General features: G+C 39.9%; 122 protein-coding genes (2 of these 122 running past the window's edge). 45 read left to right on the forward strand and 77 right to left on the reverse strand.

The genetic code is table 11. The features are described 5' to 3' along the window. The 5 genes from GJS41_RS06675 to def all read right to left on the reverse strand — a co-directional run. A protein-coding gene (locus GJS41_RS06675; RefSeq protein WP_154246509.1) for a TrkH family potassium uptake protein crosses the window boundary here: on the reverse strand, positions 1-875 show its 5' portion. Its footprint begins 574 nt before the window's first position; 875 of the gene's 1449 nt are visible here — the first part of the coding sequence; it begins with the start codon at positions 873-875; its stop codon lies beyond the left edge, outside the window. A gap of 12 nt (positions 876-887) precedes the next feature. After that, on the reverse strand, positions 888-2261 hold the full coding sequence (gene trkA / locus GJS41_RS06680; protein ID WP_154246510.1) for a Trk system potassium transporter TrkA: 1374 nt from the start codon (positions 2259-2261) through the stop codon (positions 888-890). 113 nt (positions 2262-2374) lie between these two features. Further along, a complete protein-coding gene (gene rsmB / locus GJS41_RS06685; RefSeq protein WP_154246511.1) occupies positions 2375-3727 on the reverse strand; it encodes a 16S rRNA (cytosine(967)-C(5))-methyltransferase RsmB in 1353 nt (450 codons plus the stop codon). Beyond that, positions 3727-4692 (reverse strand): methionyl-tRNA formyltransferase, encoded by a 966-nt coding sequence (fmt, locus tag GJS41_RS06690; protein WP_154246512.1) that lies wholly within the window; start codon positions 4690-4692, stop codon positions 3727-3729. The genes rsmB and fmt overlap by 1 nt, the downstream gene beginning before the upstream one ends. Before the next feature lie 61 nt (positions 4693-4753). Further along, the gene (def, locus tag GJS41_RS06695) at positions 4754-5269 is read right to left on the reverse strand and encodes a peptide deformylase (RefSeq protein WP_154246513.1); all 516 of its coding nucleotides are present in this window, start codon (positions 5267-5269) and stop codon (positions 4754-4756) included. Between the two features lie 106 nt (positions 5270-5375). Here def and GJS41_RS06700 point away from each other — a divergent pair, with 106 nt between their 5' ends. The 12 genes from GJS41_RS06700 (at position 5376) to GJS41_RS06755 (ending at position 17278) form a co-directional block, all read left to right on the forward strand. After that, a complete protein-coding gene (locus GJS41_RS06700; protein ID WP_154246514.1) occupies positions 5376-7307 on the forward strand; it encodes a hypothetical protein in 1932 nt (643 codons plus the stop codon). Between the two features lie 202 nt (positions 7308-7509). Then, positions 7510-8559: a LysM peptidoglycan-binding domain-containing protein gene (locus GJS41_RS06705; protein ID WP_154246515.1), complete on the forward strand. Its 1050-nt coding sequence runs from the start codon at positions 7510-7512 to the stop codon at positions 8557-8559. Between the two features lie 132 nt (positions 8560-8691). Next, positions 8692-9846: a DNA-processing protein DprA gene (dprA, locus tag GJS41_RS06710; protein ID WP_370515646.1), complete on the forward strand. Its 1155-nt coding sequence runs from the start codon at positions 8692-8694 to the stop codon at positions 9844-9846. A 115-nt stretch (positions 9847-9961) separates the two neighbouring features. Then, complete coding sequence (locus GJS41_RS06715; protein ID WP_154246516.1) at positions 9962-10441, forward strand: DUF494 family protein; 480 nt, start codon at positions 9962-9964, stop codon at positions 10439-10441. Between the two features lie 189 nt (positions 10442-10630). Further along, positions 10631-11974, forward strand: a complete 1344-nt coding sequence (locus tag GJS41_RS06720) for a DUF6265 family protein (protein ID WP_154246517.1) — start codon at positions 10631-10633, stop codon at positions 11972-11974. 75 nt (positions 11975-12049) lie between these two features. Next, positions 12050-12616 (forward strand): Sua5/YciO/YrdC/YwlC family protein, encoded by a 567-nt coding sequence (locus GJS41_RS06725; RefSeq protein WP_154246518.1) that lies wholly within the window; start codon positions 12050-12052, stop codon positions 12614-12616. 1 nt (position 12617) lies between these two features. Beyond that, entirely contained in the window at positions 12618-13568 is a 951-nt protein-coding gene (hemF, locus tag GJS41_RS06730; RefSeq protein ID WP_154246519.1) for an oxygen-dependent coproporphyrinogen oxidase, read from the forward strand. Between the two features lie 8 nt (positions 13569-13576). Beyond that, positions 13577-14578, forward strand: coding sequence for a porphobilinogen synthase (gene hemB, locus GJS41_RS06735; RefSeq protein ID WP_154246520.1), 1002 nt, complete (start codon positions 13577-13579; stop codon positions 14576-14578). A gap of 76 nt (positions 14579-14654) precedes the next feature. Then, positions 14655-14987, forward strand: a complete 333-nt coding sequence (locus GJS41_RS06740; RefSeq protein WP_154246521.1) for a hypothetical protein — start codon at positions 14655-14657, stop codon at positions 14985-14987. 72 nt (positions 14988-15059) lie between these two features. Then, entirely contained in the window at positions 15060-15773 is a 714-nt protein-coding gene (locus GJS41_RS06745) for a DUF4197 domain-containing protein (protein WP_154246522.1), read from the forward strand. Between the two features lie 112 nt (positions 15774-15885). Then, on the forward strand, positions 15886-16767 hold the full coding sequence (locus GJS41_RS06750; RefSeq protein ID WP_154246523.1) for an alpha/beta fold hydrolase: 882 nt from the start codon (positions 15886-15888) through the stop codon (positions 16765-16767). Then, positions 16757-17278 (forward strand): acyl-CoA thioesterase, encoded by a 522-nt coding sequence (locus GJS41_RS06755; RefSeq protein ID WP_154246524.1) that lies wholly within the window; start codon positions 16757-16759, stop codon positions 17276-17278. The genes GJS41_RS06750 and GJS41_RS06755 overlap by 11 nt, the downstream gene beginning before the upstream one ends. A gap of 13 nt (positions 17279-17291) precedes the next feature. Here the strand turns inward: GJS41_RS06755 and rhlB are convergent, their stop codons facing one another. Continuing rightward, a complete protein-coding gene (gene rhlB / locus GJS41_RS06760) occupies positions 17292-18542 on the reverse strand; it encodes an ATP-dependent RNA helicase RhlB (protein ID WP_154247014.1) in 1251 nt (416 codons plus the stop codon). 110 nt (positions 18543-18652) lie between these two features. Here rhlB and trxA point away from each other — a divergent pair, with 110 nt between their 5' ends. The 4 genes from trxA (at position 18653) to GJS41_RS06780 (ending at position 23146) form a co-directional block, all read left to right on the forward strand. Then, positions 18653-18979: a thioredoxin TrxA gene (gene trxA, locus GJS41_RS06765; RefSeq protein ID WP_154246525.1), complete on the forward strand. Its 327-nt coding sequence runs from the start codon at positions 18653-18655 to the stop codon at positions 18977-18979. A 480-nt stretch (positions 18980-19459) separates the two neighbouring features. After that, on the forward strand, positions 19460-20716 hold the full coding sequence (gene rho, locus GJS41_RS06770; RefSeq protein WP_154246526.1) for a transcription termination factor Rho: 1257 nt from the start codon (positions 19460-19462) through the stop codon (positions 20714-20716). A 199-nt stretch (positions 20717-20915) separates the two neighbouring features. Continuing rightward, complete coding sequence (gene ubiD / locus GJS41_RS06775; RefSeq protein ID WP_154246527.1) at positions 20916-22418, forward strand: 4-hydroxy-3-polyprenylbenzoate decarboxylase; 1503 nt, start codon at positions 20916-20918, stop codon at positions 22416-22418. Next, positions 22418-23146, forward strand: coding sequence for an NAD(P)H-flavin reductase (locus GJS41_RS06780; protein ID WP_154246528.1), 729 nt, complete (start codon positions 22418-22420; stop codon positions 23144-23146). The genes ubiD and GJS41_RS06780 overlap by 1 nt, the downstream gene beginning before the upstream one ends. Before the next feature lie 47 nt (positions 23147-23193). Here GJS41_RS06780 and GJS41_RS06785 read toward each other — a convergent pair whose 3' ends face one another. Further along, positions 23194-23988 carry an ABC transporter substrate-binding protein gene (locus GJS41_RS06785; protein WP_154246529.1) on the reverse strand — a complete coding sequence of 265 codons (795 nt, stop codon included), beginning with the start codon at positions 23986-23988 and terminating at the stop codon, positions 23194-23196. Between the two features lie 354 nt (positions 23989-24342). Then, on the reverse strand, positions 24343-25191 hold the full coding sequence (rpoH, locus tag GJS41_RS06790) for an RNA polymerase sigma factor RpoH (RefSeq protein WP_154246530.1): 849 nt from the start codon (positions 25189-25191) through the stop codon (positions 24343-24345). 195 nt (positions 25192-25386) lie between these two features. Here rpoH and GJS41_RS06795 point away from each other — a divergent pair, with 195 nt between their 5' ends. The 4 genes from GJS41_RS06795 (at position 25387) to GJS41_RS06810 (ending at position 27820) form a co-directional block, all read left to right on the forward strand. Continuing rightward, positions 25387-25761: a VOC family protein gene (locus tag GJS41_RS06795; RefSeq protein ID WP_154246531.1), complete on the forward strand. Its 375-nt coding sequence runs from the start codon at positions 25387-25389 to the stop codon at positions 25759-25761. 4 nt (positions 25762-25765) lie between these two features. Then, a complete protein-coding gene (locus GJS41_RS06800; protein ID WP_154246532.1) occupies positions 25766-26131 on the forward strand; it encodes a DUF1304 domain-containing protein in 366 nt (121 codons plus the stop codon). A gap of 74 nt (positions 26132-26205) precedes the next feature. Then, positions 26206-26559, forward strand: coding sequence for a YciI family protein (locus GJS41_RS06805; RefSeq protein WP_154246533.1), 354 nt, complete (start codon positions 26206-26208; stop codon positions 26557-26559). Positions 26560-26569: 10 nt separating this feature from the next. After that, the gene (locus GJS41_RS06810) at positions 26570-27820 is read left to right on the forward strand and encodes an RNA polymerase sigma factor (protein ID WP_154246534.1); all 1251 of its coding nucleotides are present in this window, start codon (positions 26570-26572) and stop codon (positions 27818-27820) included. Here GJS41_RS06810 and ftsX read toward each other — a convergent pair. Genes ftsX through ftsY form a run of 3 tightly spaced genes read right to left on the reverse strand, consistent with a single transcriptional unit; the run spans position 27817 to position 30755 of the window. Continuing rightward, on the reverse strand, positions 27817-28773 hold the full coding sequence (gene ftsX / locus GJS41_RS06815) for a permease-like cell division protein FtsX (protein WP_154246535.1): 957 nt from the start codon (positions 28771-28773) through the stop codon (positions 27817-27819). The genes GJS41_RS06810 and ftsX overlap by 4 nt on opposite strands. Then, entirely contained in the window at positions 28773-29453 is a 681-nt protein-coding gene (ftsE, locus tag GJS41_RS06820; RefSeq protein ID WP_154246536.1) for a cell division ATP-binding protein FtsE, read from the reverse strand. Before ftsE ends, ftsX begins: the two co-directional genes overlap by 1 nt. Before the next feature lie 36 nt (positions 29454-29489). After that, entirely contained in the window at positions 29490-30755 is a 1266-nt protein-coding gene (ftsY, locus tag GJS41_RS06825; protein ID WP_154246537.1) for a signal recognition particle-docking protein FtsY, read from the reverse strand. 157 nt (positions 30756-30912) lie between these two features. Between ftsY and rsmD the strand changes: the two genes are divergently transcribed. Both rsmD and GJS41_RS06835 read left to right on the forward strand, forming a co-directional pair. Beyond that, complete coding sequence (gene rsmD / locus GJS41_RS06830) at positions 30913-31551, forward strand: 16S rRNA (guanine(966)-N(2))-methyltransferase RsmD (RefSeq protein ID WP_154246538.1); 639 nt, start codon at positions 30913-30915, stop codon at positions 31549-31551. Beyond that, positions 31541-31888, forward strand: a complete 348-nt coding sequence (locus tag GJS41_RS06835) for a gamma-glutamylcyclotransferase family protein (RefSeq protein ID WP_154246539.1) — start codon at positions 31541-31543, stop codon at positions 31886-31888. Before rsmD ends, GJS41_RS06835 begins: the two co-directional genes overlap by 11 nt. Here GJS41_RS06835 and GJS41_RS06840 read toward each other — a convergent pair. From GJS41_RS06840 to GJS41_RS06850, 3 genes are all read right to left on the reverse strand, one after another. Next, positions 31885-32169 carry a peptidylprolyl isomerase gene (locus GJS41_RS06840; RefSeq protein ID WP_154246540.1) on the reverse strand — a complete coding sequence of 95 codons (285 nt, stop codon included), beginning with the start codon at positions 32167-32169 and terminating at the stop codon, positions 31885-31887. The genes GJS41_RS06835 and GJS41_RS06840 overlap by 4 nt on opposite strands. Further along, complete coding sequence (locus tag GJS41_RS06845; RefSeq protein ID WP_154246541.1) at positions 32166-32633, reverse strand: GNAT family N-acetyltransferase; 468 nt, start codon at positions 32631-32633, stop codon at positions 32166-32168. The genes GJS41_RS06840 and GJS41_RS06845 overlap by 4 nt, the downstream gene beginning before the upstream one ends. Positions 32634-32723: 90 nt before the next feature. Further along, a complete protein-coding gene (locus GJS41_RS06850; RefSeq protein WP_370515647.1) occupies positions 32724-33503 on the reverse strand; it encodes a class I SAM-dependent methyltransferase in 780 nt (259 codons plus the stop codon). Positions 33504-33516: 13 nt separating this feature from the next. Between GJS41_RS06850 and GJS41_RS06855 the strand changes: the two genes are divergently transcribed. Then, positions 33517-34401: an RluA family pseudouridine synthase gene (locus GJS41_RS06855; protein ID WP_154246543.1), complete on the forward strand. Its 885-nt coding sequence runs from the start codon at positions 33517-33519 to the stop codon at positions 34399-34401. An 18-nt stretch (positions 34402-34419) separates the two neighbouring features. Here the strand turns inward: GJS41_RS06855 and GJS41_RS06860 are convergent, their stop codons facing one another. After that, positions 34420-35022, reverse strand: a complete 603-nt coding sequence (locus tag GJS41_RS06860; RefSeq protein WP_154246544.1) for a hypothetical protein — start codon at positions 35020-35022, stop codon at positions 34420-34422. After that, complete coding sequence (locus tag GJS41_RS06865) at positions 35012-35251, reverse strand: helix-turn-helix transcriptional regulator (protein WP_154246545.1); 240 nt, start codon at positions 35249-35251, stop codon at positions 35012-35014. The genes GJS41_RS06860 and GJS41_RS06865 overlap by 11 nt, the downstream gene beginning before the upstream one ends. Positions 35252-35446: 195 nt before the next feature. Between GJS41_RS06865 and GJS41_RS06870 the strand changes: the two genes are divergently transcribed. Both GJS41_RS06870 and GJS41_RS06875 read left to right on the forward strand, forming a co-directional pair. Next, positions 35447-36139 (forward strand): type 1 glutamine amidotransferase domain-containing protein, encoded by a 693-nt coding sequence (locus GJS41_RS06870; protein ID WP_154246546.1) that lies wholly within the window; start codon positions 35447-35449, stop codon positions 36137-36139. Further along, positions 36136-36705 carry a uracil-DNA glycosylase family protein gene (locus tag GJS41_RS06875; protein ID WP_154246547.1) on the forward strand — a complete coding sequence of 190 codons (570 nt, stop codon included), beginning with the start codon at positions 36136-36138 and terminating at the stop codon, positions 36703-36705. The genes GJS41_RS06870 and GJS41_RS06875 overlap by 4 nt, the downstream gene beginning before the upstream one ends. Here GJS41_RS06875 and GJS41_RS06880 read toward each other — a convergent pair. Continuing rightward, entirely contained in the window at positions 36687-37238 is a 552-nt protein-coding gene (locus GJS41_RS06880; protein WP_154246548.1) for a DUF1415 domain-containing protein, read from the reverse strand. The two genes, GJS41_RS06875 and GJS41_RS06880, sit on opposite strands and share 19 nt — an antisense overlap. A 239-nt stretch (positions 37239-37477) precedes the next feature. Between GJS41_RS06880 and GJS41_RS06885 the strand changes: the two genes are divergently transcribed. From GJS41_RS06885 to GJS41_RS06895, 3 genes are read left to right on the forward strand one after another with little or no spacing between them, the layout of a single operon-like run. After that, the gene (locus GJS41_RS06885; RefSeq protein WP_154246549.1) at positions 37478-39997 is read left to right on the forward strand and encodes an RND family transporter; all 2520 of its coding nucleotides are present in this window, start codon (positions 37478-37480) and stop codon (positions 39995-39997) included. A gap of 12 nt (positions 39998-40009) precedes the next feature. Continuing rightward, positions 40010-40807 (forward strand): outer membrane lipoprotein-sorting protein, encoded by a 798-nt coding sequence (locus GJS41_RS06890; RefSeq protein ID WP_154246550.1) that lies wholly within the window; start codon positions 40010-40012, stop codon positions 40805-40807. After that, the gene (locus GJS41_RS06895; RefSeq protein WP_154246551.1) at positions 40807-41415 is read left to right on the forward strand and encodes a TetR/AcrR family transcriptional regulator; all 609 of its coding nucleotides are present in this window, start codon (positions 40807-40809) and stop codon (positions 41413-41415) included. Before GJS41_RS06890 ends, GJS41_RS06895 begins: the two co-directional genes overlap by 1 nt. 120 nt (positions 41416-41535) lie before the next feature. On the opposite strand, the gene GJS41_RS06900 is transcribed toward GJS41_RS06895, so the two are convergent. Together GJS41_RS06900 and GJS41_RS06905 are read right to left on the reverse strand one after the other, a co-directional pair. Further along, entirely contained in the window at positions 41536-43089 is a 1554-nt protein-coding gene (locus tag GJS41_RS06900; protein WP_154246552.1) for an FGGY-family carbohydrate kinase, read from the reverse strand. Continuing rightward, positions 43086-43928, reverse strand: coding sequence for an AraC family transcriptional regulator (locus GJS41_RS06905; protein ID WP_154246553.1), 843 nt, complete (start codon positions 43926-43928; stop codon positions 43086-43088). The genes GJS41_RS06900 and GJS41_RS06905 overlap by 4 nt, the downstream gene beginning before the upstream one ends. A gap of 108 nt (positions 43929-44036) precedes the next feature. Between GJS41_RS06905 and GJS41_RS06910 the strand changes: the two genes are divergently transcribed. Next, the gene (locus GJS41_RS06910) at positions 44037-44426 is read left to right on the forward strand and encodes a hypothetical protein (RefSeq protein WP_227551264.1); all 390 of its coding nucleotides are present in this window, start codon (positions 44037-44039) and stop codon (positions 44424-44426) included. 41 nt (positions 44427-44467) lie between these two features. Here the strand turns inward: GJS41_RS06910 and prlC are convergent, their stop codons facing one another. The 4 genes from prlC to hldE are packed head-to-tail and all read right to left on the reverse strand — an operon-like array spanning position 44468 to position 49399. Further along, on the reverse strand, positions 44468-46507 hold the full coding sequence (prlC, locus tag GJS41_RS06915) for an oligopeptidase A (RefSeq protein WP_154246554.1): 2040 nt from the start codon (positions 46505-46507) through the stop codon (positions 44468-44470). A gap of 2 nt (positions 46508-46509) precedes the next feature. After that, the gene (locus GJS41_RS06920; RefSeq protein WP_154246555.1) at positions 46510-46914 is read right to left on the reverse strand and encodes an adenylyltransferase/cytidyltransferase family protein; all 405 of its coding nucleotides are present in this window, start codon (positions 46912-46914) and stop codon (positions 46510-46512) included. After that, positions 46905-47978 carry a CDP-glycerol glycerophosphotransferase family protein gene (locus tag GJS41_RS06925; protein ID WP_154246556.1) on the reverse strand — a complete coding sequence of 358 codons (1074 nt, stop codon included), beginning with the start codon at positions 47976-47978 and terminating at the stop codon, positions 46905-46907. The genes GJS41_RS06920 and GJS41_RS06925 overlap by 10 nt, the downstream gene beginning before the upstream one ends. A 2-nt stretch (positions 47979-47980) precedes the next feature. Beyond that, entirely contained in the window at positions 47981-49399 is a 1419-nt protein-coding gene (gene hldE / locus GJS41_RS06930) for a bifunctional D-glycero-beta-D-manno-heptose-7-phosphate kinase/D-glycero-beta-D-manno-heptose 1-phosphate adenylyltransferase HldE (protein WP_154246557.1), read from the reverse strand. 122 nt (positions 49400-49521) lie between these two features. On the opposite strand from hldE, the gene gorA reads away from it, so the two are divergent. After that, positions 49522-50874, forward strand: coding sequence for a glutathione-disulfide reductase (gene gorA, locus GJS41_RS06935; protein ID WP_154246558.1), 1353 nt, complete (start codon positions 49522-49524; stop codon positions 50872-50874). Positions 50875-50934: 60 nt separating this feature from the next. Here gorA and GJS41_RS06940 read toward each other — a convergent pair whose 3' ends face one another. Genes GJS41_RS06940 through GJS41_RS06950 form a run of 3 tightly spaced genes read right to left on the reverse strand, consistent with a single transcriptional unit; the run spans position 50935 to position 55290 of the window. Further along, positions 50935-51930, reverse strand: coding sequence for a TraB/GumN family protein (locus GJS41_RS06940; protein WP_154246559.1), 996 nt, complete (start codon positions 51928-51930; stop codon positions 50935-50937). Between the two features lie 8 nt (positions 51931-51938). After that, positions 51939-52820 carry a RimK family alpha-L-glutamate ligase gene (locus GJS41_RS06945; RefSeq protein ID WP_154246560.1) on the reverse strand — a complete coding sequence of 294 codons (882 nt, stop codon included), beginning with the start codon at positions 52818-52820 and terminating at the stop codon, positions 51939-51941. A gap of 37 nt (positions 52821-52857) precedes the next feature. Then, entirely contained in the window at positions 52858-55290 is a 2433-nt protein-coding gene (locus tag GJS41_RS06950) for a bifunctional diguanylate cyclase/phosphodiesterase (protein ID WP_154246561.1), read from the reverse strand. Between the two features lie 163 nt (positions 55291-55453). On the opposite strand from GJS41_RS06950, the gene GJS41_RS06955 reads away from it, so the two are divergent. Continuing rightward, positions 55454-55993, forward strand: a complete 540-nt coding sequence (locus tag GJS41_RS06955) for a gamma carbonic anhydrase family protein (protein WP_154246562.1) — start codon at positions 55454-55456, stop codon at positions 55991-55993. A 67-nt stretch (positions 55994-56060) separates the two neighbouring features. On the opposite strand, the gene GJS41_RS06960 is transcribed toward GJS41_RS06955, so the two are convergent. The 6 genes from GJS41_RS06960 to glyQ form a co-directional block, all read right to left on the reverse strand. Continuing rightward, entirely contained in the window at positions 56061-56804 is a 744-nt protein-coding gene (locus GJS41_RS06960) for a YdiY family protein (RefSeq protein ID WP_227551265.1), read from the reverse strand. 82 nt (positions 56805-56886) lie between these two features. After that, on the reverse strand, positions 56887-57645 hold the full coding sequence (locus tag GJS41_RS06965) for a sugar nucleotide-binding protein (RefSeq protein ID WP_195758353.1): 759 nt from the start codon (positions 57643-57645) through the stop codon (positions 56887-56889). After that, the gene (locus GJS41_RS06970) at positions 57638-58048 is read right to left on the reverse strand and encodes a hypothetical protein (protein ID WP_154246564.1); all 411 of its coding nucleotides are present in this window, start codon (positions 58046-58048) and stop codon (positions 57638-57640) included. Before GJS41_RS06970 ends, GJS41_RS06965 begins: the two co-directional genes overlap by 8 nt. Beyond that, positions 58023-58571 (reverse strand): D-glycero-beta-D-manno-heptose 1,7-bisphosphate 7-phosphatase, encoded by a 549-nt coding sequence (gmhB, locus tag GJS41_RS06975; RefSeq protein WP_370515677.1) that lies wholly within the window; start codon positions 58569-58571, stop codon positions 58023-58025. The genes GJS41_RS06970 and gmhB overlap by 26 nt, the downstream gene beginning before the upstream one ends. A gap of 24 nt (positions 58572-58595) precedes the next feature. Then, a complete protein-coding gene (glyS, locus tag GJS41_RS06980; protein ID WP_154246566.1) occupies positions 58596-60656 on the reverse strand; it encodes a glycine--tRNA ligase subunit beta in 2061 nt (686 codons plus the stop codon). Next, a complete protein-coding gene (gene glyQ / locus GJS41_RS06985; protein ID WP_370515678.1) occupies positions 60656-61585 on the reverse strand; it encodes a glycine--tRNA ligase subunit alpha in 930 nt (309 codons plus the stop codon). The genes glyS and glyQ overlap by 1 nt, the downstream gene beginning before the upstream one ends. A gap of 148 nt (positions 61586-61733) precedes the next feature. On the opposite strand from glyQ, the gene GJS41_RS06990 reads away from it, so the two are divergent. Further along, positions 61734-62294, forward strand: coding sequence for a DNA-3-methyladenine glycosylase I (locus tag GJS41_RS06990; RefSeq protein ID WP_154246567.1), 561 nt, complete (start codon positions 61734-61736; stop codon positions 62292-62294). Here the strand turns inward: GJS41_RS06990 and GJS41_RS06995 are convergent. The 3 genes from GJS41_RS06995 to tusA are packed head-to-tail and all read right to left on the reverse strand — an operon-like array spanning position 62284 to position 63336. Continuing rightward, positions 62284-62499, reverse strand: a complete 216-nt coding sequence (locus tag GJS41_RS06995; RefSeq protein WP_154246568.1) for a hypothetical protein — start codon at positions 62497-62499, stop codon at positions 62284-62286. The genes GJS41_RS06990 and GJS41_RS06995 overlap by 11 nt on opposite strands. Before the next feature lie 4 nt (positions 62500-62503). Continuing rightward, positions 62504-63076, reverse strand: coding sequence for a DUF1285 domain-containing protein (locus GJS41_RS07000; protein ID WP_154246569.1), 573 nt, complete (start codon positions 63074-63076; stop codon positions 62504-62506). Positions 63077-63081: 5 nt separating this feature from the next. Further along, entirely contained in the window at positions 63082-63336 is a 255-nt protein-coding gene (tusA, locus tag GJS41_RS07005; protein ID WP_154246570.1) for a sulfurtransferase TusA, read from the reverse strand. A gap of 177 nt (positions 63337-63513) precedes the next feature. Between tusA and GJS41_RS07010 the strand changes: the two genes are divergently transcribed. After that, a complete protein-coding gene (locus tag GJS41_RS07010; protein ID WP_154246571.1) occupies positions 63514-63987 on the forward strand; it encodes a Dps family protein in 474 nt (157 codons plus the stop codon). 72 nt (positions 63988-64059) lie between these two features. Here GJS41_RS07010 and GJS41_RS07015 read toward each other — a convergent pair whose 3' ends face one another. The 6 genes from GJS41_RS07015 to GJS41_RS07040 form a co-directional block, all read right to left on the reverse strand. Further along, a complete protein-coding gene (locus GJS41_RS07015; RefSeq protein ID WP_154246572.1) occupies positions 64060-66345 on the reverse strand; it encodes a M14 family zinc carboxypeptidase in 2286 nt (761 codons plus the stop codon). Positions 66346-66520: 175 nt separating this feature from the next. Further along, positions 66521-68386 carry a GGDEF domain-containing protein gene (locus tag GJS41_RS07020; protein WP_154246573.1) on the reverse strand — a complete coding sequence of 622 codons (1866 nt, stop codon included), beginning with the start codon at positions 68384-68386 and terminating at the stop codon, positions 66521-66523. Between the two features lie 123 nt (positions 68387-68509). Beyond that, positions 68510-71734: an amidohydrolase family protein gene (locus GJS41_RS07025; protein ID WP_154246574.1), complete on the reverse strand. Its 3225-nt coding sequence runs from the start codon at positions 71732-71734 to the stop codon at positions 68510-68512. Positions 71735-71917: 183 nt separating this feature from the next. After that, positions 71918-72112 carry a hypothetical protein gene (locus GJS41_RS07030; RefSeq protein ID WP_154246575.1) on the reverse strand — a complete coding sequence of 65 codons (195 nt, stop codon included), beginning with the start codon at positions 72110-72112 and terminating at the stop codon, positions 71918-71920. 131 nt (positions 72113-72243) lie between these two features. Then, the gene (locus GJS41_RS07035) at positions 72244-72558 is read right to left on the reverse strand and encodes a cytochrome c5 family protein (RefSeq protein ID WP_154246576.1); all 315 of its coding nucleotides are present in this window, start codon (positions 72556-72558) and stop codon (positions 72244-72246) included. 81 nt (positions 72559-72639) lie between these two features. Continuing rightward, positions 72640-73077, reverse strand: coding sequence for a cytochrome c5 family protein (locus GJS41_RS07040; RefSeq protein WP_154246577.1), 438 nt, complete (start codon positions 73075-73077; stop codon positions 72640-72642). A 188-nt stretch (positions 73078-73265) separates the two neighbouring features. Between GJS41_RS07040 and GJS41_RS07045 the strand changes: the two genes are divergently transcribed. Together GJS41_RS07045 and rarD are read left to right on the forward strand one after the other, a co-directional pair. Beyond that, positions 73266-73727, forward strand: coding sequence for a thioesterase family protein (locus GJS41_RS07045; protein ID WP_154246578.1), 462 nt, complete (start codon positions 73266-73268; stop codon positions 73725-73727). A 36-nt stretch (positions 73728-73763) separates the two neighbouring features. Continuing rightward, positions 73764-74657, forward strand: coding sequence for an EamA family transporter RarD (gene rarD, locus GJS41_RS07050; RefSeq protein ID WP_370515648.1), 894 nt, complete (start codon positions 73764-73766; stop codon positions 74655-74657). Positions 74658-74663: 6 nt separating this feature from the next. Here the strand turns inward: rarD and GJS41_RS07055 are convergent, their stop codons facing one another. From GJS41_RS07055 to GJS41_RS07065, 3 genes are all read right to left on the reverse strand, one after another. Continuing rightward, complete coding sequence (locus tag GJS41_RS07055) at positions 74664-75920, reverse strand: pepsin-like aspartic protease (protein ID WP_154246579.1); 1257 nt, start codon at positions 75918-75920, stop codon at positions 74664-74666. 78 nt (positions 75921-75998) lie between these two features. Continuing rightward, complete coding sequence (locus GJS41_RS07060) at positions 75999-78359, reverse strand: TonB-dependent receptor domain-containing protein (protein WP_154246580.1); 2361 nt, start codon at positions 78357-78359, stop codon at positions 75999-76001. 82 nt (positions 78360-78441) lie between these two features. After that, positions 78442-78714 (reverse strand): hypothetical protein, encoded by a 273-nt coding sequence (locus tag GJS41_RS07065; RefSeq protein WP_154246581.1) that lies wholly within the window; start codon positions 78712-78714, stop codon positions 78442-78444. 159 nt (positions 78715-78873) lie between these two features. Here GJS41_RS07065 and GJS41_RS07070 point away from each other — a divergent pair, with 159 nt between their 5' ends. Beyond that, complete coding sequence (locus GJS41_RS07070) at positions 78874-80157, forward strand: threonine/serine exporter ThrE family protein (RefSeq protein WP_154246582.1); 1284 nt, start codon at positions 78874-78876, stop codon at positions 80155-80157. A 22-nt stretch (positions 80158-80179) separates the two neighbouring features. Continuing rightward, entirely contained in the window at positions 80180-80659 is a 480-nt protein-coding gene (locus GJS41_RS07075) for a thermonuclease family protein (protein ID WP_154246583.1), read from the forward strand. An 8-nt stretch (positions 80660-80667) separates the two neighbouring features. On the opposite strand, the gene GJS41_RS07080 is transcribed toward GJS41_RS07075, so the two are convergent. From GJS41_RS07080 to GJS41_RS07160, 17 genes are all read right to left on the reverse strand, one after another. After that, the gene (locus tag GJS41_RS07080) at positions 80668-81297 is read right to left on the reverse strand and encodes a hypothetical protein (protein ID WP_154246584.1); all 630 of its coding nucleotides are present in this window, start codon (positions 81295-81297) and stop codon (positions 80668-80670) included. Position 81298: 1 nt separating this feature from the next. Next, positions 81299-82036 carry an isoprenylcysteine carboxylmethyltransferase family protein gene (locus tag GJS41_RS07085; protein WP_227551266.1) on the reverse strand — a complete coding sequence of 246 codons (738 nt, stop codon included), beginning with the start codon at positions 82034-82036 and terminating at the stop codon, positions 81299-81301. A 64-nt stretch (positions 82037-82100) separates the two neighbouring features. After that, positions 82101-82475, reverse strand: a complete 375-nt coding sequence (locus GJS41_RS07090; RefSeq protein ID WP_154246585.1) for a DUF6768 family protein — start codon at positions 82473-82475, stop codon at positions 82101-82103. 17 nt (positions 82476-82492) lie between these two features. After that, the gene (locus GJS41_RS07095; protein WP_154246586.1) at positions 82493-83005 is read right to left on the reverse strand and encodes an RNA polymerase sigma factor; all 513 of its coding nucleotides are present in this window, start codon (positions 83003-83005) and stop codon (positions 82493-82495) included. Between the two features lie 148 nt (positions 83006-83153). Continuing rightward, positions 83154-83591 (reverse strand): hypothetical protein, encoded by a 438-nt coding sequence (locus tag GJS41_RS07100; RefSeq protein WP_154246587.1) that lies wholly within the window; start codon positions 83589-83591, stop codon positions 83154-83156. A 30-nt stretch (positions 83592-83621) separates the two neighbouring features. Continuing rightward, positions 83622-84113: a hypothetical protein gene (locus GJS41_RS07105; RefSeq protein WP_154246588.1), complete on the reverse strand. Its 492-nt coding sequence runs from the start codon at positions 84111-84113 to the stop codon at positions 83622-83624. A gap of 194 nt (positions 84114-84307) precedes the next feature. After that, a complete protein-coding gene (locus GJS41_RS07110) occupies positions 84308-85285 on the reverse strand; it encodes a malate dehydrogenase (RefSeq protein WP_154246589.1) in 978 nt (325 codons plus the stop codon). A 113-nt stretch (positions 85286-85398) separates the two neighbouring features. Continuing rightward, complete coding sequence (gene recG, locus GJS41_RS07115; RefSeq protein WP_154246590.1) at positions 85399-87483, reverse strand: ATP-dependent DNA helicase RecG; 2085 nt, start codon at positions 87481-87483, stop codon at positions 85399-85401. Beyond that, complete coding sequence (locus GJS41_RS07120) at positions 87483-88397, reverse strand: hydrogen peroxide-inducible genes activator (RefSeq protein WP_154246591.1); 915 nt, start codon at positions 88395-88397, stop codon at positions 87483-87485. Before GJS41_RS07120 ends, recG begins: the two co-directional genes overlap by 1 nt. A gap of 96 nt (positions 88398-88493) precedes the next feature. Continuing rightward, the gene (locus tag GJS41_RS07125) at positions 88494-89351 is read right to left on the reverse strand and encodes a rhodanese-like domain-containing protein (RefSeq protein WP_154246592.1); all 858 of its coding nucleotides are present in this window, start codon (positions 89349-89351) and stop codon (positions 88494-88496) included. Next, positions 89314-90540 (reverse strand): DUF418 domain-containing protein, encoded by a 1227-nt coding sequence (locus GJS41_RS07130; RefSeq protein WP_154246593.1) that lies wholly within the window; start codon positions 90538-90540, stop codon positions 89314-89316. Before GJS41_RS07130 ends, GJS41_RS07125 begins: the two co-directional genes overlap by 38 nt. Positions 90541-90635: 95 nt before the next feature. Beyond that, complete coding sequence (gene trmH, locus GJS41_RS07135) at positions 90636-91325, reverse strand: tRNA (guanosine(18)-2'-O)-methyltransferase TrmH (protein ID WP_370515649.1); 690 nt, start codon at positions 91323-91325, stop codon at positions 90636-90638. Between the two features lie 2 nt (positions 91326-91327). Further along, a complete protein-coding gene (locus GJS41_RS07140) occupies positions 91328-91711 on the reverse strand; it encodes a RidA family protein (RefSeq protein ID WP_154246594.1) in 384 nt (127 codons plus the stop codon). Positions 91712-91757: 46 nt separating this feature from the next. Next, positions 91758-93863, reverse strand: a complete 2106-nt coding sequence (gene spoT, locus GJS41_RS07145; protein ID WP_154246595.1) for a bifunctional GTP diphosphokinase/guanosine-3',5'-bis pyrophosphate 3'-pyrophosphohydrolase — start codon at positions 93861-93863, stop codon at positions 91758-91760. A gap of 38 nt (positions 93864-93901) precedes the next feature. Beyond that, a complete protein-coding gene (gene rpoZ, locus GJS41_RS07150; protein ID WP_154246596.1) occupies positions 93902-94150 on the reverse strand; it encodes a DNA-directed RNA polymerase subunit omega in 249 nt (82 codons plus the stop codon). A gap of 64 nt (positions 94151-94214) precedes the next feature. Then, positions 94215-94841: a guanylate kinase gene (gene gmk, locus GJS41_RS07155; protein WP_154246597.1), complete on the reverse strand. Its 627-nt coding sequence runs from the start codon at positions 94839-94841 to the stop codon at positions 94215-94217. A gap of 6 nt (positions 94842-94847) precedes the next feature. After that, positions 94848-95714 (reverse strand): YicC/YloC family endoribonuclease, encoded by an 867-nt coding sequence (locus tag GJS41_RS07160; RefSeq protein WP_154246598.1) that lies wholly within the window; start codon positions 95712-95714, stop codon positions 94848-94850. Between the two features lie 409 nt (positions 95715-96123). On the opposite strand from GJS41_RS07160, the gene GJS41_RS07165 reads away from it, so the two are divergent. From GJS41_RS07165 to GJS41_RS07175, 3 genes are all read left to right on the forward strand, one after another. Beyond that, positions 96124-96342, forward strand: coding sequence for a hypothetical protein (locus tag GJS41_RS07165; RefSeq protein WP_154246599.1), 219 nt, complete (start codon positions 96124-96126; stop codon positions 96340-96342). A gap of 79 nt (positions 96343-96421) precedes the next feature. Continuing rightward, complete coding sequence (locus tag GJS41_RS07170) at positions 96422-96949, forward strand: hypothetical protein (RefSeq protein ID WP_154246600.1); 528 nt, start codon at positions 96422-96424, stop codon at positions 96947-96949. 510 nt (positions 96950-97459) lie between these two features. After that, complete coding sequence (locus tag GJS41_RS07175; protein WP_154246601.1) at positions 97460-97819, forward strand: hypothetical protein; 360 nt, start codon at positions 97460-97462, stop codon at positions 97817-97819. 45 nt (positions 97820-97864) lie between these two features. Here GJS41_RS07175 and GJS41_RS07180 read toward each other — a convergent pair whose 3' ends face one another. Both GJS41_RS07180 and apaG read right to left on the reverse strand, forming a co-directional pair. Then, positions 97865-98698 (reverse strand): symmetrical bis(5'-nucleosyl)-tetraphosphatase, encoded by an 834-nt coding sequence (locus GJS41_RS07180; protein WP_154246602.1) that lies wholly within the window; start codon positions 98696-98698, stop codon positions 97865-97867. Positions 98699-98714: 16 nt separating this feature from the next. Beyond that, positions 98715-99089 (reverse strand): Co2+/Mg2+ efflux protein ApaG, encoded by a 375-nt coding sequence (gene apaG / locus GJS41_RS07185; protein ID WP_154246603.1) that lies wholly within the window; start codon positions 99087-99089, stop codon positions 98715-98717. 137 nt (positions 99090-99226) lie between these two features. On the opposite strand from apaG, the gene GJS41_RS07190 reads away from it, so the two are divergent. Genes GJS41_RS07190 through GJS41_RS07210 form a run of 5 tightly spaced genes read left to right on the forward strand, consistent with a single transcriptional unit; the run spans position 99227 to position 101767 of the window. Further along, positions 99227-99997: an SDR family oxidoreductase gene (locus GJS41_RS07190; RefSeq protein ID WP_154246604.1), complete on the forward strand. Its 771-nt coding sequence runs from the start codon at positions 99227-99229 to the stop codon at positions 99995-99997. 30 nt (positions 99998-100027) lie between these two features. Then, on the forward strand, positions 100028-100459 hold the full coding sequence (locus GJS41_RS07195) for an MAPEG family protein (RefSeq protein ID WP_154246605.1): 432 nt from the start codon (positions 100028-100030) through the stop codon (positions 100457-100459). After that, positions 100459-100947: a peptidylprolyl isomerase gene (locus GJS41_RS07200; RefSeq protein WP_154246606.1), complete on the forward strand. Its 489-nt coding sequence runs from the start codon at positions 100459-100461 to the stop codon at positions 100945-100947. The genes GJS41_RS07195 and GJS41_RS07200 overlap by 1 nt, the downstream gene beginning before the upstream one ends. Positions 100948-100949: 2 nt before the next feature. Continuing rightward, the gene (locus GJS41_RS07205) at positions 100950-101336 is read left to right on the forward strand and encodes a hypothetical protein (RefSeq protein WP_154246607.1); all 387 of its coding nucleotides are present in this window, start codon (positions 100950-100952) and stop codon (positions 101334-101336) included. Positions 101337-101344: 8 nt separating this feature from the next. After that, positions 101345-101767: an arsenate reductase ArsC gene (locus GJS41_RS07210; RefSeq protein WP_154246608.1), complete on the forward strand. Its 423-nt coding sequence runs from the start codon at positions 101345-101347 to the stop codon at positions 101765-101767. Positions 101768-101786: 19 nt separating this feature from the next. Here the strand turns inward: GJS41_RS07210 and GJS41_RS07215 are convergent, their stop codons facing one another. The 14 genes from GJS41_RS07215 to GJS41_RS07280 all read right to left on the reverse strand — a co-directional run. Beyond that, a complete protein-coding gene (locus GJS41_RS07215; RefSeq protein WP_154246609.1) occupies positions 101787-102689 on the reverse strand; it encodes a lysophospholipid acyltransferase family protein in 903 nt (300 codons plus the stop codon). A gap of 60 nt (positions 102690-102749) precedes the next feature. Then, positions 102750-103370 carry a thiol:disulfide interchange protein DsbA/DsbL gene (locus GJS41_RS07220; RefSeq protein WP_154246610.1) on the reverse strand — a complete coding sequence of 207 codons (621 nt, stop codon included), beginning with the start codon at positions 103368-103370 and terminating at the stop codon, positions 102750-102752. 35 nt (positions 103371-103405) lie between these two features. After that, positions 103406-105241: a glutamine--fructose-6-phosphate transaminase (isomerizing) gene (gene glmS, locus GJS41_RS07225; RefSeq protein WP_154246611.1), complete on the reverse strand. Its 1836-nt coding sequence runs from the start codon at positions 105239-105241 to the stop codon at positions 103406-103408. Continuing rightward, the gene (glmU, locus tag GJS41_RS07230) at positions 105241-106620 is read right to left on the reverse strand and encodes a bifunctional UDP-N-acetylglucosamine diphosphorylase/glucosamine-1-phosphate N-acetyltransferase GlmU (RefSeq protein WP_154246612.1); all 1380 of its coding nucleotides are present in this window, start codon (positions 106618-106620) and stop codon (positions 105241-105243) included. The genes glmS and glmU overlap by 1 nt, the downstream gene beginning before the upstream one ends. A 100-nt stretch (positions 106621-106720) precedes the next feature. Continuing rightward, entirely contained in the window at positions 106721-107146 is a 426-nt protein-coding gene (locus GJS41_RS07235; RefSeq protein ID WP_154246613.1) for a F0F1 ATP synthase subunit epsilon, read from the reverse strand. 52 nt (positions 107147-107198) lie between these two features. Continuing rightward, positions 107199-108575 (reverse strand): F0F1 ATP synthase subunit beta, encoded by a 1377-nt coding sequence (gene atpD / locus GJS41_RS07240; RefSeq protein WP_154246614.1) that lies wholly within the window; start codon positions 108573-108575, stop codon positions 107199-107201. 74 nt (positions 108576-108649) lie between these two features. After that, positions 108650-109510: a F0F1 ATP synthase subunit gamma gene (gene atpG, locus GJS41_RS07245; RefSeq protein WP_154246615.1), complete on the reverse strand. Its 861-nt coding sequence runs from the start codon at positions 109508-109510 to the stop codon at positions 108650-108652. A 96-nt stretch (positions 109511-109606) separates the two neighbouring features. Next, the gene (atpA, locus tag GJS41_RS07250) at positions 109607-111154 is read right to left on the reverse strand and encodes a F0F1 ATP synthase subunit alpha (protein ID WP_154246616.1); all 1548 of its coding nucleotides are present in this window, start codon (positions 111152-111154) and stop codon (positions 109607-109609) included. Between the two features lie 14 nt (positions 111155-111168). Next, positions 111169-111705 (reverse strand): F0F1 ATP synthase subunit delta, encoded by a 537-nt coding sequence (locus GJS41_RS07255; protein WP_154246617.1) that lies wholly within the window; start codon positions 111703-111705, stop codon positions 111169-111171. 9 nt (positions 111706-111714) lie between these two features. After that, on the reverse strand, positions 111715-112185 hold the full coding sequence (locus GJS41_RS07260) for a F0F1 ATP synthase subunit B (protein ID WP_370515650.1): 471 nt from the start codon (positions 112183-112185) through the stop codon (positions 111715-111717). Between the two features lie 40 nt (positions 112186-112225). Continuing rightward, complete coding sequence (atpE, locus tag GJS41_RS07265) at positions 112226-112495, reverse strand: F0F1 ATP synthase subunit C (protein ID WP_154246618.1); 270 nt, start codon at positions 112493-112495, stop codon at positions 112226-112228. A 90-nt stretch (positions 112496-112585) separates the two neighbouring features. Beyond that, a complete protein-coding gene (atpB, locus tag GJS41_RS07270) occupies positions 112586-113458 on the reverse strand; it encodes a F0F1 ATP synthase subunit A (RefSeq protein WP_154246619.1) in 873 nt (290 codons plus the stop codon). Positions 113459-113495: 37 nt separating this feature from the next. Further along, positions 113496-113879, reverse strand: a complete 384-nt coding sequence (locus tag GJS41_RS07275) for an ATP synthase subunit I (RefSeq protein WP_154246620.1) — start codon at positions 113877-113879, stop codon at positions 113496-113498. Positions 113880-114089: 210 nt separating this feature from the next. Continuing rightward, positions 114090-114404, reverse strand: partial view of a ParB/RepB/Spo0J family partition protein gene (locus tag GJS41_RS07280; protein WP_154246621.1) — the 3' end only. The gene runs 576 nt beyond the window's last position; only the last 315 of its 891 coding nucleotides appear in the window; its start codon lies off the right edge, out of view; the stop codon is at positions 114090-114092.

Raw genomic sequence — 114404 nt, forward strand, 5'->3', positions numbered from 1 at the left:
AAAACAAAAATACAACACAATGAAATTAAACTTAGGAATAAAAGATAACCTTTAAACTCGGGATCTTTTAAATAAGGTTTGATACTCAATCGCTTAAAGGCAACAAAGTGCAACGCAAAGTTCACACCTGCTACTAACATAAAAAAGCTACAAATTAATTCAATCGCATTGGAGTCGAAATAACCAATGCTCGCATCGTGAGTAGAAAAGCCACCGATGGCGATAGTAGAAAAGCTGTGTGCAATGGCATCAAATGGCTCCATGCCTGCTAACCAATAAGCCAGCGCACAAGCAATGGTTAAGCCTAAATAGATATACCACAGGGCTTTTGCGGTTCCAGCAATTCTTGGAGTTAATTTATTGTCCTTCATTGGACCGGGAGTTTCCGCCCGATAAAGCTGCATACCACCGATTCCAAGCATCGGTAAAATGGCAACCGCTAAAACGATAATTCCCATACCGCCGAGCCATTGCAATTGTTGTCGATAAAACAAGATGGCATGCGGCAAATCATCGAGTCCACTGATGACCGTCGCTCCGGTCGTTGTCAGCCCGGAAAAAGATTCAAATACCGCATTAGCCAAAGACAGATTTAACCCATCAGTCAATAATAGAGGTACCGAACCAAACAGACTTAAGACAGTCCAGAATAAAACTACAATTAAAAAACCATCGCGGATTTTTAATTCGGCTCGACCTTTACGGTTGGCGAAGTAAAGTGAAAAGCCTGTAATCAGTGAGATAAAGAAAGTGGTGAAAAATGCTGTGCCACCGCCATCTTTATAAATATAAGAAACCACAATGGGCGGCATCATGGTCAAACTGAATATCATCAGTAATAAACCAAGAAAGCGGAAAATGGTGGTGAACTGCATCGAGTTTATACTCTAAAAATAAGTAACATTGACTTGGAACAGGCGTTCAACGTCATGGATATAGGCTTTATCCACCATGAATAAAATCACATGATCATATTCGCGAATAATGACATTATCATGGGCGATCAACACTTTGCCGTCTCGTACCAAAGCGCCGATAGTGGTTCCAGGTGGCAGTGGTACCTCGCTAATGGCTCTGCCGATCACCAGTGAGCTTTGTTCATTGCCACGAGCCACAGCCTCAATCGCTTCTGCAGCCCCGCGTCTTAACGAATAAACATTCGAGACTAATCCACGGCGAATATGCTTTAACAAACTACCAATAGTTACTTGCTGTGGTGAAATTGCAATATCAATTTCATGCCCTTGGATTAAATCCACGTAAGCAGGACGATTAATCAACACCATGGTTTTCTTAACGCCCATACGTTTAGCTAACATGGCAGACATAATATTGGCTTCATCATCGTTGGTTACTGCGACAAACAAATCAAAATCTTTGATGTTCTCATCATCCAACAAATCTTGATCTGAAATATCGCCATGCAACACTAAACTGTCTTGCAAAGTATCCGCTAAGTGCTGAACTCTCTGCGCATCGCGCTCAATAATTTTAACCTGCATATCTTTTTCAAGATTTAGTGCCAAGCCCTTACCAATGTTACCACCGCCAGCAATCATCACCCGCTCATAATCTTTTTCTAAACGCTGCAACTCACTCATCACAGCTCGAATATGTTTTTTATCTGCGAGGAAAAATACCTCGTCATCTGCTTCGATAATAGTGTGCCCTGTCGGCACAATTGGTTGACCGCGTCTAAATATTGCCGCAACTCGAGTATCCACATTAGGCAAGTGCTCGCGTAATTCAGATAAAGCATTGCCCACTAAAGGACCGCCATAATAAGCGCGAACTGCCACTAATCGAAGCGCTCCTTCTGCGAAATCTAAAACCTGAAAAGCACCTGGATTTTCAATTAAGCGTGTGACGTAATTGGTGACCAATTGTTCAGGACTAATAACCACATCTACTGGAATATGGTTGTCTTCAAATAAATTCGGGAACGAGTGATAATTTTGAGAACGGATACGAGCGATTTTTTTAGGTGTTTGAAACAGGGTATGAGCAATCTGACAAGCCATCATATTGACTTCATCACTGTTTGTCACAGCCACCAACATATCCGCATCATCAATACCTGCTTTATAGAGCACATTAGGATGAGCGCCGTGACCGACAATGGTTCTTAAGTCGAGATGATCTTGAATATCACGCAACCGCTTAGCATCGGTATCAATCAGCGTAATATCATTGTCTTCGCCTTCTAAATTCAGTGCCAGGCTCATTCCAACTTGCCCTGCACCTAAGATAATAATTTTCATATATTTATTTTTGGCTCGCTTTAGATAGTGCTTTCTTGCACGCCCCTATTTGGCCTATCCCTATATGCTAACCCTATAAGCCACTTATCTAAAGGATTTTTTCGTAAAATCGTCTATTTATCAAGCGCTTGTTTACTCAACAAACAATAGTAAAAACCATCCATTTGGTTCTGATTAGGTAGAATTTGCAGTCCTATTGGAGCGTTTGAAAGGCCATTTAAATCAACATCGGTAAAATCTGTACTCAAAAACTCAAGCTTTGCATCTTGGTGTTTTTGCATAAAAATTTCGATTTGCTGACTATTTTCTTGTTGCAAAATAGAGCAGGTAGCATAAAGCAGTTTGCCACTCGGTTTTAATGCGCCCCAAGCTGCTTCTAACATAGTCTGCTGAATAGTAACTAATTCATCAATATCCGATTCTCGGCGCAATAACTTTATATCTGGATGCCGACGGATCACTCCAGTAGCGCTGCATGGAACATCTAATAAAATTTGATCAAATTCTTCTTCCGTTTCATTTAGATACTCAATCACATCATAACAAATTACCTGCGCATCTAACTCTAGGCGCTCAAGATTTTCTTCAATCCGCTCACAACGACTATCGTCAATATCTATCGCCGTTAGTTCAAGAGCATTATTAGCAAACTCTAAAAGATGAGCCGTTTTTCCGCCGGGTGCTGAGCAAGCATCTAAAATCCCCATGCCCTTTTGCGGCTGCAAAATCCAAGCGGATAATTGTGCCGCCGCATCCTGCACCGAAATCCAGCCTTGTTCAAAATTGGGCAAGGTTGTCACATTGGTCGCTTGTTCCAATACTATCGCGCTTGGCACTAATTGATGCGCTTTAGCATTAAGCTCTTGTTCGGCTAATAATGCTAAATAATCATCGCGACTGGTTTTGCTTAAATTCACTCGCAAGGTTAATGGCGCTTGCTGATTTGTTGCTTGTAAAATTTGTGCGACCTTGCCCTTATGCTCTTTTCCGCGATAACTGAGTTTAATGGTATTAATTAACCAGTCTGGAATACTGTATTGAGTATCCCAATTTTTATCTAAGTTTTGATTAATGCTGTCTTGCTCTCTTAAAAAATTACGCAACACCGCATTAATTAATTTTTTTGCCCAAGGTTTTTTTAACTGCTCAGCAGCTGCGACAGTTTCCGCGATGGCAGCGTGGTCTGGAATTCGCGTGTATTGCAATTGATATAAACCAATCACCAATAGACATAAAATATCCGCGTCTTTATTACGCAAAGGTTTTTGCATCAACAAATTAGCTGCAGCACTTAAGCGAATAAAATAACGACAAGCATTTAAAACTAGCGACTTACACAAAGATAAGTCGTTAGGATTTTCAAACTCGATTTGCATTAGCAAATCATTTGCAGAGCGCCCATCAACAACAATTTGCGCCAACATCTTGGCGGCATGGGAACGAATTTGGCTATTATTCAGCGGCATTAAGCAATCAAACCAAATTGCTTACCAACGGCCAATAGTTCTTGTCGTGCTGGAGCATTAAGTAAATCTTTAACTGCCATCATTTTAGAACCAGCCATTTGCATGTGAGTTAGACGAAGTAACTTTTCTGAAGTGGCCACTAAAACTCCATCTTTATCCGAACGAATAATAGTGCCAGCGTTTTCATCGGTTATCATGTCCACTACTTCCGCTTTCCACACCCGGATCGTTTGTCCCTCGAGTTCGGTAGTACACACTGGCCAAGCATTAAAGGCTCGAATTTTTCGTTCAATATTCATTGCACTATCTTGCCAATTAATTTGCGCTTCTTGTTTATTCAACTTATGAGCATAGGTCGCTAGTGAGTCGTCTTGAATTTCTGGATGAATGTTTTCAGCAGCGATTTGCTCAATCGCTTTTGTTAGCAAACTAGCTCCTTGCTCAGCCAGTTTGTCATGTAAGCTTAAACCGGTTTCTTGTTCCGTTATCGGCGTCACCGCTTTTAATAACATAGGGCCTGTATCCAAACCCGCTTCCATTTGCATAATGGTAACCCCTGATTCAGCGTCGCCCGCTTCGATTGCTCGTTGGATCGGCGCTGCACCTCGCCAACGGGGTAATAAAGAACCATGCACATTAATGCAGCCCAGCTTGGGAATATCTAATACCGCTTGTGGCAACAATAAGCCATAGGCAACGACCACCATCAGATCTGCATCATAACTAGCAAGAATGTCTTTAGTTTCTTGTGCTTTAAAATTGACCGGCTGTTCAACTGGAATTGTGCTTTCAAGTGCCAAAGTTTTAACGGGGCTCATACTCATTTTTTTGCCCCGCCCTGATTGACGATCTGGCTGAGTATAAACCGCGACGACTTTATGTTCCGTAGATGTTGCGCAGTACTCTATTAGTGCTTGCAAACTGCTTGCAGCAAAATCAGGAGTGCCTGCAAAAATTATATTCAACGATAATTTCCTTGTTTAGGGGTTGAGCTTAGATTCTGAGTATGAACCTTCAGCAGATGTATTAAGCTCTTAGCTTTTTCTTTTGTTGTTTTTCTAGCATTGAGCGAATACGGCGCTGCTTTAGTGGCGACAAATAATCCACAAACACAATACCTTCGATGTGATCATGTTCATGCTGAATCGCAATCGCTAAAAATTCATCCGTATCAATCTCGAAAGGTTTGCCATGACGATCTAATGCCTGGATTTTAATACCCTTGGCACGTTCCACTTTAGTATAGATACCCGGAAAAGATAGACAGCCTTCTTCATTGGTCACCAAATCGCGTTTCTCAACAATTTTAGGATTAATAAAGACAAGTGGCTCAGACTTATCTTCGGACAAATCAATAATGAAAAGCCGTTTATGATAATCAACTTGGGTCGCAGCAAGGCCAATACCCGGCGCTGCATACATAGTCTCAAACATATCGTCAATTTGCTTTTGCAAGGCATCGCTGAACTCTTCAGGCAAAATTTCTTTTGCCTTAGTTTTCAGTCTTGGATCGGGATATTCTAAAATTTCTAAAATTGCCATTGAATTGGGTATAATAAAGCCAAATATTAATATCACTATGATAATAAAATGTGGGTCTAAAGACCATTGATTTCAATGGTTTCCCTTAATAATAGGTTTGTATCCTTTGAAAAAAGCACTCTTAGCGCTCAGTTTAATTTTAATCTTTGGCTTGATGTTCTATCTCACTAAGCCCAATAACAAAGATTTTATAGTTAGCAGCTATAATCATTCCGATACCACTGCAAGTGCTTCAATCACTAGCCCACCAGTAAATAGCATTAAACCCGTGACTATCGATACAGCCAGTTGCGATACTGATGAGCTATTTGCTGCTTTAGATCAACTCAAACAACAACGTAATGATTCTATAAAGGCTTTAATTTCCGCCGATTTAGAAGCAAAGCAGCTCAGTGATATGGTCAAAACACACCTACGCGACCATCAATTATCGCAAGAGATTTATACTCAAGAATTGCCCGTTATAGCTAATACAACTCCTGACCAAGAAAGTTTGAATCTATTTCGAAATCAAAGAGAGAAAATTGAAGATTTAATGATGTCTGCCTGGGCTGGTCAATCCGACGAATCGATTGATCAGTTTTTAAAAGGCGAATTAGCTCCATTGAATCCTGATTCTAAATTGCATAAACATTTTCTTATTAACTTGATTGCGATGAGTGGTGAAAAGCAAACCCTTGATGCTATTAATAAACTATTTACCGAAGATGGGCCTTTAGACCCAGAAGTTGCTCCCGCCATTATTACCGCAGTCGATGACCCTAAGTCCTTAAAGCAGTTTCTTGGAAGAGTAACTGACATTAATAAGCCCGTTAGTAATAATGGTTTTTTTATGAACTCCAATCGCACCAAACCATTATTGCAGACGGCTATGAATAATAAAAAGGTAGCAGCCGCTGAGATACTACTGGAATTAGGTGTTAAGCCCAGCACCGACAACAATCGTATTTCATTCAACTATTTTTTTCGCAACAACCCGGATGGCATTGGCTTGCTCAATAAGCTTTTAGATCGTGGCTACCAACCTATGAATGCTTCTTCTGCGGAAAACTTTGCTCATCAGCTGCAAGAACAACATCCAGATTTAGCAGCGAGAGTGACGGCAATTGGCGCTCAAATGAAACAGCAACAAGCCAATAATTTTGCTAATTTGCCGCAAGATTTCAAAGAAATTATCGATGAGTTTAAGGCGCAACATGTTCCTTTGAATAAGCAATATTTAGAGTGCATAGCTAATAACAGTAGTCGAAAGCCCGCAATCCCGCCTTATCAACCTATCGACACGGCCAAAATTGAAGCTGATATCGATCAAATGGTGATGCAGAAAATCCAATATGAGCAAATCATTGCTTCTCTGGCAGCCATTAACAAAGAAACCGTTGAACATGGTTATCGTTACTTAAGACGATTGCGCAACACTCAAAATGTCAGTCGTTCTGATATGCAGTCGATGACCCAAGAAGTTAGAACTTTAATTGGAATGATGCGTAAAGAGCAATGGACTGAAATGGTAGAGTTTCTGCAAAAAAGTCCTATTGACGCCAACTGGGAGATCACTCCAGCAACCATGGTTGGCGCCATGATTGATAAAAATGCTCCAGAATCCGCCATTATTCAAATGGTCCGAATTAGCGATAAAAGTGACGTTAAATTACTAAATCAATCCCTGCAAAAACCAGAGTTGCTAAAAAGGCTGGCTGGCTATGGTTTCAATTTGAATGCCACCGGCGTTTCTAATAAAAACCTTTTTTATCAAGTGGTTAGGAGAAACATGGAGAGCCATATTGATTTTTTAGTAGCACAAGGTGTCGCGCTAACTTCTGATCCCTATGGCTATGATGCACTGGATATGCTTTTAAGGAAGTCATACGTTTCTGAAAACCTCTATAAAAAGCTAAATGCCATTGGTTTTCCTTTAACCGAGCATCATTTGGACTATACGCTTTACTTAAAAACTTATTATCCGCAGCGCTATGAAAAAATAATCGCCGCATGGCCTGATCTAGAAGTTGAAGGCGAATGGAAGCCAAAAAGCTAATAGAGTGTGATTAAGTTGTAGTAATTTCGCAAGAAATGTTGATAAGATGATGATCCTAAAAGATTTTAATGGTAACTTTACTGTTAGTAAAATGCCCTAAATGGGATCTTGTGGCATTTCCTCTTGGCTTTTAATTGAGGTATAGTAAGGCGCAAGGGGAATATTAAATTCTAATAGACAGGAACCGAATAAAAGGAAAGTCATGAATAAATTACTAGTGTCTGTTGTTGCATCAGCAACATTATTAATGGGGGCCATGGTCAATTCAGCACAAGCCGCTGAGTTAAAGGCAGATCATCCGGATACCTACGTGGTCAAGAAAGGCGATACTTTATGGGATATTTCTGGTCGTTTCTTACAAAAGCCATGGCATTGGCCTGAAATCTGGCACGTTAATCCAGAAATTGGCAACCCGCATCTAATCTTCCCCGGGGACATTCTAAAATTAGTATATATCGATGGTAAGCCTTATTTGGTCAAAGCCTCAAACGGTACTATCAAATTACGCCCGCAAGCACGCATATTATCTGAGGGTGATGCCATTAACACGATTCCGCTGGATATGATTCGTCCTTACTTGATCGACGAAGTGGTGGTTGATGAAAGCACTTTTGATACGGCGCCATATGTAGTTGCACATGACGATGAAAGAGTCATTGCTGGCGGATTCGATGATCGTTTATATCTTCGTAACCTCAATACTGAAGCCGGTGCTTCTTATGGCGTTTACCGAAAAGGCAAAGTTTACCGAAGCCCTGGTTCTGAAGAAATTTTGGGAGTAGAAGCACGTTACCTTGCCAATGGCCATATTATGCGCACTGGCGATCCAGCCACCATGGACATAAAAAAATCACGTCTTGAAATTCTAGAAGGTGATGTAGCGCTTCCTAGAAATGAAGATCCATTACCACCTGTGTTCGCTCCGCGCGCTCCTAGTTTTGACGTCAAGGCCAACATCATTTCAGTTTATGGTGGCGTTAGCCAAATAGGACAATACAATATTGTAGTGCTGGATAAAGGTGCTCGCGAAGGTATTGAAACTGGTCATGTATTATCTATCTATCAAAAAGGTCGTGTAGTAGAGGACAAAATTGCTGCAAAACGCGGCGCTGAAGTCACTAGTATAACCTTGCCTGAAGAACGAGCTGGCGAATTAATGGTATTTAGAACTTTCGACAAAGTCAGTTTGGCATTAGTCATGAGCGCAACACGCCCTGTTCACTTAAACGATGTTGCAAAAAACCCTTACTAGTCGTTAGTTGTGATTAGAAAGTAATTTCTGACAAGCAATACAGAGATTACTCACAACAGAAACATCAACAAAGCGGAGCCAAATGGCTCCGTTTTTGTATAATAGCCAAATACTTATTCACCCTAACTCTTGGTGGCTGATACTATCGAATCAAATAAACTGACCAGCAAACTCACGGATAAGCCCAACCCAGAAGCTGAATTTAAATACTGGTTAGCAATATCTCAGTTAAATATTAGTGGGAACAAATTACTCGAGTTTTTTGCCCATCATGACACTATTGAACGTCTATTTGGGTTGAGTGAAACTCAACTACAAACCTATGGATTCCGACAAGGTTTGGCGCACAAGCTTGAAAAAACCAATTGGGACAAGGTTGAGCAAGACAGCGCTTGGTTTGATCAAGAAAATAAACATCTGATCCCAATAACTTCTTCAGATTATCCAAACCTACTTAAAGAAGCAGCAGGTGCGCCTTCCCTGCTGTTTTGTTATGGCAACAAAGGCATTCTGCAGCAACACCAAATCGCTATTGTCGGTAGTCGCAACCCCTCGCCACAGGGTAAAACCAATGCGCAGCAGTTTGCCCAGACTCTAGCTCAAGCCGGAGCAGTCATTACCAGTGGGCTAGCTCTTGGTATCGATGGCTTTGCTCATCAAGCTACCGTTGATCTTGGCTTAGCAACAATAGCAGTGACTGGCACAGGACTTGATAGGGTTTATCCCGCTAGAAATAAAGCCTTAGCCGAGGCCATTATAGAAAAAGGCGCTTTAATCAGCGACTTTGCACTAGGCACCGGTGTTCGCGCAGGCAACTTCCCCTCTAGAAACCGTATCATTACCGGCATGAGTCTTGGCACCTTGGTGATTGAAGCGGCCATTAAAAGCGGCTCCTTAATTAGTGCACGCCTCGCCTCGGAACAAGGAAGAGAGGTTTTTGCAATTCCGGGCTCCATCCATAACCCTTTGGCTAAAGGCTGTCATAAACTGATAAAAGAAGGCGCCAAGCTGGTCGAAACCGCCGATGAGATTATTGATGAATTGCAAGCCCTTGCCCTTTGGCAGCTGGAATCACAAAATGTAAGCAGCAAAGTTGACGCTAATACTGAGTTTGAACTGGATAGCGACTATCAATCCTTGTTAGAGCAAATTGACTATAGCACCACCAGCATCGAACAAATTATTCAGCGCTCAGGACTTGAAATAGAAGTAGTCAGCCACATGTTATTGCTGTTAGAATTAAATAATCATATCGCTAGCGTAGCTGGCGGCTATTTACGTAAATAACTACTTATACAAACAATAGCCATTAGCCGCTTAAGCCAGTTGAATTAAGCTTAGAGTCAGCCTGCATATGATAAATCTAGCTTATTGTTATTCATTAACAACCAAAGAGAGCTGAATGAAAGAAGACGTACTTGACGTACTACTTTATATCTTTGAAAACTTTCAAGACGAAGAAAGCAACCACATATTCGCTAACGATAACCTTGTTGAAGCCTTAGAAGACGTTGGATTTTCTGATGGTGAGATTAAAGGTGCAATCGATTGGCTGGATGGTTTAGTGGAAGCCACTTCGGACAAATTTAAACCACATTCTGCAACACTTGGTGCTCTTAGAGTATTTTCGCCAAAAGAACAATTGCAGCTTTCTACGCGCACTCAAGGCGCCATTATGTTCTTTGAACAGATTGGAGTTTTGGATATACATGCACGTGAAATGGTAATAGACCGAATGTTAGCTTTAGGCCCGCAAGACGATGAAGAAGTCGAATTGGATCGTTTGCGCTGGGTGGTCATGATGGTGTTGTTTAATATGCCCGATCGCGATGCTGAATTTGCTTGGGTTGAACACTTAGATATGGGGCTAGCTGCTCACTAGCTACCCTCTTTTACATTGGCGATTAGCCATTGCTATTTTTTCTCGTAATTAGTTGCGAACATAATGCTTTGACCTCTAAGATAAGTACAAGATTTATAACCACCAATATCAGCCGTGCCCGATCTGAATTTTTTTATTTTAATAGTCGTTATAATACTCAAGTATGCGCCACTGAATTTATGAAAACCCATGATTAAACACTTAATATTTGCCTGCTGTGGCTTGCTGATAGCTATGACAGCATTTAGTAGCTCTGCTGAAACTAAAAAACAAATAGCCATCACTTTCGATGATGCGCCACGCGCCTCCACTTTTCAAAAAGCTAATGAACGCACCAAGTTACTTATAAAAAACCTTAAAAAGGTTAATGCTCCAGCTGCTATGTTTTTTGCCACCGGCAAACATTTAACTGCTGACAACGCAAAGAATTTAGAACTTTATGCAAAAGCTGGCCACTTTATTGCAAATCACAGTAATAAGCATCTGTGGTACCGCAATACTAACACTGAAGATTATCAGCGAGATTTCTTAAATGCGCATGATAAGCTAAAAAACTTTCCTAACTTTAAACCTTTCTTTCGATATCCCTATTTAGATGAAGGCAGAACCGAAGCGAAAGTCAATGCAATGAGCCGCTTCTTAGCCGATCATAATTACACCAATGGTTACGTCACTATCGATAACTACGATTGGTATTTGGATAGTCTATTTCAAAAAGCCAAGCTAGCAGACAAAACCATTGATGAAGATGCTTTAAAAAAGTTTTATGTAAGTACTTTAGTAGATGCTTCTGAGTTTTTTAATGACATTGCTCTTGAGTATTTAGGCTATTCCCCTAAACATGTTTTACTACTGCATGATAATGACTTAGCCGCTTATTATATAGACGATTTAATACTAGCTTTACGTGAAAAAGGCTGGGATATTATTTCTCCTATTGATGCTTACTCAGATCCTATTGCCCGTAAGATTCCTAGCACTCTTTTTACTGGCCAAGGTCGAGTTGCGGCTCTTGCTCGTGATAACGGGGCACAGCCTAATCTGTTGGTTCATTATGCTGAAGATGAAGCATATCTTTTACAACAATTTGAAACTCTAGTCGCTGCCAATAAGCAGTGTCAAATTGAACAACTGGGTTTCCTGAAAGGTCAATGGGAATACCGCTCTAACAAAAATATCTTTTCTGAACATTGGACTATCAGCAAAGATGGTTTGCAGGCTCTAGGAAAAGTTATCAACCTGCAAACCGGCAAAACCTTAAGTAAAGAAACCATCAAATTAACCCGCCGAAACAATCAAGTAATTTATTCAGCGCTACCGCAACAGAACCCAAAAGTAACTCATTTTTCCTTGGCATCCTGTCATAACAATCGCTATGCCTTTATTAATAAGGAACATGATTTTCCACAATTAATTGTTTATCAGTATCAAGCTCCTGAAAGCGGGAAAAGGGAACGCTTAAAGGTTGATGTGCATAATTTAAATGGCAAAGGCTTCACTTTAAATTATCGACGTTTGAATGATCGTCGCTAGGATTAGTGAGTAGGTTATATCCTACGATAAAAAAAATGACTATACTTACGCTATACTTTTTCTTATGTAGTATTTATGGCTCACTCTGATTTAAAATTTCGCAAAGCTGCAGAATGGATCAATATTTATGACGGTGTTATCAGCTACCCAACTGAAGCGGTTTACGGCTTTGGATGCCACCCAGAATCTGAAGCTGCCTTAGCCCATATTTTAGAAATCAAACAGCGTCCCTGGCAAAAGGGAATGCTATTGGTTGCATCAACTACTGAGCAAATCATTCCTTATATTGCTACTTCCGGACTCGGTCAACTCCAGCGTTTACTTGAGCCTAGAGATTATCCAGTTACCTGGTTGTTCCCCGTTGATTCGTACGTCAGCCCTCTATTGAGGGGTGCTCATAAAAAAGTTGCAGTTAGATTATCCACCCACCCAACCGTTCAAGCACTTTGCGAGCATGCCAATTCAGCTATTGTTTCCACGAGTGCCAATCGAGCAGGTCAACTGCCTCTAACTCAAGCTCATCAAGTCAGAGCTCAGTTTAGGCTTGATTTGGATCAAGTGATCTCTGGAAATGTTGGCGGTTTTGCTAAGCCATCAGCTATAATCGACGCAGAAACCAATCAGATCATAAGAGCTTATTAAGATGCAGCCCACCGATGCTTCTTTATCTATTGAAAAAGTGCAGCAGTATTTACTGTCTTTGCAAGACAATATCTGTGTACAACTTGCTGCAGAAGATGGCTCTAAAGATTTCATCGTCGATCAGTGGAATCGCGAAAAAATTGTTGGCGGCGGTATAACTCGTGTCATGGAAAATGGCGACGTTATCGAAAAAGGCGGTGTCAATTACTCTTATGTAGAAGGTACAAATCTACCCGCTTCTGCCACAGCCCACAGGCCTGAGTTAGCTGGCCGTGGCTTTAAGGCTATGGGCGTATCTTTGGTCATACACCCTAAAAATCCGATGGCGCCTACATCACATATGAATGTTCGTTTTTTTATAGCTGAAAAAGAAGGCGAAGAGCCTATTTGGTGGTTCGGCGGCGGCTTTGACCTCACACCCTATTACGGTAATAACGAGGATTGCGTTCATTGGCACAAGACAGCCAAAGCTGCTTGTGATCCTTTTGCTGAGGATATATATCCAAAATATAAAAAGTGGTGTGACGAATACTTCTATTTAAAGCATCGTGATGAACATCGCGGTATAGGCGGTTTATTTTTTGATGATCTTAACAACGAATCTAACGGCTGGGATTTTGAACAGTGCTTTCAATTCATGCAATCCGTTGGCGACCATTATATAAAAGCCTACCGTCCGATTCTGGCTCAGCGCAAGCTTGAAGCTTTTACTCAGCAACAAAGAGACTTCCAACTTTACCGTCGCGGACGTTACGTCGAGTTTAACCTCGTTTGGGATCGAGGCACTTTATTCGGATTACAAACCGGTGGGCGCACAGAATCAATTTTAATGTCATTGCCAAATGTAGTGAATTGGCGCTACGATTATCAACCAGAAGCTGATAGCCCTGAAGCTCAGTTGACAGATTATTACCTAAAGCCCAAAGATTGGCTTAATCAAAACACACCTTAGGTTGTTATATGAATAGCGGATTTTATCCTAACAGACGTTTACGCCGTACTCGGTCACAAGCCTTTTCTCGCGAGCTTGTTCGTGAAAATACTTTATCTTCTAAAGATTTGATCTATCCGGTTTTTGTTTTAGAAGGTGAGAATCGCCGTGAGTCCGTTGATTCTATGCCGGGCGTTGAGCGACAGTCTTTAGATCTATTTTTAGAAGAATGTCAGGAAGTAATTGAGCTGGGTATTCCTGCGATTGCTCTATTTCCTGTTATCTCAGAGGATAAAAAATCTTTAGATGCGGTTGAAGCATATAATCCCGATGGTCTAGTCCCGACCGCTGTCAAAGCCATCAAAAGTGCTTTTCCTCAACTAGGAATTATCACCGATGTCGCACTTGACCCTTACACTTCTCATGGTCAAGACGGCATCATTGACGATAAAGGCTATATTCTCAATGAGATAACCAAAGAAACTTTGGTCAAGCAAGCACTAACTCATTCTAAAGCTGGAGTAGATATTGTGGCCCCTTCCGACATGATGGATGGACGGATCGGCGCTATTCGTGAAGCTTTGGAAGCAGCTGAACATCTTAATACCATGATTTTATCTTATGCCGCCAAATACGCCTCTGCATTTTATGGCCCTTTTCGAGATGCCGTAGGCTCTGCTGGAGCATTAGGCAGCGCAGATAAAAAAACCTATCAAATGGACCCGGCCAACAGTGATGAAGCATTGCACGAAGTAGCGCTTGATATTGGAGAAGGTGCTGACATGGTCATGGTTAAGCCTGGAATGCCTTATCTAGATATAATTCGCAAAGTTAAAGATCATTTCAAAGTTCCAACTTTCGCTTATCAAGTCAGTGGCGAGTATTCGATGATAAAAGCAGCAGCTCAAAACGGCTGGCTAGCGCATGACGAGGTAATGCTTGAATCCTTAATGGCCTTTAAACGAGCAGGCAGCGACGCAATTTTGACATACTTTGCTAAAGATGCAGCTAAGCTATTGAATAATAAATAAATAATTCTGCTTGTGGATTGTATGCAACTGTAAAATCTGCATACCATTTGTGACGAAAGTCTCGAAGCTTGATACAATGTATCAAATTGTATCATTCATTTACACCTTTATGCGCCCTATTTTATTGATTATTTTACTAACAATGGCTTTTGCTAGCGCAGCCATTGCTAAAGAAAAGTCTTCATCTAATCAATATCCATTAATCTTAAGCGTTGATGATAGCGGCACTGTGATAGACGTAACCATGAAACCATCGACTCCTCGCACTATCTTACAAAAGGCAGAGGAAGCTTTTATTGGCAAAAAATTAGCCGTAAAACGCCAAGCGGGAAAAGCAATACGTTATCAACAGAAAATTGTGATTAGCACCAAACACTTGATTGCACGACAGCAATTAGCACAGAAATAATCAAATCGTTAAGACTAGTTCTTAGTTTCCAATCGGGTTAAGCTTAAGAAAATCATTATCACTGAGTTTCTTATGTCTAACGCTTTGAAAATTTTTATCCTTGCCAGCTCTTTTTTATTCACCAGCTGTAAAACTACCGACGTAGTCAGAGTACTGGATACCTTAAACCAATCTCAAGGGCTCTCTCAACAAACTGTTGCTGCAGGTTTAAAACAAGCACTGCAAGTTGGTACCGAAAAAACGGTGTTCAATACCAATCGTAATGGCGGTTTCAGTAGCAATCCTCTTATCAAAATCTTGGTACCTGAAAAGCTAGAAAATGTTGCTTCGACTGTACGCAAAGTGGGATTGGGCTCATATGTAGACAAGTTCGAATTACAAATGAATCGTGCCGCAGAAAGTGCTGCTGGAGAGGCCAAAACCGTTTTTTTCAACGCTATCAGTGGAATGAGTTTACAGGACGCCTGGGGGATTTTAAGAGGCGGAGATAATGCTGCTACCAATTATTTTAAAGCCAACACCACCGAGGCTTTAACCCGTCGATTTAAACCAATCATAACTAGCAACATGCAAAAAGTAGGCTTTTATCAAGACTATAATAAGCTAATAAATACCTATAATGCGATCCCTTTTACCAAGAAGCAGGATTTAAGTATTGAAACCTATGTGACCGATAAAGCTCTTGCGGGTTTATTTTCGATGGTAGCTAAGGAAGAAGCCAAGATACGTCAAGACCCTCTAGCAAGAACTACAGAATTACTGCAAAAAGTCTTTGCTGATCAATAGGTTATATGCGCTATTTCCCTTGTTGATATTAACCACCGTCTGGACAGACCACTGGCATTCTACAGCCAATTAAGGTACAAATACTTGACTAGTTAAACTTGGAGCTCGTATTTTGCCACCTTATCCACATCAAAAAATTAGTTTCAATGCAAGCGATGGTTATCAACTTCAAGGGGCTCTCTATACAGCTGCTGACTCTAAACGGTTCATCATCGTTGGTTCAGCTTTTGGTGTACCCTACCAATACTATAAACATATAGCGGATTTCTTCCGTGATAATGGCATTAATGTTTTGCTATTTGATTATCGCGGCATTAGCCACTCCAAAAAAGGCAGCATGCCCACTTTGGAGATTTTAATGCAACATTGGGGACAGCTGGATGTGGAGGCCGCAATTGTTTGGGTTAGCAACCAGTTTGCTCCTGAAAAACTCTATTATCTTGGCCATAGTGCGGGAGGCCAAATCCTTGGACTAGCACCTTCTAGCCCGAGGGTGAACAAAGTAATTATCGCCGCTAGCGGTATTGCTTCTTGGCGTGAATGGCCTGGAATGCAAAAGCTATTACTGGCAGCTGTTTGGTACCTCATCTTTCCGGTCGCTAAACTTTTCCAAAGCGGCGATTATTTTCATTCTAAATTTTTAGGGCCAATACCAGTACCAAAAAATGCGGTGAATCAGTGGCTCAGTTGGGCTCGTTCTGAGGAATATCTTTTCACTGCAAAACACCAATTAGATCTCAGTGCTTATCCGAAAATTCAAGCAGAAATATTAGGGCTTTCAATCTCAGATGATTGGTACGCACCTTATCAAGCTCGAGATGGCTTGCTAAAACAATATGTTGCTTGTGATAAGCAAACTAGGGTGATCAAACCAAAAGACTTGGGTTTAAAAGCCATTGGTCACTTCGGACTTTTTAAGAAAAAACAAGAAATCCAAGATGGAATATGGCAACCTATGCTTAACTTTTTAAATGGAACCAATGATGAGCGATAAAGCCAATATAAAAATCTCAAAAAAAGCAGAAGCGATTGAAACTTGGAACTTTGTATTCCCTAATCAAAGCAATCCATATGGCAATATGTTTGGCGGCGAATTGCTAGCCATTATGGATACTACTGCAGCGCTCGCAGCTATTCGATTTTCAGGTAAAACTGTCTCTACGGCCTCTTCCGAACGGGTTATTTTTAAGCGCCCAATATTTGTCGGTGACCGCATCAAGACCGTCGCAAAAGTAGTACTAGTGGGGCGCACTTCAATGATGGTGAGAACAGACGTATTCGTGGATAAAGGCGAGTCCGGCGATGATGGCTCGAAAGATATTTTAAGCACTACCGCGCATTTTACTTTAGTGGCATTTGACGAAAATCGAGTACCTACTGAAGTGCCCGATTTAATTCTAGAAACTGAGACTGAGAAAAAACACAGCGAACTAGCTCAGCAAATAAAAGACCACGTGAAAAGACGCGAAGAGCGAATTAAACACGTGGTCGAGAAATGGAGTTAGCTGCGGCTAAAAGTTACTTACTCGGTCTAGGTTTACCACCACGCCTTTGGCTCGGATGGCGGCGCTTTTGCTGCAGCGGCACTGAGGGCTTTAAGTCCGCCATATACTCTGCTTTAATATCCAGCTTTGGTAATTCATGACCAATGTACTTTTCGATCGCCGTTAAATTCATGGCAAAATCTTCACCGGCAAAGCTTACCGCATCCCCTTCAGCTCCAGCACGTGCAGTTCGACCAATTCGATGAACATAATCTTCTGGATCGTCTGGTAAGTGGAAATTAAATACATGGGATACGCCGTCAATATGCAGACCTCTTGCCGCGACATCGGTACAAACCAAAACATTAACTTTGTTACTTTCTAATTCGCCCAATAAACGTAAACGTTTTTTCTGATGTACATCACCGGTTAACATTTCTGCTGCTATGTCGTTGCCTTTTAGACAGGCCCAAACATGCTCGGCTGCCCGCTTGGTATTAGTGAAAACAATTGACCGTTCTGGCTGCAATCGCTTCATCAAACCCACTAGCAAAGGCATCGCTTCTTCACGGCCAGGATAAAACAAGGCTTCGCGAATTTTCTTAGCAGTAACTTGAGTTGCTTGGACCTGAACGTGCTGTGGATTATGCATATGCTCATAAGCTAACTCTTGCACTCGATGGGAAAGCGTTGCCGAAAATAATAAGTTCAAGCGATCATTAGCTGGTGGCATACGACGGAATAAATAACGAATATCTTTTATAAAACCTAAGTCAAACATCCGATCCGCTTCATCTAATACCACTGAATCTATGGCTTCTAAGCCAAATGCATGTTGTTTATAATAATCGATCATTCGTCCTGTGGTTCCAATCAAGATGTCCACGTTTTCTAATGAACGGCGTTGTTTTTCATAATCCTCGCCCCCATATACCACTCGAATCTTGAGATCAGTGAATTTACCTAGCTCTTTTGCATCTTTGGCAATCTGCACTGCTAGCTCACGAGTTGGCGCCATAATCAGCGAGCGAGGTTCATTTGGACGACGGCCTTCGATTTCTGGCAAAGTGAGCATATCGTTCATAATGCCTAGTAAGAAAGCGATGGTTTTACCAGTACCGGTTTGCCCTTGGCCTGCTACATTTTGGCCTTTTAATAAAAGTGGCAAAGTTTTCGCCTGAATCGGCGTACAGCGTTCAAAGCCTAGCTCTTGAACCGCTTTTAGCAGTTTCGGATGCAATCCTAACTCTGCGAATGTAACATTTGATAGGTGGGAAGTGTCCATATAGTAAATTTTTACCATGAGCGCTTGCAAATTAGCGCTTGTTTGTTTCAAATAGTGCCATTGTGAGCATCTAATGGCTTGAGCGCAAGCGATAGCAGGAGAATATTTTAATGAGTGACAAGATTGTATATTTGAGTGACGCGACTTTCGACGCAGAAGTATTAAACGCTGAAGGTCCTGTACTAGTCGATTATTGGGCAGAATGGTGTGGCCCTTGTAAAATGATCGCGCCTATTTTGGACGAAATCGCTACTGAATACGAAGGCAAAGTTAAAGTTGCTAAACTTAATATCGATGAAAACAACGAAACACCACCTAAGTTTGGTATTCGCGGTATCCCAACGCTAATGTTATTCAAAGGCGGCCAAGTTGAAGCGACTAAAGTTGGCGCTTTATCTAAATCTCAATTAATGGCGTTTATTGATTCAAATCTTTAATCGTACATAAATTATTAAAAAAGGGGCTTTTGGCCTCTTTTTTTATTTTGAGATACATTAAGCAATTACCTGCATGGTAGAACTTTTAAGCGCCCTATTTTCACTAATAGTAGAAGCAATACTCTCTTCTTTTAAGTATATCGGTAACTTTACGATCCGCTTCTTACTACCCAAAAGGCAAAGGCACAAGTGGGAACATGATAGCGAAGGTGCTTTTATTTTAGGCGCCATCATATTCCTAGTAGCTGTGATCGTCAGTTGGTGGTTTCTGATAGGGTTAAAACACTAGACAAACTCTAACCTCAATGCTAAATTGGCACTGCTGAAACAAGCAACACCTAAGCCGTTAGTTAACAATCGAGTAAGAAGTTAATAATAACTGGAACGGCAATTCCAAATTTCAAATTTAAATTAACATTTAAACAAACAGGACTGATCTTTCGATCGCAATCATTTCTCAACTTTTCTAAGTACATCTCTATGAATCTATCTGAATTAAAGAAAAAAAATGCCCAAGAACTCGCCGAATTAACTAAAGCTGCCGGTCTTGAGCATATGGCGCGAATGCGCAAGCAAGACATTATCTTTGGCTTACTAAAAAACCACGCTAAATCCGGTGAAGACATTTTTGGCGGCGGCGTTTTAGAAATCTTACCCGACGGTTTTGGTTTCTTACGCTCAGCCGAAGGCTCTTACTTAGCTGGCCCTGATGATATCTACGTTTCGCCAAGCCAAATCCGTCGCTTTAATTTGCGTACTGGTGATACTATTTCTGGCAAAATTCGCCCACCAAAAGATGGCGAGCGTTACTTTGCCTTATTGAAAGTTGCAGAAATCAACTACGACAGTCCTGAAAATTCGCGTCGCAAAATCTTATTTGAAAACCTGACTCCGTTGCATCCCGACGAGCGCATGCGTATGGAGCGTGGTAATGGCTCCACTGAAGATATTACTGCCCGCGTTATCGACTTGGCCTCACCAATTGGTAAAGGTCAACGCGCCTTAATCGTATCGCCGCCAAAAGCCGGTAAAACGATGATGCTACAGAATATTGCCCAATCGATCACTACTCAACATCCCGACTGCATGGTTATCGTACTGTTAATCGATGAGCGTCCTGAGGAAGTGACGGAAATGCAACGCATGGTCCAAGGCGAAGTAGTGGCTTCGACCTTTGATGAGCCAGCAGCGCGTCACGTACAAGTTGCAGAAATGGTTATCGAAAAAGCCAAACGCTTAGTTGAGCATAAAAAAGACGTTGTGATCTTATTAGATTCGATTACTCGTTTAGCCCGTGCCTATAACACTGTCGTTCCTTCATCCGGAAAAGTGTTAACTGGTGGTGTAGATGCTAATGCATTACAACGCCCTAAGCGTTTCTTCGGTGCGGCCCGTAATATCGAAGAAGGTGGCAGCTTAACGATTATCGCTACTGCATTAGTTGATACTGGTTCGAAAATGGACGAGGTTATTTACGAAGAGTTTAAAGGTACAGGTAATATGGAATTACATCTTTCTCGTAAAATCGCTGAGAAACGCGTCTTCCCTGCTATCGACTTTAACCGTTCCGGTTCTCGTAAAGAAGATTTACTTACTACGCCAGACGAACTGCAAAAAATGTGGATACTGCGCAAGATTCTTCACCCAATGGATGAGCTGGATGCGATTGAATTCTTAATTGATAAAATGGCTTTGACCAAGTCGAACAATGAGTTCTTCGATGCGATGAAGAGGTAGGTTTCATGGGCGCTTTTAGCGCCCTTTTTAGTAGTAACGTTTTAATCCCTACTATGCAAAGCCGAAACATACAATTTAGAAAAACTGTTTTCTTCATCTCAAAAAGTTAGCCATGTTTGATGAGTTGAAAAATTCAAAAACCTAAAATCGCACATCACTATCTGCTAGAATAACCCCAACATAAAAAATCAAAACCCCTATGCAATACAAAGACCTGCGCGACTTTATAAAAAAACTCGAGTCTATCGGTGAGTTACAACGTGTTTCAGCAGAAGTTGATCCTAACTTAGAGATGACCGAGATCTGCGATCGGACTTTACGCGCTGGCGGTCCGGCAATTTTATTTGAGAATGTAAAAGGTCATTCGATGCCCGTATTAGGTAATTTGTTTGGCACTACTCGTCGTGTTGCATTGGCAATGGGTAAGGAAGATTTAACCGGCTTACGCGAGCTTGGTGAGTTATTGGCTTTTTTAAAAGAGCCTAAACCGCCTGAAGGTTTTAAAGATGCTTGCCAGCAATTACCCGTGTTTAAGCAAGTCTTAAATATGGCGCCGAAAGTAGTAAAAAAAGCACCCTGCCAAGAGGTCATTATTGAAGGCGAGAATGTCGACTTAAATTCTATTCCGGTGCAAACTTGTTGGCCAGGTGATGCCGCGCCCTTAATGACTTGGGGACTGACCATTACTCGAGGCCCCAATAAAAAACGTCAAAATTTAGGCATTTATCGACAGCAGGTGTTAGCAAAAAACAAATTAATTATGCGCTGGTTGGCGCATCGCGGTGGTGCTTTGGACTTTAGGGAATGGTGCCAACAAAATCCTGGCGAAAAGTACCCTGTATCTGTAGCTTTTGGTGCAGACCCTGCTACCACCCTAGGCGCAGTCACCCCGGTTCCTGATAGCTTAAGCGAATATGCTTTCGCTGGCTTATTACGCGGTGAAAAAACTCAAGTAGTTAAATCCATTGGTAATGATCTGCAAGTACCTGCTACCGCTGAAATGGTGCTAGAAGGTTACATTGCCCCCGATGAAATGGCTGATGAAGGCCCATACGGTGATCATACCGGTTACTATAATGAAGTAGATAGCTTCCCCGTGTTCACAGTCGAGCGCATTACAATGCGTAAAGATCCTATTTATCATTCGACTTATACTGGGCGTCCTCCTGATGAGCCAGCTATCTTAGGTGAAGCCTTGAACGAGGTTTTTGTACCTATCTTACAAAAACAGTTCCCCGAAATTAGCGACTTTTATTTGCCTCCTGAAGGATGTTCGTATCGTTTAGCTGTCGTTTCTATGAAAAAACAATATCCAGGTCATGCTAAACGCATCATGCTTGGCGTTTGGTCTTTCTTGCGTCAGTTTATGTATACCAAGTTTGTTATAGTGGTCGATGATGACGTTAATACTCGCGACTGGAAAGACGTCATATGGGCATTGACCACTCGAGTTGATCCTACTCGAGATACCACCTTAATCGACAATACGCCGATAGATTATTTAGATTTCGCTTCGCCTGTTTCTGGCTTGGGCTCAAAAATGGGCATAGATGCCACCAACAAGTGGCCTGGCGAAACTGATCGAGAATGGGGCGAGCCAATAGTGATGGATCAAGCCGTTAAAGATAAAGTGGATTCAATCTGGGATTCGCTTGGAATAACGCTAAACTCTAATGACTCTAACATCAAGGAGTCAAACTAATGTCTGAAGTTGCGACTGACTTTTATGAATTTGAAGTTCGCTTAGTACGCCGGCTTGGAAATGACGTCTATTGGGTGCAACTAGATCCAGTCAATGAGCTTCCTGCCTACTCTGCTGGCCAATATTTAATGTTAGAGTTAGAAGATGGTTCACTTTGTCCTTTTTCTATTGCCAGTTCTCCGCTGCAAGATGTGTTGGAGCTACATATTAGACGCTTACCAGGTCATAATGAGGCCGACAAAATCATTAGTCATTTAAAGCATCGAAGCATTGTTCGCCTGCAAATGCCATTCGGTCGTTGCTTGTTAACCAAATCTCTTCGCCCTGCTGCATTTATTGCTGGCGGCACTGGGTTTGCACCTTTCCATTCTATTATTAAAACGGCTTTGATGGATGGTGATAAGCGCCCTCTTCTACTCTATTGGGGAGCGCAAACCTCTCAAGATTTATATTTACTAGAAGAGCCAAATGAATGGGCTGAAGCCGCTGACAATTTAACTTATGTTCCTGTGCTCTCAGGAATTGATCCCGACTGGCAAGGTCGCAAAGGTTTTGTTCATCATGCTTTTATGCTTGACCATGATGATATAAGCGAAATGGATATTTATGTGGCTGGTTCTGAACCGATGGTCATGTCGGTCTATCAAGATCTACTGGATCGCGGTGTCAATAAAGACAACATTCACTCTGATATTATTCATATCAAACAACAATTTGGTCAGCTTTAATAAAAAAAGGAGCTGAAAGCTCCTTTTTAATCTATTTTTATACTAATTTATTGGTAACTAGCGATAAATTTTTCCACCTGATTATTCGCTACCATGCTCTCTAAAGTATTCATGATAATCTCAATTTTATCGGCTTTAGCGCTTTTTTTGCTGAACATATAAGCCACACTATCTGCTGGAACAGTAACGTCTGATTCTTTCATTTTTGATGTCATTCCTTTACGTTTCATAATATAGCGTCCTTCAACTGGATCCACTAACACACCTCCAGCTCGACCATATTCTACATTGTAAAAACTTGCTTCATTGGTCGCGCTACCGACAAATAAACGGCTATATTGAACATGATTCATTAGCTGATCAACAGCATCACCGTAGTAATAACCAGACGAAATGCCAATTTTATTGCCAAAGCTCAAAAACTGATCGAGACTATCCCCGCTAAAACGGCTGTTAGTTGGAATAAATAATACAAAAGACTCTTCTCGATACGGTTTTGAAAAGTTTGCGTAAACTTTCCTCTCTTGTGTCGGTGTAGCCCCAGCTAAAACATCAACCTTACCAGCTTCAACATCTTCCAATAACTCACTCCATGATTTTTCAACAAAATCCAATTGGCAGTTAGCGCTATTAGCAGCTTTAGCCAAAATTTCCACATCGATGCCTTGCATCTTTTTATTTTCATAAAATTGATACGGTTTACGAGACTCCCAACCATAAGTGATAGTGCAATCAAAGACTTTCTTTTCTGCTTTTGCTGCTTGTGAAGAGCTTCCTTTTTCATCACTGCAAGCAACAAGCAGTAATGATGCTGATAACATCAGATACTTTAATAGTCGCATGTGTTCTCCCCTAAACAATAGTAATGCAAATATGCTTTAAGTATTGATTAAGTTGTGAACTAGATCAACTATATTTGTATAAATTTCCGACAGCTTGTAAAAATACTATTTTAAAATCAATGCTTTAGAGTATTTTTATCTTGTATTGGCGCAAAGATTAAGTAAAAAATCCAGGCAAACCAAGAAATGAACCAAATCGCTAATACCCACCCTAACTTTTCGCTAGCAATGGTCTTTTTTGACATTAAAATCAATATGATAGGAAGGATATACAGTAAACCAACAGTGGCCAAAAATAGCAATATGCTCGTAATAGTTAATGCCATTTTTTGTCACTCGGCATAAAAAACGCCATTAAGAAATGGCGTTTTTGATTTTGTTCATGGCATTTTTTTCCAGCTGACGAATTCGCTCTGCAGAAACACCATATTTATCGGCCAGCTCATGCAGAGTTGACTTCTGATCGGTCAACCAACGTTGCTGCAAAATATCTTGGCTGCGATCATCAAGTGTTTTCATCGCAGACATCAAGCGTGCTTCACGCTGATCCTGCCAATCATTTTGCTCGATTTCTACCGCAGGATCTAAGCTTTTTGACTCCAAATAATGTACCGGAGCATAAGCTTGAGCATCATCATCGATGGCAGGCGCATCAAAAGCGGCATCATGCGCATTCAAACGCCCTTCCATTCGCATCACTTCTTCTGGTGATACATTTAGATCTTCGGCAATTGCCTTTACTTCCGCTTGATTTAACCAATTTAGCTTCTTTTTCTTAGAGCGCAGGTTAAAAAACAATTTACGCTGCGCCTTAGTAGTGGCAACCTTAACAATACGCCAATTCTTTAGTACATACTCATGAATTTCCGCTTTGATCCAATGTACTGCAAATGATACTAAACGCACGCCCATAGTCGGATCAAAACGCTTAACCGCCTTCATTAGACCAATGTTTCCTTCTTGGATAAGGTCTGCTTGTGGCAAGCCATATCCATTGTAACCTCTTGCTATATGAGCCACAAATCGTAAGTGAGCCATTACTAACTCACGTGCAGCATCTAAATTTTCTTCATCTCTGAAGCTATGAGCTAATGCCTGTTCTTCTTCTACAGATAGGACAGGAATTGCATTGACAGACGAGACATAACCCTCGATGCTGCCTGTTGGTACGGCTAATGCCATAGACAATGAAGTGTTGCTCATGCTTTCCTCCTATTAATACTTACAATATATATTAGCACTCTTTTATCTAGAGTGCTAATTTTTTAGCACTCGCGCACTTAGAGTGCCAAAACTATTAAATAAGAGACAAATATAAGCAATAAGTTTCATTTTCATGTTAATTATTTATATAGTGTTTCTCTCAATCTAAGATAAAGCATTGATTTTGGAGGTTTTATGATTGGTTATGTCACTATCGGTACCAACGATTTGAAGCGGTCGTCAGCTTTCTGGGAGACTTTAATTACTGAAATTGGTGGTAATCGGATGATGGAAACTGATTCTTTTATTGCTTGGATTGGCCCCAATGGCAGTACAGGCATGGGTTTAAACAAGCCATTCGATGGTAAACCCGCTACTGTTGGCAATGGTGTTATGGTCGCCTTCGAACTTGAATCCCCGGATCATGTAGACAAGATGTACACCAGAGCGATTGAGCTTGGTGCCAGTTGCGAAGGTCCATCTGGTCCACGTAGTGATGGTTTTTATGCAGGTTATTTTAGAGATTTAGACGGCAACAAATGCAACTTCTATTACATGAATATGGGTTAACAGCATGTTAAAAAAAATTGCCAACTTTATAACCGCTTTAGTCGCAATCGAGCATATCGGGATTTTAGTTTTAGAAATGTTCTACTGGGATCACCCTATTGGCCGTAAAGTATTTAATATGACTCCTGAAGTATCAAATTTGTCAGCGACTTTGGCTGCTAACCAAGGCTTGTATAATGGGTTTCTGGCTGCTGGATTAATCTGGGGCCTCATCACTGGTCGCAAAGATATTAAAATCTTCTTTTTAAGTTGTGTGGTTATTGCGGGGATATTTGGCGCCATAACGGCCAAGCCAAGCATTCTATTTACTCAAGCATTACCTGCTTTTACAGCTTTAGTGTTATGGCTAATACAAAAAAATAAGTCGTAACTGTCGATTAATAAAAGACTAATTCGTCATTATTTATGGATAACGTCAATTTTATTAATTAAGAGGAATTTACTATGCAATACTTACTAATGATTTATGCTGCCGAATCAGCTGAACCAACTCCAGGAAGTGACGAGTTTATGCAGCTCATACAAGAGTACGATGTCTTTACTGAAGAAGTTAAAGCCGCAGGTGCTTTTCTAGCCGGTGAGCCTCTAGAGCCTGTCTCCACTGCTACTACTGTACAAGTACGCAATGGCGAAAGGTTTGTAATAGATGGTCCTTTTGCTGAAACGAAAGAAGTTTTAGGGGGCTATTACTTATTAGACTGTGAAAACCTAGATCAAGCACTGGAATACGCTGCAAAAATACCATCTGCAAAATACGGGAGTGTAGAAGTACGTCCAATCATGCAATTACCAGGCTAAAATAATTAGTATGCAAAACAACAAGGGCACTGACTCCGTAGATATTCAAGTTGAAAGAGCAGTGCGGTCTTGCTACGGAAAACTTCTATCCCAGTTAACGTACCATTTTAGAAGTCTTGATCTAGCTGAAGAAGCCATTCAAGAAGCTACTATAAGCGCCTTTGTAAAATGGAAAAAGTTGGGGATTCCTAATAATCCAGAGTCTTGGTTATTTATAGCTTCTAAACGCAAAGCTATTGATATAATTAGAAAAAATAAGTCACATGCACAAAAAAAACAAAACCTGATCATATACAATAAAACAATAGAGCCAGAGGTTATAGAGTTATCAGACCAGGACCGACGTTTGGAATTAATTTTTACTTGCTGTCACCCTGCATTAGATACCGCATCTCAAGTAGCACTGACGCTAAATACGGTTTGTGGCTTTAGCGTCGATGAAATCGCCAAGGCTTTCTTATTAAAAAAAACAACCATGGCTCAACGCTTGGTTCGTACTAAACAAAAAATCAGTAAAACCAACATACCTTATCAAATACCCGAGCCTCATCAGCTTGAACAACGTTTATCAGGTGTTCTTGGAGTAATTTATTTGATTTTTAATGAAGCCTACTATTCAAAAGGCAGCAAGTACCTCAGCTCAAAACCACTAGCAGAAGAGGCTATTCGCTTAGCAAAATTAGTGAATAAACAGCTTCCTCATCGTTCAGAGCTATTAGGCTTGTTAGCTCTTATGGCATTCAACTTTGTTCGTTTCAACGCAAAAATTGATAAGTTCGGCCGAAGCATTAATTTAAAAATGCAAAATCGACAATTGTGGCAACACGAGTGGGTTGAACGAGGAAATCACTATTTAGAATCTGCGTTAACCTTAAAAAAACTAGGACCCTATCAAATCCAAGCAGCCATCAGTGCAGTCCATTCAACCTCAAAGAGTTTTGCCGAGACAGACTGGCAGCAAATACATGCCTTATATCAAAAACTACTTCAATATCAGACTTCTCCAATTATTGAGCTAAATGCAGCTATCGCCTTAGCTTATAGCAACAAAATAGAGCATTCTTTAAAGCTCATTCAAAAACTAGAACAAGAAGGACAACTTAGCCAATATCATTTACTTTACATGGCTAAAGCTTATTGCTTAAAAGAACTAAGTAGAAATGAACAAAGTAAAGAGGCTATCAATCGCGCCATTGAGTTGAGTGATAATCAATTCCAAAAGGACTATTTTCAAAAAGAATTAGAAAGCTGGTTTGATTAAGTTGGCTGGATTTCCTTTAAATGTTTCCTAACAGAAATCCAGGAGCCGAATAAGCCGAGCAGGGCGCCGATACCAACCAAGGTAAAAGTCTGAGATAGACTCAGTCCAAGTAATTGATACTGGCTTTGATATAGCTCAGCCAATCGACCAGTGGAAGAGGCAACTAAGTTACTTAAAATACTAATCATCAAAGCTGCGATAACACCAGCCATTAATCCGTACCATAATCCGGTATACAGGAAAGGGCGACGAATGAAAGCGTCTGTCGCGCCTACTAGTTTAATCACTTGAATTTCTTCGCGGCGATTTAAAATCGCTAACCGAATAGTATTACCAACAATCAATAAAACACCTATTGCCAGTAACAAGCTAATAAATGATCCTATTTTTTCAGATATTTTAAGGATTTCTTGGTAGCGATTGATCCATTCGGCATCTAAACTTGATGAATCTACGATAGGATTTTTTTCTAAAGACTCTACCAACGGCTGTAATTCAGAAAGAGCAACTTTGGCTTCATCAGGAACCACATTAATAACCATAGGTAATGGGTTTTCTGTCAGCATCTCTAACGAATCGCCAATACCAGAATATTTTTTAAACTCTTCTAACGCTTGTTCTTTACTGGTTAATGAAACCGATTGAAATTTATCTTGAGCTAATAATTGGCCGACTAACTCTTGTGCTTGCTGTTGACCGGCAGATTCCTCTAAATACAACGAAATCGCCATGGTGGACTCCCAATTACTAGAAAGGGCTTTGGCATTATTGGTCATAATATAAAAAATACCAGGCAAAGCGAGAGCAATGGCTAACACCATAATGGTCAGCAAACTATTGGTAGGCTGCTTAAGAATCGACAACAAACTATCGGTCGAGTTTTTCTTATGCAGAAACAAGGCCATTTTGAAGCGATCTAAGAAACTGACTTTATGAGCGGTTGCACCTGCCATTATGAGTGAACCTCTTCTATCAGATCATTTCTAATGGTTTGGCCATCTTTTAAAGTAATCACTGGGTGCTTCAAACGAGCTATTAAGCCTAAATCGTGGGATGCGATCAAAACGCTTACCCCGACTTGATTAAATTGCTCGAACAAACTCATGATTTCCGCAGATAGCTCAGGATCTAAATTACCAGTCGGCTCATCGGCCAAAAGAAGAGGGGGCTTATTCACCACAGCGCGCGCGATACCCACTCTTTGTTGTTCACCGCCGGATAATTGAATAGGTAGTTGCTTTTCTTTGGTTAACAAACCGACTTTGTCTAATGCCGCTCGAACCCGCTTTGGGATGTCTCTATCGGCGACACCTGCAATGACTAAAGGTAGCGCCACATTATCGTAGACACTGCGATCATAAAGCAGTCTATGATCTTGAAAGATCATGCCGATTTTGCGGCGATGAAAGGGGATTTGTCGGTCTTTGGCTTGTGAGATATTTTGACCATCAAGAATAACTTGGCCACGAGTAGGGCGCTCCATAAGAGCAATCAGCTTTAGTAGAGTACTTTTGCCTGCACCAGAATGCCCTGTTAAAAACGCCATTTCACCGTTTTTTAAAGCAAAGCTGACGCCTTTAAGAGCTTCATGGCCACCTTCGTAACGCTTAAAAACCTGATGAAATTCAATCATTTATATAATTTTACTCTAGTTATTATTGTATAATGGCTATTCTTTGGAAAATAGCGCCTCAATAAAGTCTTGGCTGTCGAAAGGACGCAAATCATCAATCCCTTCACCAACACCGATAAAACGGATGGGGATCGATAATTTGTCGGCTAAAGCAAAAACTACTCCACCCTTTGCAGTCCCGTCAAGCTTAGTAATCGAAATTCCCGATAAACCGACAGCTTTGTGGAAATGTTCCGCCTGATTCAGTGCATTTTGTCCAGTTCCAGCGTCCACCACCAGCATAGTTTCATGCGGCGCTTCAGGATCCAATTTTTGCATCACTCGAACCACTTTTTCTAGCTCATCCATCAAATTTGATTTAGTGTGTAAGCGACCAGCGGTATCAGCAATTAACACATCGATATTGCGCGCTTGTGCCGCCTGCAAAGCATCAAACACCACCGATGCTGAGTCAGCGCCGGTATGTTGGGCCGTTACATGGACATTATTACGTTCGCCCCACACTTGTAACTGTTCAACCGCTGCCGCACGAAAAGTATCGCCAGCTGCTAACATTACCGATTTGCCTTCATTCTGGAATTTTTTAGCTAACTTACCAATGGTGGTTGTCTTACCAACACCATTAACACCCACCATCAAAATCACAAATGGCTTTTTGTTAATCTGCAAAGCGTTAGAGCAGGGCGTTACGATCTCAGACAATAACTCGCGAAGACGTTCCATTAAAGCAGCAGAGTCCTTTAATTCTTTACGCCCTGCTTTATCCGTTAAATCATCAATAATCTTACGAGTAGCAGCAACACCTACATCCGCCATTAATAATTGAGTTTCAATTTCTTCAAATAAATCATCATCGATTTGTTTTGAGCCTAAAACTAGATCTGCGAGACCGCTGGTAAGCTGGCTACGAGTTTTACTAAGGCCTGACTTTAATCGTGAGAAAAAACTCTCTTTTTTCGGCTTTTCTTGGGTTGATTCCTGTTGTTGCTCTTGAGGCTGCTCAGATAGTTGCTCTAATTCCTGAGTCGCCTCTTTTACTTCAACAACCTCAGGTTCAATGTCATCTGATTCTATAGTATTTGGTTCAGCAAAATCAGAAATGTCTTGAACAACTTCCGTCGTCTCTTCAATCACTAGCTCAGCGATTTTCTGTTCAGATTCAATAGGCGTTAACTCAGATTCTGTTGTTACTTCATCTGGGCTTTGTTCTTCAACAGTTTCTACCGCTGGAATTTCTTCTTTTTTAGGTGATTCTTTTTTTTTGAAAAGCCCAAATAGGCCGCCTTTTTTTTTCTCGCTCATGAATTCTCTTTTACGCTTAACGCCTAATTAGCAGCAATTGGCCACTTGTTAAAATCAATAAAGGCGCTATCCTATCATTTTCCATCAATTTTCGTCAGCTTTATAAGCCGTTAGTGATACAAAAGTAGCGCCACGAATAGGGTGATCATTAGTTAATATGGGCAATCGACAAAAACTCAACAAAACCTTGAACACTAGTTCGAATAGAAGTTCAAACAAAAATACTGATCGCTTCAAAAAAGGGGGATTTAGAATCATTGGCGGTCAATGGAAAGGACGCAAACTTAACTTTATCGAAGTCGATGGGCTTAGACCTAGTCTCGATAGAGTGCGAGAAACCTTATTTAACTGGCTGCAGGCCGATATTCACCACGCCAAAGTCTTAGATCTATTCGCAGGTTCAGGTGCACTTGGCATAGAAGCCTTATCTCGTGGCGCCGATTGGGTGCAATTCGTAGAACTCAACAATAAAGCAGCAAGGCAGCTAGCCAATAATCTCGATTTACTAACTCCCCATGATTCGAGTTTGATCACTGGCAATGCTCTAAAGTTTATCGAAACCAATCAAAATCAATTTGATCTAATATTCTTAGATCCACCATTTCGGAAAGGTATTGCACAAGAGGTGATAAATCTTTTATCCTCTGTATATTGGATAAGGCCAGACACCTTAATTTATTTAGAAACGGAGCAAGGCTTAGAGCTTACCATACCGGATCATTGGTATCTTTTAAAAGATAAGAAAGCCGGTCAATTACTTTATAAACTTTATCGGGTAGACAAGATTGAACAATAAAAGGGAATTTTTATTTAGCTACGGAACTTTGCAACACAAACAAGTCCAGCAAGAAACATTTGGTCGAGAAATCTCAGGCAAATCCGATATTCTATTGGGTTATCGATTAGAGCACGTTGAAATAACGGATCCTAAGGTGCTCAGTGTCAGCAAGCAGCAGTTTCATCCTATTATCGTAGCCACTGATAATCATCATGACCAAGTCAAAGGCATTATTCTGGAATTAACTGCTCAAGAATTGGCGCAAGCAGACTCTTATGAAGTCGATGATTACCAACGAATTCTTGGCGAATTTAAATCCGGCAGACAGGCCTGGATTTACGCTGCTAAAAACTAACTTTTATAAAGTACTTTTATTAAATGATAGCCAAAACGTGTTTTAACTGGGCCAATGTATTTTTGATCCTCTGAACCTTTTTTAAACACCGCATTATCGAACGACTTAACCATAGCCCCACGTTTAAATTCTCCTAAATCACCACCATTTTTTTTAGAAGGACAGGTAGAATTTTTCTTAGCCAACTGAGAAAAGTCTGCCCCAGCATCTAGCTTCTTTTTTAAAGCTAAAGCTTCTGACTCAGTTTTCACTAAAATATGTAATGCTGATGCTTTATTCATTCGTATTTATCCAATTTTTTATTCATAAAAACACTATGCGGATCTAATTTATAATTTGCAAAAGGTTGGCAATTAGCAAAACCGAACTTTCTATATAATAACCTTGCGGGTTTAAAATAATCCATCGCCCCTGTTTCTAGACTCAATAAAGAATACCGCCTTGCTTTTGCTTCTTCAATCAAAAAGGTTAATAGCTCTGTGGCTACCCCTTTCTTTCTGAAGCACCTAGCTGTACGCATTGATTTAATTTCTCCATGCTTAGAATCCAGCTCTTTTAACGCTATGCATCCTGCTAATTGATTTTCAAACCATAGGCTCCAAAATGACATGTCATCTTTAAGTAATTCAGTAATATCAAGTGCATGGATACTTTCTGGAGGCGATACCCTCTTCATGTCATCCATATGTGCAGATAGAAATTGCTGAATTTCTTTACTTTGCAAATCATCTTCTATAATTTTCATCTTTTGTACATTTGATATTTTTTACAAATTGTACAACCAAAAACCCTTTTTACTAGTTGCTTGCATTACTTTGGTGCATCTAATTTAGTGTCAGTTATTCACATAAACATCAAACCTATTGCCTTTACTTTCTATACTCATGCTGGGTTTTTGTTCATTTAAATAAGGTGCGTAACTGGGTCTTTTTACGACCACCCTTTTTTGGGCATGAGCTAATGCAACTGGCAATAAATTATCTGCATCGGGATCTTCGCCAACTAACAGCTTCACTAAGCGCATTTCTTTTTTGACTGCCGCGCTTTTTTGTTTTGGCGGGAACATGGGATCTAAATAAATAATATCTGCTTTTTCTGACTGTGATAGTTTTTTTATCAGCTCAACTGATTGGCCATGATGCAAGTCAAAGCCTTGGCTGAAGAGTTTGTTATCTGTACTTAGCGATGCTCGTGTTATTCCATCTTGCAGCAAGCTCGCAATAAAAGGCGACCGCTCGATGATTCTCAAATCGCAACCTAGGCTCCTCAATTCAGCAGCATCACGCCCCAAACCGCCAGTTGCGTCCAATACTTTTGGATTCCAGTTAGCCTTCAGTCCACACGCTTTAGCGATATGTTGTTTACGGCCACCACCATGCTGTCTTCGATAACCAACTTGGCCTGTCATTAAATCCACAAACATAAACACCCTTTTTCCATCTAATTCAGCGCTAAATGATAAAGCCAACTGCTCATTCACTTGCTGATATGAAAAATAACCTTGATAATCAGTCAATTGATTTTGATGCTTCACCACAGGTAAGCCTACTAACCAGTCTGGAGACTGCTTCTTAGGGAATTCAGCTGATTGGAAAAATGCGAATTGATTTGCCACGACAATTATAATTATGGTTTCTGATACTAAGAATAACATTATTGAGCTGCATATTGATATTCTCGAAGACTATATCGAGAATAATTTATCGGTATTAGATTTACTCACTAATCGCTGCACCTTATCTAAACAAAAACTTAAAGATGCCATGGCTAAAGGTGCGGTTTGGCTTACCGCCACTAAAGACTCTGCCAAGGCTAAGCCAGTACGTCGAAAGAATGCCAAGCTCAAAGCAGGCAATCAGCTGTATCTTTATTACAATCCGCAAGTTCTGCAGCAGATAAGCAGTCTACCCATATTGATCGCAGATGAAGTCGATTATTCTATTTGGAATAAACCTTATGGCGTCTGGTCGCAAGGTTCAAAGTGGGGCGATCATTGCTCAATGGGCCGCTTGGTGGAACAATATTTTGAGTTCAATCGCCAAGCATTTGTGGTACATCGATTAGATAGAGCTGCAAACGGTTTAATGCTTATTGCTCATAATAAAAAAACCGCCCACAAATTTGCCAAGTTGTTTGCTGAGCGGCGTGTCGAAAAATCTTATCAAGCATTAGTGAATGGTCATTTCGAGAAAAATCAAATAATCACGATACCCATTGATGATAAACCCGCGATCAGCCATGTTTCATTAATGACCTACAACAAAGAGAAACAGGTATCTTTACTGGAAGTCGCCATCGAAACAGGACGAAAGCATCAAATCCGCAAGCACTTAGCCTCCATTGGCATGCCTATTATTGGCGATAGGTTATATGGCAAGGCGAAAGAGGAGGATATTGATTTGCAACTTACTTCTTATAAGCTTTGTTTTGAATGCCCTATTACTGGTATTAGAAAGGAATATAGGCGTAAAGATCTAAAAAGCGTTTCCCGCTTTCGCGGGAATGGCCATTAGTCACTTTATCTTCTAATGCTACACAACTTCTATCGTTTCAGGCTTTCTTAAAAAAAAGACAGCCAATATCAGCATATAGATGGGGAAGCTAATTATGACTAAGAAAAAGAGAATAATACTCACTTCAAATACACCTTGAATAATGGAGATAACTCCTAGGGCTTTTAAGATAGTTGGTAACTTTTCATGGTTAGTTAAAATAATGATACCGATAATAATATCGACAACTCCAAAGGCAACCAAAGTTGATAAGGTAACTCCTCCAAACGCAATACCTAATCCATCACTATTTTTGAAATCCGTTACTGAGATTATTGCTTCAAGTCCTAAAAACACAATATGGAATAAAACACTTAGGCCAATTAATACCCACAACAACACGTCTAGACTTTTAAAATTCAGTTGTTCATTAAGAATCTTTTTAAAGTTATAAAATACAAAGACTACCAATAATCCCATAACCAAGAAGATAGCATCTTCAAAACCCCAATCGCCCCCTCCAACTAATAAGCTCTTCCAGTTGTCATCACCAAAATCCAAGATTTCATAAATCATTAATGCCGGAAAAATCACCGCAAGTAAAATCGTTGCAATCCCTGGTAATAAGTAATCATTCTTCATCAGTTACTCCATTTGTATCTTTATCATCGGTCACATATTCAAGAATGTCGCCAGGTTGGCATTTCAATTCTTTACATATTGCTTCCAAGGTTGAAAATCGAATCGCTTTGACTTTACCGTTTTTCAATAAAGACAAATTGGTCATTGATATGCCAATATTTTGCGATAACTCTTTGAGTGACATTTTGTTTTTTGCCATCTCAATATCTAAGTGAATTAGTATCTTCATGTTTTTAAGAATACTTGATGTCTTTATGAAAAGCAATGTTTATTTTATGATTATCATAAAACAAATTATCTTTATCATTGCTTTCTACTTTTATTCTTTCTATGTTCAATCCTGTATTTTGATCATTTTCATTTTTATTTGATTCATCTTTTGTTAGTTTTAATGGCTATAAAAACTATTCTAGGAATGCCATCAATGAAGGTCTTAATGGTACTAACTTCTCATGATAAACTGGGCAATACCGGCAATAAAACCGGATTTTGGCTGGAAGAATTCGCTACTCCATACTATGTTTTCAAAGATGCAGGCGCAGCTTTAATTCTTGCCTCTCCTCAAGGGGGGCATCCGCCACTTGATCCAAAAAGTAATGATGCCGACTCTCAAACTGATGCCACGATTCGATTTGGTTCAGATGATAATGCTCAACATCAGCTGGCAACTACACATAAGCTTTCCGAAATAGATATTAATGATTTCGATGGGATCTTCTATCCTGGCGGTCATGGACCACTTTGGGATTTAGCTGAAGATAAAAATTCTATTGCTCTTATAGAGGCGGCTTATGAGGCTGAAAAAGTCATTTCTGCGGTATGTCATGCTCCTGCAGTATTTAAGAACACCAAGAGCGCATCGGGCGAACCATTAATAAAAGGAAAAACCGTGACTGGATTTTCCAACACTGAAGAAGAGGCTGTACAACTGACTAATATCGTTCCTTTTTTAGTTGAAGATATGATCACAGAAAATGGAGCCCACTACTCTAAAGACGAAGATTGGCATCCACACTGTGTAGTTGACGGTTTATTGATCACCGGTCAAAATCCAGCATCTTCCGAAGCTGTTGCGCAAGCCGTCTTAAAAAAATTAAGTTCAATTAATATTCAATGACTAACCTTATTGAAAAAGTAAGGAGTTGCACGCTTTGCCAAGACTTACCGCTTGGACCTAGACCCATTTTGCAATATAGCGCTGATGCTAAAATCTTGATTGCAGGTCAGGCTCCTGGCCGTATTACGCACCATAAAGGTATTCCATTCGACGATCCTAGCGGTGAACGTCTTAGAGATTGGATGGGCATTGATCGAGCCGTTTTTTATGATGCAAAAAAAATAGCCATAATTCCTATGGGCTTTTGTTTTCCGGGCACTGGCAAGAATGGCGACTTGCCTCCAAGAACCATCTGCGCTGAAACTTGGCATCAACAACTGCTAACTTCTCTGCCGAAACTTGAGCTCACTTTAATTATTGGTCGTTATGCCTTGGACTGGCATTTAAAACCCAGTAAACAGCAGACCTTAACTAATATAGTGAATGACTGGCCTAGCTATTTACCGTCGCACATTCCTTTACCGCATCCAAGCCCGCGAAACAATCGATGGCTGAAAAACAATCCTTGGTTTGAAGAAACGCTATTGCCTATTCTCAAACAAAGAGTTCAGTCGTTACTGGATTGATAAAAACTATTTTCTAAAGTTTTTTCAAAAACATCACGGCCTAACTCCTGTGCCAATTTAATATTTCGATCAGGAATTGCTTCAGGATCGTCAATGTTCGCTAGTGCTCGCTCTAAACTATCCTCTCGCAATATATGTAAAATTGGAAACGGCGAACGATTGGTATAGTTACTAGGATCATCCTCATCTACCCCATCAAATATGTAGTTTGGGTGAAAGCTGGCGATTTGATAGATCCCTTCATAATCCTCTTTTTCTAATAGATCATTAGCTAATACAAGCAAATCCAAGTAATCATCGAAGTCTCTAAACCCATGTTCGAAAATTAGTAAGCTGGTTTCTGCTTCTGAGTTTTCGTCCATAAAGGTAAAAACATCCAATAATTCATAAAGGGCATCTTCTTGTGAACTAGTTTGGGTCACTCGATAATCTATGGTCCTTTTCACCAGCTCTTTTTTTGCAAAAGGGCAAAAATTAAAGCCAATCACCGTTTCTTGTAACCAATATTGAGTTGCATTAATCGCCTGAGACATACGAAATCTCGAAGTTCTGAATTTTTTGTGTGGCGATTAGGATAAACCAATTTTTGTAGAAACCAAGCAATATCAGTATTCCCAAGCGCTTTTCACAAAAGGTTAGCGACGAATGTTGGTATTACTCCTCATTTACAGACCAACTGGTTTGACAGACCAACTAGTTTGTTATTTAATACCGCCCTCAGAAAAATTTTTTGTTTCAACACAGACTGACTAGTCTGTAAGAAGGATTTTCAATGAACAGTGTTCAGCAAAATAATGATACTAAAACCGTAAAATTCGGCCAATTTGTCGTTAATAACAAATGGCTGGTGCTATTTCTTTCCATTGCCATAAGCTTTTTAGCGGCTTTTGGTGCTTCATTCTTAGAAATAAAAACCGACTATCGTGTTTTCTTTTCTAAAGATAACCCACAGATGTTGGCATTTGAAGATATCCAAGATACCTATGACAAAGCCGATAATGTGATGTTTGTATTAACGCCAAAAGATGGAAAAGTTTTTACTAAACAAACACTTAAAACCATTCACTGGATCACTGAAGAGGGCTGGAAAGCGCCTTACGCTACCCGCGTTGATTCAGTAACCAACTATCAGCACACCTGGGTAAGCCCAGATGATGAAGATTATATGTTGGTCGGCGCGCTCTTGTGTATTCCGGACAAATCTGCGGATATGGACAGTGAGTGTGAGCATGATGCCGTCACCGAATCGATGATTGACGGCCTAACCGAGCAGCAAATCTCGCAGCTTTCTGAGATTATCCTTAATGAGCCGCAACTTAAGCGCCGTTTAATTAATCCCGAGAAAACTGTTACTGCGGTCAATATTACCGTTCAACCGCCATCGGATCCCGACGTAGAAGGGCTAGAAGGTCAGGCTAAACTGGACAAACAAGCCGAAGTTATGGCTGCAGTGCCAAAAATCACTCAGTACGTTCGTGATTTAAAACAACAAATCGAAGCACGCGATCCCAATATCGAAGTTCGTATGACCGGCGTTATTATGATGAATAACGCTTTCGCGGAAACCGGCTTAAATGACATGATGACGCTAACGCCATTAATGTTATTGCTGGTGATTCCGTTAGCGCTGTTTTTTATGCTCAGAAGCGTCGGCGGTACCATTGCCAGTGTATTCGTAATTATTTTATCCATTGTTGCATCCATGGGCGGAGCTGGCTGGTTAGGTATATACATGACCGGCCCAGTGTTCTCAGTGCCAACGATTGTCGCCACTATGGCGGTTGCCGATTCGGTTCACCTGTTGGTGACTTTTTTGCAAAACATGCGTCGCGGCATGAGTAAAAACGATGCGATGGTAGAATCTATTCGCATCAACATGATGCCGATATTCTTAACCAGTATCACCACTATCATTGGCTTCTTAACCATGAACTTTAGTGAAGTTCCGCCATTAAGAGACTTAGGCAACGTGGTATCGATTGGTGTTGCTTGGGCATTTTTCTTATCGGTAACTTTCTTGCCTGCATTAATGTTAATACTGCCTGTGAAAGCAAAAGTCAGTAGCGCTACCGAACCTAAAATGATGGATACGCTTGCAGACTTTGTTATCACTAAACGCAAGTTTTTATTACCTGCAATGGCGGTATTAAGTATCGTTATCATCGCCTTCTTACCAAAAAATGATCTGAATGATGAATTTGTAAAATACTTTGATGAGACCATTGATTTCAGAGCCGATTCGGATTACACCGCAGAGAACTTAACTGGTTTGTATGTCATGTTTTATAGCGTCAAATCTGGTCAGCAAGATGGTATTCATGAGTCGACGTTCTTAGATACGATCGAAGACTTTGCTAATTTTGCCAAAGAACAGGATGCGGTATTGCACGTTCAATCCTATGGCGATGTTATGAAGCGTTTGAATAAGAGTATGAATGGTGACAAGCAAGATTGCTATCAACTGCCAAAGCAATCGCTTAAAGCTGAATGTAATGCTGTATTACTTGAGCCGGATGAAGAAGGTATTGAACTGGATACGCGTTTACGTGAATTAACCGCTCAGTACACCTTAATGTATGAAACTTCTTTGCCTCGCGGTATGGATTTAAATAATCAATTGAACGGTGAAAAATCTTCTACCCGAATTCAATTGGCTTTAAAAAATATTTCCAGTAAAGAAGTGATTGCTTTAGAGGAAAAATTTGCCAATTGGTTTGTGACCAATGCACCAAGCTACTCTATCTCAGCTTCAAGTCCTGCGATTATGTTCTCGCACGTAGGGCAAAGAAATATTTACTCAATGATCAAAGGTACTGCGATAGCCTTGATACTCATCTCCATCATCTTGGGTATTGCCTTGAAGTCCGTCAGACTTGGTTTTTTAAGTCTGATCCCCAATATTATACCTATGGCAGTTGCCTTTGGTATCTGGGGCATCTTTAAAGGTCAAGTTGGCATGGGGCTTTCCGTGGTCATGGGTATGACGCTTGGTATTGTCGTGGATGATACGGTGCACTTTTTAAGTAAGTATCTTCGCGCTTATCGTGAAAAAGGTATGCAACCCCCTGAAGCGGTACGCTATGCCTTCCAAACAGTCGGTATGGCATTAACCGTTACTACCATTGTTTTGGTTTTAGGATTCTTGGTTCTAGGCATGTCGCATTATGTGATGAATGCTGAAATGGGAATCATGACTGCAATTACCTTAGCCGCGGCTTTGATAATTGATTTCTTATTACTACCACCTTTATTGATGCTTTCGAAAAAACGTAAGCAGACTAACGAAGTCTAATCGGAGAATCTAATGATTAAACCTTCAACATTACTATTAACAGCTTCTTTTACCTTAGCACTATTTTTTTCAACTACAATTTCTGCTGAAACTCCAGAAGAAAAAGGTTTAGCTATCGCTAAAGAAACCAAAGCACGCAATGCCGGCTGGGGCGACAGTGAAGCCAGCATGACAATGACATTACGCAATAAGGCTGGTCGCGAAACTATCCGCAAAGTTCGCTCTAAAAGTTTAGAGGTTCTAGATGATGGTGATAAGGGTCTAAGTATTTTTGATGAGCCGCGTGATGTGAAAGGCACTGCCTTTTTATCACATACCCATATACAAGGTAACGATGACCAATGGTTATTTTTGCCGGCGCTTAAACGTGTTAAACGTATTTCTTCGTCGAACAAATCAGGACCTTGGATGGGTAGTGAGTTTGCTAACGAAGATTTAACTTCATTTGAAGTCGAGAAGTTTAACTATAAATTCCTTCGTGAAGATGAAGTTGATGGTGATAAAGTTTTCGTGATTGAACTTTATCCACAATACAAAAATTCTGGCTACAGTAAATCGATCTCACATATCGATCAAGAACACTACAGAGTGCGTAAAATTGAGTATTTCGATAAGCAAGAAGAACTGTTGAAAGTCATGACTTTTTCAGATTACAAACAATACTTGGATAAATTCTGGCGCGCCCATAGCCAAGTAATGAACAATGTTCAAACCGGTAAGAGCACCATCATCGAGTGGGACGAGTACAAGTTCAACGTTGGCTTAAGCGATAAAGACTTCAATAAAAGTAGTCTAAAAAGAGCTCGCTAATGTCTGCCACTGCATTACGTAATCCAGATTTAACTCGCCAACGCATTCTTGATGTGGCCTTTGAAGAAATACTTCTAAAAGGCTACCAAGGGCTCCGTGTTGATCAGGTTTTAAAAATTACTGCCTTAACTAAAGGGGCTTTTTATCATCACTTTAGTAGTAAACAAGCGTTAGGGCACGCTGTTATTGACGAGGTTTTAAAACCTTGGATTGTTGATAAGTGGGTCAAACCCTTAAAGCAGTTTAATGACCCTGTTAAAGACTTGATCGAAATGCTAACCGTTGCCCGTCAAGAGATCAACATGACAGAGTTACATACAGGTTGCCCCCTTAATAACCTGACTCAAGAAATGTCGCCTTTGGACGAATCATTTAGGGTTAGAATTACTGCTATTTGGCAGCTATGGCATGACGCTTTAAGTGCCGCATTTGAACGTGGTCAAGCCAGCGGTTTAATTCGACAAGATGTTATCCCTAATAACGTTGCTCGGTTTTTAATTGCAGCAATGGAAGGCATTATTGGTCAATGTAAATGCTATATGAATGATACTGCTTTTGATGAGGCTGGTGCCTGCTTAAAAGATTATATTGAAAGTTTAAGCGCCTGATTACTCCCTGTCGTGTTCGTTAGGTAATTTAATTACCATGCTTGTCACCCCCATACAAGTTATAGAACACCTTGGCGCTGAAGCCGCACATTTGTGCGGCTTTTTTTATTCTTTATTAACTCAATTGAACAGCTCGTAAAATTTCTGATAAATCGGTTTTAACTGCTGATACAGCTTTTTGTAACCTGATTGATAGAGTTGCTCGTAAATTTTCACATTCTCGGTAATCGGGGTAAATTCCTCTCCCTGTCGACACATAGCAGAAACCGCTTCTTGATAGTCATCATAAGCTCCAATCCCTACGGCAGCATTAATTGCAGCTCCCAACGCAGACGTTTCATAGGTATGAGGGCGAATGGCTGGCATATTGAAAATATCCGCCGTTATTTGCATAGCAACATCGCTTTGCGAACCACCACCTGAAACTACTAATTTCTTCATTGGCCTTTTTGTTTTTCTCTCTATCGCTTCTTTACCTTCTCTTAACCCGTAAGCAATGCCTTCTAAAATCGCTCTATAGACATGCGCCCTGGTGTGAATATCACTAAAACCTATAATTGCCCCTCGAGCTTCAGGCCCTGGAATTTTTACTCCTGGCGACCAGTAGGGTTGCAGCATAAGGCCATTCGAACCCGGCGCAATATTAGTGATGGATTTATCTAAAAGTTGCTCCGCTGTGATACCCATTTCTAATGATAAATCTCTTTCTATTTTCCCGAATTGTTCAGTAAACCAAGAGACCATCCAATAACCTCGATAAATTTGATATTCGATAGTAAATGCGTCAGCTACATTAGAGGGATATGGAGGCACAAAAGCTATCGGCTCCAAGTATTTTTCGCTGGTAACATTGATCGTTGCGGTAGTACCATAACTTACACAAGCTTGATTGTTTTCAATACAACCTGAGCCTAAAACTTCAGAAGATTTATCTGCCCCCGCCGCAATCACTGAAACTCCTTCAGGGATTCCAGTAAGCAATGATGCCTCTTGGCTTACCGTTCCAATTTTATCACCCGGTTTTACCAGCTCTGTTAACATCGAATTCTTTAGTGGGGCGACTTGCCATTTCCAATCATTACCTTTTGCCCATTGATGCTTTTTGTAATCAAAAGGAATATAGCCGACTTGAGATGCTAACGAGTCTTTATACTCGCCCGTTAATTTATAATTTAAATAGCCAGAGAGTAATAAAAATTTATCGGTTGTGTCCCAAATTTCTGACTGATTTTCTGCGATCCATGCCGCTTGACAACTGTGTTGAAAATTCTTGATGGTATCTTCGACACCTGCGAATTTAAAGGCATACTTCCAAAATCCTTTTATAGGTTTAATCGATTTTGTCTTACGTTTATCCGTCCAAATAATGGCAGGCCTTAGAGGGTTACCTTTCTTATCCAGATTCACCACCGTATTACGCATAGTAGTTATGGCAACCGCCTGAACTGATTCCTTAACCACCTCAGGCTGTTTCCATAACTCATTACAAGCACGACATAATGAATCCCAAAAGAAAGTTGGATGTTGCTCACTCCAATCTGGCTGCTCAGAGAAATAGGCATTAAGCAATGGAACTTGAGATTTAGCGATAATATTCCCTTGCAAGTCAAACAAGATTGCTCGAATCGATTGGGTACCGTTGTCTATAGCAAGAATAGTTTTTTGGTGGCTCATAATTGTTGCCTACGCGCTTTACCTGGCGTTATGGAAAATTGCTTCTTAAAGACTTTACTAAAAGCTGCTTCTGACTGGTAGCCATGATCCAAGGCTATCGAGAGTATCGAAGCTTTAGTTGCTACCAAGGCATTATAGGCACTTTGCATTCGCCACTGCTTTACATATTGCATTGGTGTTAACTGCACCAACTCAGAAAAATAATTGGAGAAAGCCGAGCGCGACATATTGGCTTGCTCAGCTAAGGTTTCTACCGTCCAAGCTTTACCTATATCGGAGTGAAAGGCCGCCAAAGCTAAACTTAATTGTTTATCCGACAGAGCTGCAAGCAAACCTTTTTCATTGGGTTTGTGTTGCACAAAATAGCGTAAAACATAAATAAATAGTATTTCTGCCAGCTTATCTAGGATCAAGCTTTTGCCATCAGTTCCTGACTCCGCTTCATTAACGATCTGTCGAAATAATGACTCGAACCACGGTAGCTTGCTAATTTCATTAGCCGAAACATGAATAAGTTCTGGCAAATAGCCTAACAGTGGGTTCTGCTTTTCACCAAAATCATAGCTACCACATATTAAAGTCGTAAACTGATCATCAGCATGGGTTTGGTTTTGAATACGGTGTGGCGTATTTCTTGGAAAAAATACTAAATCACCAGCATTCAACACTAAATCTGGCTTGCCCTCGATTTTAATTAAACAGTTTCCATAGGCGATCACATGAAATGAACCTAATCCAGGATTATCGGATTTCATGCCCCAGGGCGAGCAAAACTGAGAATGTAAGTAAATATTAGCGTCGAAATGCATCGAAGCCATTATCTTTCCAATAGTGTCCATATTTCCATCATAAAATACGAATGGACAATTAATATAGACTAAATATGCTAATTAGTACATCTTTATCTCTATAATTAATCTCGTAAATACAACCTATCGGAGAAAATTATGAAAACCCTAAAAACTTTTTTAACTCTTGTTACTTTTATCACAGGATTGGCAGTAACTACACCCGCGCTGGCAGACTTACCCACTACCGATGAAAATGGTGTGACACGAATCCACCTCGACCAGTATGGTGGTTATTTTGATGCTAAGGAAACCTTAGCTAGCTTAAAAGCCGGTACATACGAGTTTGTTGTGACCAATAAAACCAACAAAGTGGTAGGCTTCCAAATTCAAAACTATAAGACTCGCGAGCAACTGGACAAGTTTCCATTGGATCCAAATCAAACCCGCATTTCTAGAGTAGAAATTACCGACGACGGCTTCCGTTATCGCTGCCCAATCAACCCAACTCCTTGGTATGATGTTGAAGGTGTAACCAAAGCCAAGTAACACACTTTGGTTAGTTTAAAAAAGGCGCTTTCGCGCCTTTTTTATTGAATTCCTGAATGTTTTAACAACGGCTCTATCGACGGCTCCCGGCCTCTAAAATCTCTAAACAAGATAGCAGGCTCTTCAGAGCCACCTTTTTGTAAAATTGCCTCTAAGAAATCTTTGCCCACCTTAGGCTCGAAAATACCTTCCTCTTCAAACCGCGCAAAAGCATCTGCAGATAAAACCTCGGCCCATTTATAAGAATAATAACCCGCTGCATAACCGCCAGCAAAAATATGACTGAAGCCATTTTGAAAACGATTAAAAGCCGGGGTTTGCACTACTGCAACTTCACCTCTAACTTTATCCAGCATTTGCTGAATATCTTCAGCAGCTTTAGCCTTAAATCCATCATGAATCCGAAAATCAAATAAAGCGAATTCAATTTGTCTAAGCATTTGCATAGCTGACTGGAAATTTTTTGCTGCCAGAAGTTTTGCCAACATTTCTTTAGGTAAGTTTTCATTGGTTTTATAATGACGAGCAATTTTATTAAGGCCTTCTTCAACCCAGCAAAAATTTTCTAAAAACTGACTCGGTAATTCCACCGCATCCCAGGCGACTCCATTAATTCCAGCAACCGAAGCGTAATCAATAGTGGTCAACATATGATGTAAACCATGACCAAATTCGTGGAAGAGGGTAGTGACCTCATCATGAGTGAATAGTGCTGGTTGATCACCTACTGGGCTACTAAAGTTACAGGTCAAGAAGGCTACTGGTATCTGGACACTGCCTTGGTTAATTCTACGACCGATGCAATCGGCCATCCAAGCACCGCCCCTCTTATTTTTACGCGCATATAAGTCTAAATAAAAACTAGCGATATGCTGATTATTTTGATCAAGGACATCATAGAAACGAACATCCTGATGCCAAGTGTTTATATCTTGGCGCTCTTTAAAACTTATAGAGAATAATTGTGATGTAATCTCAAACATTCCTTCAATAACTTTATCTTCAGGAAACCAAGGACGCAGTTCTTCTTGTGAAATGTTATATTTTTTCTTTTTTAGCTTTTCACTGTAATAAGCAAGATCCCATGCCTGTAGATCGTCTACACCATATTCTTTTTGTGCAAAATTTTGTAGCTCCTGCATTTCTGATTTAGCTTGCGTTTTAGATTTATGCGCTAGATCTATAAGAAAACTAAAAACTTCCTCTGAAGTATTGGCCATTTTAGTAGCCAAAGATAAATCTGCATAAGAGTTAAAGTCTAATAGCTGTGCCAGCTGGTGTCTTAACTCTAAAATCTCAGGCATTAATTCTGAATTATTATATTGAGCATCATGCGGGCCCTGATCAGAAGCACGAGTACAAAAAGCTGTGTAAACCTCTTCTCTTAATTCTCGGTTATCAGCATGCATCATCACAGGCAAATAAGAAGGGTACTCAAGCGTAAGGCGATAGCCATCGACGTCATTATTATCCGCTGTTTGCTTTGCCGCCGCTATAGCAGATTCTGGTAGGCCGGCAAGCTCATCAGCGCTAGCCAAATCTTTATGCCAACTCATAGTAGAATCCAAAAGGTTCTGATCAAATTTAGAAGTTAACTCAGACATCCTAAGTTGCAATTTGCCATACTGTTCTTTCTTCTCATCCGATAAAGAAACACCCGATAGTTTAAAGTCGCGTAAGTCGTCTTGTAAAATTTTCTGCTGTATTCTATCTAGTCCTAATTCTTTTGCCTTATCATTTAAAGTTTGAAGCGCACTGAACAAGCCCTGATGCTGGCCCATTTCAGTGCCATATTCTGACAACAATGGTAAACAAGCATTATAGGCTTCTCGGATTTCGTCGCTATTAACCACAGCATTCATATGACTAATCGGTGACCAAGCTCGATCTAAACGATCGCTAATAGCTTCCATCGGGACTATAAAAGATTCCCAGCTAATAGTTTCTTTGCTTTGCTTTTTAATTAATTCGTTAATTGCAGCACGGCTTTCATCGATAATTATCTTGATAGCTTGCTGCATATGAGATGGTTTAATATCTGAAAATGGTGGTAATGTTTTAAGGTTCAATAATTGATTCATAGTTAACTACTTTTTACAGTTACGTGTTTTACGACTTCGATAATTTCTGTGGTTGATACGGACGGCGTTCTGGGTAAATAGATTACTTTGCAAATATCATTAAATTCATCAAATTTTCCTTGCCAGTCATCACCCATGACTAACGCATCGGCCTTATACTGCAAAAGGTATTCTCTTTTCAATTCCAGCGACTGTTCTAAAAACACAAAATCGACACTCTTTAGAGCGCTTACAATATGCATCCGATCTTCTTCGGAATAGATTGGATAGCGGTCTTTTTTTGAAAAGTTTAGCTCATCTGAAGAAACCCCAACATACAGCTCAGTACCCAGTGAACGAGCTCTTTCTAATATGCTTACATGGCCTACATGAAAAACATCAAAAGTACCAAAAGTAACTATGCGCATTCTGTTTCTCCATAAAGATAATCGACGATACGCTGTGAAGCTTTACCATCAACATCGCCTACTATTTCATTAATAAGTTGCTTTCTATTTTCGTTATCATTTTGATCTTTATTAAGCGATGATTGTGTCATTTCCAATAAACTCGAAAAATTAGGAACTTTCGTCCCAATGCTTTTATATCGCTCGAACTCTGAATCTACCCTGGCTTTCATTCTGTAACTAAAAACACCTCGATACGACCATCTTAATTTTACAAATTCACAAATCAATACTGGTTTGTTAATCGCAGCAAATTCAAAGAGTGCAGATGAATATTCACTCATCATTAAATCGGCGCTTAACATATAAGGTAATAAGTCTTGATCTTCTGCAGGTGCAACATAAACATTTTTATATTGTTGCCACTTTTGAAACTTCTCTCGATGTGACTGGTACTTTTTCTTACTATAAGAAAAGCCGTGAGGTTTGATTAAAATATTGTAATCTGCAAATTGCTCAGGCCAATCATCGGGCATATTATCTACAGTGCTAGGATAGAAGGTGGGCGCGTAGAGTATGGTTTGCTTATTAGCATCAAAGCTTGATACTATCGTTGGTGATATTTCGCCATTAACTAATGGATCTAATTTGCTATAACCGCTCAGAATAAACACCTTATCCAGGAACATCTCTTTTAATTTACTTAGCCGATGTTCACTTTCAACGAATCGATACTTTATTGGCGAATCTGAAACTGTGTAATAAACAGACTTAGGACCAATTCCATGCTGTATCAATGCTGTTTTTGTCCCTTTATCAAGTCCATCTAACGTCGAGGTAGCATTGCCAAAAAATAACCATTGAGGATTAAACTGATTAAAGTATTGATACCACTGACCCATGCTATAGTCTTTGGATACCTTATACTGCAATCCATGATAACTCTCTAGCTTTTCAATAAACTGGTCACTTGGCTGTTGTGAAAGGCCGACTACAACGGAACAATTTCTACTGACTAACTCATTAATTACCGGTTCAAAATGCGGCCAGTAATAATTGTGCATAACATAAAATGCGACTTTCAATGCTAAGCCTTTATTTTATTAATAATATTAGTGGTCGAATAACCATCTTTGAATTGAAGAATCTGCACTTTCCCGCCATTAGTGGTAACTTCTTGATAGCCAGCGATCTCATTAGCTTGATAGTCCCCACCTTTAACTAAAACGTCAGGCAAGCATTCAGCAATAATTCTTTGTGGTGTATCTTCAGTAAATTCAACCACCCAATCTACCCCGTTTAAAGATGCCAACATTTCCATTCTATGACTTGCAGGATTAATGGGTCTTGCATCGCCTTTTAATCGCTTAACAGACTCGTCACTATTAACTGCTATTATTAATCTATCCCCTAAACTCGCCGCCTCTTTTAAATATGCTACGTGACCAGGATGTAAAATATCAAAACAACCATTTGTCATAACAACGGTTTCGTTTAATGATTTAGCATTTTCGATCAAGGCCAATAATTGTTTCTCATCTACGACGCCTTGCTCAGGTGCATATTCCAGCGCAAAGGAGCGCTCTAACTCTTGAGTGCTGGTAGTTGCCGTTCCCAGCTTGCTCACGACAATACCTGCAGCCTGATTTGCTAACTTACTAGCTAATACAAAATCTTTACTGCAAGCATAAGTCGCAGCTAATGTTGCTATGACTGTATCTCCAGCGCCAGTAACATCGGAGATTTCTCTTGCTTGTGTTGGTTGAAAGTAGGGCGGCTTCTCTGATTCAACTAAAGCCATTCCTTTCTCACTTCGAGTTACTAACAGCGCAACCAGATCTAAGTCGCGCTTTAAATTTTCAGCTTTTAGCACCAAGTCTTGATCATTCACAACTTTACCGACAATCGCTTCAAACTCTGATTGATTCGGAGTCAGCAAAGTAGCACCTTTATATTTACTAAAGTCGCTACCCTTAGGATCAACAATTATTGCTAATTTTTCTGCATTTGCCTTTGCAATAATTTTTTCAACCTGCGCTAAAGTACCTTTATTGTAGTCCGATAACACCAGTGCATCATAGTCAGAAAAACTTAAAGCCGTTTGCTCTAGATTTAGCGGGCTAGTTAAGGAAAAATCTTTTTCAAAGTCTAAGCGGATTAATTGTTGATTACGACTAATCACTCGAAGCTTTGTAATAGTGGTTTGATGATTACGGCGCTCAAAAACACAAGTTACATTATTAGTTTTCAAAATACTTGTTAAGCGATCGGCTTCCGGATCATCGCCAGTAATGCCGCATAAAGTTACTTGCGCACCTAAACTTGCAATATTAATGGCAACATTTGCAGCGCCGCCTGCTCTGTCTTCAGCGTCTGCTACGTTGACCACAGGAACTGGTGATTCGGGAGAAATTCGCGAGGTATCACCATACCAATACCGATCGAGCATGATATCGCCAATCACTAATATGTTAGCTTTCGAAAAATCTGGTATTTTTATGCTCATAAATGCTCTATGAAAAAAATATGCTCAATCATAACGATTTTCAGTCCATTTTGTAACATTTTAACGCTAAAAGCAGTTAAATACGTATAATAAACCTTATTGATTAATCACGAGAAAATGTTATGACCAAACATTATGATTTTATCGCCATTGGCGGTGGCAGTGGTGGTATCGCTAGCGCCAACCGTGCTGCCATGCATGGTGCAAAATGCGCCATTATTGAAGCAAAAGATCTGGGCGGAACTTGTGTCAATGTTGGCTGTGTCCCCAAAAAAGCTATGTGGTACGGTGCGCAAATAGCCGAAGCTTTTAAATATTCTGCAGATTATGGTTTCAGCTATAAAGATATGCAGTTTGATTGGCAAACATTAGTCGATTCTCGCCAAGCCTATATTTCACGAATCCACCAAAGTTACGATCGTGTGTTATCCAACAATAAAGTTGATGTGATCAAAGGCTTCGCGCGTTTTGTAGACGATAAAACCCTTGAAGTAGATGGCAGGCAATATACCGCTGATCATATCGTTATTGCCACCGGCGGCTATCCTTTCATCCCGCAAATCCCCGGTGCCGAATACGGAATCGACTCTGATGGCTTTTTTGAACTGACTAAACAACCCGAGAGTGTCGCCGTCATTGGTGCTGGTTATATTGCGGTTGAGATTGCCGGGGTATTCCATGCGCTTGGTACAAAAACCGACTTAATTGTTCGTAAGCACAAACCTTTGCGTGAATTCGATGAATTAATCTCTGATACTTTAGTTGAGATTATGGCCGAATCAGGTCCGACACTACATACCCAAAGCATTCCAAAATCAATCGAAAAAGATGCTGATGGTAGACTTATCGTTCATCTGGAAAATGGCAAAAGCATAGGGCCAGTTGAACAAGTAGTTTGGGCAGTAGGTCGCAAGGCAGCTAATTCTAATATTGGCATAGAAAATACTGATGTGACACTCGATAAGAATAATTTTGTGATCACTGATAAATATCAAAACACCAATGTTTCCGGTATCTACGCTATCGGTGATAACACAGGCCGCTTAGCTCTTACTCCTGTTGCTGTTGCGGCTGGCCGACGCCTTTCAGAGCGCTTATTTAATGATAAAACAGACGAACACTTGGATTATAGTAACGTTGCTACCGTAGTATTCAGCCACCCTCCAATTGGAACCGTTGGTTTAACGGAGCAACAAGCCATTGATGAATATGGTAATGCGCAAGTTAAAGTTTACACATCATCTTTTACAGCCATGTACTCAGCCTTAACACATCACCGCGAGGCGACGAAGATGAAGTTAGTTTGTATTGGTGATGAAGAGAAAGTCGTCGGCATCCATGGCATAGGATTTGCCATGGATGAAATATTGCAAGGATTTGCAGTAGCCTTAAAAATGGGGGCGACCAAAGCTGATTTTGATAACACCGTAGCAATACATCCTACTTCGGCAGAAGAGTTTGTTACGATGCGCTAGTTTACTCAAAATAGGTATAAAAAAACCCTGATAGTCAGGGTTTTTTTATACCTTGATATTTTATAATCTTTCTATAGTAAAACCTTTTTCTTCTAAATATTGTTGTACACTATTTTTCCCGGCGTAGTGGGCAGCACCCACTACCGCAAATACAGACTTCCCTTGCTCCATTTGAGCAGCAATACCATCGGCCATAACCTTGTTACGCTTATATAAGAAGAGGTCATTAAATTCATTCATCACATCAGTTGGAATACCCATAGCCTTTGAGTCCGCTTCAGCCTGCGCCATCACTTGTTCCATTTGACCAGTTTTCCAAGACTGCATTAAGTCTTTAAAATCATTAGCATCTTTGGTAACAGCGCCAAGCACCATATAATCTTGTAGTTCTTTTGGCATGCCATCTAATAATTTCAATTGACCTTCCAAAGATTCTAATTCAACAATTTCTTTTTCTTTCGAACCATTAATAAAAAACTTATCAATCCCTAAATCTTCTGAATAGCCCAATTGAATAACGCTCATCGCTTCAATGGTCATAGCCGCCATCCAAGGTTCAAATATTTTCACCAAATTACAAGTTGAAGTTTGCTTCTCACAAAAGACTTCATACTGTTCTCGAGTTTTGTCCGACAACACTGTTGGTAACGGATTTTCCAGATCCATTGCCATCTCTTGAACCATTCGAGCCATTTCCATTTGATTCACATTAACAATGTTAGCTTCAACAGCTAACACTTCCGTTTCAGAGAACGCCTGTAAAACATTTTCAGGCAGAGGGTACATATCTTTTTCACCCACATGAATTGAACCAAACAAATAAGAGGTTTTACCTTTATGTTCGATTTTCCACATTGCCGGCGTGTATGTTTGTTGGCTGTCTTTATCGTTTGCTTGGTCAACCATTTTTTTATCGGCGTTTTCTTTGATTTTAGTGCTTTTTTGCTCAGTAACTTCCTCTGTTACCGTCTTAGTTTTATTAAACACATCCGATAAAAAATAAAAGCCGCCCACAATAATGGCGATTAATAATAATACATAAATAATTTTTTTCATGACCTCTCCTAATTCGACAATCTTTGTAATAATTTTTCAGTTAATAGTTTGCAACTTTGTTGACCACCATGCCTAAAAAACAAAGAAGGTTCAATTAATTCCATCTCATTCAGATATACTTCTCCTTGTTCTCCATGTAAAAAATCCAATCTCGCATACAGTAAGGAACCAAACTTTTCATTGACCCAATCTAAAGCTTGCTTCGCTAGCTTTAGCTCTTGATCGTTTAACTGATAAGGATAATCTTTTGCGCCATAGTCATCTTGCACTCGGAAATCTCCCTTTACTGGTACTTTTCGCGTGCCATGACTGAACTCACCGGCGAAAAATATACCTGAAGTTTCGCCAAACTCTTCTACGCTTTTTAAGTAAGGTTGCATTACCAAATCCTCATTTGGAGTCAACCTATCGATATGCGATTGCGCTTCAGATATACCCTCGGCAGTCATTGCAAAACGACAGCATTCTCTAGCATTAGCACCAATTAGAGGCTTAATAAAACCTTCTGTCCAGCCATGCTGCTGCATTATGCTTCGAGCATCATATTCGACACCATGCATTAACCAATGAGATGGGGCGATGGTTATTCCGGCTGTTTCTAGATCTTTTAGATAACTCTTGTGGCTATTCCATAACATTACTGCTTTGGAATTCAGAAGCGTAGTTTGTTGTGAAACATTGTCTAACCATTGGGTAAACTCTTCAAATCGCTCTTGATAATCCCAAGTGGTTCTGATTAAACAAGCTTCGTATTGCGACCAATCCACTGCTGAGTCCCATGGTAAAATTTCATACTCAACACCATATTCCGTTAAGGTCTGGAAAAAAGGTTGATCATCAAGTTCCCAGTCAGGAAGATCTTTACAAGAAGCAATAGCAACTCTTGCCATAGTAATGCCAATAAAGTAGTGATTTTGTTAGATTCTATTAAACTTGGCTGGGAAAAGAAATACGACCTTGCTTTAATATATCAGTAATGGCGTTCGACGACATAGGGCGGCAGTAGAGCATGCCTTGTCCCATATCGCAGCCTAAGGATTTCAAAATTGACATCTGCTGAACCGTTTCAATACCTTCACCCACCGTATGCAGATCTAAACTTTGGGCTAATGATATAATACTTCGAATAATATTCACATTTATCAAACGATCACGTTTTTGACTGCCCAATTGAGATACGAAATACATATCAATCTTTAAATTATCAACCGGCAATTGACTCAAATAAGCGAGCGAGGAATAGCCTTTACCAAAATCATCGATAGATAGCTTAATGTCCAATTCCTTAAACTGATTCAAGATCTTTACCGTATTCAAAACATCAGTCATAGCCGCACTTTCGGTAATCTCAACCTCAAGCGAACTACCTTCAATGTTATACATCGACATAGTATCGTTAAATTGACGGACAATATTAAAGTTCTTTAAATCCTTAATGGATAAGTTTAAAGCAACGCTAGTATCAATACCCATATTGCGCCACTCATTTACCTGACGACATGCCATATCAGTAACTAATCGACTTAAGTCATTAATTAAATTGGACTCTTCAGCAATAGGAATAAACAAGCCAGGCGAGACATCACCAGAATCTGGGTCATACCAACGGCATAAAGCTTCAACGCTTTTAATAGCTCCAGTTTGAATATCTACCCGCGGTTGATAATAAAGGCGCAAATCGCCGTTGGCTATTGCTAACTTTAATTTCTTCTCAGTTGAACGGCGGCGGTTTTCACGCTCGGTGTGCTTGATTTCATAAAACTCGTAAGAATTTCGATCTTTCTTGGCAGAATACATAGCGATATCAGCGAAGCGAAAAAGATCTTCTGATTTTTCAGTATGCTTAGGATAAATACTAATTCCAATCGAGGCGCCACTTTGGACTCTATGCTTATCTGCTTTAAACGGCGTTCTAAACTGCTCGAGAATTCTCGTGGCTATCGCGCCGGATTCTTTCTCACTTGAATCCGGTAGTACAATCGCAAACTCATCTCCGCCAACTCTGGCTAAAGTATCAGTTTCACGTAAACAACTCTGTATCGTTTGCGCCACACTTTTTAGTAAAGCGTCGCCAACCGTATGCCCTAATGAATCATTAATATCTTTAAATCCATCCAGATCAATATACATTAATGACAATTTATTAGATTTCTTGCTTGCGTCAGCCAAACCTTTTAACAAGCGCTTTTTTAATAAGTAACGGTTTGGAAGTTCAGTTAAAGGGTCATAATTCGCTAAATTATGAATCTTCTTTTCAGACTTTTTACGCTCAGTAATATCATGAAAATTAATCGTTACGCCTTGAATGGCAGGATCATCTAAATGATTTGCGAGCCTTGATTCAATCCAAATGATATGACCTTTTTTATGCACAATTCTTCTTTCAATAACCGAAAGCATGCCAGAGTTTCCCGCAACTTCTTTAATGTGCTTGGCGGATTCCTCACGGTCTTCATCATATATAAACGGCGTAAAGGTCTTCCCTATTAAATCCTCTTCCGTATAACCAGAAAGTTTAGTCACTGAAGGAGACATGTAAGTAACTTTAAAATCTTTATCGAACACTAAAATACAGTCGTAACTATTTTCAACTAATTTTTTATAATATCTTTCTTGTTGCTGTAACGACTCATACTCGTTTACCGATTGATAGAGTGGTAACAAAGCCCCGATTCCACTAATAGGCTTTCCATTAGCATCTCTCTCGTAAATCGCACTATTTGCCTGGATCAACCGCCAGGAGTTATCTTTGCATTGCACCCTAAATTTAACACTCGCCAAAGTTCCGTCTTCTGCATTTATCAGAGTATTTCTCTGTTCGAGAACAGCATCAATATCATCCGGATGAATCGGCGTAAAAATTCCATCAGGCATTTTCTCAATTTCGGCTTCTGTATAACCGAGTAATTGTGCGTAATCAGCTAGACCTTTAGTAAAGAGTTTTGTTTTGTAATTTAAATGAAAAAGGCAGACGGGTAGCTGCTCAAAGACATCTTTTTGGAATATGTTAGCTTTTTCTATTTTAGCAGCATCATTTAGTAAATTTGAGGGAACCGGTTGTAAAGTAATAGCTAGTTCAAATAAGGTTTTTCCTTTGGGCAAGTTAATCATCGAAGCGACGTATTGGTCATTACTTCCAAGATCAGGCAAGCTGACAATTGAACGTTTCGTTTTTCCCTCTATCAACTCTTGAGGTAGCCAGTTTTTATACTCTAGCCCCATCAACTTGGAAGCCGACAAAGAATAATTATGGCTAAAAACCTTGATTACAACCTCACGGTTACAAACCAGAATAGCAGTATAGTCTTGCTGACAAATAGTCTGCAATAACGACTCTGGAATAGGCGGGGTGTTAGGCATCAACGCTTAATTTTCCTTTAATTAACTTTATTTAGCTCCAAAATTACCTGGATAAGCATAAACTAGGTGTTTTACAATGTCCAAAAATTAGTAGCACTTTACGGTTCCCGCAGCCTCACTTTGTCGTTAAAATAGGCAAAATTACAATTTTTTAGCCAACCCTATGACAATACGCCGTTATAAGTCCTTTACACCCAAACTTGGCAACAAGGTTTTTGTGGATCCTACTGCCTTAGTTTTGGGTAATGTCGTCATCGGTGAAGATAGCTCGATCTGGCCAATGGCGGTTCTACGTGGTGACGTGCACGCCATTAGAATTGGCAAGCGTACCAGTATTCAAGATGGGACTGTATGTCATGTGACCCATGATGGCCCCTTTGATCCGGGTGGCTTTAGTTTAAATGTTGGTGATAATGTCACCATTGGCCATAAAGCCATACTGCATGGCTGCACCATCGAAAGTAATTGCCTAATTGGAATGGGTGCAGTCGTTATGGATGGCGCCATTATCAAAGAACATGTGATTATTGGCGCTAATAGTTTAGTACCGCCAGGCAGAGAGTTACAAGGTGGTTACCTTTGGGTCGGCTCTCCGGCTAGAAAAATTCGAAAGTTGACTGATGAAGAACTAGGTTTTTTTGAATATTCCGCGAACAATTACGTCAATATCAAAAATGAGCACCTAGAAGATAGTGATTTATAAAATCACTAAAAAAACAAACATAAAAAAAGCCATCAGATGATGGCTTTTTAATTTCAAACATAAAACTTTAAAAGCTATAGCTTACTCCGATTGAAGTTGTGCTATCAGTTTTATCAGTTCCCACTGGCACTACAGAGTTATGATTAACCAGGTAAGCCACTTTTAGGGCTAAACTATCAGATAACTTTGCAGTAAGCGCTGACTCAGATGTATAGGTATCAACTTCTTCTCCAAAAATTGCAGTCAACTTTTGTGTGAATTGAGCAGTATCAGAAATTTTATAAGCATAGTCTAAGTCACTGCGAATAACGCCTTCTTTTTCATCTTCACCAACAAAGGCTGCATTAATACGATAACCTGCAGCAATACCTAACGATAAATGCCCAGAATCATCAGCAAAAATTTGACGACCATAACCTGCATAAATACCAGCTTGATAATCATAAGCTCCGAAATAATCATTTACATAGTCGACGGTGCCATATAAAAAATCATTTTCCGACAAGTCATAGCGATTATTCCAAGCAAATGTATACCTCTCTGCAGAACGTACATCGTCTGTGGCATTGTTTAAACCAGTCACGACAAAACCCATCGCAAAAGGTGCGCTGATTCGAGTGACATAATTGAATCCACCATTCAGGCTCGTTGTATCCGTATTGCCTGAAGTTGCTACATAACCAAAATCTAAATTACCCTTAGAGCCATCTTCAGGAGCGTCGCCTAATAAACCTGATGCATTAGCTGAAACCATTGATAAGCCAGCAATAACCGCCAATGTGATTTTCGTAATCTTTTTTGTTACTTTCATAATAATTCCTCTCTGAATTGATGCCGCAATTTTATCAATCAATAGCTGAAAATAGTATGAATAATTGTAAAATTCTATGTTGTTATTGGCACTTTAGCCAATCAGCAAAAGACGAGTGTTTTAATGATAACTGATGTAAGTATTGACTTTTAAATTCTCGATAATTGGTCATGTCAATTTCTAAGCTATGTAGCCGACTTCGTTGCAAAGGTTCGCCGTCACTTGCTATCGATAACGGCCACTGATTATTAGCCGCAGCTTCTAGCCATTGGCATAAATCATCTTCATGGATCATATTTAACCATTTGGGGTCTTCTGCTTTTTCTTTAGCTAACAGACTCATGACAAATCTCGTTCTTTCTTTAGAATAGAGTCCGCTTGCTCTTACTATTGAAAAGTTATTGCATAGCTTTTTAAAATTTTGTTCTGCTTCTAATAAAATTTCGCCACGAAAGTTATCGGGCTCCGGTTGTACTTTTTCATCAAGCAAGCCACATTGTTGTTTACCATAAACACTAGTAGAAGATAACAATGTGTAATGAGCTTCTGGATATTGCTCAGCAAGTTGCAACAAAATATTCTCAAGCCCTTCAATGTATATATTTCTATAATCTTGAGGATTCCGATTCGTAGGTGCCAAAACAATGAAAACAGTATTTATTGTTGAGAATTTTATCAGTTTGGACAATATTTCTGATGAGCCTAAGAGGTCATATTGAATGTGATGCGTTGACCATTTTTTTTTAGAACGAGATAAGGTTACAACCGACTTTTGATTTTTTTTTAAATAATGGTAGAAACGCTTACCTAACTTGCCGGCACCAATAATTAAGCTATCCATAGTCATCCATCGACTTTATTACTAGATAAACGCCAACTCCCGAATAGCAACTCAGGGCTACCAATGCAATAAAAAATGCTATCAAATTTGTATCTATAAACGGAATTATCACGACTAACAAAAATGTTGCCAAAAGTACTAGGGCGACCATAACTAACATTTTCATTAACTCATTTGAAACAGCAAAAAAATTTAAAACATTTACTATTGCAACTCCCAATAGTGTCGGAATCGCTAATTGCCAAGATTCTCCTCGATAACAAAAGTCACAACTGAGTGATGAAGAAACAAATACGACCAAAGCTAGCAAGGCTCCGCCTATAAAGAGCCAACTGGTTAATTTATCATGTTCAGGATTACCAAAAGGGTCATTGGCCTTAAACTTGTTTTTGTAGTAACCCATTAAAAACACCTTCAGAAGTGGATTGTAAGCTTTTTTCAACAATAAGCGTTTTGCTTGCTAATTGCTCTAAAGTCTTTAAACCTTTCCCTGTTAAGACTAGAATAAAGTTGCAGTCAAAATTCTGTGCACATTCAAAATCGGATTTTGAATCGCCTACAAAAAGCATTTCTCTGGGATCAACATCAAAATAAGCAGCGATATTTTCCAGCATTAAGGTTTTAGGTTTACGGCAATCACAACCATCATCAGGATGATGTGGACAAAACTCTATAAAATCAATTTTTCCGCCTTTATCATTAAGCATCGCAGACATTTTATCATGCATCTGATGCAATACCTTTTCATCATAAAAGCCACGACCAATTCCAGACTGATTAGTAGCAATGGCAACCTTAAAGTTTTTATTTAAATCGGCTATCGCTTGTAAGCTGCCTGAGATGGGGATCCACTCATCAACTGATTTAATGTAAGCGTCTGAATCGTGATTAATAACACCATCACGATCCAGAACTATTACTTTAATTTTCGGCCAATCGATCATAAAAATCTAATTCTGTAATAAAGAGATATCAGCTACAGAACCAAATAAAGCTTTTAACTTTGCTAACATAGCTAAACGGTTCATTTTCACCTTTTCATCATCTGCATTAACCATTACCTTATCAAAAAAGGCATCAACTGCATTTCTTAAACTGGCAAGGTGTTCGAGTTTGTGTTGATACGTTTGCAAAGTAGCTTGCTTATTTTCAGCATCAGAAATAGTTTCAGCTAAAATAGTCTCTTCGGCTTCTTGTAATAAAGAACTATCTATTTGGTTTGGCACTTCAACATCTGCTTTAGCTAAGATATTTTTTACTCGCTTATTTGCTGCAGATAAACTCTCAGCTTCAGGTAAGCTTTGGAAGAATTTTACCGCTTTAATTCTAGCATCAAAATCTACTGGACTTGATGGCTTTAAGGTTAACACTGAATTAATAGTACTAGCATCGACTCCAGACTCTAGATACCAAGCTTTGAATCGCTCTAAAATAAATTCAAAAACATCGCTTTCTACATCTTCATTGCTCAGCTTTCCGGATAAGTTACTTCCCGCTCTGTTAATTAATTTTTTTAGATCTAATTCCAAATTATTTTCAACAAGAGTTCTTATCAAACCTATCGCAGAACGGCGCAGTGCAAAAGGATCTTTAGAGCCTTTTGGTATTTGTCCAATCCCAAAGATTCCTACTAAAGTATCAATTCGATCTGCTATTGCTAACGCTTGTCCGACTGGATTTTTTGCCAACTTATCGCCGGAAAACTTCGGTAAATACTGCTCTGTCATTGCTATGGCTACATTATCATTTTCACCATCATGTCGCGCATAATAAGTTCCCATAATCCCTTGTAACTTATCAAACTCGCCTACCATATTCGTGGATAGATCACACTTTGAAATTAAACCAGCCCTTTCTGCTTGCGCTTCATCTGCACCTATTTGTTTCGCAATAGATTTTGCAATATTAGCAACTCGCTTTGCTTTATCCTGAACAGAGCCCAAATCTTTTTGGAAAACCACTTTTTCAAGATGAGCCTGATGACTTTCTAAGGTTGCTGTTTTATCAGTATCAAAAAAGAATTTAGCATCAGCTAAACGCGGACGAATTACTTTTTCATTACCGCTGACAATCACTTCAGGATTGGAACTCTCAACATTCGCTACGGTAATGAAGTTTGGCAATAAACTCCCTTCAGCATCTAAAACGTGAAAGTATTTTTGATGCTCTGCCATGGATGATACTAAACATTCACTTGGTACTTGCAAAAATTCGTTATCAAATTTACCCGTAAGCGCCACTGGCCACTCTACTAGACCAGTAACTTCATCTAGCAAATCATTTTCAATTTGTGCAATACCACCAATTTTTTTAGCTTCGGCCTCCACTTGCAATTTAATTGCTTGCTTTCGATTTTCATAGTTAACCTCAACTTTAGCGCTTTTTAGTGCAGGCAAATAATCGCGAGCTGATTTTAAATCAATCGCAGCAGGCGCCATAAAGCGGTGCCCATAAGTTACATTGCCTGTTTCAACACCAATAACTTTCGCTTTTAAAACTGTTTCGCCATGTATTAATACTGCCCAGTGTACCGGACGAATAAACTGTTCACTGCGATCACCCCAGCGCATAGCTTTTTGGATTGGTAGTTTTTTCAATGCTGAGTTAATAATATCTTCAATTAATTCACTTACAGCTTGACCTTTTTGCACAATTGAAAAACCCAATCTTTGACCTTTATCGGTATCTATCTTTTGCAAGTCTGATACTTCAACTCCGCATGATTTTGCAAAACCCACCGCAGCGGGCTTTGGATTACCGGCATCATCATATGCGGCATCGACTGCTGGACCTAATCGTTCAACATTTTTATCGGGCTGTGCCGTAATTAAATTTTCCACAATAACTGCTAAGCGTCTTGGTGATGCATAGCCAAACACAGCGTCAAATGCTAAATCATTTGTCGCTAAATTTATTTTAATATTTTCGACCAAAGCATGACTTAATTTTTTTAATGCTTTAGGCGGCAACTCTTCTGTACCAAGTTCAAATAATAGATCCTGCTTATTCATTATTTGCTCTCCTGTCGGCTACTCAGCGGGCCATTGTTTAGCATTGGAAATCCTAACGCCTCCCGAGCTGCATAGTAGCTTTCTGCCACCGAGCGAGCCAAAGTTCTTACCCGTAATATAAAGCGCTGACGTTCTGTTACTGAAATAGCATGACGCGCATCTAAAAGATTAAACGCATGGGATGCCTTTAAAACCATTTCATACGCTGGTAACGGTAGGTTATTTTCCATTAAGCTGGCACACTCACTTTCGCAATAATCAAAAAACTCAAAAAGCTTCTCCACATTAGCGTGTTCAAAATTATAGGTCGACTGTTCCACTTCATTTTGATGGAACACGTCGCGGTAGTAGACTTTACCCAAAGGCCCATCGGTCCAAACCAAATCAAAAATTGAATCCACTCCTTGTAAATACATAGCAATTCTTTCTAAGCCATAGGTGATTTCGCCCATCACTGGTTTACATTCCAATCCTCCAACTTGCTGGAAGTAGGTGAATTGAGTTACTTCCATGCCATTGAGCCATACTTCCCAGCCTAAACCCCAAGCACCTAAAGTCGGTGATTCCCAATTATCTTCTACAAAGCGAATATCATGCTCTAGCGGATCTAAGCCTAAAGCTTTCATTGAACCTAGATACATCTCTTGAATGTCCAAGGGAGATGGTTTGATCACCACCTGATATTGGTAATAATGTTGTAAGCGATTCGGGTTTTCACCATAGCGGCCATCAGTAGGGCGACGACAAGGTTGAACATAAGCTGCACTCCATGGCTCTGGGCCAATAGCTCGCAAGAAAGTAGCAGGATGAAATGTTCCCGCGCCAACTTCTAAATCGAGTGGCTGTTGGATAACACAACCTAGTTCAGCCCAATAGTTTTGTAGAGTTAAAATTAACCCTTGGAATGTTTTTGTATTTTCGTTACCGATACTCACAATAATCGCCTTAAGCTGAAAACAAGCTCCAGCTGTTAATCTATTCGCTCAAAGAGCGAAATTATACGGTATATCCTTATATTTTCTAACCTTTCTCAACAATTTGTGGTAAAAAATAGCAAATAATTTCGGAGTACTGACTATGACCAAACGTTGTTTTTGGGTTTCTGATGACCCTTTATACATTGATTATCATGATACTGAGTGGGGGCTACCCGTTTATGACGATCAAAAGTTGTTTGAAATGCTCTGCTTGGAAGGCGCTCAAGCTGGTCTTAGCTGGATTACTGTTCTTAAAAAGCGCGCTCACTATTGTAAAGTATTTGATAATTTTGATGCCGCTAAAATCGCTAAATATACAGATAAAAAGCGCGAAAAGTTATTAAATGACCCTGGGATTATTCGTAATAAGCTTAAAGTGAATGCTTTTATCGTCAATGCTCAAAACTATCTGCGTATAAAAGAACAACAAACTTTTAGTGACTATATTTGGCAATTTGTTGATGGCAAACCAATCGTAAATCAATGGACAGATCGCTCGCAAGTGCCATCCAATACCCCTGAGTCGGACGCCATGTCGAAGCAGTTAAAGAAGGACGGCTTTAAGTTTGTCGGCAGTACTATTTGTTATGCCTTTATGCAGGCTTGTGGGATGGTTAATGATCACACCACCGACTGCGACTTTTATAAGACTACTTCTTAGATAAGTAACGGCTTAATTGTTTTGCAATACTATAGATCGAACCAGAAACGCCGATAATGGCGGCAATCACCAGAATGGTAATTTTACTCTCGCGACTAAACCATTGCCAACCTAGAAATTGCTCAGCCATCACCAAAGAAATTAAACCGATTGATATTAAATAACAGTAGAAGGTTACTTTAGGAACTTTCTCAACCCTAATCATCTTATTAAATTTTACCTAAACTAAAGAATTGATTCGCAGAATAAAAACCGAAATGCTTGGCTCCATTTATCAAATTTTCTTCTGACAAATCAACCAGCTCATAAAAAATATTACGATGTATTAATGCTGACAGATTTTTTCTTACGCATACGTAGGGAGAAGGCTCTTCTGTTGCAGAATCGACTTCTACCCAAAACTGCGCTGGATCCGTCAATAGTATTTTATTCTCACAATTATCTTCAAGTTCAATGATATTGCCCTGATCCGTATTGTGCTGGGACATTCTAATCACGAAGAAGGGTTTGTCCTCTACTTGAATACCTAATTTTTCGACAGGGGTTACTAAGTAATAATTGTCACCTTCTTTTTTTAATACGGTAGAAAAAAGCTTTACTAATCGCTTTCGCCCAATAGGAGTCCCTTGATAATACCAATTGCCATCACGTTTAATGACTAGATCCATGTCACCACAAAATTCTGGATCCCATTGGTCAACCGGTGGTAAGCCCTTGCGAGAGTTTGAATCAGCTTGATTCAATTGTGAAAATAAGGCACTCAAATCGCTTTTATTATTCATTGAAATTAAGCGGCCAAACCCTTTTTGATCAAATATCGATAAGGGACCGACTCAGTATCACTGGCCAACAGCTGGTGATCCATAAAAGTACAAAACTTAGGTATATCACGTGTAGTCGATGGATCATCGGCGTATACTAACAAAACTTCGCCATCTTGCATCTTGCGTACATTTAAACGAACCATCATTACTGGCTCGGGACAACGCAGGCCGATAGCATCGTATTCACGATCAAACGTTTCAAATGGGTTTCTACTCATAGCGCTATTCTAGCCAAGCCAGTTTTGGTGGGCAAATTTTAGTCTTTTATTCTAAAGAATCAATCATCATTTTCTATTCGATTTTATAAAACTATCGATTTATTAGTAATATTCGATTTTACCTATCGATATATGGCTCTATAATGGAATCATATGAAGAGTAGAGAGAAACACACTATGAGTAAGTCGATTAATATTGGTATAGATGAATCTCAGCGCATCGCAGTGGGCGAAGGCTTGTCGAGATTATTAGCAGATACCTACACCTTATATTTACAAACCCACAATTTTCATTGGAATGTCACTGGGCCTTTTTTCCAATCTTTGCACACTTTGTTCGAGCAACATTATACCGAGTTATCCGTGGCAGTTGACGATATTGCTGAAAGAATTCGCGCTCTGGGTCTGCTAGCTCCAGGCACCTATGCAGAATTTTCTAAGCTAACACAAATTAAGGAAGTACAAGGCAATATAGATGCCAACACTATGCTAAAGAATTTAGTTGAAAGTCATGAAACCTTAGTAAGGACTGCACGCTCAATATTACCTTTAGCCGATCAGGCAAATGATGAATCTTCAGCTAGCTTGGTTTCCGATCGCTTAGTAGTCCATGAAAAAACTGCTTGGATGTTACGCGCTCATTTAGAGTAATAGTGCATTCATTTGATAGGCCATCAAAAAAGGGTAGCTAAGCTACCCTTTTTATTAATCGTTCAATACGTTTTATAGTCTCTGCTTCCTAATTAAGGCTCCGCCTAATAATAAAGATAAGATCAACCAACCAAAAGTTCCGCCACCACCGCCAGAACTTGGTTCCTCTGGAGGAGGATTAGCGCTGGTTGCGGTTGCTGGCTTGGTGAGCTCCGCTGTATCACCTTCATCATCCGTTACCACTAACTTAACATTATACGTTGCCGCTTGCGCGAAGGTGCGACTTGCTGTTTCACCCATTGCTTGAGAACCGTCACCAAAGTCCCATTGATAGCTCGTAATGCCTCCCACTAAATCACTACTAGCAGAAGCATCAAATGAGCAGCTAAGATTATTACAGCTCACACTAAAATCAACACTAGGCGCTTGATTAGTATCTACCACTTGCGAACTGCTATTAGATAGGCTGCCATTATCAGTAACTGTAAGGTTAACGTTATAAGCTTTTTCTTCAGTAAAGCTATAGCTAGTCGTTAGACCACTAGCTGCAGTGCCATCAATATCCCAACTGTACTGTTGAATGCTACCATCATCAGTAGAAGTTGAGGCATCAAAGTTACAAGATAAGCCTTGGCAATCAACGCTAAAGGCAGCATTCGGTGCTTGATTGGCACCAATGGTTAAAAATGCTGCGTAAGGCGCGCCCTTATTGCCGTCAGTATCTTCAGCTTGGAAATACACCAGATGTCTGCCCGCAGATAAAGCGCTAGTATCAATTGACCCATTAAACGCTTCTAAATCATTATCAAAAGTACCGTCTGACGGATTTAAAGTAGTTGCTATAGCACTATTGTCCCAAGGCAACTCATCAATAAAGTAACTTACCGCCTTAATATTTTGTCTTGGTATGACTACCCCATTAGCGTCTTTAAAACGGCCATCATTCGCATTACCTACAATAGTTACTGTTTCCCCCGCAGCAACTTGCGCATTGGTAGCACCATTTAAAGTAACCCCTTCAATATCTGGTCCAAATGGCAGGCGGTAAGGAGCCTCAACTACTTTTGCTGCATATACCAAAGCAGGAAGGTTGTTTGGTTTAATAGTGTTTTCATAGGTTGCACAATCTTGGAAAAATGCTGTACCCAACTCGAAAGTATAGTGTGGAATTCCTAACTCACCATAGCTAATATCATCACTAGTCCCATCAGTTGGATACAAACCAACTGATTGGATAGGGTTGTAGTTATTCCAATAAGCAAGCTTATGGCCTAGAGTTTTCAACTCATTAGCATTTGGCGCTTCAACCGCAGTATGCCCCCAAGGCCAAAGTACTAATTCACTAAAGCTGTGTACATCTATGTGCATACCTTTTGTAAAAGCGGGCGCTGCATCATTGATGCCAGGTCCACGCTGATCAGGAAAAATACTTTTAATATAGGTTTCCACGGCTTGAGTTTCTGGCTCGGATGCTTTGGTTGGACCTCGGTAAGTTGCGTCACAAGCATTACCACTGGAGCCATTGGCGGTCGTATTCCAGAACCAGGAGAAGTTACGATTTAAATCAGCACCACGACTATTACTGGTAGCGCTACAATGATTCTGGTTGGTATTTTTGCGCCATAAAATTCCTTGCTCAGCTTTTTTACGCCCATCTGGATTCATCATGAAAAGTACATGTATTTCATGGTTGTCAATAATCCACTGATAGTCTGCATTGGTTTCATAGCCTTCGACTAACTGGGTGGCGTAATCTAAGGTCAATGCGGCGGTCGTATATTCACGAGCATGCATAGCACTATGAATAAACAACTTAGGTTTTTGCTTGCCTATTGAGCGGTTAGTGATTTTTAATACCATTAAATCGTGGCCACCGATCCCCGCTGTTTTTTCCCAAGAATCACCAATATCGATCCATTGCGCTATTCCCGAATAAGTCTGACTTAACTGTTGTGCTTTACTGAAAGTCTCTTCAACTGTTGAATAACATTCGTAGCCAGAAATACCTGGCATTTTTATTTCATTTTTTAATTGCGGTTGCTGCTTCGATTGCCACTGTTTTTTCCAGCTTTTCTTCCAGCTGGGCAATGCTTCCACTGAGAAACCGAACTCTTCAAGTTGCTTAATCTGTTCGGGATTTAAACTAAAGGTAATGGTTAAGTTATCTCTATCCGCTTCAAGCAGTTCAGCATGAAAGCTAACTAAAGCTTTATTCAATAATGCCTCACTAGGAGCCTTCACTTTGTAAACCGGATTCAGATCATTAAGAAAGTCTTCTATTTGCCGTTCTATACTATTCGCAGCAGTTGCATATTGGCTTGTAGCTATCAGCAATAATGCAAAAATTATCTTTTTCATAATATTCTCAGTACAAATTTAGGGTTAATTCCGCATTGGAAATTTATGGAGGTTTACCTTATAGGATAAACTATTGAATTTTCTAGGTGTTTTTTGTAGCAAATTGCACCAGTTCTCATCATTTCTAGCAATCTGCTGTTCAGAATAAATCTTTTGAATTGAGTTTCTCAGGTATTTAAATGGTAGAGCGGGCCATCACACGATTTCGACCGGTGTTTTTAGCTTCATACATTAACCTGTCTGCACGATTAATCAAAACATCAACATTCTGATCGCTTGTACGAACTTCAGCGACACCAAAGCTAGCTGTCACTTTTAAACCTTCAGCTAAATTACCGAAGTCATAATTTTCAAATTGCTCGCGAATTTTATCTGCAACCCTATAAGCTTCCGTTTCATTGGTTTTAGGTAGTAATATCAAAAACTCTTCTCCACCTATTCTTCCTACCACATCCGACGCAGATAACGTGCTTTCGCAGATATCTTTAGTTGCTTTAATAACTTTATCGCCAATATGATGGCCAAAACGATCATTAATCCCTTTAAAATGATCTATATCAAAAATTATCACACTATACTGAAAAGAAGAGTGTTTACTTTTTTTATGATATTCCTCAATTTGTAGAAATACATGACGACGGTTGGGTAATCTTGTTAAATTATCTGTATAGGCTAAATGACGATTCCTAATCGCTAATTGACGATAACGGTATATATATACAATTAATATTATTGCGGAAAGTAATAAAAGCCCAATTAAAATCCATAATAATAAATTAAAGCGCTCACTCTCTTTCATGTTTTTAGCGGTTAATTCATTTTCTTTAGCCAACAATTTGTTATCAAAATTTAACTGCGCTTGGTCTAGCTGTTCACGTGATAAATTTGATACGCGAACTAAATCATCATTAAATTGAGTCCGATAGTTTTCGTAAGACTCCTCCAGCTTATCGTATGCTTCCTTATATAAACCTTTTTCATACAAAATACTGGAACGAATACCTTCCATATAAAACTTATCGGAGTCATTTTGCTTACTGTCATTAGCTGCCGCTATATCTAAATGTTCCTCTGCTTTATCTAACTGATCCATCATTAAATAGAGATAGGCTAGTTCCGAATGGATTTCATAGTTAAATAATTTTTCACCTATTTTATCGGAGATTTCTTGCGCCTGTTTTAAATAATTCAAAGCATTGGCATAATCCTTTTGGTCTACTAATAAACGACTGCGCATCTGGTAAGAAAAAGCCAAACCTGCAACATCTTCATCTTCTTTGGCTAATTTTTCTGACTTGTCTAAAAAAAATGAAGCATCATCAAAATCTTTTAACACTCGATACGAGTCAGCTAAATTTGTATATAAATAAGTATTTCGCGATAAGCCAGGATGCAGCTCTACTATATCAACTGCTTTTTTATAATATTCATTGGCCGAGGACTCATCGTTTAATTCTGAATAGATGATGCCAAATAAATTATAAGTTTCTGCAACTTGAAAAGGATCATTGCTTTCATAAGAATAATCTAAGGCCAGCTTTAATAAATCCAGCGATTCGTCGTATTTGTATTTAAACGATTTAAGGTAGGCTTGCTCAAGTACTAAATGACTTAGTTTATGCTTGGGCCAACTTTCCATCACTTTTTTATAAAGCGTTTCGCCAATTTCTATAGCCGCATCGATCTCGCTACTGGACCGTAATACAAACATATTGGCAAAGAGGTATTCATTGGTTAGCTTGTCAGATTGAATAAGATCGACCAAGGGTTTTGCCTTAATCAAAAACTCTCTTGCTTTATTAAAATCTTCCTGCGTTAAATAGTAATGGGCTTTTAATATATTTGATAACGCCATCACCCTCTGATCGCTAGGATCTTGAAGTGCAACTCGATTGATTTCAGCCAAATGCTCTTCGGTTGAGCTCTCAGTAATGGATAAATTAGATAAGTCGTATAATTGCGATAATGTCTCTTCATTTGCTACTGCAAAAGAAGCAAAAAAGATACAAACCAAAAAAGTTAGTAGCTTTAGTCGGGACACTTGGTAGATTCCTTCCAAAATAAAAGTAAGGTAATACGCTATAAAACCACTTTACACTATAGTCCTAAAAAGTTGAACAAAAGTAATGCATATTTGCATTACTTTTGTTTATTTATCAATCAATTAGTCTTCAAAATATAGCTTTGGGCGTTCTTGCTTTTGTGGAGCTAATTGGTTCATAGTCGCCGCTTCATACAAGTTGCCATTGATCATAACCATATGCACCTGATCACTATTGCGAAGATTTGCTAAAGGATCAGCATCCAAAACCACAATATCTGCTAATTTACCCACTTCAAGTGAGCCTAAATCTTCTGCCATTCCAAGGACTTTAGCACCGTCAATAGTCGCCGTTCGTAAAGCTTCCATTGCGGTCATGCCGCCTTGCTCAAACATCCACATTTCCCAATGTGCAGCTAAGCCTTCTCGCTGACCATGCGCACCCATTAAGACTTTCACGCCCTCATCTTGCAATTGAGCAGCGCCACGAGCCACATTGACATGATTATAATCTTCTTCTGGCGCTTTATAACGGCGCACTGAGCGTGCTTCTAGAATTTGCCTTGGTACAAAACGGCTTAAAATAGGGTGCTTCCATACGTCTGTTTTCTCATACCAATATCGCTCACCTGAAATACCGCCATATGACACACCCATTGTTGGTACATAAGCAGTATTAGCTTGCCCCATTAGCTGCTTAACATCTCCATAAATATTTGCTACTGGCAAAGAGTGTTCAATGGTTGTATGGCCATCAACTACCATAGTCATATTATGCTGGAATAAAGAACCTCCTTCAGGCACCACTAACAAGCCCGTTTGTCTGGCCGCCTCTAACACTTGTTGCCGTTGATCGCGACGTGGCTGGTTATAACTTTTTACTGAAAAAGCGCCAACTGACTTCATACGTTCTAAATGACCAGTAGCATCTTTTAAGTTATTTACATCGGCTGTAATGTAATGATTAGCGCCATACAAAATAGTACCGGTTGAGAATAACCTCGGCGCAACTATTTGTCCTGTTTTCTGCATTTCAGAAGCAGAAAATACAGCTTCCGTACTCGCTGATGGGTTATGCGTAGTGGTTACCCCAAATGCAAGCGAGGCTAAAGCATTCCAGTTAGTTTGTGGCTGCATTTGATTATTGGCATAAGGGCCATGCCAATGAAAATCGACCAAGCCAGGAATAATAGTTTTACCTTTTACATCAAAAGTTTGAGCACTTGACGGCACTGAAATTTCTGACGATTTACCAATGGCTTTTATTCGATTGTTCTCAATCATGACAGTCCCATCAGTAATCACTTCATCACCTTTCATAGTGATAATTTTGGCCCCTTTTAAAGCAATTAAACCGGATGGAACCTCGGCTTTCGCTGCCAACTCTATTTCGGTTACTGTAGCTTTTGATGCTTCAGGAACTTCACCGTTAGCATTTAAAAAAGCAAATTTAGTATCCAATTTTTGTTGGTATAAATTCGGGCCCATTGACCAATTAAGACTCCTACTATCACCAGACCAAGAAAGGTTGGCACCCGAAAATTCCGAGAATCTCTTTACTGGCAAATTAGCCGCATTTGGTCCTGTACTGATCGCTTTACCACCAGCTACAAATGGCGTGACATAAACTTGATAACGTTGATTAAACGCTAGCCATTGTTGATCTGGCGAAATAGCGTAATCACTGATCCATTGCCCGATATAATGTTCGCGTTTATCATTACCCGATAAATCCATACTCATGAGTTTTTGCGAATGAACTTCGCCATCAACCTTGGATTGCGAATAAAAAATACGATCGGAATCTTTATTAAAGAAAGGTTTGGCACCTGATTTACTGATGCGATCTTGCTGTCGTGCTTTTAAATCAACTTTAATGATCCCAGTTTCTTTAGAATACAACGGACTGGTTAAATAGCCGCCAGAAATCGCCTGAAAAACAGCGATTTTACCATCAGCACTTAACGAGGGATTAACATAATGACCCGGCTTTTGACTGATAACTCTTTGACGACCATCAAACAAAGAGTGAATTTTTACACTACCTAAATCTTTGTCATTCCATGTGGTGTAAATAATACTGCCGCCATTTGGCGAGAATCTTGGATAATATTCAAAGTGATCAGACTGATTGGTGATTCTTTGAGGCTTGCCATCAGGTAAATTTACTTTGTAAATATAGCCTAGCGCTTGGAAAATCGCAGTCTTACCATTTGGTGATACTTGCATCCAACGCAGCATTTTTGCATTAAAGTCTGCTGGCGCTGCTTCTTGGTTGATAGTAATAGCTTCCCGCATCTCACGCTTATCGGTCACACTGAAAGGAATTTCTGCAACATCTTTCGAGTCGATATCGATTTTATGAATTTTTCCTTTAGCCCAGAATACAATGTTTTTACTATCTGGAGTCCAAGCGAAATTCGGGTAAACACCATGGATCGCCCAGGTCTCCTGCATGTCTCTTTCTAGACCTTTATAAATCGGAAATTCAGCGCCTGACTCACGATCTTGCAAATACAAGGTACTTTTTTCGCGGATACGACGAACAAAAGCAATGAATTTACCATCAGGTGAAACCGTTGGTCTTACTGCACCGCCTTGGCCAGAAATCCAAGTTTCAATATCCCCAGTGTTCCTATCAATCGCAAAAACTTCATAGATTTGCTCATTCGAATTTTTACTGTATTCAAAATACCTTCCTGGAGTCGAATCACGAGAAAATAATACATATTGACCATCTGGCGTAAAAGCTGGCTCACCAAGATCTTTTTGTTCATTCGGACGCTTATTCAGCTTAATCCCATTACCGCCTGATTTGTGGTAAAGCCAAATTTCACCGGCGCCAAGCGAGCGAGTTCCAGTGAAGTGTTTGCGTGCCGCTAAATAATTACCATCCGGGCTCCAAACAGCATTATTCAACAATCGGAATTTCTCTTTAGTAACTTGGTACGAATCACTTCCATCAGTATCCATGATCCAGATGTTGTCACCACCCCCTTGATCGGAAGTGTAGGACAATTGACTACCGTCAGGTGAAAAGCGCGGCTGCATATCCCACGCCATAGAGTTGGTGATATTTTTTGCTTCACCTCCAGCTATAGGCATAGTGTATATGTCACCTAATAAATCGAAAACCAAAGTTTTACCATCAGGACTCACATCTAAATTCATCCAAGTGCCTTCGGTCACTTTTATATCTGCAAAATATGCTTTGCCAGGAGCTTTATTCACATCCCAAGCAACATCTTTTTTAGAGTCTTTATCGGATTTATCGCTGTTTTCAGCAGCATAAGCCACACTAGCCAGCGATAAACTAACTAATGCAGAAATAAAAACGGTCTTTTTCATAATTGGCCCAATAGTTTGATTTATCTATATTTAATAGCGGTTTAACTTAACTCATAAATATAGAGCTTATAAGTACAATTGGCAAAAAGATTGAAGTGATTTTAGTGGGAAAATGTAAGAAAAGGTTACTTAAATGAAAAATGACACAAGATGTTATCATCTCTTACGTCGTCTGCTTGCTAATCAAAAGCATTCATAGCCATCTATTGTGACTTTTTTTACTTTGCCTTTGCCGCAGTCTTTAAGAACCAACCCGGCGTTTTCCTGAACTTTCTCAAAATCAGATCGCTTGTCTTTTTCAATAACAGGGTTTATCTCACAGCCAGTAAAAATAAAAACACTTGCAAGTATTAGTAAGCACTTTAGGAAACTATTCATTACTTTATCCTCAATTATTATGGTAGTTTAAGGATAAATAAAAGTACCGTTTTGCTCTATGGATATTACTTAAAGAAAGGTAAAGCTATCTTTTTGGGGGCTTTATTTAATGGCTTTAATTTTAACGAGCCTTACTTAAGCTTAGATTCTAAAATAATAAACTCCAAAACCATTTCGAGTTCTTGGTCACTACAATCAAAACAAGCCCCTTTAGCCGGCATACTATTATAACCTTGCTTTAAGTTTTCCAATAACTGAGCTTTACCTTTCGACAATCTAAGACTCCAAGCCTTATCATCGCCTAAAACAGGCGCTCCTCCATGGCCACGATCATGGCAGCTGACACAAGACTGATAGTAAATAGCCTGTCCATCTCGTACGACTTGCGGATTGTCACATCCAATTAACAATATCAGACTAAAAAAAATAACTACACTAATCTTCATAACTCTCTATCTATAAAAATATCAGGCATAAAAAAACCGATGAATTCGACTGAAATCATCGGCTTGCTATCTATAAAATACTTATTTGCTATTGGCTAAAATATAGTCAACAGTCTTTTTAATATCGTCTTCAGAGCAGTCACTACAAGTACCCATTGCCGGCATCGCACCCACACCATTAATTGCTTCTGCATAAATATGCTCAAGACCTTCAGTCATTCTATCCGACCATGCAGCAACATCACCCATCTTAGGCGCGCCGGCAATACCAGCATTATGACAAGCCGAACAATAGGTGTTGTAAATATCTTCACCAGAACGAGGGCCGGCTGGTTTTGGAGGCTTTGGCAATTCGTTTGCTACCTGAGGGATCTTGTCGCCTTTAACGTATACCTTATGCGCAGGTTTAATACGCTCATCGGTGCTTTTCTTGCTTAAATGGGTTGCCAAAGCTTCGCCAGCAAAGGCCGCCATAACAACACTAATGGAAAATACTGCAACAGTTTTGATTAACTTCATTTCTGATCTCTCTATAGCTTCATAGCTAAGTCGATGAATACTTAACTTCATATCTTTAACTCGGCGAGGATTATACCTTTATTTAACAAGGGATTAAATAGTCAAACCCGCCAGATATTAGATTTAGCCATACCTTTTTTTACCGTTTTAAGGCAAACTGAAGCTCAAGCTGCCAACTAACTCCAACTATGGGCTTTCTAAAACAAGCTGCTCTGTCCGCTATTAGCGAATTAATGATCAATAAGATCCCATTCAATCGCCATATTGGCCTTAAATTCCATAGTATTAGCGATGAAGAGAGCATTATCCAATTCGATATGAAACCCGAGCTGGTCGGAAATTATTTCCATGGAATATTACATGGTGGCGTTATCTCAGCATCACTCGATATGGTGGGTGGCATCATGGCGGCTGTAGGCGTTTTAAATGATAATCCAGCCACTCATCTGAACAAATTAAAAGAAAAGCTAACAAAACTCAGTACCATCGATATGCGGGTCGATTATTTACGACCTGGCAAAGGTGAAGCCTTTTATGCCAAAGCGCGGTTACTCAGAACCGGCGCAAAAATTGCAGTAGTCAGAATGGAGTTAGTCAATGAACAAGAGCTGCAAATCGCAGTAGCCACCGGAACCTATATGGTTGGATAGCACCGCAATTTATAAAACAATTGGTAGGAATACATAGTGTCTCAGCAAAATTCTGATTTAAAAGCAGGCTACCTTTACGCCATCTTAGCCTTTTTAATTTGGGGGCTAGCACCCATCTATTTCAAAGCCTTAGGTGATACTTCGGCGCTTGAAATATTAGCTCACCGTATAGCTTGGTCTGTACCAGTAATTATCATCATCATGCTTGCTATCAAAAGACCATTTCCGAAAAGCATCTGGCAAGACAAAAAAACGCTAATCACCTTATTCATAACAGCAACATTAATTTCAAGTAATTGGCTAATTTTTACTTGGGCGGTCGTAAATGATCGAGTTTTGGATACCAGCCTCGGTTATTTTATAAATCCGCTGCTTACAGTGGCACTGGGTATACTGGTCCTTCGCGAAAAATTAGATGGCTGGAAAATCGCAGCATTAATTCTTGCCAGTCTTGGCGTTGCCTATCGGATTGTAATCCTAGGAGGAGTGCCATGGATCAGTTTAAGTTTAGCTACCACTTTTGCGATTTATGGTTTGCTCCGAAAGCAAGTCAATATTGGTCCGCTACAAGGTCTATTAGTCGAAACTTTAATAGTATTACCAGTAACTGCAGGCTATATTTTTTATCTTCTCTGGAATGGATTCGGTGCTTTTATGCAAGGCAACTTGACTCTTGATTGGTTACTCATTGCTGGTGGCGTCATCACCACAGTACCGCTCGCGCTTTTTGCTGCTGGCGCACGTATACTTCCGCTAAATACTATTGGCTTTATTCAATATTTAGCACCCACTTTGACCTTCTTTTTAGCGGTATTTGCCTTTAACGAACCCTTTAATCAGGATTTATTAATTAGTTTTAGTTTTATTTGGCTTGGCTTAGTAGTGTATAGCTTTGGTAATTTCAAACAATCAAAACGTCTAACCAGATGACTAGGTTTATAGTTGTATTCCACCAACTTTTATCACGCCGTTTTTATCGTGCTCGCGATCGAAGACGCAAAAATAATCACTAATTAATGGTAATCCGAGAATTGACTTGTTGGGAATATTGGCAACTTCTTGCATGATCATAAACCAAGCTCGATCTTTTTCTAAGGCATTTAACTGCCAGTAATGTTCAGGCTTACATGTCAGCTTTGTAACATCATTAGCGTGTTCACCTTGGAAATGGAAATGAATATCAGGCCACTTCGATAAATCTAAATCTGCTGGCTTATAACTACTACCTGTTTTATAAGCATTATCTGAGGCTTCTATTTGCTGTATAAAATCAACACTTATTTCGAGCAACTGATCCATTAATTCTTGATATAAATTTTCTTGCAACACCAAAAAACTGGAGCCGCAGTCTACAATAGAATTAGAATATTTGGCAGATTTTTTATAAGGGTCATCAACCGGTTTAATAAGATCATTGTCCGCAATACTGATACCTAATAAGTTAGTGTTATAATAAGCATCATGCACTACATCTATAACTTGTAATTTACCGTTATAGAGCTCTTTATGCTCTTCGCCTGAACCTAAAATCAACCACCCTTGATTTAACGGGTCTGCCTCTAATTCATCTGACTTAAGATGGTCTTCTTTTACATGCATTAAAGAACGCTTTACATATATAGAAAATTTATCACGACAAATTTTATGCTCTTCTAATTCTGTAAAAAATGCCTTAGGCTTTATCCAGTCGTAATTTTTTAAGAATTTTTTAAACGTTCTAACTGAAGATTTATTTTCCTCGATAATAAAAGGCCAAGGAAAAGTTTGATTTGATTCATAATGACGTTCTGCAAAATAATCACTTAAATCATAAGCTCTATTTAGTTGTCTATAAGCTAAACCTAATATACCATCAGCCCCATGAAAGTTATCTTGCTGCTCCGATTTGATAATAGCAATATGACCATCTTTCAAAGTCATTTTTTTACTGTGACTTTGGAACTGTAGATGAGTCTCGACTAAAGGGCCGGCCCAGCCTCCCGAGCCATAAGTTATACATTGTGCATAAGAAGTAGGGTGCAAATAAAAATCATCTTCTGGTTTATATTTATTAGTTTCTACCGCAATGGTGCTACTACCCGTATCCAATAGCAATTTTACTTTATCTTGATTACAACCTATCTCCATTTCCACACAGTATCCACCTTTAGCAGCAACAATGTTGATCGGTAATTTTAGTGTTTTCGATGGCATATTGATGATTGTAAAAGAAACGGGTGCGCTAAGAATAGCGCACCCGTTTCTTTAGGAAAAGTAATTTATTTTAACAAATTAAAACGTTAATCTAAATCCAGCTGTAACGGAACGACCAGGTCTTGGCGCTCTATCTTTCAAGAAAGAAGCATGATCACGAATTTCTTCATCCAATAAATTTTGCGCTCTTAAGAATAATAACCCTTCAGAGCTTTCAAAAGTTAATCCGTAACCTAAGGTGAGATTTAATAAATCATAACCATCAGTTTGTAGCTCTTCTTCAGCTACTTTGTCTTGCTTTGCGACGTTAACTGATTTTAACTCTGCTGAGAAGTCACCAAACTCGTAACCTAACGAGACACCTAATCTTCTTGCAGGTTGGCGTGGAATATAGGCGCCACTCGCATTGTTAAATTCTGCGTGCGTATAATCACCAAAAGCTCCTAACTGCCAATAGCCATAGTCGCCTTCTGCAAAAGTCCATAATACTTCAGCTTCCAGACCTTCAAAGATAACATCTTGCTGAGCATACATTAATAAAGGTAACTCTTCATGATCGTGCTCTTCTTCACCAGCATGGTCTTCTTCAATGTGCTCTAAGAAAATAAAGTTATTCACTCGGTTATTAAAAATTGCTATAGATCCAGATAAATTATCACTGTTATAACGTAAACCAATATCAAAATTATTAGCGGTCTCTTTATCTAAATTAGGATCTCCAACTTCTACAGTTAAAGTCGCTAAATGCTCAACATAAGTATCTTCTGTATTGCCTGCATTTGATAGTAGCTCTTCATTTTGAGGTAAACGTTGTGCTCTAGCAAAGTTAATGGGCATTGACCAATTTTCATTGATATGCCAAACAGCACCGGCAGCGAAACTAAATGCAGAGTCCTCACGAGAACCAAAAATACCAGCATCTATCTCTTGGTGATCATAACGAGCACCTACTTCATAATGCCAATCGCCAATATCTTTTTCTTCCAACCAAAATATACCCAGTTTTTCTGTTTTGGTTTGCGGAATAAATGCTTCTTCACCTATGGCAGCAAAATCACTGTCACTATATTGCAAACCAAAAGCGCCTTGCCAACCAGACCAAGCTGAATGTACCAACTCAACACGCAGTTCATTCGAGTCGTTAATGAACACAGTACCGTCTTCTTCTCCTTCTAACTCTGTGTGCTGATAATCAGTATTGGTGTAACTAAATTTCAAAGCTTGGAAGCCTGCAAATGGGTCATTCCATTGGCCTTTCACATCCCATCGTTTTTGCTCAAGATCGAGGCGAATAATCTCTTCTTCCTCTTCTTCAGGAGCACCGCCCATGGGATCTTCTTCTTCGTGACCATGAGCATGGCCTGGCAATCCGTAGTTACGTTCAAAGTCTGTATAAGAAACGCCCCAATAACCGTTATCAGTTATCCATGAAAAACCAAAACTTGCGCCCTGTGTATCCGTATCACTATTTTCAAGAAGACCGAAAGCTTCTTCATGCTCTTCTTCACTGTGGCCTTCCTCTTCTTCGGCTTCCTCTAATGCACGAAGTCGAGCAGATTCTGCATAACCTGGAATTTCAAAGGCGTCCGTCTGAGAATCAAGGAAATCTAAGTTAAAGGCAAGAGTCCCTCCCTCTAATTCAGCTCCTGTGGCTAACGTGCCAACAAAGGTTTTCTCACCTACTGCCGAATCACCTAAACGAACCTCTAAACCACCTTCGAAACCTTCAGGTGCCTCTGTTGGAATTCTATTATCAACGACATTAACCGCACCGCCAACGGCTTCACCACCATAGATTAAAGTTGCCGGCCCTTTTAACACTTCAATACGTTTTGCTAATAATGGTTCTGCCGCAACCCAGTGGTCTGGACTCGCATTCGATGCGTCAGAAGTAGAAGTATTATTGCTTAATACGGTAACTCTATTCCCCTGTTGGCCGCGAATAACCGGTCGCCCAGCACCAATACCAAAACTTGATAAATTAACACCTGGGAGCTCGGCAATTGTTTCACCAATATTAGCGCCACGGTTTTTAACTAGTTCATCACCAGTAATAACTACTGAAGGCGATGCCATTTCTAAACTCGAATGCTCTAGAGGATTACCAGTTACCACAATAATATTTGGATCATCTTCTACTTTTAAAGTAATTACAGAACCATCGTGACGAATTGATTTATTTATATGACCTAACTTTGCGGCTTCCACATCAATTACATAACGTCCTTCTGCTAATGCATCGAAACTAAATTGACCATTGCTGTTAGTCATTACCTTTTTATTTAGTGCTCGAATATGAACTTCTGCGTTGGCAACTGGCTGACCCTTGTCATCAACGATGGTACCACTTAGATTTTTTTCCGCCGCCACTGCCGCTTGGCTCAGTAGACCACTAATCACTAATGCTGTTAATGATTTTTTAAAATGTCTTGCTTTCATAACTTAATTTCCTAAATATACATATAAATACAATAACTCTTTAAAAAGAATTACTGCCTTAACTGAGGTTAGATTTTATAAATTAAGCAGAAGCAGGTGGCGCACGGCCATAAAAGGGCGAACAGGATAGTTGACTAGTGACAAGCTCTAAACTAAAAACCGTTTCTTTATAAACTCCATATGCAACTGTTGAAATCAATTCAATGGAGTTGGTATTAGCATCAGTACTCGGTTGGGAAATACAAACCGAACACTCTTCAATAGCCTGATGTGACGATAAACTATGAGCAACAGGCATTAGCGCCAAACTCATAAGAGTTAGCACAATAAAGCTGTATTTCAGAAGTTTATTCATTGCAGTCAATTTAATAATACTTAAGCCTATAATAATAATGGAGCATGATAGGCTTTACAACACTTATCCTGACGATATAACTTAAATATTTGTTACAAAACTTATTCAAAAGGGTTAGCATTAAACCAAGCATCACTAAATAGTAGCTGAGTTAGCACTATGACCAACCAAGTTCCACGTTCGATTTCTGAAAGACGACTAGATAAAGTCCCCAACCTTCCAGAGAGACATAAACCGATAGGGTTTATGCTCCGCTTGGTCAAAGCATTACATACCTATGGTGTTCCGGCTTATGAGCTTGAAAGTCTGATGACTAAGGTCGCTGACCAATTGGAATATGGTGTTCAAGTCAGCGCCGTTCCAACTAGCATCACCATGACCTTCATGCAGGAAGAGGAAAACCCACAAACTTACGTTATTCGCTCAAACTCAGGCGAAGTCAATGTCGATAAATTACGTAGTTCTATGGATGTTGCCTATGCGGTTATCAATGATGATTTAACTGCCGAACAAGGCGCGAAAGAATTATTGGAAATCAGCAAATCTAAACCAGTCCATAACAAGTACTGGATGGTTTTTTGCTTTAGTTCCGTTTCGGCCTCAATCGCCCGAATTTTTAATGGTGGCTGGCAAGAAGTTGTTGCCGCGACTTTTATAGGGTTTATCGTTGGTCTGATCGTAAATAATAGTCCGCGGATACAGTCTGTCTCTAGTCTCATGCCAGCGCTGTGCGCATTTATAGCATCTTTTATCTCCTTCGCCTTTAGTCAATTGCTTGGTTTACACTCTACCTATATTCCAATTGTTGCTGGCATCATTGTTTTAGTCCCAGGCTTGATGCTGACGATAGCAATGGCTGAATTGGCCACACAGAATTTAGTCTCAGGAACTTCGCGCTTACTGGGAGCGGGGATGATTTTTATTCAAATGGCTTTTGGCGTAGCTATTGGTAGTCAACTGGCTGCTCATTTATTCCAAGAGCAGCTGTTGCCAACAGCAAATGCTTTACCTGATTGGACTCTATATATTGCCTTATTAGTGACCTCATGGTCTTTTATGGTGTTATTCCAAACTCGCTGGAAAGAGTTACCCTGGATTATTATTGCGACTTTTGTAGCCTTTTTTGTTTCTAAGTTTGGGGTCATGCATTTTGGTGCAGCAACAGGCGCATTCCTAGGTGCTTTATCAGTTGGTCTCTTTTCCAATATCGCCTATCGCATCAAGCGGGTTCCCACGGCAGCTATCATGATGCCAGGCTTTATTATTTTAGTTCCCGGTTCTGTCGGTTTTAAAAGTCTCACCGCTATTTTGGATCATGACATTATTGGCGGTATCGAGATTGCATTTAGTATGGTTATCACCGGTATTTCATTAGTAACGGGGCTATTAATTTCTTCGATTGCCACCTTACCTAAGCCAAAAGCGAAAAAAATTAAAGAGTAACTTGCTAGGAATATACACTGTAATGAAACTTAATTCGCTGGCTCTTTTTTGTCTTATATTGACTGCTTGTGAAACAAGCGTAAGCAACGACTACCGTTTGAAATATGTTCAAGACGGGGATAGCGCAGTTTTGTGTTGTGATGAAAAAGGAAAGCAGTTTACTGTTCGACTTAAAGATATTGATGCTCCGGAAAAGCATCAGCCCTTTGCCAAAGAATCTAAGAACCATTTAAAACAACTAATAGATAATGAGCCTTTATTTTTGATCGGCAAGAAAAAAGATCGCTATGGCCGCCGATTAGTGGACATCATTGTTAATGAAACATCCGTTAATACTGAAATGATCAAAACAGGTCATGCTTGGCTCTGGCGTTACTCTGACAATCTAAAATTGCAATGGCTACAAAAACAAGCAAAGAAAAATAAACGAGGCTTATGGGCTTTGCCCGAATCGCAACGCATAGAGCCTTGGAATTGGCGAAAGAAAAACCCTCGCAAATAACGAATCGCTTACTCTGTTGTAAAACTATGATCTTTAGGGCAGCTGCTAGGATCAAAATAATATGGTTCAAAATTTATGTGCAAATGAGGACCAGTGCCATGACTTCGATTGATTACAATTGGTCGGTACTTTTTTCCAGCAACATAATATTCGGTATCACCGATTAACTTTGCTAACAAAGCAATCCTATCTTGCGGCATGTTTCGAGTACCAATATCCACAGCCCGGTTTGACAAATGTTTTGATATAAAGCATTTTCGAGTCAACTGATCTTTTATTTTGGCTTCAAGCTTTTTTGGTGTCGGATTTGGTATGCTTAAGTATTCTTGAACTGCTTGCTGGTTCTCGTAAATTCTACATTTATCGCGCTTTAAACATTGGTCAATATACCTTGCCTGATCGCCAATACTTCTAATGGTGCCTGTAATCCTTACTTTATAACTCGTTGTAAATTTTTCTTTTTGAATTTCGCAAAAAGCATCTGCAGCGACCATTAACGTTTCCAGGATATCCTTTGGTAACAACTCAACTTTACCTGTCACGGCGTTATTACATTTAGACTCTTCTGGCAAAGCACTTGAACTCACACCCAATGCTAATACTACTAAGAAGTATTTAGAAACCGATAATAGTTTCACACTAAAAAATGCCCGGAATTAACCAATGGGTTTTTTCTTTATACTTTGCCCATTCTTCATAACGTGACATACTGGCTTCTTTTAACACCATATTCACCGCAAATACACCCAGCCATACATAGGCTAAAATAATAACCGGTAACCAATGCCAAACCATTAAGGCAAAACTACCGTAAATCATCATTTCGCCAAGATAATTAGGATGACGAATATGCTTGTGCATACCGTCGGTAATTAATCCTTTTTGAACTCGCAAGGTATAAAACTTCTGTGCATCCGCCGCTATCATTATGACTGAACCTAACATACATAAAGAAATACACAGGGCATACCAGGCATAATCAGGTAAAGGATAATTAGGCACGACAGTTCCTGAAATTAGTAACCAGCCAAAGATCCAATACCAAAACAACACTCCAAAAAATGCGACTAAACCTCCACCGATGGTAATTTTTCGCTGCCAATTAGGATCAGGAAAAGCCACATCTTTCATAATCCAAACCAAGCCGTAACTGCCATGTAATGCTAAATATACCCAGGCATCCAGGCTGGTATTTTGGTAATACCACATTAAAAAACCCAGGAAGAAAAAAGTGCCCGCTTTTTGAAAGTTGATAACCCATGAAAATTTCCAAGGCCTTGGCCCGCCCAGAAAATCCAAGGTTAGATAATCAGTCATTTTGCGCATAAACAACGCTGTTTTCGGAACCTTGGAAATACTCTTTTGGGTAGGACTCATAACTAGCCTAAATTATTGTAAAATTGCTAGTTACCTTAACGATTTTTGCAGCTGAGTCAATGTCTCAGCTTTTTATGCTAGCTTGTAAGTGCTCAATGCTAAGCTCTAACCGCTTTATTTCTCGCATCAATGAACTTCTTCGCATTTCGCTAAAAAGCCACTCTTTTAGAGACACTTGTGCTTTTAATGCCGCTAGAGCTATAACCCCATAAAATATTCGATCATCAGTGCTCATCGCTACAAAAAACTCGTAACCCATCCAAATCATTATGACCGTAAAAAACATGACAAAGACATTCACAAAAATCACCCATATTTTTAAACTGCCTTTGAATATAGATGCCACTCGGCCGAACAGACCTGGTTCTTCTGCTAAAATTTCATCTAGCTTTGCTGATTCAGATTCAAGTTCTTTTTTAATACGCTCATCAATATTCATAATAGTTACCTCATTTTTTAATTTGTTAACAAAACTTTCAAGTTTTTCCTTGCTCTATTTAAACGTGATTTCACGGTACCTTGAGGCACTTCCAATACGATCGAAATTTCAACTAAGGAAAACTCTTCTAAGTAAAATAAATAAATCGCTTGTCGCTCTACTTCTGGTAATTCTTGAATCAACCTTAAGAGACCTGAATCTACCACCTGCAATTGTTCCGTAGGCACTACTACTTCTGACTCACTCATTTGTTCGGTTTTATTAGCTTTCCGAGCGATATCTATACAACGCCAACGTACTGCTCGATACATCCAACTTCTAAAAGCTTTAGGGTCATTCAATTTAAGTAGCTTCTTAGCAGCATCCAGCCATACATCCTGCACAGCATCTTGCGCCCAATCATGATGACCACAAAGTTTATAAGCAAACTTCAATAGCGGCTGATAGAACTGTCGATAAAGCTCAGTCAAGGCTTCCTCATTACCTGCTTGCGCTGAGATTACCAATAGTTCTTCACGACTTGTTTTCATATCATTTATTTTAAGACTTTAATAACTAGACGAATTAGAATAATAATAGGTTCATTTAATAGTAAATGTTATTCTCATGAAAGTGAGATCTACAAAAATTTAAGCAAAAAAAACCCAGCTTAAACTGGGTTTTTTTAATGAGCGTTGATTAATCGTCATCATTATCTTTTTTCTTAACTTTTTTCAGTTTAAAGTTTGGAATATAGAAAGACTGAGTTGAGTTACCAATTCGAGTACACTCATTCTCTTCATTCCAACTAAAGGTCACGAATGAATAATCACTGATCGAATCAATGGCATTCACTAGCTCTGGATTTTGTGTATTACACACAATGTTAACATCTTCGGCTAATCGAGCCTGGCAAAATGCAAATGACAAAACAGTATCTTCGCCAGTGCTAAATTTACGCACACCGCAACCTATTAATTCCTGATCATTGTCTGAAAATCGTGCCGTTACCATATCACCTTGTGCAATTCGGTTTTCTTCATCTATGGTTACCGGCGCAGGCTGAGTTAAACCTGCCCAAAGCGTTATTGGCATAAGTGCCATTATTAAACTAAAGACTATAGCTTTTATCTTCATAGTATCTTCCTTCTATTATGGTGATTTAAATTAATTTGAAATAGTTGCGCCAGCCCTACTCATTACTTCAGATAAATGATTGAGTATTTTTTGTCGATCTTTTTTATTTAATTTTGCTAGTTCGGACTCCAAAAGTGCTAATTCTTTTTCAGAAACGTTACCATCACTAATGGAAAAATCGATTTGGTTTTTAATGTTTTGCTCAATACCATCAGATATTTCAGCCATAAAGCTTTCCTGACTATTGTTTTGCTCAATATCGTCTTGCTGGATATTTTGAGTACTAGCAACAAATAAACCTAACTCTTCCCTAATAATGGTTCTTATATTAACTTCTGACAGAGTTTTGCTTTCTGAAAAGTTGAGATGGTTATTCTTCGTCCCTGAGTATTCCTGTATTGCCTTAGCTTCTTGGGGCGAAATTACTGATTGGCTTGAGTCGTTAGAAAGTTGAATTACTTTGATCGATACAAATACTAATAAGACAAATTGAACCAAACTAATCCCAATTAACGTTTTCATTAACCTCTCCTTTTGTTATTGATATTACAATTATTTTAGATGCTGTAAAGCAACTATCGTTTTCAATTACCTAAAGTCTGAACTAGCAGACTTTTTAATGCATAGATGACTTGTTAGTGTTTGATTTATTTACACTTTTTATAAAAAAGCCCAGCAATTGCTGGGCTTTTTCATAAAAAATAAGTTGTATTTAATTAAATTAAATCAGCTACCGTTGCTTTTTCTTCTATAAGCTCTTGCTCAGACTCATCCATTTTGCCTTTGATGAAATCTGACACTTCTAGACCTTGTACGATTTCGTAATCACCATCTTTACAAACCACTGGGTATGAATAGATCAAACCTTTCTCAACACCATATGAACCGTCTGACGGAACAGCCATTGATACCCAATCGCCGGCCTCAGAACCTAAGCACCAGTCGCGCATGTGATCTAAAACTGCGTTTGCGGCTGAAGCTGCAGAAGAAGAACCGCGAGCCGCGATTACTGCTGCGCCACGTTTAGCAACGGTTGGCATAAAGTCATCTTTTGCCCAGGCTGCGTCAACTTTGTCTGCCGCATTGCCGCCTGCTACAGTAGCGAACGCAATATCAGGTACTTGAGTTACTGAGTGATTACCCCAGATAATCATTTTCTTGATATCAGAAATGTCAGAACTTGATTTTTCAGCTAGCTGATATAAAGCACGGTTGTGATCAAGACGCGTTAAAGCCGTGATGTTGCGCTGGTTAATGCTAGGAGCATTCGCTGCTAGGATAAATGCGTTAGTGTTTGCTGGATTACCCACTACACAAATTTTAATGTTCTTATCGGCAACTTGGTCAATCACTTTACCTAATGAACTGAAGATTCGACCATTGTCTGCGATTAAGTCTTTACGCTCCATGCCAGGTCCACGCGGTTTCGCGCCAACCATTAAGCCGATTTGCGAATCTTTAAAAGCTACTGCTGGATCGTCAGTTACAACGATATCTTTTACTAATGGGAATGCACAATCATTTAATTCCATCGCAACAGCTTCACACACTTTAAGTGCTGGCGTGATTTCCAAAAGGTTTAAAATCACTGGCTGGTCGCTGCCTAGCATTTCACCGCTAGCAATACGAAATAATAATGAATAACAAATTTGGCCGGCAGCACCGGTAACTGTAACGCGAACAGGCTGTTTCATTCCTGAATCCTCAATTTTCAATTAACAATCTTTTATAACAAAAGGGGGAAATTTTAGGGCTGCAACTTTACCATAATTAGCATAGAAATCCTATGCTATCGGGCTAAAAGCCTTTAAACATCGGCTAGCTCATGTCGATAGCCTAACCAACGTCTGTACAAGGCTTGCGCGACTTTCGGCGACTCTTTAATCATAATTTTTGCTGCTTGTTGAATTTCTGGAATTAACGCTGCATTCTTAACAATGTCAGCAAATTGCAGTGTCATTTCGCCGGTTTGGCGAGTTCCTAAGAATTCACCCGGCCCTCTGAGCCTTAAGTCCTCTTCCGCTATTACAAAGCCATCATTAGTTTCACGCATAATCTGAATTCTTGACTTAGCATTGTCTGAAAGCGGATGTCCGTAGAGCATTAAGCAATGGCTATCGACCGTCCCACGACCCACTCGCCCGCGCAATTGGTGTAATTGCGCTAGACCTAACCTTTCAGGATTTTCTATGATCATTAAGCTAGCGTTCGGTACATCCACCCCTACCTCAATAACCGTGGTAGCTATCAGGACATCTATTTCTGCAGCTTTAAATTTTTGCATAACCAATTGTTTTTGCTCAGATTTAAGTCGGCCATGAATCAGACCAATACGACAACTTTGAAGCTCTTGTGCCAGTAAGTTTGCAGTGGTTTCAGCCGCTTGGCTTTGAATTTCTTCAGACTCTTCAATTAATGTACACACCCAATAGACCTGGCGGTTTTCATCAAGACATGCTTTTTCAATTCGTTCAATCACTTGATCGCGCTTTTGCTCGGAAATAGCCATGGTTTGAATTGGTGTTCTGCCGGGGGGCAATTCATCAATGATCGACAGATCCATATCTGCATAGGCAGTCATAGCCAAAGTCCTGGGAATTGGCGTTGCCGTCATCATTAACTGATGCAGCTGCTTTCCCTGCGGTGCTTTATTTTTTAATGCCAATCGCTGTTTAACCCCAAATCGATGTTGCTCATCAATAATTGCTAAACCTAAATTGTGGAAAGCCACTTCTTCTTGAAAAAGTGCATGGGTTCCTACAATTAATTGAGCTTCACCAGTCGCAATCAGCGCTAATGATTCACGGCGTTCAGCAGCTTTTAACTTGCCCACTAAATAAGCAACTTTTATTCCTAGTTGCTGGCACCAATTTTTAAAGCTATTAAGATGTTGCTCGGCTAAAATTTCTGTAGGCGACATAATAGCCACCTGAAAGCCAGATTCAATGGCATGAAATGCTGCCAAGGCTGAGACAAGGGTTTTTCCAGCGCCGACGTCGCCTTGTAATAATCGCAACATCGGCTGGCTCGATTGCAGATCGTGAATAATTTCGGCAGAGACTCTTTCTTGTGCCTTAGTTGGTGTAAAAGGCAGCCCTGCTAACAACTTTCGATTCCATTTACCTTTATTCACCATCACAAAAGCGCTGTCTTTTTGTAATCGCTTTCGCTGCAACTGCATACTCAATTGTTGTGCCAATAGCTCTTCATAGATTAAACGCTTTATCGCTGGCGATTGCTCACTGCTTAAATCTTCCACCCGGGTATTCTTTGGCGGTTCATGCAACCATAACAGAGCTAGTGTAATTTCCATCAATTGCCATTGATCAATCAATGCTCGGGGCATCAAATCCTGGATCGGATTTTTCCTTAAATATTGCAATGCTTGTTTTTGTAATTTACGCCATGATGCTTGATGCAAACCCTCCGTGGTCGGATAGACTGGCGTTAATGAATCCAGCAAGGGCGCTTCTTGCTCATCACTTAGATAAGTAATTTCCGGATGCACCATTTGTAGAATACGACCGAAGCGGCGTACTTCACCAAATGCATATAGCTCTACACCAGCTTGTAATTTTTTTTGCTGTGCTGACATAAAATGAAAAAAACGAAAATCAATAGAAGCGGTTTGATCGTAAGCTCGGCAAATTAATGATCGCCTTTTGCCAAATTGAATTTGGCTGTGTTGAACGGTCACTCGTATCATGACGCGTTCGCCATCTTGAGTTTCTATCAAAGGCTTTACTTGAGTGCGGTCTTCGTATCTCAAGGGCAAGTGAAATAGTAAATCTTGTAAATTCTCGATCTCTAGCTTGGCTAACTTTTCTTTTAATTTAGGACCGACACCTTTTAATTCATCAACCGCTATTTCTGTTAAAGAGCCGATGGACATTATATAACTTCAGTCCCATGCATTAGGCTAGGATTTACCGCTTTCTGCAATAACTGCAAAGCATCTTTTCGTGGAAAACTACGACGAAAAGCTATGGCTATTTTTCTACTAGGTACCGGCTGAGAAAAAGGTTTCACTACTAAGGATAGTTTTTCGTTATGGTAGTCGGCAGCGGAAGCTGGAATAACACTAACACCTAAACCACTGGCCACCATATGCCGAATCGTTTCTAAAGAAGAGCCGGTAATCCAATCTTTTTGCGGGTTTAAGCTATTATCTCGACATTGGGGGCAAGCTTCTAGCACCTGATCGCGAAAGCAATGTCCCGCACCAAGCATAATCATCACTTCATCAGCGATGTCCGCTAAATACAGTTTATCTTTCTTAATCCATGGATGTTTTGGCGGTAACAAAGCTAAGAACTCTTCTTCGTATAAAGGAATGGTATCGATTTCAGCTTCATCGAATGGTAAAGCAATAAAAATAGCGTCCAACTCGCCATTGCGTAATTTTGTTTTTAAATTATGAGTATAGTCTTCATCAATATGCAGTGGCATTTTTGGCGCTATACGTCGCAGCTCAGGAACTAGATTTGGAAACAAATAAGGACCAATGGTAAAAATAGCCCCAATTTTCAATGCACCTTCTAATTGATCTGAATTCTCGCTTGCCTCTAATTTCAATTGATCCACTTGCTCTAATATGGCTTGCGCTTGCTCAACAATTCTTTGGCCTTGTGGAGTGACTTTTACATCAGACTTACTACGCTCGAAAATAATCACCCCTAATTGCTCTTCCAATTTTTTTACGCCAACACTCAATGTTGGCTGACTCACAAAGCATGCTTCAGCAGCTCGACCAAAATGTTGTTCTCGGGCAACGGCAACTATGTAACGGAATTCTGTAAGAGTCATAAGCGTCTCTAATGAAACGATAGCCTAGAGCTATCTATTTCAAATTATTCATTAATAAGATAAATAATAACGCTTTACTAATTTTTTTACAAAGTCTTATCTTTTACGCGCTAGAAACATCGATAAAGGACGTCCATCAGCTAAGCGGTGTTCCTCATTAACTAATAACTGCCAACCGGCGAAAGTTTCTTCTAACTCGCCATCGCGTAATAAATAAGCTGGATTTTTTGGCTTACCAAATTCAGCTGCTTTTTCCGTAAAAGTATGGATCGCCAGCATAGCGCCTGGCGCTAAACTTTTTTTGTAGATTTCCAATAGAGGACGATGCAAATAGCGAGCCTGTACTATTAATTGTGGCTTTTGAGCAAGCATTAACTGCTCAAGCTCCAAAGCTTGGTTTTGTAGATCTAAATTTTTAGCCGTTACCGGTAGATTCCATCGTTCACTAAAGTGCCCTAATCGTTCTAAAGCAAAACGATTATTGTCAATCGCTACTGCACGCAAACCATGCAATCTTAAAAAAAGTGAATCACGCCCAGAACCTGAACCTATATCAAAAACTTTAGCGTCTGCCTTTGAAAGATGTGCTTTAATTAGCTGTATATGGTTTTCTAACAAGGGATTCCCACGCCATAGCCTTTGACTGAGATTCCCCACCTGTAATTTCGAATGGAATAAATCTTCTTCAGATAGGATCTCAACAATTGGATAGTCTTGTAGTGCAAATAGCTCTTTCAGATAGGGGAAATCTTTTTGATTCGCAACAACAATTAGCGGCGTTTTCTTTGGAGGCAATTCATGCCATGATCCTTCCAAATCTGCTAAAGGCAAACTGGCGGAATAGGGCAAATGCCCTGCAATAAATTCTGATGCAGGGCGAAGGTCAATTACTGGATTCTTATCCTTATCTAACGGATTAAGAGTGAGCGCGAGAGAAGGGCTGTGCTTTGCCATAAGTTAATGAACGCCATAGCCATTCTAAAGGGCCAAAATAGAATTTTTTTAGCCAAAGTTCTGACCAAACCAGTTGCGCTACAAATATAGAAGCCACGACATAATATAGCTCATAGCGCTCTAACTCTGCAAACCAACCCAAACCAAATCCATAAAATAAAGTCGTACAAATTAGCGACTGCATAATGTAATTTGTGAAAGCCATTTGACCTACAGCTTCAAATTTACGTCTAAACCAAGCAAGCGTATCAGACTTTACCCACAAGCAGAGTAATCCAATATAGGCCAAAGCGATAAATACTGCCGCTGCACTGTTAATCGATCCAAATGACAACCACAGGGCTTCAAAACTAAAGTTTCCTTGCACTAATATGTAATAGTCAAACCATTGAAGACCAATACCAAACAGCGCCATGATTAAAGTAAACTTGAGGTAAAAGCCGGTATCTTTTTGTGCTGTTAAAACACCGTTTTGATATAAAGCCATACCAATCAACATGGCACCACCAATTCGCATTGGTCCCACCAGGGTTAGCATATTAGCTAAAGCCAAACCATAAAACTTAGCTCTATGGGCTAAGTTATCAAACCAACCACCTTTATAAGCTGCAACCTCATCGTCAATCATTTCTTGCGACGGGTAGAAACCCTCTATCATTTCTTTTGAGTCAGCTTCCGGTACAAATTGGAATAAAAATGAGAAGCCATACATTACTAAGAAAAATAAACCTAGCAAAGCCGCTCCCACATAGAGTTTTGTTTTTGCTTGGCTACTGAGAGCAAATAAATAAACCCACATCCCCATTAACGCATAGGTTGTTAAAATATCTCCATACCAAACTAGAAAGCCATGCATTAAGCCAAACACTAGCAAGATCCCCATTCGACGATAATGGATGGGGCCCGGGGCTGTCCCTTTGCTGCTAGCGCGCTGAGCCATTAGCATAATTCCTGCACCGAATAACATAGAAAAAATCGTATAGAATTTTTGATCGGCAAAGAAGTGGGTAAGTAACCAAGTGGTTAAATTAGCATCGCTTGGTTCGCCATAAACATAGGGGTTCATATAAAATGAGTTCACATCAGCAAATGTTGAGATGTTCATCACTAAAATACCCAAGATCGCGACGCCTCGAATTAAGTCCATCGAGTAGAAACGTTCTGATTGGGTTACTGGGCTTGTTGTCATTGTATTAGTCCTTTACTACTATCCCTAACACTATAACCTAATCGACCCTCGGCTAGAAAAACAAATTAGTAACGATTTGTTATCTGCCCTCAAGCCTAATGAGACAATTTTCGAAGCTTATCCCAGTCGGCATCATCGATTTCACCAACTTCGTTTAATTTAGGGTAGCGTAGTTGGTTTTCATCGCAATACTGTTTAACCGTAGGATGGAGCGATTTAAAAATCAAAAAATCTACTTCCTCTTGAGGCATTTTGCATTGACCATACATCTCCGCTTCTGCTCTTTGTCGCTGTGCTTCGTATAGAATTAAAGCGGTTGCTACTGAGACGTTCAGAGACTGCACCATTCCTAACATTGGAATAATGACATGTTGATCAGCAATGGCAGCGGCCGATTCTGACACTCCAACTAATTCAGAGCCAACCAGCAAACAAGTAGGTTTAGTATAATCTATAGTACGAAAATCCACTGCTTGTTCAGAAAAGTGTGCACATAAAACCTGCATACCTTTTTCGCGAGCAACTTCTACTCCTTGTAATAAACTCTCATGGCGGTGAGTTTTTACCCAACGCTTTGAACCACTTGCTGTGTGATGTCCGGTATATTTTACATCTTCTGGAAAAGTTGCATGCACCTCGCCAATGCCCACAGCATCCGCTGTTCGTACGATAGCTGCTAAGTTATGTGGCTTATGGACTTCTTCCATAAACACCGTCAAATCTGGCTGTCGGTTTGCTACCAACTTTAAAATTTTTTGCAGCCGTTCTGGTTTTTGATCCAACACTCTTATTTTCCTAAATAAACCACACCATCCATTTCAATAGCTGCTCCTTTCGGTAATTCCTTAACACCTATTGCAGCTCTTGCCGGATAAGGTTGCTCGAAATATTCAGCCATAATTTCATTAACCGTAGCAAAGTTTGCTAGATCCAACATAAAAATGTTTAACTTCACTATATCTTGCAACGAAGCGCCAGCGGCCTCACAAACCGCAGTTATATTTTTAAAAACTTGATGAACCTGTTGCTCGAAACTTTCAACCAGCTGCATGGTTTCTGGTATTAAAGGGATTTGTCCAGATAGGTATAGCGTATCGCCAGCTTGAACCGCTTGTGAATAAGTACCAATAGCTGCTGGGGCCTTATCGGTATGAATAATCTTTTTGCTCATAGTGTTCTCTTTCGATAATTTTTTTCTATTTTTTAATGAATCAGTTTTATAACTTACGTTGCACCTTATTGACGAAAGGTACTACTCTTAACTTTTTAATAATTGAAGCCAAGTGCGCTCTATTATCAACTTTTACTTCAAAGTTAAGGATATTAATATTACCATCCAGCTCATCAATTTTTACATTCACAATATTGATATCTTGATTTGAAATAATACTAGTAATTTGAGCCAATACTCCACGGCCATTAAATACTTCTATTTCCAATTCACAGGAAAACTCACCGGTTACTTCTGTTGACCATTCAACTGGAATATAACGATCATTTTGTTTATGGGCACGTTTAACATTGGGACAAGCTTGACGATGAATAGTGAATCCTTTACCCGCACTAATGTATGCAACGATTGGATCATAAGGAATAGGGCGACAACATTTTGCATAATTTACCACTAACCCCTCGGTACCCTTAATTGCTAATGGCTCAGCATTTTCTGGAATTTCTTTTTCGATTATGACTTCTTTACAATCACCCATCGATACTCGATGAGCCACCAGAACCGAAGCAATTCGGCCCAAACCAATAGAGGACAACAAATCTTCGAAGGTATCGTATTTCATTGCCTTAGCTGTGGCTTCTAAATGCTCAACCTCATAATTCTCTAACGACGACGAAAGTGATTGCTCTAACAATCTATAACCTAGATTGACCGCTTCGTCATGACGCATATTCTTAACGAAATTACGAATGTTCGCTCGCGCTTTGCCGCTTACCGTAAAGCTTAACCAGGCTGGATTAGGTTTTGAACCTGGCGCCGTTACAATTTCTACGGTCATGCCGTTAGTTAATTTAGTGCTTAATGAAGTAAATTGTTTATCTACTTTGCACGCAATACAAGAATTACCCACATCCGTATGTATCGCATAAGCAAAATCAACGGGTGTAGCCCCTTTTGGCAACTGGATAATTTTTCCTTTCGGGGTGAAGACATAAACCTCATCCGGGAATAAATCAATTTTTACGTTCTCAATAAACTCTAACGAATCATCCGCGCTTTTTTGCAGCTCAACCAAACTTTGCAACCATTCGTTAGCTCTATTTTCTGCTAAAGAGGCATCACCAGATTTGTATAACCAGTGAGCGGCAACGCCATGCTCAGCCATTTGATCCATCAATTCGGTACGGATTTGTACTTCGATACGAACTTGTTCTTTGGATTGTAAAATAGAGTGGAGTGATTGATACCCGTTCGCTTTCGGAATAGCAATATAGTCTTTGAAACGCCCAGGAATTGGTTTAAATAAATTATGCACCTGACCTAAAACACGATAACAAGAGTCTTCGCTATCGGTTATCACTCTAAAGGCATAAATATCCATAACTTCATTAAAGGTGCCGACTTTATCACGCATTTTTTTGTAAATGCTGTAAAGACTTTTTTCCCGACCTAAAACAGTGCCTTTAATATGTGAATCTTTTAGTCTTTGCCTTAATTGCTCAGAAATTCCTTCAATGATGGTTTTTCGTCGACCGCGAACTTTATCAACCGCTGACTTTAAAATCTGGTAGCGCCTTGGATGCATGTTAGCAAAACCCAACAGCTCCAATTGTTCCTTTAATTTATAAATACCTAAGCGGTTAGCAATTGGTGCATAAATTTCCAAGGTCTCTCGGGCTATCCTGCGTCGTTTATCGGGTCGCAAAGAGCCGAGCGTCTGCATATTGTGCATTCGATCAGCAAGCTTGATCAGAATCACACGAATATCCTGAACCATCGCCATCATCATCTTGCGAAAATTTTCTGCCTGGGCTTCTTCTTTAGAACGGAAATTTATTTGAGTTAGTTTACTCACGCCTTCGACTAGCTCAGCTACCGGCTCGCCAAACTGATCGGACAAATCTTTTTTGGTAACTTCGGTATCTTCAATCACATCATGCATTAACGCCGCCATGATGGTTTGATGATCCAGTCTTAACTCCGCCAGAATTAAAGCGGCAGCAACAGGATGGGTAATATATTCGTCACCACTTGAGCGCATTTGTCCTTGATGTGCGGATTTAGCAACATAATAAGCACGCTCAATATCAGCAACTTGCGCAGGTTCAAGATAAGTCTCAGCAACTTCCTTTAAACCTGCGAAATAGATCATAATAGTTCCTTATAAAACTCTAGTAACTGAGCTGTTAACTAGAATAAGACTGGACCATTTTCTTGTTCAGCTTTAGCCATTCTTTCATCAGCCGCCACTGTTAACTTATCCGTTAAACCTTCTTCGATTTCACGTAAAGCAACAACCGTTGGTTTATCATTATCCCAATCCACTTTAGGATCGTGACCGCCAGTTGCGATTTGACGAGCGCGTTTGGCTGCCAACATAATTAAATCGAAACGGTTACCTACTTGTTCAACTGCGTCTTGTACTGTTACACGTGCCATTTTTTTACCTCACTTATTGGAGTCTAGCTCCTAGTTAAATCTTAGCCTTGATCGCTTTAATCGATCAACTGCTTAATAAATCTTCTATTAATTCCTGATGTTTTACTTGCTGAACTTCTAGTCGTTGCGCTTGCGCCATAAATATAGATTTAAGCTCTTCTTTTGCAACTGCAAAATCATCATTAATAATCACATAATCGTATTCTGCATAGTGTTGAATTTCATTATTAGCTGCCTGCATTCGGCCCGCTATAACTTCTTCACTATCTTGACCACGATTGGTCAGACGCGAATACAATTCTTCTTTCGATGGTGGCAAAATAAAAATACTGCGACAATCCGGCATGATTTCTCGCACCTGTTGTGCACCTTGCCAATCAATTTCTAATACTACATCTTGGCCATCAGCCAATTGCTCTTCTAACCACCATTGGCTAGTACCGTAAAAATTACCGAACACTTCAGCATGCTCTAAAAAAGCGTCTTGCTTAAGCATACTTTTAAACTCTTCAACTGAGACAAAGTTATAATGGATACCATCTTCTTCGCCCGGTCTTTGCTGGCGAGTTGTAGTCGATACGGAGAGTTTTAATGTTGGCAGCTCATTCAAAACCGCTTTAAGTAAGCTGGTCTTGCCTGCACCTGAAGGCGCAGATACTACATATAAAATCCCAGTAACTTTGCTACCCATTATTGTCTATTCCATGTTTTGAACTTGTTCGCGCATCTGCTCAATCAATACCTTCATCTCTACCGCGCTAGCCGTAGTCTCTGAATTAATTGATTTAGAACCCAGAGTATTCGCTTCACGATTAAACTCTTGCATCAAGAAATCTAAACGACGACCCACGGCACCACCTTTAGCAATTAAACGGCGCGCTTCTTTAATATGAGTAGTCAATCGATCAAGCTCTTCGGCAACGTCCAGCTTTTGCGCCAGCATCACCATTTCCTGTTCAACTCGCTCTGAATCTAATTCAATCTTAGCTTCTTCAAAGCGTGTCTTAATTTTATCTTTTTGCCATTGGATAATCTGTGGCATTAACTGAGTTACGGTAGCAACTTGCTGCTCGATTCCGTCAAGGCGATCATTAATGTTTTGCGCTAAATCTTCACCTTCGCGCTGACGAACTTCAATCAATTGCTCTATCGCATTATGGAAAAGCGCTTTAACATCTTTTTCCATACTATCGGCATCCGCTTCTTCAGATTGCAAAATATTGGGCCAACGCATTAACTGCATTAAATTTGGTGACTGACTTTCTTGCGATAAGGTTTGAAGTTCTTGATGAATGGTCAAAAGCTCCGAAGCCAAGTCATGATCAAGTTTCAGTTTGCCGGCTTCCGCTTGGTTATACTCAATGCGCAAATTAGCTTCAATTTTACCGCGGCTTAGGCTTTTTCTAAGGCCGTTTCTAAGATCAAATTCCATATGACGGAAGCTCTCCGGCATACGAAAACTCGGCTCTAGAAACCTCTGATTAACCGATTTTAATTCCCAAGTCAGGGTGCCCCAATCCGCCGCTAACTGCTGACGGGCAAAAGCTGTCATGCTTCTAACCATGCGCGCTCTCAATAATTGTTTAAAATATTCAAATATTTCAATAAGTTAACGCCGAAAACTTTATGCTATCTTTTTTAAGCCATTTTTTTCGGCATGAACCTTGAATTATACCGATCTCAAAGGCTTATGGCGAGATCTAACTAATAGCGGTACCACAAAATCTCCTAGGTTACTTTGCAAATAACTTCTAGCTCTCAAATATCGATATTAAGTAATAAGTATGCGTTATTGCCCTTTTGAATGTCCAAAACACCGGAAATAGCCTCCATATACCAACTTCGCCGTCCGCTAGCCCCTGAAGCATCTATATAAAGTGATACTCGTATAATTTGTTGTTATAAATTAGGATGTTACAATCTAATTCATATAATAAAATGTTATGTGCTAAGAGCGTATTAGGAAAAGAGAAGTGAAGGAATTAAAACTAACAGAAGATGAACTAGAGGCGATAAAAATAGCACTGAGTGAACTTGTAGTTCAAGATCGTACAGGACAGCTTGGAATTATGCATGGTGCCAACCGCTTTGTTTCTTTGCATATTTGTTTAAAGAAGCAACACCGTACTATTTTTAACTCAGCATATCGAAAATTAGGAATAAGCAATGGAGTTAAAGTAGTTAATGTTTAACAAAGCACATAACAAGAAAAGGCAGAACGCCTTGTAGGCTTGGACGCGCTACGGCGCGCCCCTGCGTTAGGCGTCTAAAATGAACAAAAAGCAATTACCATCTGAAGAAGAATTAGGCCTTGCCGTAAATGGAGTCCTGTCTTTTTTAGCTACGCAAAACCAAGCAGAGCTTGGCTGGATCTACTCTGAAACTAGACATATTAAGGGTTATTCCGGGCAGGTAGAAGTCAATCAGAATATACAAAAACGGGTCGATCACGCGGTTGGCGGTCTAGCTGTTGTATATATATTTGCTATGTTGGAGGAATTCATACCAAGACCTCTTTGGAAGTACGCTGCCGAAGAACATCGTAAAAGAATGTATGCTTACCTCCATATTCGCAATACCGTAGCACACGGATTTGATGGATCGCGAGCTGATCGTTACAGAAAGCAATTTGATGACACTATGGAAACAAACCCCTTACAAGGGATTAAATACTATGATGAAGCATCGATTGAGCTAGATCCGTATGTTTGGACTGGGCTAAGTAAGGCTATTCAGAACTTCTTAACAAGTATACTTCAACAAGTGGTTAACTATGGATATGACGAAACAGACGCCTAACAAGATGCTGTTGGCGGACAAAATTTCAGCTTCGCTCCAATTTTGCCGCAAAGCTAGGCGTTATAAGTCATATTAGATGAATATCATATTCTCAAAAAATCACGGACTATTTCGAAGGGGAATGGGAAATAGAGTCAAAAGAAACTGCTAACCTAGAATGGTGGGCAGATGAAATTTGGAAACTATGATCTAACTGGTCTCCTCAAGGAATTACTGCGTATGTAACTTTCTTAGTAGATCCATTACATGATGGTAAAAAGGAAAAAGGTCAAAATGTATGGGGTTTAGGTTGCAGTAAAAATTATCCTCAAAGTAGAGCTGAGGCAGAAAGTGGTTCTATAATTAGCTTTGGGAAAAGTTTTAAAAACGAGTTTCTTGATTTTTCTCTAAAATTAGACGAATTACGAGAAATTAAATAACTACACTTATAACAAGCTACATCATCGGAAAAAAAAGACTCGCTCACGCTCGCATTTTTCCGCTATGTAAGGCGTTTCGTGAGTAATAACAATGGTTGCTAGTTCTAAATTATATTCAAAGCTTGATGCCTTAGAAATGGAGCTAACGGAACGGCTAGTCCCCCACTTAATAAAAGCTGCGGAGGGTAAGAATGATCTAGTGTTTTGTGTAAAAGGCTACCATTCATTTGCACAACTCAAACATAAGACAGATCCGGTTACTGCTGAATTGGTTGAGATAGGTGCTGAAATATTATCGCTGAAGAAAAAGCTAGGGGTGCCATCTGATGGTTCGATAGCCGAACGTATCTGCTGGTATTGTCGAGAATGGGGCAACGCAAAAAATCATCATCGCGCTGGCGAGCAAGGGCTGGCAAAGCAGTTCTTAAATGAAATTAAAAACACACAGTAATACAATCAATGTCCGCCTACAGCTTGGCTTTGATTTTAGCTTAGTTTAGTCACATCTAGACCACTTCCTAAGAGCTTCTACTGAATAATATTTTTTATCTTCTAATCTTAAAGCGGTTAACTTATTCCCCCAGACACAACCAGTATCGAGTGCGTATAGGTTTTTCTTGGTTACTTTTCCATTCAGCGCTGCCCAATGACCAAAGATTAAACTTGTTTCTTTTAAAAGTTTTTTTTGAAACTTATACCAAGGCTTAAAGTGTTTATATCTTTTGCTAGGCGCTCCTTTTCTGACTAGGTCTAAATTACCCTCTAAATCACAAAAACGCATTCGGGTTAAGGCGTTAGTAGTAAACCTTAAGCGATCGTGTTTTTTTAATTGCTCGTTCCATGCAATGGGTTCATTGCCGTACATTTTTTTAAAATATTTTTTCCTTTTTTCTGGTTTCCTTAATACTGCTTCAAGCTCATAAGCGCTGGCTAAAGTTTGATCTAGATTCCAGCCTGGCGGCACCCCGGCATGGGTCATTAGGAATTTAAGATCCTTATCGTAATAGGCCATTGGTTGTGTGCCTAGCCAACTCAAGAGTTGATGGCACTCTGCTGATTTAAGTAACTTTTTCAGTTTATCTTTTGGGTTTGTTTTCTTACCTAAGTGATAACAAGCCAGTAAATGTAGATCATGGTTGCCTAACACGGCGGTACAAACATCTTGATGATCATAAAGAAACTGTAAAACTTCTAGCGAGTTTGGGCCGCGACTCACCAAGTCGCCGGCTAACCATAGCTGATCAGAGTTTGGATTAAATTGAATTTTATTTAAGAGTAAACGTAATTCATGGTAACAACCTTGAATATCGCCTATTGCATAGGTGGCCATTTATTTAAATTTTTTATTAGTGTAATACGCCAGGAATACTCAAACTAAACACTGGGATAGGCGCATCAAACTGATCGCCATTTTCACCTTCCATTTTATAGGTACCGTGCATACAACCGATTGGAGTAGTTAAGACAGCACCGCTAGAATACTCATAACTTTTTCCTGGCTCAATATAAGGCTGCTCACCAACGACACCTTGCCCTTTAACTTCGGTGACCTCTCCATTGGCGTCGGTAATTTTCCAATGACGTGCATTTAAGCGAGCGCCATTATCGCCAGAATTGGTAATTCTTATGGTATAAGCGAAGGCATAGCGCTCATTATCAGGCTCGGATTGATCTTCTAGGTATTGTGTCGCCACTTTGATTTGGAAATGGTATTCACTCATGCTCTGGCTCCGTTTGTTATATGGTTCAACGTTTAAGAACTGAACAGTTCATCAATGCACCAGCTCAGTATCTAATGGAACTGGCTTTGGCGCAAGCCTGTGCTATCATTTAGCTAATTTTAATTGCTTGTTTCGTCATGACTTCAACTAATATTATAAAAACTATTTTTATTACTGGCGCCAGCTCTGGTTTTGGCTTAGCCACGGCAAAAGCCTTTGCTGCAAAAGGGCATAAAGTTATCGCCGCAGCACGTCGTCAACAAAGGCTCGAAGCTCTCCAGCAAGAGTTTGTCACTAATATCTATGTCATGCCTTTAGACGTTACCTCTGAAGCTAAAATAGATGCCGCACTGGATTCGTTACCCCAAGAGTTTTCATCTATAGATCTGCTAGTCAATAATGCGGGCTTAGCCTTAGGACTTTCTCCTGCCCATCAAGCAGATATAAGCGACTGGGATAAAATGGTGGATACTAATATCAAGGGCTTATATTTAATGACCCGTAAGCTATTACCCAATATGGTTAAAAACCAATCGGGGCATATTATTAATATCGGATCTATTGCCGGCAACTATGCTTATCCAGGTGGCAATGCTTACGGGGCAACTAAAGCCTTTGTTAAGCAGTTCAGTCGCAATTTGCGTGCAGACTTACTAGGCACACATGTACGGGTAACTAACATCGAGCCTGGTTTAGCTGAAACTGAGTTTTCACTTGTCCGGTTTCATGGCGATCAAGATAAAGCCGATAAAGTCTATGAAGATACCCAAGCTTTGACTGCCGATGATATCGCTAATGCTGTCGTATGGGCATTTGAGCAACCAGCACATGTTAATATCAACTCTATTGAGCTAATGCCTACCAGCCAAGCCTGGTCAGCATTAGCCATCGATAAAGTTCAAGGTTAGTTACTTCACCAGTTTCTTAAAGGAGCCATTATGGATTCACTGTCAATTTTATACCCTGTAATAGGGATGGTGTTTTTAACCATGTTTGTAGCCACTCGAATGTACACCCATCGAGTAAGCTTTATGAAAAAGAACCGCATCCATCCACAAAAAGTTCAAACTCGCTCTCAAGCTTTAGATCAGCTCACCGATACTCGCGCTTCAGATAACTTTCTCAATTTATTTGAAATGCCGGTCTTGTTTTACGTGGCTTGTATCACCCTATACGTTACTAATAATGTTAGCTTATTCTTAGTTGTTTTAGCCTGGGCATATGTAGCACTTCGAATAGTTCACTCTGTTATTCATTGCAGTTATAATACAGTCATGCACCGATTTATGGCTTTCATTTCCAGCACCATAGTGCTTTTTTCTATTTGGATATTGATAGCTTTGCAACTGGTTTTTGGAATACATATCTAATGAAAATAGAAAAAGACTGTGTCGTTGAACTCGACTACAAATTAATGGATCTTGAAGAACAAACTTGGGAATCTTCTGATGAAGGTGGCCCTTGGGTTTATTTACACGGTCATGGCGAATTAATGCCAGCCTTAGAAAAAGTGCTGATCGGAAAGGGCATTGGTCAAAAGTTAAAGCTAGAACTACAACCTGAAGAAGCCTATGGTCAATATGAAGATGATCTTTGTACTCAGGTTCCTAGAGAAGCATTCGCAGAAGTTAAGAACCTTACCGAAGGTATGCGCTTAGCGGCTGAAGGGCAAGATGGCGTACATGCAGTTACCGTTAAAAGCATTACTGATGAATCAGTAACTATTGATGCCAATCATCCGCTTGCTGGCCAAGCAGTTAAAGTCGAAGTCAAAGTGCTTTCTGTACGCGAAGCTTCAGAAGAAGAAATTTCACATGGCCATGTACATCAGCATGGTTCTTGTAGTCATAATCACTAGTAATGGCATACTATGGGGGCAAAATACCTGGAGGATCTAATTCAGGATTTGAATTTCCTCTACTAAGAGCTTGGACTCTGTTAGTCGGACTAGCATATTATATTACTGTTTTTAATTACGGATACCCTTATCTTGCTATCTTTTATGTTATACAAGTTTTCTTGTCTTGGTTAGCAACTGACTGGGGTTATGCTCGAGTACTTTTAACAAAGGGTATTATATATTTAGGCATAGTTTTAACATTTCATTGGTTACTATTAATGCCTTTCGATCTAGAGCAGTACTTACTATATTTACTCGCTATAATTTTTAGTACCTTATTTTTTATTATTTCATATTTAATTGCTGAAATGTCTTTTGATGAAGGACCTGAAGCTACAGTGGACTAAATTTTCTTATGAAGCCATCAATTTTATTTTTATGTACGGGAAACTCTTGCCGCAGCCAAATGGCGGAAGGCTGGGGCAGAGCCTTACAAGCCGAAAATTTCAATTTTTATTCTGCTGGTATTGAAAAGCATGGTAAGAATCCAAGCGCAATAAAGGTCATGTCTGAAGCAGGAGTTGATATCTCTTCACAAGAATCGCAAACCGTTGATGAGCTACCGGTCGATAGTTTCGATTATGTGATTACTGTTTGTGGGCATGCCGATGATAACTGTCCTTACTTTCCGGCAAAAACTAAAATCATACATCATGGTTTTGAAGATCCGCCTAAACTAGCTTTAGCCTTCACCAATAAAGAAAAGCAACTTGATTGTTACCGCAAGGTTAGAGATCAAATTAAATCGTTCATCGAGAAAATTACAGACTACTTATAAAGTTTACTTTATATAATACTTAGTGTTTTTTATATAAGGCATTATAACTATCCGGCTGGATTTTATAGCGTCGATATGACCATTGATATTGCTCTGGAAACCTTCGGATCATCGATTCCAATTCTAAGTTCAGCTTTGTTGCATAAGCTACTTCAGATAATTCGCAATCAATATTAATAGGCTCCAAATAGATATCGTACTTTCCCTTGCGACTTTTTATCGCGGCAATTTGATAAACTTTAGAATTGGTTTTACTTTCAATTTTTTGGATCAGATCCATAGTTTTAGCAGGGTGTCCAAAAAAAGGCGCAAAGATCCCGGCGTGCTTACCTGGCTCTTGATCAGATAGTAATGCCGCTACTTTGCATTTTTTCAGTGCCGTTAGAAACTCTTTAAAACCTTTCGAGTCACCTGGGACCATTACCGTTGTATTTTTACAGCGCCCTTTGCAAATAATATCATCCATTTCTTGATATCTTGGCTTACGATACATGCAAGTAAAATCGAAAGTCTTGCCTAAATAAAATAACGCCACTTCCCAGTTACCAATATGACTGCCGGTAATTAAAATCCCTTTTCCATTAGCTAAATCTTTTTTTATCGCTTCTTCACCATGCACCTCACCTAACCAATCAGCAATACAGGGCTTGAGCCACGCTTTTGCAATTTCAGGTGCAATTCGGAAGGTATGAATTAAACTTTGCTTGACTAGTTGTTTCTTATCTTTGGGCGTTTTTTTTGGAAAACAAATATCAATATTAATGACACTGAATCGATACGAACGACTTTTAGTCAATATTGCCACTCTTGCCAATAACGACATTATAGGTTGCGATACAAATAAAGGTATTCTGGCTATTAACCATAACAACCCATAAATGAGTCGAACCTTAATAGGGCGTGATTCAGTTTTTTTACTCATAAACTTCTTCTAGAAACGAAAAATGCCAGCATTGCTGGCATTTTGAAATGGAAATGCTAATTACTTAGCTTTCTCTAATGGCAACTCTGTTAATAATTTATCAAGTTGTTGATAGTTTTTCACTTGGTATTTTTGGTTTACCACTAATTTAGGGAAGCTAGTAACTTTAAATTCACGTACCATTTTCTTAGCATTCTGAACTTTGCTTGCAACTGCAAATGAGTTATAAGCTTTTTCAAATGCTTCGGCAGTGATGCCTGCTTTTTCAAAAATTGGTAATAAATCTTTTTTCGTACGTACTATTTTTTTATCACGGTGCCATTGGTGGAAAATTTCCATATGCACGGGATCTAAAACACCTAATACTTCTGCAGTGTAATACCCTTGAGTCAAATGCGGAACTTGGGGCAAAAATACTGGCACCCTAACAAATTCAATACTTTCAGGTTTTTTTGGTTCCCACTTATGTAAAAACCCTTCCATATTGTAACAATGCGGGCAGGTATAAGAGAAAAACTCTATTACTTGTGGCTTATCGATGCCTTTGGTGCCTTCGATAACGGTGTAATCCGCACCTTCTTTATACTTGTTTGGTGCTCCTGGGGTTGCACTTTCTGCGCAGGCAACTTGTACCAACGCCAACAATGAAAAAGCTGCAACAAATAAAGATTTAATTTTCATTTAGACCTCTTAACTCTTGTATAACCACATTTAAACTATTCAACTGTTACTGATTTAGCCAAATTTCTTGGCTGATCAACATCAGTTCCTTTGATAACTGCCACATAATAAGACAACAATTGTAATGGAATTGTATAGACTATTGGAGCAGTAATCTCATATTTACTTTTTACTGACAATACCGTTATACCATCAGTTTCCTGAATTTTAGCTGACTCATCAGCGAAAACGAATAACTGCCCTCCACGAGAGCGCACTTCTTCTATATTTGATTTTAATTTCTCTAACAAACTATCATTCGGAGCCACCACTACAATTGGCATTTCCTTATCAATGAGCGCTAACGGGCCATGTTTAAGCTCCCCAGCAGCATAAGCCTCCGCATGAATATAAGAAATTTCTTTAAGTTTTAAAGCACCTTCCATTGCAATAGGATATTGCTGACCACGGCCTAAAAACAGGGTGTGATGTTTTTCTGAAAACTTTTTCGATAATTCATCAATTGCTTTAGCTTGATCTAAAGCCGCTTGAATTTCATGCGGTAAATGCTCTAATGCTATCGCAATTTCCTGCTCTTTTTCTTCAGACAGGCCTTTAGCTTTGGCGACAGAAACCATGAGCAACAACAAGGAGACTAGTTGAGCCGTGAAAGCTTTGGTAGACGCAACTCCAATCTCAGTACCGGCTCTAGTTATTAAAGTAAAGTCGGATTCACGCACCATCGAAGACGCAGGAGAATTACAAACCGTTAAGCTACCTAAATAACCTTCTGTTTTTGCTTTTTTCAAGGCAGCTAACGTATCAGCCGTTTCACCCGATTGAGAAATAGTAATAAACAAGCTATTAGGTAATACTGCAGTTTTGCGATAACGATACTCACTAGCAATTTCCACCAAGCAGGGGATACCAATAACATCTTCCACCCAATATTTTGCAACCATGGCTGCGTGATAAGAGGTTCCGCATGCAATTATTTGTAACGCCTCTGTCTGTCCAAAAATCTTATTTGCATTCTCGCCTAATGTTTCTACAAAAATTTTGTGATTAACCAAACGGCCTTCTAAAGAGTCGGCTACTACTTGCGGCTGCTCGTAGATTTCTTTCAACATAAAATGCCGATATTGCCCTTTATCTACAGCATCATGTTTCACATCTGAAACTTCAAAGTCACGTGATAACTCTTGGCCCGCTCTATCCAAAATTGTTACCGTTTCGCGAGTAACCTCCGCCACTTCGCCTTCTTCCAAGTATATAAACTCACGTGTCACAGGCAATAAAGCCAATTGATCAGAAGCAATGAAATTTTCGCCAATCCCTTTGCCTATCACTAATGGCGATCCCGAACGGGCAACTACCATTTTATCGGGCTGATTAGAATCGATGGCAACCGTTCCATAGGCACCTTCTAATTTTTTGGTGGCTGAAAGTAAGGCTTGTAGTAGCGAGTCATGACTTTTCATTTCATGATGTAACAAATGAGCCATGACCTCCGTGTCGGTTTCTGATTCAAAGCGGTACCCTAGCACTTTTAATTCATCGCGCAATTCATCATGATTCTCGATAATACCGTTATGTACTAAAGCAATGTTGTTTTCTGACATATGCGGATGAGCATTACGCTCGCTAGGCTCACCATGAGTGGCCCAACGAGTATGTGCAATTCCTAAACCACCTGCAATGGGGTTATTCTTTAGCGCTGAATCGAGTTCAGAAACTTTTCCCAAACGTCTAAGACGCTGAATGCCTTTATTTTCTGAGTCATAAAGTGCTACACCAGCGGAGTCATAACCGCGATACTCTAACCTTTTTAAACCTTCAACTAATATTTGGCTCACATCTCTTTGTGCTATAGCGCCAACAATCCCACACATTATTTTTTATCCTCGTTCTTATCTTGCTTCACTGGTCTTTGCCAGTCTTCTAAATGTTTTTGTTTGACCCTGCTGATGACTAAAGATTCCGCTGGTACATCTTTAGTGACAGTGGTACCCGCTCCAACCGTAGCCATCTGGCCAATGGTAACAGGAGCAACCAGTTGGCTATCTGAGCCAATGAAAGCGCCATCTTCAATAATAGTTTGAAATTTGTTAATGCCATCATAATTACAGGTAATAACTCCTGCACCAATATTTACTTTTTCGCCTACTTGCGCATCGCCAATATAAGCAAGGTGACTAGCTTTACTGCCTGCGCCAAGCTTGGTTTTTTTGGTTTCTACAAAGTTTCCAATAAAGGCTTCATCTGCTAACTCTGTTCCGGGCCTAACTCTAGCAAAAGGGCCTAGCTGACAGTTATTGCCTATTTTGGCACCCTCGATCATCGTATTCGCTTTAATATGACTACCAGTCCCAATAACGCAATCTTTTAAAATAACATTTGCATCAATTTGCGCGCCTGTTTCTATAATTACATCACCTTCAACAATCACGTTAATATCTATAAGAACATCTTGCGCACACTGTAAATTCCCGCGAATATCCAATCGACTTGGGTCAATTAATGTCACGCCTTTATCCATTAATCGCATTGCCTTTTCTTGTTGGTAGGCTCTTTCTAAAGCCGCCAATTGAACTCGGCTATTAACACCTTCAACCTCAATTTCTGAACTAGGATGACATGCATTAACCCCACCTTTAGCTGCCGCCATGGCTATCGTGTCAGTTAAGTAATATTCACCTTGAGCGTTATTATTATCAACCTCATTTAACCAAGCTGTTAAATCAGAAGCACTACCAGCCAAAATACCGGTATTTACCTCATTAATTAACAACTGGTCTTGCGATGCATCTTTTTGTTCGATAATGGCAACCACGCTATTTTGATTATCTCTTACAATACGACCATAACCCGTTGGATTAGATAACTTCACTGTCAATAAGCTAATCCCATTGTTTGGAATTTGATCGCACAAGGCGGTTAACGTTTCTTGTTTGATTAAAGGAACATCACCATACAAAACTAGAACTTGGTTTTCTTTATTAACTAAAGGCATTGCTTGATCTACAGCATGGCCTGTTCCTAATTGCTGGGCTTGTTCTGCAATTTGCACCTTTTGATCTTTTAGCAGTTCTCTAACTTGATCAATGCCATGACCTGCAACTACTATGATCTGCTCTGCATTTAATTTATTCGCGGCATCGATAACATGTTGCAGCATTGGCTTGCTTGCAATTGGATGCAAGACTTTTGGCATACTCGACTTCATTCGAGTGCCTTTTCCAGCTGCTAAAATAACAACGCTTAAAGCCATATGATTTGGTGTTCCTTTATTTTTTTCTTAACCATAATCAAAAAGGGCGGCCAGAGCCACCCTTTAAAACAACGATTTACAAATTTTAACTCAAAATCAATTACTTACCAGATTTTTTCTTAATAGAACGAAGCGTTCTAAGCTGGGCTACTGCTGCAGCCAATTCTGCAGCCGCTTTAGAGTATTCAATTTCTGAATTTTGATCTGCTAATGCTTCACGAGCTTGTTTTTCAGCTTCAATTGCTTTTGCTTCATCAACGTCTTCTGCTCGTGCCGCTGTATCTGCTAGTACCGTTACTTGGTGAGGCTGAATTTCCAACATACCGCCTGATACGTAGAAGAACTCTTCTTCGCCGCCCGCCATAGTCACCTTAATAGGACCCGGGTTTAGCGAAGTTAGTAACGGAGCATGACCAGGCTCAACACCTAATTCACCCAACTCACCGGTAGCAATCAAACGCTCAACGCGACCTGAGAAAATTTCATTCTCTGCACTAACAATGTCTAAATGTACTGTCATAGCCATAATTTCTTAACCCACTCTGTATAAACTAAAGGGGGTCAATCTAAGCAAATGCTTAGATTGACTTAGCTTTCTCAACAGCTTCTTCGATAGAGCCAACCATGTAGAAAGCTTGCTCTGGAAGGTGATCATATTCACCGTTCAAGATACCTTTAAAGCCAGAAATGGTGTCTTTCAAAGAAACATACTTACCAGGCGCGCCTGTGAAAACTTCTGCTACGAAGAAAGGCTGTGATAAGAAACGTTGAATTTTACGAGCACGTGATACAGTTTGCTTATCTTCTTCAGAAAGCTCATCCATACCAAGAATCGCAATAATATCTTTTAACTCTTTATAACGTTGCAATACGCCTTGAACGCCACGAGCTACTTCATAATGCTCATTACCAATCACTAAAGGATCTAGCTGACGAGAAGATGAGTCAAGTGGGTCAATCGCAGGGTAAATACCTAGCTCAGCGATTTGACGAGATAATACAACGGTAGCATCCAAGTGAGCGAAAGTTGTCGCTGGCGATGGATCCGTTAAATCATCCGCGGGTACATATACCGCTTGGATCGAAGTAATCGAACCAGTTTTTGTAGAAGTAATACGCTCCTGAAGTACACCCATCTCTTCAGCAAGAGTAGGCTGATAACCTACCGCAGAAGGCATACGGCCTAGAAGTGCTGATACCTCAGTACCTGCTAGCGTATAACGATAGATGTTATCGATGAATAATAATACGTCACGACCTTCATCACGGAATTTTTCCGCCATAGTCAAACCCGTCAAAGCAACACGTAAACGGTTACCAGGTGGTTCATTCATCTGACCGTATACTAGCGATACTTTATCGATTACGTTTGAGTCGGTCATTTCGTGATAGAAATCGTTACCTTCACGAGTACGCTCACCAACACCTGCGAATACTGAGAAACCAGAGTGCTCGATCGCGATGTTACGAATCAATTCCATCATGTTTACGGTTTTACCAACACCAGCACCACCGAATAGACCAACTTTACCACCCTTAGCGAATGGGCAAACCAAGTCGATTACTTTAATACCTGTTTCTAACAATTCGTTAGCAGGTGCCAATTCTTCTAAAGCAGGTGCTTTACGGTGAATAGCCATACGCTCTTGCTCACCGATAGGGCCTTTCATATCGATTGGGTTACCAAGCACGTCCATGATACGACCTAGGGTTTCTTGACCCACTGGTACTTGGATTGGTGCGCCAGTATTCTTAGCTTCCAAACCACGACGTAAACCTTCTGATGAACCCATCGCAATACAACGAACAACACCGTCACCTAACTGCTGTTGAACTTCTAGCGTTAGTTCTTTGCCATCAATTGTTAATGCGTCATATACCTTAGGTACACTATCACGCGGGAATTCTACATCGATAACCGCGCCGATAATTTCTACAATGTTACCTGTGCTCATATTGATTTCCTCAATCTTAAGCTTATAAAAACTTTTCTTTAAACCTGTGTTAACAAATTCGGCTAGATGAACGACTAGACAGCCGCTGCACCAGCACTAATTTCTGCTAACTCTTGAGTAATTGCTGCTTGACGAGCTTTGTTATAAACCAACTCTAGATCATCAATTAAATCGCCAGCGTTATCAGAAGCGGCTTTCATCGCTACCATACGCGCGGCTTGTTCACATGCAATATTCTCAACCACTGCTTGATACACCTGTGACTCGATAAAACGAACCATCAACTTGTCCAAAAGCGGCTTCGCTTCTGGCTCGTAGATGTAATCCCAATGATGCTTTAATTCTTCCTCTTCGCCCACCGGTAATGGCAAGATTTGCTCTACCGTTGGATCTTGAGTCATAGAATTAACAAACTCATTTGATACTACGAACAAACGATCAATTCGACCTTCGTCATAAGCATCAAGCATTACTTTTACTGAACCGATTAAATCTTCTACTTCAGGTGTATCACCCAAATTAGAAGTTTTAGCCACCACTGTTCCACCAAATTTACGGAAGAAAGAAGTCGCTTTACTGCCGATTAAGCACAAGTCAATTTCGATGTCTTGCTCAGACCAGGTTTGCATATCTACTAATGCTCGTTTGAACAAATTAATGTTCAAACCGCCACACAAACCACGATCTGTTGAAACAACGATGTAACCAACGCGCTTAATGTCTCTTTCAGAGATATAAGCGTGACGGTATTCTGGAGTGCCTTGTGCAATGTGCTTGATCACATTTCTAATTTTCTCAGCGTAAGGGCGAGAAGAAGTCATGCGATCTTGCGCTTTACGCATTTTACTAGCTGCAACCATTTCCATTGCAGAAGTAATTTTTTGCGTATTTTTAATCGACCCAATTTTGGTACGAATTTCTTTAGCGCCTGACATACTCTTTTCCAGTTAGTCTTGTTAATTTCAACATCTCGGTATTCTTTTTTTAAACACCAAGAGCGCTTTTATTAAACGCTCTTGATCTTAAAAGAATTACCAAGTTTGTGTTGCCTTAAATTTAGAGACCGCATCTTCAAGCTTAGCCGCAACCTCATCGTTTAAGTTACACTCGTCGTTAATCTCTTTAATCAAATCACCGTGTTGGTTACGGAAATAATCCAACAATGCAGATTCGAAATCACCAACTTTTGAGATTTCAACATCTTGCAAGTGTCCTTTTTCAGCAGCAAACAATGAAACCGCCATCTCTGCAACTGATAATGGAGCATATTGATTTTGCTTCATTAACTCAGTAACTCGTTGACCGTGTTCCAATTGCGCACGAGTTGCATCATCTAAGTCAGAAGCGAACTGTGCGAAAGCCGCTAATTCACGATACTGAGCCAATGCCAAACGTACACCACCACCAAGTTTCTTAACAATCTTAGTTTGCGCAGCACCACCAACACGAGATACGGAAAGACCAGCGTTTACCGCAGGGCGGATACCAGCGTTGAATAAGTCAGTTTCTAAGAAAATCTGACCATCAGTAATCGAGATTACGTTGGTTGGTACGAATGCAGATACGTCACCTGCTTGAGTTTCAATGATAGGCAATGCCGTCAATGAACCTGTTTTACCTTTAACTTCACCGTTAGTGAAAGCTTCTACGTAGTCAGCGTTTACACGAGCAGCGCGCTCAAGTAGACGAGAGTGTAAGTAGAATACGTCACCAGGGTATGCTTCACGACCAGGAGGGCGACGAAGCAATAGTGAGATTTGACGGTAAGCCCAAGCTTGTTTCGTTAAATCATCATAAACGATTAAGCTGTCTTCGCCGCGATCACGGAAGTATTCACCCATCGTACAACCTGAGAAAGGTGCGATGAATTGTAATGCCGCCGCGTCAGAAGCCGATGCTGCAACCACGATTGTGTGGTCCATAGCGCCGTGCTCTTCTAATTTACGAACGATGCCAGCAATCGTTGAAGCTTTTTGACCAACCGCTACATAAACACAAGTTACGCCTGTGCCTTTTTGGTTGATGATAGCGTCAACAGCAATAGCTGTTTTACCAGTTTGACGGTCACCAATAATCAACTCACGTTGACCACGACCTACTGGAATCATTGCATCAATTGATTTGATACCGGTTTGAACTGGTTGATCAACCGATTGACGCTCAATTACACCTGGAGCAATCTTTTCGATTGCTGAAGTGCCGTCACTTTCGATTGGACCTTTGCCGTCGATTGGATTACCCAATGCGTCAACAACACGACCTAATAAACCACGACCTACTGGTACTTCCAAGATACGACCAGTACATTTTGCTGTCATACCTTCTACGATATCGGTGTAATCACCTAATACTACCGCACCAACAGAGTCACGCTCTAGGTTCAATGCCATACCGTACTTGCCGCCTGGTAATTCAATCATCTCACCAGCCATTACGTCGGCTAAACCGTGAATACGTAAAATACCGTCAGAAACACTAACGATAGTACCTTCGTTGCGAGCTTCAGAAATCACTTCGAACGAATCGATGCGATCTTTGATTAACTCACTAATTTCAGATGGATTCAGTTGCACACTCATGCCTGTTCCTCTAATTAAGCTCTTAAACTTTCGGAAAGCTTGTCGAGCTTACCGCGTACCGATCCGTCAATAACCATATCGTCAGCTCGGATAACCAAACCGCCAATTAATGACTCATCGATTCTAGTTTCAATATTTACTTTACGACCAAGTTTAGTCGTCAACTTTTCATTTAGACGTGCTAATTGCTCATCACTTAAAGGATTCGCTGAGATAACTTCAACTTCTGCTGCTTTCTCATACTCCGCCTTTAACACTTCGAAGCGCTGCTTAATTGCTGGCAATGCTTCAAGACGGTGATTGCGAGCCAGTAACTTGATAAAGTTTTCCACTTTATCCGATACTTTACCTTCACCGATTTTTAATAACACATTGCCTTTTTCTTCTGAAGAAAGGGCAGGGTTACTAATAATAGCTGCAACGTCTTTATTGCTGGCGACTTGCGAGGCAAAATCCAATGCATTAGCCCAATCAGTAACATTGCTGTTAGCTAATGCATATTCAAATGCTGCTTTTGCGTATGGTCGTGCGATTGTCGTCAACTCAGCCATAATAATTCCTTATAGCTCTTTAACTAACTTGTCGAACAAGTCGTTATTTGCTGATTCGTCAATGTTACGCTCGATAACTTTCTCTGCACCGGCAACCGCCAAGGTAGCCACTTTAGAGCGAAGTTGTTCGCGTGCACGATTAACTTCTTGGTCGATTTCAGCCATAGCGCCATTTTTAATCTTGTCTGCTTCAGAACGAGCATCGTCCTTAGCAGAGTCAACGATTTCAGTGTGACGTTTTTTCGCTGAATCAACGATTTCCGCTGATTGGCTTTTCGCATCACGCAACATATCTGCTGCTTTTGCTTGTGCCAATTCTAAGTCTTTAGCACTTCTTTCAGAAGCAGCTAAACCTTCAGCGATTTTATCTTGACGTTCTTTAATGGTCGCCATGATTGGTGGCCATACAAACTTCATGCAGAACCACACAAAGCCGATAAAGAAAATCATTGTAAACAATAGGGTTAAGTCAATACTCACTTTACGCCCCTCCCAATAAGTTAGTTGATAAGCTTACGGATTAGCCAGCTAATGCTGATTGTAAAGCTGCAACATATGGGCTTGCGAACGTGAACCACATGCCGATACCGATACCGATCATGGTTACCGCGTCTAATAGACCTGCTACTAGGAACATTTTAGTTTGTAACATAGGCGCTAATTCTGGTTGACGAGCTGAAGCTTCTAGGAATTTACCACCTAAAAGACCGAAGCCAATCGCAGTACCTAAAGCACCAAGACCTAAAACTAACAACACACCTAATGCAGTGAACGCGAATAAAGTTTCCATTGTTTTCCTCCAATCGAGAAATTAATAGTTAAATGTAAAAAACAAAAAAGTAAAACTAAACCAAGTACTAATTACTTAAAAAAACCGTAATTAGTGATCTTCATGCGCCATGCTTAAATAAACAATGGTTAGCATCATGAAGATAAATGCTTGTAATGGAATTACCAGCAAGTGGAAAATTGCCCAAATCATATAAGCGATACCACCACCAATAAAGCCACCTATTCCTGCTGACGTTAATACAGCAATCAAGATGAATAACAACTCACCCGCATAAAGGTTACCGAATAAACGAAGACCTAACGAGATGGGTTTTGCTAATAGACCAACTAGCTCCATTAACAAGTTCACAGGAATTAAGATAATTTGCACAAGCTTGTTGCTGCTTGAGAAAGGGTGAAGCGTAAGTTCACCAACAAAACCGCCAACACCTTTTACTTTGACGCTGTAGAACAGCAGCAAGAAGAAGACGCCTAAAGATAAACCAAAGGTCACATTAACATCCGTGGTTGGTACAACTTTCAGGTAGGTATGACCCGGCTCTGCACCAAAGGCTAAGACATTAATCTTGTCCGCCGCCCATGGTAATAAATCGACTGGTATTAAATCCATAAAGTTCATCAGCACAATCCACACGAAGATGGTTAATGCTAATGGTGCTATAAGAGGGTTTTTGCCATGGAAGGTGTCTTTAACTGACTTATCGACAAACTCGAAAGTCATTTCTACAAAAGACTGCCAACGGCCTGGGTTTTCTACTTTTGCACTTTTAGCAACACGCCAGAAAGCAAAACAAAATAGAGCGCCCAAAAGGAAAGAGAAAATTACACTATCAACGTTAATCGACCAAAAACCAGCGTCTTGACACTGGTTCCATACCCAGCCCTCATCCGTCTTACAAACTTTCCAGTTTTGTAAATGGTGCTTGATATATTCAACACTGGTTGGATTTTCTGATGCCATTACTTCTTTAACCTGTTAATCAATTGCTCATCTTTAATTAAAGATCGAGCTTAACCACCCAAGGCGCAAACCATTGCGAAAGCACTATTAGGACATAGCCTATTAATAATGCTGCCGGCTGCACCGGTAATAATGTAAATACTGCTATCAAAAGCGCAATTGTTAAGAGCAGTTTAAGGCTTTCACCCATTGCAAAATATTTTTTTACTTCGCTCGCTGCCTGAGCCCCTGATTTTCGAAAAACCATACTGGTAAAAACAAAATTGGCCACTACTACAATGAGGGCGCCAACTAATAAAGAAAGGGCTATCGTTTTGGAAATTAGCAAACCAATCAATCCTAAAATAATGCTAATGGCCAATTGAACCACTATCATCTTGTAGGCTGCTTGACGCTGTTTCTTAGCTATGGATTCACTCATAGCGAGCCTTTTCTTAATGCTCTAGTTTTAGTAATCGAAATAAAAGTTATCGATACCATGAATAAATAGAGCCTTTCACCAATCATTCGGGCGGCAAGTATAAAGATTTAAGACGCTTTTATCAACCAAAGGAATGCCACAATACTGTTTTTTTTCGTAATGTTTTCAAGTAGGTTGATTAGTTTATCTAATACTACAAAACCTTGTGTTTTATTCTTTCTCAATGCCCAAATGTTGTAGTATTCCATCCAGCTCATCCAAGCTATGGTAATTGATAACCATTTTGCCTTTGCCTTTTGAACCATGTTGTATGTGCACATTAGCGCCGATTTTTTCGCCTAATTGCTGTTCTAGTGCAGATATGTGGTGATCTTTGGCTTTTTTCTCTACTTTTGGCTTAGGATCGTTAATGTTTCGAACCATTTTTTCCGTTTCACGAACGGTTAATCCTTTAGCTACCACAAGTTTTGCTGCTTCTGTCTGTTTTGCTGACTCTAAAGAAAGGAGCGCGCGAGCATGACCCAT

This window comes from Kangiella sp. HZ709 (assembly GCF_009674675.1).
GTDB lineage: Bacteria > Pseudomonadota > Gammaproteobacteria > Enterobacterales > Kangiellaceae > Kangiella.

What these genes read in the sequence shown, in the direction of transcription:
- hemF (WP_154246519.1), top strand. Translation starts at nt 12,618, where the DNA reads ATGCAGCCCACCGATGCTTCTTTATCTATTGAAAAAGTGCAGCAGTAT.
- GJS41_RS07025 (WP_154246574.1), bottom strand. Translation starts at nt 71,734, where the DNA reads ATGAAAAAGACCGTTTTTATTTCTGCATTAGTTAGTTTATCGCTGGCT.
- GJS41_RS06715 (WP_154246516.1), top strand. Translation starts at nt 9,962, where the DNA reads ATGAAAGAAGACGTACTTGACGTACTACTTTATATCTTTGAAAACTTT.
- ftsY (WP_154246537.1), bottom strand. Translation starts at nt 30,755, where the DNA reads ATGAGCGAGAAAAAAAAAGGCGGCCTATTTGGGCTTTTCAAAAAAAAA.
- GJS41_RS07125 (WP_154246592.1), bottom strand. Translation starts at nt 89,351, where the DNA reads ATGGCAAAGCACAGCCCTTCTCTCGCGCTCACTCTTAATCCGTTAGAT.
- GJS41_RS07205 (WP_154246607.1), top strand. Translation starts at nt 100,950, where the DNA reads ATGGCATACTATGGGGGCAAAATACCTGGAGGATCTAATTCAGGATTT.
- GJS41_RS06885 (WP_154246549.1), top strand. Translation starts at nt 37,478, where the DNA reads ATGAACAGTGTTCAGCAAAATAATGATACTAAAACCGTAAAATTCGGC.
- GJS41_RS07070 (WP_154246582.1), top strand. Translation starts at nt 78,874, where the DNA reads ATGACCAACCAAGTTCCACGTTCGATTTCTGAAAGACGACTAGATAAA.
- GJS41_RS07060 (WP_154246580.1), bottom strand. Translation starts at nt 78,359, where the DNA reads ATGAAAGCAAGACATTTTAAAAAATCATTAACAGCATTAGTGATTAGT.
- GJS41_RS07030 (WP_154246575.1), bottom strand. Translation starts at nt 72,112, where the DNA reads ATGAATAGTTTCCTAAAGTGCTTACTAATACTTGCAAGTGTTTTTATT.
- ftsX (WP_154246535.1), bottom strand. Translation starts at nt 28,773, where the DNA reads ATGGCAGGTGCAACCGCTCATAAAGTCAGTTTCTTAGATCGCTTCAAA.
- ftsE (WP_154246536.1), bottom strand. Translation starts at nt 29,453, where the DNA reads ATGATTGAATTTCATCAGGTTTTTAAGCGTTACGAAGGTGGCCATGAA.
- GJS41_RS07130 (WP_154246593.1), bottom strand. Translation starts at nt 90,540, where the DNA reads ATGACAACAAGCCCAGTAACCCAATCAGAACGTTTCTACTCGATGGAC.
- GJS41_RS06870 (WP_154246546.1), top strand. Translation starts at nt 35,447, where the DNA reads ATGAAGGTCTTAATGGTACTAACTTCTCATGATAAACTGGGCAATACC.
- GJS41_RS06740 (WP_154246521.1), top strand. Translation starts at nt 14,655, where the DNA reads ATGTATCAAATTGTATCATTCATTTACACCTTTATGCGCCCTATTTTA.
- rsmB (WP_154246511.1), bottom strand. Translation starts at nt 3,727, where the DNA reads ATGCCGCTGAATAATAGCCAAATTCGTTCCCATGCCGCCAAGATGTTG.
- hldE (WP_154246557.1), bottom strand. Translation starts at nt 49,399, where the DNA reads ATGAGCATAAAAATACCAGATTTTTCGAAAGCTAACATATTAGTGATT.
- GJS41_RS07035 (WP_154246576.1), bottom strand. Translation starts at nt 72,558, where the DNA reads ATGAAGATTAGTGTAGTTATTTTTTTTAGTCTGATATTGTTAATTGGA.
- GJS41_RS06990 (WP_154246567.1), top strand. Translation starts at nt 61,734, where the DNA reads ATGACCAAACGTTGTTTTTGGGTTTCTGATGACCCTTTATACATTGAT.
- GJS41_RS06795 (WP_154246531.1), top strand. Translation starts at nt 25,387, where the DNA reads ATGATTGGTTATGTCACTATCGGTACCAACGATTTGAAGCGGTCGTCA.
- GJS41_RS06755 (WP_154246524.1), top strand. Translation starts at nt 16,757, where the DNA reads ATGAGCGATAAAGCCAATATAAAAATCTCAAAAAAAGCAGAAGCGATT.
- GJS41_RS06920 (WP_154246555.1), bottom strand. Translation starts at nt 46,914, where the DNA reads ATGCGCATAGTTACTTTTGGTACTTTTGATGTTTTTCATGTAGGCCAT.
- GJS41_RS07140 (WP_154246594.1), bottom strand. Translation starts at nt 91,711, where the DNA reads ATGAGCAAAAAGATTATTCATACCGATAAGGCCCCAGCAGCTATTGGT.
- GJS41_RS06940 (WP_154246559.1), bottom strand. Translation starts at nt 51,930, where the DNA reads ATGAAAAAAATTATTTATGTATTATTATTAATCGCCATTATTGTGGGC.
- spoT (WP_154246595.1), bottom strand. Translation starts at nt 93,863, where the DNA reads ATGATCTATTTCGCAGGTTTAAAGGAAGTTGCTGAGACTTATCTTGAA.
- glyS (WP_154246566.1), bottom strand. Translation starts at nt 60,656, where the DNA reads ATGAATAAGCAGGATCTATTATTTGAACTTGGTACAGAAGAGTTGCCG.
- rpoH (WP_154246530.1), bottom strand. Translation starts at nt 25,191, where the DNA reads ATGAGCAACACTTCATTGTCTATGGCATTAGCCGTACCAACAGGCAGC.
- GJS41_RS06725 (WP_154246518.1), top strand. Translation starts at nt 12,050, where the DNA reads ATGGCTCACTCTGATTTAAAATTTCGCAAAGCTGCAGAATGGATCAAT.
- GJS41_RS06865 (WP_154246545.1), bottom strand. Translation starts at nt 35,251, where the DNA reads ATGAAGATACTAATTCACTTAGATATTGAGATGGCAAAAAACAAAATG.
- GJS41_RS06860 (WP_154246544.1), bottom strand. Translation starts at nt 35,022, where the DNA reads ATGAAGAATGATTACTTATTACCAGGGATTGCAACGATTTTACTTGCG.
- rhlB (WP_154247014.1), bottom strand. Translation starts at nt 18,542, where the DNA reads ATGGACACTTCCCACCTATCAAATGTTACATTCGCAGAGTTAGGATTG.
- GJS41_RS06965 (WP_195758353.1), bottom strand. Translation starts at nt 57,645, where the DNA reads ATGGATAGCTTAATTATTGGTGCCGGCAAGTTAGGTAAGCGTTTCTAC.
- recG (WP_154246590.1), bottom strand. Translation starts at nt 87,483, where the DNA reads ATGTCCATCGGCTCTTTAACAGAAATAGCGGTTGATGAATTAAAAGGT.
- GJS41_RS07200 (WP_154246606.1), top strand. Translation starts at nt 100,459, where the DNA reads ATGAAAATAGAAAAAGACTGTGTCGTTGAACTCGACTACAAATTAATG.
- GJS41_RS06905 (WP_154246553.1), bottom strand. Translation starts at nt 43,928, where the DNA reads ATGGACACTATTGGAAAGATAATGGCTTCGATGCATTTCGACGCTAAT.
- GJS41_RS06840 (WP_154246540.1), bottom strand. Translation starts at nt 32,169, where the DNA reads ATGAATAAAGCATCAGCATTACATATTTTAGTGAAAACTGAGTCAGAA.
- GJS41_RS06970 (WP_154246564.1), bottom strand. Translation starts at nt 58,048, where the DNA reads ATGGGTTACTACAAAAACAAGTTTAAGGCCAATGACCCTTTTGGTAAT.
- GJS41_RS06855 (WP_154246543.1), top strand. Translation starts at nt 33,517, where the DNA reads ATGGTTTCTGATACTAAGAATAACATTATTGAGCTGCATATTGATATT.
- GJS41_RS07215 (WP_154246609.1), bottom strand. Translation starts at nt 102,689, where the DNA reads ATGAGTAAAAAAACTGAATCACGCCCTATTAAGGTTCGACTCATTTAT.
- gorA (WP_154246558.1), top strand. Translation starts at nt 49,522, where the DNA reads ATGACCAAACATTATGATTTTATCGCCATTGGCGGTGGCAGTGGTGGT.
- GJS41_RS06995 (WP_154246568.1), bottom strand. Translation starts at nt 62,499, where the DNA reads ATGATTAGGGTTGAGAAAGTTCCTAAAGTAACCTTCTACTGTTATTTA.
- GJS41_RS07090 (WP_154246585.1), bottom strand. Translation starts at nt 82,475, where the DNA reads ATGAATATTGATGAGCGTATTAAAAAAGAACTTGAATCTGAATCAGCA.
- GJS41_RS07180 (WP_154246602.1), bottom strand. Translation starts at nt 98,698, where the DNA reads ATGGCCACCTATGCAATAGGCGATATTCAAGGTTGTTACCATGAATTA.
- rpoZ (WP_154246596.1), bottom strand. Translation starts at nt 94,150, where the DNA reads ATGGCACGTGTAACAGTACAAGACGCAGTTGAACAAGTAGGTAACCGT.
- GJS41_RS06960 (WP_227551265.1), bottom strand. Translation starts at nt 56,804, where the DNA reads ATGAAAGTAACAAAAAAGATTACGAAAATCACATTGGCGGTTATTGCT.
- atpA (WP_154246616.1), bottom strand. Translation starts at nt 111,154, where the DNA reads ATGAGTGTGCAACTGAATCCATCTGAAATTAGTGAGTTAATCAAAGAT.
- GJS41_RS06875 (WP_154246547.1), top strand. Translation starts at nt 36,136, where the DNA reads ATGACTAACCTTATTGAAAAAGTAAGGAGTTGCACGCTTTGCCAAGAC.
- GJS41_RS07110 (WP_154246589.1), bottom strand. Translation starts at nt 85,285, where the DNA reads ATGAAACAGCCTGTTCGCGTTACAGTTACCGGTGCTGCCGGCCAAATT.
- tusA (WP_154246570.1), bottom strand. Translation starts at nt 63,336, where the DNA reads ATGAGTAGAAACCCATTTGAAACGTTTGATCGTGAATACGATGCTATC.
- GJS41_RS06785 (WP_154246529.1), bottom strand. Translation starts at nt 23,988, where the DNA reads ATGCGACTATTAAAGTATCTGATGTTATCAGCATCATTACTGCTTGTT.
- GJS41_RS06800 (WP_154246532.1), top strand. Translation starts at nt 25,766, where the DNA reads ATGTTAAAAAAAATTGCCAACTTTATAACCGCTTTAGTCGCAATCGAG.
- GJS41_RS07085 (WP_227551266.1), bottom strand. Translation starts at nt 82,036, where the DNA reads ATGAGTCCTACCCAAAAGAGTATTTCCAAGGTTCCGAAAACAGCGTTG.
- GJS41_RS07120 (WP_154246591.1), bottom strand. Translation starts at nt 88,397, where the DNA reads ATGACTCTTACAGAATTCCGTTACATAGTTGCCGTTGCCCGAGAACAA.
- GJS41_RS07255 (WP_154246617.1), bottom strand. Translation starts at nt 111,705, where the DNA reads ATGGCTGAGTTGACGACAATCGCACGACCATACGCAAAAGCAGCATTT.
- GJS41_RS07045 (WP_154246578.1), top strand. Translation starts at nt 73,266, where the DNA reads ATGGGCTTTCTAAAACAAGCTGCTCTGTCCGCTATTAGCGAATTAATG.
- GJS41_RS07100 (WP_154246587.1), bottom strand. Translation starts at nt 83,591, where the DNA reads ATGAAGATAAAAGCTATAGTCTTTAGTTTAATAATGGCACTTATGCCA.
- prlC (WP_154246554.1), bottom strand. Translation starts at nt 46,507, where the DNA reads ATGAATCAATTATTGAACCTTAAAACATTACCACCATTTTCAGATATT.
- GJS41_RS06705 (WP_154246515.1), top strand. Translation starts at nt 7,510, where the DNA reads ATGAATAAATTACTAGTGTCTGTTGTTGCATCAGCAACATTATTAATG.
- GJS41_RS07190 (WP_154246604.1), top strand. Translation starts at nt 99,227, where the DNA reads ATGACTTCAACTAATATTATAAAAACTATTTTTATTACTGGCGCCAGC.
- gmk (WP_154246597.1), bottom strand. Translation starts at nt 94,841, where the DNA reads ATGGGTAGCAAAGTTACTGGGATTTTATATGTAGTATCTGCGCCTTCA.
- GJS41_RS07065 (WP_154246581.1), bottom strand. Translation starts at nt 78,714, where the DNA reads ATGAATAAACTTCTGAAATACAGCTTTATTGTGCTAACTCTTATGAGT.
- GJS41_RS06780 (WP_154246528.1), top strand. Translation starts at nt 22,418, where the DNA reads ATGTCTGAAGTTGCGACTGACTTTTATGAATTTGAAGTTCGCTTAGTA.
- trxA (WP_154246525.1), top strand. Translation starts at nt 18,653, where the DNA reads ATGAGTGACAAGATTGTATATTTGAGTGACGCGACTTTCGACGCAGAA.
- GJS41_RS06805 (WP_154246533.1), top strand. Translation starts at nt 26,206, where the DNA reads ATGCAATACTTACTAATGATTTATGCTGCCGAATCAGCTGAACCAACT.
- trkA (WP_154246510.1), bottom strand. Translation starts at nt 2,261, where the DNA reads ATGAAAATTATTATCTTAGGTGCAGGGCAAGTTGGAATGAGCCTGGCA.
- glmU (WP_154246612.1), bottom strand. Translation starts at nt 106,620, where the DNA reads ATGGCTTTAAGCGTTGTTATTTTAGCAGCTGGAAAAGGCACTCGAATG.
- GJS41_RS06900 (WP_154246552.1), bottom strand. Translation starts at nt 43,089, where the DNA reads ATGAGCCACCAAAAAACTATTCTTGCTATAGACAACGGTACCCAATCG.
- GJS41_RS07195 (WP_154246605.1), top strand. Translation starts at nt 100,028, where the DNA reads ATGGATTCACTGTCAATTTTATACCCTGTAATAGGGATGGTGTTTTTA.
- GJS41_RS06810 (WP_154246534.1), top strand. Translation starts at nt 26,570, where the DNA reads ATGCAAAACAACAAGGGCACTGACTCCGTAGATATTCAAGTTGAAAGA.
- GJS41_RS06880 (WP_154246548.1), bottom strand. Translation starts at nt 37,238, where the DNA reads ATGTCTCAGGCGATTAATGCAACTCAATATTGGTTACAAGAAACGGTG.
- atpG (WP_154246615.1), bottom strand. Translation starts at nt 109,510, where the DNA reads ATGTCAGGCGCTAAAGAAATTCGTACCAAAATTGGGTCGATTAAAAAT.
- GJS41_RS06845 (WP_154246541.1), bottom strand. Translation starts at nt 32,633, where the DNA reads ATGAAAATTATAGAAGATGATTTGCAAAGTAAAGAAATTCAGCAATTT.
- hemB (WP_154246520.1), top strand. Translation starts at nt 13,577, where the DNA reads ATGAATAGCGGATTTTATCCTAACAGACGTTTACGCCGTACTCGGTCA.
- GJS41_RS06910 (WP_227551264.1), top strand. Translation starts at nt 44,037, where the DNA reads ATGAAAACCCTAAAAACTTTTTTAACTCTTGTTACTTTTATCACAGGA.
- GJS41_RS07105 (WP_154246588.1), bottom strand. Translation starts at nt 84,113, where the DNA reads ATGAAAACGTTAATTGGGATTAGTTTGGTTCAATTTGTCTTATTAGTA.
- GJS41_RS07055 (WP_154246579.1), bottom strand. Translation starts at nt 75,920, where the DNA reads ATGCCATCGAAAACACTAAAATTACCGATCAACATTGTTGCTGCTAAA.
- GJS41_RS06745 (WP_154246522.1), top strand. Translation starts at nt 15,060, where the DNA reads ATGTCTAACGCTTTGAAAATTTTTATCCTTGCCAGCTCTTTTTTATTC.
- GJS41_RS07235 (WP_154246613.1), bottom strand. Translation starts at nt 107,146, where the DNA reads ATGGCTATGACAGTACATTTAGACATTGTTAGTGCAGAGAATGAAATT.
- GJS41_RS07040 (WP_154246577.1), bottom strand. Translation starts at nt 73,077, where the DNA reads ATGAAGTTAATCAAAACTGTTGCAGTATTTTCCATTAGTGTTGTTATG.
- GJS41_RS07095 (WP_154246586.1), bottom strand. Translation starts at nt 83,005, where the DNA reads ATGAAAACAAGTCGTGAAGAACTATTGGTAATCTCAGCGCAAGCAGGT.
- GJS41_RS06895 (WP_154246551.1), top strand. Translation starts at nt 40,807, where the DNA reads ATGTCTGCCACTGCATTACGTAATCCAGATTTAACTCGCCAACGCATT.
- GJS41_RS07275 (WP_154246620.1), bottom strand. Translation starts at nt 113,879, where the DNA reads ATGAGTGAATCCATAGCTAAGAAACAGCGTCAAGCAGCCTACAAGATG.
- GJS41_RS07220 (WP_154246610.1), bottom strand. Translation starts at nt 103,370, where the DNA reads ATGAAAATTAAATCTTTATTTGTTGCAGCTTTTTCATTGTTGGCGTTG.
- rsmD (WP_154246538.1), top strand. Translation starts at nt 30,913, where the DNA reads ATGGGCAATCGACAAAAACTCAACAAAACCTTGAACACTAGTTCGAAT.
- GJS41_RS07015 (WP_154246572.1), bottom strand. Translation starts at nt 66,345, where the DNA reads ATGAAAAAGATAATTTTTGCATTATTGCTGATAGCTACAAGCCAATAT.
- glmS (WP_154246611.1), bottom strand. Translation starts at nt 105,241, where the DNA reads ATGTGTGGGATTGTTGGCGCTATAGCACAAAGAGATGTGAGCCAAATA.
- GJS41_RS07010 (WP_154246571.1), top strand. Translation starts at nt 63,514, where the DNA reads ATGAGTAAGTCGATTAATATTGGTATAGATGAATCTCAGCGCATCGCA.
- GJS41_RS07075 (WP_154246583.1), top strand. Translation starts at nt 80,180, where the DNA reads ATGAAACTTAATTCGCTGGCTCTTTTTTGTCTTATATTGACTGCTTGT.
- atpE (WP_154246618.1), bottom strand. Translation starts at nt 112,495, where the DNA reads ATGGAAACTTTATTCGCGTTCACTGCATTAGGTGTGTTGTTAGTTTTA.
- GJS41_RS06720 (WP_154246517.1), top strand. Translation starts at nt 10,631, where the DNA reads ATGATTAAACACTTAATATTTGCCTGCTGTGGCTTGCTGATAGCTATG.
- GJS41_RS07175 (WP_154246601.1), top strand. Translation starts at nt 97,460, where the DNA reads ATGGTTGCTAGTTCTAAATTATATTCAAAGCTTGATGCCTTAGAAATG.
- def (WP_154246513.1), bottom strand. Translation starts at nt 5,269, where the DNA reads ATGGCAATTTTAGAAATTTTAGAATATCCCGATCCAAGACTGAAAACT.
- rho (WP_154246526.1), top strand. Translation starts at nt 19,460, where the DNA reads ATGAATCTATCTGAATTAAAGAAAAAAAATGCCCAAGAACTCGCCGAA.
- GJS41_RS06955 (WP_154246562.1), top strand. Translation starts at nt 55,454, where the DNA reads ATGACAATACGCCGTTATAAGTCCTTTACACCCAAACTTGGCAACAAG.
- GJS41_RS06945 (WP_154246560.1), bottom strand. Translation starts at nt 52,820, where the DNA reads ATGGCAAGAGTTGCTATTGCTTCTTGTAAAGATCTTCCTGACTGGGAA.
- GJS41_RS06950 (WP_154246561.1), bottom strand. Translation starts at nt 55,290, where the DNA reads ATGCCTAACACCCCGCCTATTCCAGAGTCGTTATTGCAGACTATTTGT.
- ubiD (WP_154246527.1), top strand. Translation starts at nt 20,916, where the DNA reads ATGCAATACAAAGACCTGCGCGACTTTATAAAAAAACTCGAGTCTATC.
- GJS41_RS07000 (WP_154246569.1), bottom strand. Translation starts at nt 63,076, where the DNA reads ATGAATAATAAAAGCGATTTGAGTGCCTTATTTTCACAATTGAATCAA.
- apaG (WP_154246603.1), bottom strand. Translation starts at nt 99,089, where the DNA reads ATGAGTGAATACCATTTCCAAATCAAAGTGGCGACACAATACCTAGAA.
- atpD (WP_154246614.1), bottom strand. Translation starts at nt 108,575, where the DNA reads ATGAGCACAGGTAACATTGTAGAAATTATCGGCGCGGTTATCGATGTA.
- atpB (WP_154246619.1), bottom strand. Translation starts at nt 113,458, where the DNA reads ATGGCATCAGAAAATCCAACCAGTGTTGAATATATCAAGCACCATTTA.
- GJS41_RS07160 (WP_154246598.1), bottom strand. Translation starts at nt 95,714, where the DNA reads ATGGTTAGAAGCATGACAGCTTTTGCCCGTCAGCAGTTAGCGGCGGAT.
- GJS41_RS07170 (WP_154246600.1), top strand. Translation starts at nt 96,422, where the DNA reads ATGAACAAAAAGCAATTACCATCTGAAGAAGAATTAGGCCTTGCCGTA.
- GJS41_RS06890 (WP_154246550.1), top strand. Translation starts at nt 40,010, where the DNA reads ATGATTAAACCTTCAACATTACTATTAACAGCTTCTTTTACCTTAGCA.
- GJS41_RS07210 (WP_154246608.1), top strand. Translation starts at nt 101,345, where the DNA reads ATGAAGCCATCAATTTTATTTTTATGTACGGGAAACTCTTGCCGCAGC.